This is a genomic window from Cohnella sp. (assembly GCF_041641335.1).
Taxonomy (GTDB): Bacteria; Bacillota; Bacilli; order Paenibacillales; family Paenibacillaceae; genus Cohnella.
In genome coordinates, this window is sequence record NZ_JBEPYQ010000014.1 from 1 (window position 1) to 91,578 (window position 91,578).

The 91,578-nt window shown below is 57.7% G+C and carries 82 protein-coding genes, 3 tRNA genes and 1 other annotated feature; of the genes, 73 read left to right on the forward strand and 12 right to left on the reverse strand.

Features of this window, described 5'->3' with window-relative positions:
- Positions 1 to 227: 227 nt before the first annotated feature.
- Positions 228 to 2,120, reverse strand: a complete 1,893-nt coding sequence (locus ACESLM_RS06320) for a S8 family peptidase (RefSeq protein WP_372630731.1) — start codon at positions 2,118 to 2,120, stop codon at positions 228 to 230.
- A gap of 225 nt (positions 2,121 to 2,345) precedes the next feature.
- On the opposite strand from ACESLM_RS06320, the gene ACESLM_RS06325 reads away from it, so the two are divergent.
- The 5 genes from ACESLM_RS06325 to thiI all read left to right on the forward strand — a co-directional run bounded on the left by ACESLM_RS06325 (position 2,346) and on the right by thiI (position 6,454).
- Positions 2,346 to 2,846, forward strand: coding sequence for a YpuI family protein (locus tag ACESLM_RS06325; RefSeq protein ID WP_372630732.1), 501 nt, complete (start codon positions 2,346 to 2,348; stop codon positions 2,844 to 2,846).
- 82 nt (positions 2,847 to 2,928) lie between these two features.
- Positions 2,929 to 3,135 (forward strand): DUF1540 domain-containing protein, encoded by a 207-nt coding sequence (locus tag ACESLM_RS06330; RefSeq protein WP_094041645.1) that lies wholly within the window; start codon positions 2,929 to 2,931, stop codon positions 3,133 to 3,135.
- Between the two features lie 112 nt (positions 3,136 to 3,247).
- Positions 3,248 to 3,934, forward strand: coding sequence for a lytic transglycosylase domain-containing protein (locus tag ACESLM_RS06335; protein WP_372630733.1), 687 nt, complete (start codon positions 3,248 to 3,250; stop codon positions 3,932 to 3,934).
- 118 nt (positions 3,935 to 4,052) lie between these two features.
- Positions 4,053 to 5,228, forward strand: coding sequence for a cysteine desulfurase family protein (locus ACESLM_RS06340; RefSeq protein WP_372630734.1), 1,176 nt, complete (start codon positions 4,053 to 4,055; stop codon positions 5,226 to 5,228).
- Positions 5,225 to 6,454, forward strand: a complete 1,230-nt coding sequence (thiI, locus tag ACESLM_RS06345; RefSeq protein ID WP_372630735.1) for a tRNA uracil 4-sulfurtransferase ThiI — start codon at positions 5,225 to 5,227, stop codon at positions 6,452 to 6,454. Before ACESLM_RS06340 ends, thiI begins: the two co-directional genes overlap by 4 nt.
- A gap of 22 nt (positions 6,455 to 6,476) precedes the next feature.
- Here the strand turns inward: thiI and ACESLM_RS06350 are convergent, their stop codons facing one another.
- On the reverse strand, positions 6,477 to 7,226 hold the full coding sequence (locus ACESLM_RS06350; RefSeq protein ID WP_372630736.1) for a TerC family protein: 750 nt from the start codon (positions 7,224 to 7,226) through the stop codon (positions 6,477 to 6,479).
- A 121-nt stretch (positions 7,227 to 7,347) separates the two neighbouring features.
- Between ACESLM_RS06350 and ACESLM_RS06355 the strand changes: the two genes are divergently transcribed.
- The 6 genes from ACESLM_RS06355 (at position 7,348) to ACESLM_RS06380 (ending at position 12,801) form a co-directional block, all read left to right on the forward strand.
- The gene (locus ACESLM_RS06355; RefSeq protein WP_372630737.1) at positions 7,348 to 8,022 is read left to right on the forward strand and encodes a TerC family protein; all 675 of its coding nucleotides are present in this window, start codon (positions 7,348 to 7,350) and stop codon (positions 8,020 to 8,022) included.
- A 370-nt stretch (positions 8,023 to 8,392) separates the two neighbouring features.
- Positions 8,393 to 8,875 (forward strand): hypothetical protein, encoded by a 483-nt coding sequence (locus tag ACESLM_RS06360; protein WP_094041642.1) that lies wholly within the window; start codon positions 8,393 to 8,395, stop codon positions 8,873 to 8,875.
- Between the two features lie 227 nt (positions 8,876 to 9,102).
- Positions 9,103 to 10,944, forward strand: coding sequence for a translational GTPase TypA (gene typA, locus ACESLM_RS06365; protein ID WP_372630738.1), 1,842 nt, complete (start codon positions 9,103 to 9,105; stop codon positions 10,942 to 10,944).
- Positions 10,945 to 10,975: 31 nt separating this feature from the next.
- Positions 10,976 to 11,278 (forward strand): YlaH-like family protein, encoded by a 303-nt coding sequence (locus tag ACESLM_RS06370; protein ID WP_094041640.1) that lies wholly within the window; start codon positions 10,976 to 10,978, stop codon positions 11,276 to 11,278.
- Between the two features lie 66 nt (positions 11,279 to 11,344).
- Positions 11,345 to 11,662: a hypothetical protein gene (locus ACESLM_RS06375; protein ID WP_372630739.1), complete on the forward strand. Its 318-nt coding sequence runs from the start codon at positions 11,345 to 11,347 to the stop codon at positions 11,660 to 11,662.
- Positions 11,659 to 12,801, forward strand: a complete 1,143-nt coding sequence (locus ACESLM_RS06380; protein WP_372630740.1) for an LCP family protein — start codon at positions 11,659 to 11,661, stop codon at positions 12,799 to 12,801. The genes ACESLM_RS06375 and ACESLM_RS06380 overlap by 4 nt, the downstream gene beginning before the upstream one ends.
- 14 nt (positions 12,802 to 12,815) lie before the next feature.
- On the opposite strand, the gene ACESLM_RS06385 is transcribed toward ACESLM_RS06380, so the two are convergent.
- Together ACESLM_RS06385 and ACESLM_RS06390 are read right to left on the reverse strand one after the other, a co-directional pair.
- Positions 12,816 to 13,853: an anthranilate phosphoribosyltransferase gene (locus tag ACESLM_RS06385; protein WP_372630741.1), complete on the reverse strand. Its 1,038-nt coding sequence runs from the start codon at positions 13,851 to 13,853 to the stop codon at positions 12,816 to 12,818.
- The gene (locus ACESLM_RS06390) at positions 13,850 to 14,476 is read right to left on the reverse strand and encodes an ANTAR domain-containing response regulator (protein WP_372630742.1); all 627 of its coding nucleotides are present in this window, start codon (positions 14,474 to 14,476) and stop codon (positions 13,850 to 13,852) included. The genes ACESLM_RS06385 and ACESLM_RS06390 overlap by 4 nt, the downstream gene beginning before the upstream one ends.
- A 318-nt stretch (positions 14,477 to 14,794) precedes the next feature.
- On the opposite strand from ACESLM_RS06390, the gene nirB reads away from it, so the two are divergent.
- The 3 genes from nirB to ACESLM_RS06405 are packed head-to-tail and all read left to right on the forward strand — an operon-like array spanning position 14,795 to position 17,766.
- On the forward strand, positions 14,795 to 17,224 hold the full coding sequence (nirB, locus tag ACESLM_RS06395; protein ID WP_372630743.1) for a nitrite reductase large subunit NirB: 2,430 nt from the start codon (positions 14,795 to 14,797) through the stop codon (positions 17,222 to 17,224).
- Positions 17,225 to 17,257: 33 nt separating this feature from the next.
- Complete coding sequence (gene nirD / locus ACESLM_RS06400; RefSeq protein WP_372630744.1) at positions 17,258 to 17,569, forward strand: nitrite reductase small subunit NirD; 312 nt, start codon at positions 17,258 to 17,260, stop codon at positions 17,567 to 17,569.
- 59 nt (positions 17,570 to 17,628) lie between these two features.
- Positions 17,629 to 17,766, forward strand: a complete 138-nt coding sequence (locus ACESLM_RS06405; protein WP_372630745.1) for a hypothetical protein — start codon at positions 17,629 to 17,631, stop codon at positions 17,764 to 17,766.
- Between the two features lie 19 nt (positions 17,767 to 17,785).
- Here ACESLM_RS06405 and ACESLM_RS06410 read toward each other — a convergent pair whose 3' ends face one another.
- Complete coding sequence (locus tag ACESLM_RS06410) at positions 17,786 to 18,337, reverse strand: YhcN/YlaJ family sporulation lipoprotein (protein ID WP_372630746.1); 552 nt, start codon at positions 18,335 to 18,337, stop codon at positions 17,786 to 17,788.
- A gap of 178 nt (positions 18,338 to 18,515) precedes the next feature.
- Here ACESLM_RS06410 and ACESLM_RS06415 point away from each other — a divergent pair, with 178 nt between their 5' ends.
- The gene (locus ACESLM_RS06415) at positions 18,516 to 19,847 is read left to right on the forward strand and encodes a PhoH family protein (RefSeq protein WP_372630747.1); all 1,332 of its coding nucleotides are present in this window, start codon (positions 18,516 to 18,518) and stop codon (positions 19,845 to 19,847) included.
- Positions 19,848 to 20,098: 251 nt separating this feature from the next.
- Positions 20,099 to 21,391, forward strand: a complete 1,293-nt coding sequence (locus tag ACESLM_RS06420; protein ID WP_372630748.1) for an extracellular solute-binding protein — start codon at positions 20,099 to 20,101, stop codon at positions 21,389 to 21,391.
- Between the two features lie 6 nt (positions 21,392 to 21,397).
- Here the strand turns inward: ACESLM_RS06420 and ACESLM_RS06425 are convergent, their stop codons facing one another.
- A complete protein-coding gene (locus ACESLM_RS06425) occupies positions 21,398 to 22,483 on the reverse strand; it encodes a coiled-coil domain-containing protein (protein ID WP_372630749.1) in 1,086 nt (361 codons plus the stop codon).
- A 78-nt stretch (positions 22,484 to 22,561) separates the two neighbouring features.
- Between ACESLM_RS06425 and ACESLM_RS06430 the strand changes: the two genes are divergently transcribed.
- A complete protein-coding gene (locus ACESLM_RS06430; protein WP_372630750.1) occupies positions 22,562 to 23,752 on the forward strand; it encodes a class I SAM-dependent methyltransferase in 1,191 nt (396 codons plus the stop codon).
- 372 nt (positions 23,753 to 24,124) lie between these two features.
- Here the strand turns inward: ACESLM_RS06430 and ACESLM_RS06435 are convergent, their stop codons facing one another.
- Complete coding sequence (locus ACESLM_RS06435; RefSeq protein WP_094041629.1) at positions 24,125 to 24,361, reverse strand: DUF2626 family protein; 237 nt, start codon at positions 24,359 to 24,361, stop codon at positions 24,125 to 24,127.
- Between the two features lie 308 nt (positions 24,362 to 24,669).
- Between ACESLM_RS06435 and ACESLM_RS06440 the strand changes: the two genes are divergently transcribed.
- From ACESLM_RS06440 to sigG, 25 genes are all read left to right on the forward strand, one after another.
- Positions 24,670 to 25,311 (forward strand): RsfA family transcriptional regulator, encoded by a 642-nt coding sequence (locus ACESLM_RS06440; RefSeq protein ID WP_094041628.1) that lies wholly within the window; start codon positions 24,670 to 24,672, stop codon positions 25,309 to 25,311.
- A gap of 98 nt (positions 25,312 to 25,409) precedes the next feature.
- The gene (locus ACESLM_RS06445) at positions 25,410 to 26,327 is read left to right on the forward strand and encodes a ketopantoate reductase family protein (RefSeq protein WP_372630751.1); all 918 of its coding nucleotides are present in this window, start codon (positions 25,410 to 25,412) and stop codon (positions 26,325 to 26,327) included.
- A 20-nt stretch (positions 26,328 to 26,347) separates the two neighbouring features.
- Positions 26,348 to 26,743 (forward strand): DUF3397 domain-containing protein, encoded by a 396-nt coding sequence (locus ACESLM_RS06450; protein WP_372630752.1) that lies wholly within the window; start codon positions 26,348 to 26,350, stop codon positions 26,741 to 26,743.
- A gap of 170 nt (positions 26,744 to 26,913) precedes the next feature.
- Positions 26,914 to 28,560, forward strand: a complete 1,647-nt coding sequence (gene bshC, locus ACESLM_RS06455; protein WP_372630753.1) for a bacillithiol biosynthesis cysteine-adding enzyme BshC — start codon at positions 26,914 to 26,916, stop codon at positions 28,558 to 28,560.
- Positions 28,561 to 28,584: 24 nt separating this feature from the next.
- Positions 28,585 to 29,847, forward strand: coding sequence for an adenosylhomocysteinase (locus ACESLM_RS06460; RefSeq protein ID WP_372630754.1), 1,263 nt, complete (start codon positions 28,585 to 28,587; stop codon positions 29,845 to 29,847).
- 179 nt (positions 29,848 to 30,026) lie between these two features.
- The gene (locus ACESLM_RS06465; protein WP_372630755.1) at positions 30,027 to 31,202 is read left to right on the forward strand and encodes a DUF4349 domain-containing protein; all 1,176 of its coding nucleotides are present in this window, start codon (positions 30,027 to 30,029) and stop codon (positions 31,200 to 31,202) included.
- Positions 31,203 to 31,331: 129 nt separating this feature from the next.
- Positions 31,332 to 31,769 carry a division/cell wall cluster transcriptional repressor MraZ gene (gene mraZ / locus ACESLM_RS06470; RefSeq protein ID WP_094041622.1) on the forward strand — a complete coding sequence of 146 codons (438 nt, stop codon included), beginning with the start codon at positions 31,332 to 31,334 and terminating at the stop codon, positions 31,767 to 31,769.
- Positions 31,770 to 31,867: 98 nt separating this feature from the next.
- Positions 31,868 to 32,824, forward strand: a complete 957-nt coding sequence (rsmH, locus tag ACESLM_RS06475) for a 16S rRNA (cytosine(1402)-N(4))-methyltransferase RsmH (protein WP_372630756.1) — start codon at positions 31,868 to 31,870, stop codon at positions 32,822 to 32,824.
- 53 nt (positions 32,825 to 32,877) lie between these two features.
- Complete coding sequence (gene ftsL2, locus ACESLM_RS06480) at positions 32,878 to 33,291, forward strand: cell division protein FtsL (protein ID WP_372630757.1); 414 nt, start codon at positions 32,878 to 32,880, stop codon at positions 33,289 to 33,291.
- Between the two features lie 22 nt (positions 33,292 to 33,313).
- A complete protein-coding gene (locus tag ACESLM_RS06485; RefSeq protein ID WP_372630758.1) occupies positions 33,314 to 35,623 on the forward strand; it encodes a penicillin-binding transpeptidase domain-containing protein in 2,310 nt (769 codons plus the stop codon).
- Between the two features lie 87 nt (positions 35,624 to 35,710).
- A complete protein-coding gene (locus tag ACESLM_RS06490; RefSeq protein ID WP_372630759.1) occupies positions 35,711 to 37,636 on the forward strand; it encodes a stage V sporulation protein D in 1,926 nt (641 codons plus the stop codon).
- Positions 37,637 to 37,742: 106 nt separating this feature from the next.
- Positions 37,743 to 39,230 (forward strand): UDP-N-acetylmuramoyl-L-alanyl-D-glutamate--2,6-diaminopimelate ligase, encoded by a 1,488-nt coding sequence (locus tag ACESLM_RS06495; RefSeq protein ID WP_372630760.1) that lies wholly within the window; start codon positions 37,743 to 37,745, stop codon positions 39,228 to 39,230.
- Positions 39,230 to 40,639, forward strand: coding sequence for a UDP-N-acetylmuramoyl-tripeptide--D-alanyl-D-alanine ligase (locus ACESLM_RS06500; protein ID WP_372630795.1), 1,410 nt, complete (start codon positions 39,230 to 39,232; stop codon positions 40,637 to 40,639). The genes ACESLM_RS06495 and ACESLM_RS06500 overlap by 1 nt, the downstream gene beginning before the upstream one ends.
- 4 nt (positions 40,640 to 40,643) lie before the next feature.
- The gene (mraY, locus tag ACESLM_RS06505; RefSeq protein WP_094041616.1) at positions 40,644 to 41,606 is read left to right on the forward strand and encodes a phospho-N-acetylmuramoyl-pentapeptide-transferase; all 963 of its coding nucleotides are present in this window, start codon (positions 40,644 to 40,646) and stop codon (positions 41,604 to 41,606) included.
- 16 nt (positions 41,607 to 41,622) lie between these two features.
- Positions 41,623 to 43,071, forward strand: coding sequence for a UDP-N-acetylmuramoyl-L-alanine--D-glutamate ligase (murD, locus tag ACESLM_RS06510; protein ID WP_372630761.1), 1,449 nt, complete (start codon positions 41,623 to 41,625; stop codon positions 43,069 to 43,071).
- 45 nt (positions 43,072 to 43,116) lie between these two features.
- Positions 43,117 to 44,214 carry a stage V sporulation protein E gene (gene spoVE / locus ACESLM_RS06515; RefSeq protein WP_372630762.1) on the forward strand — a complete coding sequence of 366 codons (1,098 nt, stop codon included), beginning with the start codon at positions 43,117 to 43,119 and terminating at the stop codon, positions 44,212 to 44,214.
- Between the two features lie 5 nt (positions 44,215 to 44,219).
- The gene (murG, locus tag ACESLM_RS06520) at positions 44,220 to 45,329 is read left to right on the forward strand and encodes an undecaprenyldiphospho-muramoylpentapeptide beta-N-acetylglucosaminyltransferase (RefSeq protein WP_372630763.1); all 1,110 of its coding nucleotides are present in this window, start codon (positions 44,220 to 44,222) and stop codon (positions 45,327 to 45,329) included.
- 151 nt (positions 45,330 to 45,480) lie between these two features.
- Positions 45,481 to 46,386: a UDP-N-acetylmuramate dehydrogenase gene (gene murB, locus ACESLM_RS06525; protein ID WP_372630764.1), complete on the forward strand. Its 906-nt coding sequence runs from the start codon at positions 45,481 to 45,483 to the stop codon at positions 46,384 to 46,386.
- A gap of 16 nt (positions 46,387 to 46,402) precedes the next feature.
- The gene (gene murA / locus ACESLM_RS06530; RefSeq protein WP_372630765.1) at positions 46,403 to 47,677 is read left to right on the forward strand and encodes a UDP-N-acetylglucosamine 1-carboxyvinyltransferase; all 1,275 of its coding nucleotides are present in this window, start codon (positions 46,403 to 46,405) and stop codon (positions 47,675 to 47,677) included.
- 98 nt (positions 47,678 to 47,775) lie between these two features.
- The gene (locus ACESLM_RS06535) at positions 47,776 to 48,516 is read left to right on the forward strand and encodes a cell division protein FtsQ/DivIB (RefSeq protein ID WP_372630766.1); all 741 of its coding nucleotides are present in this window, start codon (positions 47,776 to 47,778) and stop codon (positions 48,514 to 48,516) included.
- Between the two features lie 234 nt (positions 48,517 to 48,750).
- On the forward strand, positions 48,751 to 50,001 hold the full coding sequence (gene ftsA / locus ACESLM_RS06540; RefSeq protein WP_372630767.1) for a cell division protein FtsA: 1,251 nt from the start codon (positions 48,751 to 48,753) through the stop codon (positions 49,999 to 50,001).
- Between the two features lie 50 nt (positions 50,002 to 50,051).
- Complete coding sequence (ftsZ, locus tag ACESLM_RS06545; RefSeq protein ID WP_372630768.1) at positions 50,052 to 51,194, forward strand: cell division protein FtsZ; 1,143 nt, start codon at positions 50,052 to 50,054, stop codon at positions 51,192 to 51,194.
- A gap of 248 nt (positions 51,195 to 51,442) precedes the next feature.
- Positions 51,443 to 52,405 carry a sigma-E processing peptidase SpoIIGA gene (gene spoIIGA / locus ACESLM_RS06550; RefSeq protein ID WP_372630769.1) on the forward strand — a complete coding sequence of 321 codons (963 nt, stop codon included), beginning with the start codon at positions 51,443 to 51,445 and terminating at the stop codon, positions 52,403 to 52,405.
- A gap of 15 nt (positions 52,406 to 52,420) precedes the next feature.
- Positions 52,421 to 53,143: an RNA polymerase sporulation sigma factor SigE gene (gene sigE / locus ACESLM_RS06555; RefSeq protein WP_198960567.1), complete on the forward strand. Its 723-nt coding sequence runs from the start codon at positions 52,421 to 52,423 to the stop codon at positions 53,141 to 53,143.
- A gap of 96 nt (positions 53,144 to 53,239) precedes the next feature.
- Positions 53,240 to 54,022, forward strand: a complete 783-nt coding sequence (sigG, locus tag ACESLM_RS06560; RefSeq protein ID WP_198960566.1) for an RNA polymerase sporulation sigma factor SigG — start codon at positions 53,240 to 53,242, stop codon at positions 54,020 to 54,022.
- 671 nt (positions 54,023 to 54,693) lie between these two features.
- Here the strand turns inward: sigG and ACESLM_RS06565 are convergent.
- A complete protein-coding gene (locus tag ACESLM_RS06565) occupies positions 54,694 to 55,617 on the reverse strand; it encodes a transposase (protein ID WP_372630770.1) in 924 nt (307 codons plus the stop codon).
- Positions 55,618 to 56,259: 642 nt separating this feature from the next.
- On the opposite strand from ACESLM_RS06565, the gene ACESLM_RS06570 reads away from it, so the two are divergent.
- The 9 genes from ACESLM_RS06570 (at position 56,260) to ACESLM_RS06610 (ending at position 64,331) form a co-directional block, all read left to right on the forward strand.
- On the forward strand, positions 56,260 to 56,538 hold the full coding sequence (locus ACESLM_RS06570) for a YlmC/YmxH family sporulation protein (RefSeq protein WP_094041605.1): 279 nt from the start codon (positions 56,260 to 56,262) through the stop codon (positions 56,536 to 56,538).
- An 87-nt stretch (positions 56,539 to 56,625) separates the two neighbouring features.
- Entirely contained in the window at positions 56,626 to 57,423 is a 798-nt protein-coding gene (gene pgeF, locus ACESLM_RS06575) for a peptidoglycan editing factor PgeF (protein WP_372630771.1), read from the forward strand.
- A gap of 7 nt (positions 57,424 to 57,430) precedes the next feature.
- Positions 57,431 to 58,129 carry a YggS family pyridoxal phosphate-dependent enzyme gene (locus ACESLM_RS06580; RefSeq protein WP_372630772.1) on the forward strand — a complete coding sequence of 233 codons (699 nt, stop codon included), beginning with the start codon at positions 57,431 to 57,433 and terminating at the stop codon, positions 58,127 to 58,129.
- Between the two features lie 2 nt (positions 58,130 to 58,131).
- A complete protein-coding gene (locus ACESLM_RS06585) occupies positions 58,132 to 58,593 on the forward strand; it encodes a cell division protein SepF (protein ID WP_372630773.1) in 462 nt (153 codons plus the stop codon).
- A 7-nt stretch (positions 58,594 to 58,600) separates the two neighbouring features.
- Entirely contained in the window at positions 58,601 to 58,870 is a 270-nt protein-coding gene (locus ACESLM_RS06590; protein ID WP_094041601.1) for a YggT family protein, read from the forward strand.
- 6 nt (positions 58,871 to 58,876) lie between these two features.
- Positions 58,877 to 59,662 carry a YlmH family RNA-binding protein gene (locus ACESLM_RS06595; protein ID WP_372630774.1) on the forward strand — a complete coding sequence of 262 codons (786 nt, stop codon included), beginning with the start codon at positions 58,877 to 58,879 and terminating at the stop codon, positions 59,660 to 59,662.
- Positions 59,663 to 59,746: 84 nt separating this feature from the next.
- Entirely contained in the window at positions 59,747 to 60,232 is a 486-nt protein-coding gene (locus ACESLM_RS06600; protein ID WP_094041599.1) for a DivIVA domain-containing protein, read from the forward strand.
- Between the two features lie 52 nt (positions 60,233 to 60,284).
- Positions 60,285 to 60,536, forward strand: a binding site (T-box leader).
- 62 nt (positions 60,537 to 60,598) lie between these two features.
- Complete coding sequence (ileS, locus tag ACESLM_RS06605; protein WP_372630775.1) at positions 60,599 to 63,691, forward strand: isoleucine--tRNA ligase; 3,093 nt, start codon at positions 60,599 to 60,601, stop codon at positions 63,689 to 63,691.
- A 376-nt stretch (positions 63,692 to 64,067) separates the two neighbouring features.
- A complete protein-coding gene (locus ACESLM_RS06610; RefSeq protein WP_369826999.1) occupies positions 64,068 to 64,331 on the forward strand; it encodes a DUF5665 domain-containing protein in 264 nt (87 codons plus the stop codon).
- 42 nt (positions 64,332 to 64,373) lie between these two features.
- Here the strand turns inward: ACESLM_RS06610 and ACESLM_RS06615 are convergent, their stop codons facing one another.
- Positions 64,374 to 65,114: a TraR/DksA C4-type zinc finger protein gene (locus tag ACESLM_RS06615; protein WP_372630776.1), complete on the reverse strand. Its 741-nt coding sequence runs from the start codon at positions 65,112 to 65,114 to the stop codon at positions 64,374 to 64,376.
- 196 nt (positions 65,115 to 65,310) lie between these two features.
- Here ACESLM_RS06615 and lspA point away from each other — a divergent pair, with 196 nt between their 5' ends.
- The 11 genes from lspA (at position 65,311) to ACESLM_RS06670 (ending at position 78,395) form a co-directional block, all read left to right on the forward strand.
- On the forward strand, positions 65,311 to 65,853 hold the full coding sequence (lspA, locus tag ACESLM_RS06620) for a signal peptidase II (RefSeq protein ID WP_372630777.1): 543 nt from the start codon (positions 65,311 to 65,313) through the stop codon (positions 65,851 to 65,853).
- A complete protein-coding gene (locus tag ACESLM_RS06625; RefSeq protein ID WP_233162292.1) occupies positions 65,807 to 66,781 on the forward strand; it encodes an RluA family pseudouridine synthase in 975 nt (324 codons plus the stop codon). The genes lspA and ACESLM_RS06625 overlap by 47 nt, the downstream gene beginning before the upstream one ends.
- A gap of 142 nt (positions 66,782 to 66,923) precedes the next feature.
- On the forward strand, positions 66,924 to 68,177 hold the full coding sequence (locus ACESLM_RS06630; RefSeq protein ID WP_094041594.1) for an LL-diaminopimelate aminotransferase: 1,254 nt from the start codon (positions 66,924 to 66,926) through the stop codon (positions 68,175 to 68,177).
- Between the two features lie 296 nt (positions 68,178 to 68,473).
- Positions 68,474 to 69,013, forward strand: a complete 540-nt coding sequence (gene pyrR / locus ACESLM_RS06635) for a bifunctional pyr operon transcriptional regulator/uracil phosphoribosyltransferase PyrR (RefSeq protein WP_094041981.1) — start codon at positions 68,474 to 68,476, stop codon at positions 69,011 to 69,013.
- Positions 69,014 to 69,111: 98 nt separating this feature from the next.
- Positions 69,112 to 70,416 (forward strand): dihydroorotase, encoded by a 1,305-nt coding sequence (locus tag ACESLM_RS06640; protein ID WP_372630778.1) that lies wholly within the window; start codon positions 69,112 to 69,114, stop codon positions 70,414 to 70,416.
- Positions 70,417 to 70,428: 12 nt separating this feature from the next.
- Positions 70,429 to 71,574, forward strand: a complete 1,146-nt coding sequence (locus tag ACESLM_RS06645; RefSeq protein ID WP_372630779.1) for a carbamoyl phosphate synthase small subunit — start codon at positions 70,429 to 70,431, stop codon at positions 71,572 to 71,574.
- Positions 71,561 to 74,779 carry a carbamoyl-phosphate synthase large subunit gene (gene carB / locus ACESLM_RS06650; RefSeq protein ID WP_372630780.1) on the forward strand — a complete coding sequence of 1,073 codons (3,219 nt, stop codon included), beginning with the start codon at positions 71,561 to 71,563 and terminating at the stop codon, positions 74,777 to 74,779. The genes ACESLM_RS06645 and carB overlap by 14 nt, the downstream gene beginning before the upstream one ends.
- Positions 74,780 to 74,797: 18 nt before the next feature.
- On the forward strand, positions 74,798 to 75,532 hold the full coding sequence (pyrF, locus tag ACESLM_RS06655; protein ID WP_372630796.1) for an orotidine-5'-phosphate decarboxylase: 735 nt from the start codon (positions 74,798 to 74,800) through the stop codon (positions 75,530 to 75,532).
- Entirely contained in the window at positions 75,529 to 76,176 is a 648-nt protein-coding gene (gene pyrE, locus ACESLM_RS06660) for an orotate phosphoribosyltransferase (RefSeq protein WP_372630781.1), read from the forward strand. The genes pyrF and pyrE overlap by 4 nt, the downstream gene beginning before the upstream one ends.
- A gap of 172 nt (positions 76,177 to 76,348) precedes the next feature.
- A complete protein-coding gene (locus ACESLM_RS06665) occupies positions 76,349 to 77,278 on the forward strand; it encodes an ABC transporter ATP-binding protein (protein WP_372630782.1) in 930 nt (309 codons plus the stop codon).
- Between the two features lies 1 nt (position 77,279).
- Entirely contained in the window at positions 77,280 to 78,395 is a 1,116-nt protein-coding gene (locus ACESLM_RS06670; RefSeq protein ID WP_372630783.1) for an ABC transporter permease, read from the forward strand.
- 886 nt (positions 78,396 to 79,281) lie between these two features.
- Here the strand turns inward: ACESLM_RS06670 and nagZ are convergent.
- Together nagZ and ACESLM_RS06680 are read right to left on the reverse strand one after the other, a co-directional pair.
- A complete protein-coding gene (nagZ, locus tag ACESLM_RS06675) occupies positions 79,282 to 80,595 on the reverse strand; it encodes a beta-N-acetylhexosaminidase (RefSeq protein ID WP_372630784.1) in 1,314 nt (437 codons plus the stop codon).
- Between the two features lie 69 nt (positions 80,596 to 80,664).
- A complete protein-coding gene (locus ACESLM_RS06680) occupies positions 80,665 to 82,317 on the reverse strand; it encodes a glutamine--tRNA ligase/YqeY domain fusion protein (RefSeq protein WP_372630785.1) in 1,653 nt (550 codons plus the stop codon).
- 234 nt (positions 82,318 to 82,551) lie between these two features.
- Here ACESLM_RS06680 and ACESLM_RS06685 point away from each other — a divergent pair, with 234 nt between their 5' ends.
- The 10 genes from ACESLM_RS06685 (at position 82,552) to ACESLM_RS06730 (ending at position 90,728) form a co-directional block, all read left to right on the forward strand.
- Positions 82,552 to 83,370, forward strand: coding sequence for an ABC transporter ATP-binding protein (locus tag ACESLM_RS06685; RefSeq protein ID WP_372630786.1), 819 nt, complete (start codon positions 82,552 to 82,554; stop codon positions 83,368 to 83,370).
- Positions 83,330 to 84,427 (forward strand): efflux RND transporter periplasmic adaptor subunit, encoded by a 1,098-nt coding sequence (locus ACESLM_RS06690; RefSeq protein WP_372630787.1) that lies wholly within the window; start codon positions 83,330 to 83,332, stop codon positions 84,425 to 84,427. The genes ACESLM_RS06685 and ACESLM_RS06690 overlap by 41 nt, the downstream gene beginning before the upstream one ends.
- Before the next feature lie 3 nt (positions 84,428 to 84,430).
- Positions 84,431 to 87,274, forward strand: coding sequence for an ABC transporter permease (locus ACESLM_RS06695; protein WP_372630788.1), 2,844 nt, complete (start codon positions 84,431 to 84,433; stop codon positions 87,272 to 87,274).
- Positions 87,275 to 87,280: 6 nt separating this feature from the next.
- Positions 87,281 to 88,171: an ABC transporter ATP-binding protein gene (locus ACESLM_RS06700; protein ID WP_372630789.1), complete on the forward strand. Its 891-nt coding sequence runs from the start codon at positions 87,281 to 87,283 to the stop codon at positions 88,169 to 88,171.
- Positions 88,168 to 89,751 carry an ABC transporter substrate-binding protein gene (locus tag ACESLM_RS06705; RefSeq protein ID WP_372630790.1) on the forward strand — a complete coding sequence of 528 codons (1,584 nt, stop codon included), beginning with the start codon at positions 88,168 to 88,170 and terminating at the stop codon, positions 89,749 to 89,751. Before ACESLM_RS06700 ends, ACESLM_RS06705 begins: the two co-directional genes overlap by 4 nt.
- Positions 89,752 to 89,884: 133 nt before the next feature.
- The gene (locus ACESLM_RS06710) at positions 89,885 to 90,049 is read left to right on the forward strand and encodes a hypothetical protein (RefSeq protein WP_372630791.1); all 165 of its coding nucleotides are present in this window, start codon (positions 89,885 to 89,887) and stop codon (positions 90,047 to 90,049) included.
- A 98-nt stretch (positions 90,050 to 90,147) separates the two neighbouring features.
- Entirely contained in the window at positions 90,148 to 90,330 is a 183-nt protein-coding gene (locus tag ACESLM_RS06715; protein ID WP_372630792.1) for a YycC family protein, read from the forward strand.
- A 73-nt stretch (positions 90,331 to 90,403) separates the two neighbouring features.
- A tRNA-Met gene (locus tag ACESLM_RS06720) sits at positions 90,404 to 90,480 on the forward strand.
- A gap of 24 nt (positions 90,481 to 90,504) precedes the next feature.
- Positions 90,505 to 90,581: transfer RNA gene (locus tag ACESLM_RS06725), tRNA-Ile, on the forward strand.
- A gap of 58 nt (positions 90,582 to 90,639) precedes the next feature.
- Positions 90,640 to 90,728: transfer RNA gene (locus ACESLM_RS06730), tRNA-Leu, on the forward strand.
- A 172-nt stretch (positions 90,729 to 90,900) separates the two neighbouring features.
- On the opposite strand, the gene ACESLM_RS06735 is transcribed toward ACESLM_RS06730, so the two are convergent.
- Positions 90,901 to 91,110 (reverse strand): DUF6199 family natural product biosynthesis protein, encoded by a 210-nt coding sequence (locus tag ACESLM_RS06735; RefSeq protein WP_372630793.1) that lies wholly within the window; start codon positions 91,108 to 91,110, stop codon positions 90,901 to 90,903.
- A gap of 192 nt (positions 91,111 to 91,302) precedes the next feature.
- Here ACESLM_RS06735 and ACESLM_RS06740 point away from each other — a divergent pair.
- Positions 91,303 to 91,578, forward strand: a 276-nt coding sequence (locus ACESLM_RS06740; RefSeq protein WP_372630794.1) for an NUDIX domain-containing protein, incomplete at its 3' end; no start/stop codon positions are given.

Here is a 91,578-nt window from a genome sequence, read left to right on the forward strand (position 1 = left end):
TAGAAGCTTCCAGGCCAACAAGAACTGCGGGAACCGCAGGGATCGCTTGCTCAACTTCACTTCGGATGAGGTGATTACGCAAGAATCTCCCACTTCAACGCAAATGCGTAAGTGGGGGAGTGTTCAAGGACACCGCCAAACCCTGAATCCAGTGGATAGTGCCGCTGCACGCGCTTAAGGTCCGCTTATTTACGGAGGTTCAGCGGATAACGCTCACGCAGGTATACTTACTTCAACCCACTCATGCGCTCCAGCTTGTCGCGCGTTCGCGATGGGAACAGCTGCAGCGACGATTCGGAGCCTTGCGCGGATTGAAGGGCGGCCATGACGTCGATCTGGCCGAAGCCGAATTCGGCGTCCCTGCCCGTTACACCCAAATCTTTGGCCGTATTGCGGATTAAATCCATCACGTGTTCGTTGTCCAGTCCGGGGTTGGCCGCGCGGACGAGCGAGACGAGCGCGGCGACGTGCGGGCAAGCCATCGACGTGCCCGACAGAGCGGCGTAGCGGCTTCCGGGGTACGTGCTCGGAATGGAGGTGCCAGGGGCCGCGACGTCGATGTAACCGCCGTAGTTGGAATATTCGGCCCGGCTCTCGTCGGGATCGGTTGCCGCTACGGCGAGCACTTCGGGATAAGCCGCCGGAAAGCCCGGACGTTCCGTATTGTCGTTGCCGCTGGCGGCAACGAGCACGACGCCGTTGTCGTGGGCGTACTTGATCGCATCGTGCAGAAACTCTGCCTGCGCATAGTTGCCCAGGCTCATGTTGATGACGTGCGCGCCGTTGTCCGTCGCCCATATGATCCCTTCGGCGACGGAATAGGTGGAGCCCGCGCCCGTATCGTCCAACACTTTAACCGGCATGATCTTCGTATACCAGGTCATGCCGGCGACGCCTTCGTTGTTGTTGACCTCTGCCGCGATAATACCGGCTACGTGCGTGCCGTGTCCGACATCGTCTTCGGGATCGGCGGACGGATCGACGATGTTGACGCCTTTAACGAGACGGCCCTTCAAGTCGGGATGATCGGACTGGACGCCAGTGTCCAGCACTGCGACGACGATGTCCGGACTTCCTTTAGTGACCTTCCAGCCGGTCTCCGTCATGATCTCGGGCAGGTTCCATTGGTATTCCGAATACAGCGTATCGTTGGGAACCAGCGTTTCTTCTCTGTCATCAGCCGCCGCGTTCAAATCCGTTCTCCGGAATTTGGCTCCGTTGGTCAAATACAAATAATGCGGCTCGACGAATACGGGATTCCATTCGCGCTTGAAGTAAGCTTTTAATTCGCCGGTGTTATGCTTCTTGGAGCGGAATACATAGATGCTTCTCGTCTGCTTGACGACGGTCAGGTTGAGCTCCTTGCGCAGTTGCAGCAGCTGCTTCTCCGTCAGCGGCTTGCGGAACTTAACGACGACCTCGTCCACGGAGTAGTGACTGGCGTTGCCGTTGTCTTCTCCGCTGCGCACCGTCGTCTCCGCGTTCGTGCCGGGAACGACCGATTCGATTCGGTAGCGGCCTTCCTGAGGGTACGGGATAAGGCGAAGATTGCGACGCTGGTGCCGCTCGACCGCTTGGATGACTTCCGCGGAGACGAGCGCAACGACGCTGCGTCCGTCGGCATTGCCGATGCGCTCGGCCGTCGCGAAATAGCTTTTGCCGCCTGCGGAGAAGACCGGAGTGGAGAAGCTGGCATTGTTGCGGGCGGCCGATCGCGCGCGGGCCAAATAAGGCAAAGCCCGGGTCAGCGTGTCCGGCGTCAGCGTGCCTGCGCTCTTCTTGTTCCCTTGATCGGCCCATTCGGCATATACGACCTCGGGATGGGCGTGGAGAAGAGCACGCAGAGCGTCGCCCGACGGCGAGCTTTGGCGACGTTTCTCCAGAAACGCGCGGATATCCCGTGCCACCTGGGCTCGCGACAGCCGTTCGGTCGCTTCCATGTCGTTTTTCACCGTTTGCAGTTTATAGGAAGCTTCGGCCTTGGCGCGCGAGGGCGTTTGCGTCCCCGGAAGCGGCGCGGATTCACGATTTTCACGATGTGTGGAGGACGGCATCAGCGGGATGGCGAGCAGAACGACGGCGATTCCCAGCGCGATGCCGGCCCAGGCGTAACGGCGCATGGCGCACCTCTCCTTCAAGCTCCTGGAGCGGAGCCGATTATCTTGTTAGGATGAAGGGACACAGACAAAAATATACGGCACTTTTTGTCCTTGCCAGTACCGTTCGCTAACGATTTATGGTACGATAATGAAAGTTTCGCAACTGACAAGCGGGACTATTTAGCTTGATACCCAACTGCTCCCATAACGATATGCTTTTCGCACAAATGGAAAGGGGATCTATCCATGCCATCCACCAATCTTAAGGCGCTTGCCGAATCCAGCCGGGAGAAACTAAAGGCGGCCATCGATCCGATCGAGCACTTTTTGAACCATCACGCGCTTGAACAGCTCGTCCAGAACGACGATCCGGACAGCGTCGCTTTCTACTCCGGCCTGCTGTCGGATTTGCGCCACTTGCTCGTCTTCTCCGAAGTGGCCTACGAGAAGCTCGGAGCCGTGCTGAGAAGACCTAATCTGGACAACGACTTGGCCGAACGCGCATTGTACGAGGTATACCATAACGGCGTCAATTCGTTCTTCTATCCGAAAAACGAATGCTACTCCGAGGACGGACGTTACGCCTACACGGGACAAGACGCCATCCGCTTCCGGATGAAACCGGTTCGCGCCGCGCGCGACGTCATTCTGTCGATCTCCCGGGTTTACGAGGAGCTTCGCGACGATCTGTCCTATTACGAAAGCGATTATTTGACGCATCGCCGGATGCAAGGACAATCCAAATAACAAATTTGCCTGCAACCTCCGCCCTCCTGACCGGTATACCCCGCTTTAGCGGGAGAAAACTAAGTCAGGGGGGTGATCATTTATGCCGAAAGGCGTAGCTTGCAGCGTAAGCAACTGTTCGTTCTGGAAGGAAGGCAACGCCTGCGGAGCCAGCGAAATCAAGATCGAGGTGGACGCGCACTCCGACCTGCGTTGGAACGAAGAGTTCGCCGAGGAATTCGAGGATCATCGCGACAAAGCGGCGGACTCGTCCGTCACCTGCTGCCTGACGTTTAAGCCGAAGTCGTAAAATAGGTCTTGAGTAGCGCTTGCGATCCTCGGTCGGGACTGGTCGTGCTTCCGGGATTGTTGTACAATGAAATCATCCGATTACAAAAACTGACGACCGGGAGCCAATCGACTTGAACATAACGACGGATCCTCGCCTGCTCAAGCAAATGCTGCTTACCCAATGGATAACGGAATCGAATCCGCTCGGCGGCGGCAAGACCGCTCAAGGGGCATCGGAGCAAAGCGCCGGTGTATTCGATATGCTGCTCAACCAATATACGGCGGATTCGCTCGGTTCCAACTCATCGCAGGCGCTGTCGCTGCAACGGCTGGATGCGTCCGGAAGCTTGTCCGCCTATCCGGCCTACTTGGGAGGAGCGCTGGCCGGCATCGGCGGCTCGTCCTCGGCGTTCGACGATCTGATCGTCGCCGCGGGGCAGAAATACGGCGTAAGCCCCGCACTGATCAAAGGCGTCATTCAATCCGAATCTTCTTTTAATCCGAATGCGGTATCCTCGGCCGGAGCCAAAGGACTTATGCAATTGATGGACGATACGGCGAGAGGGCTCGGAGTGGCCGATTCCTTCAACCCGGCGCAAAATATCGACGGAGGAACGCGATTCCTGTCTTACCTGCTGCGCAAATACGACGGCAACGTCGCGACGGCGCTGGCCGCTTATAACGCGGGCCCGGGACGCGTAGACCGGTTGGGTCTGGAGAATGACCGGGACGTCGAGGCGAATCTGCATTTGCTGCCGGAGGAAACCCAGGGCTACATCCGCAAAGTGCTGAACGCGACCGTCCAGTGGAGCGTCTAACCTACCCTAACTTGGCCGGACCGGGCACAATCCGGAATGGCAACGTCGGCTTTACGGATTAAGACGGGACGGCTGCGGCCGCTGCCCGTCTTTTTAACTTTTCGAATGGAGAACGCCAATGAACACTTATTATTACGACCACTGCGCGTCTTCCCCGATGCCGCAGACGGTTATCGATACGATGAGCGAGCTGATGAAGCTGCATTACGCCAATCCGTCCTCGCTTCATAAATCGGGCGTGGACGCGATGAGGCTGGTCGATCGGGCCCGGGCCAGCGTCGCCGAAAGAATGGGAGCCAAGCCTCAGGAAGTGCTGTTTACGTCCGGAGGAACGGAAAGCAACAACTTGGCGATCAAAGGGCTGCTCGGCAAAACGACCAGATCGGCTAAGCACGCAATCGTATCCTCGGTCGAGCACGCTTCCGTATACGAATGCGCGAAGCAGTTGGAAGCCGAAGGCGCGATCGAATTGACGGTGCTTCCGGTCGATTCCGCCGGCAAGGTCGATCCTAAGGACGTCGCCGCAGCGATCCGGAAGGAGACGGCGATCGTCAGCGTCATGCACGTGAACAACGAGACGGGCGCGATCCAGCCTATCGAAGAAATCGCCCGCATCGTCCGCAAGCATCCGCATGTCCGGTTCCACGTAGACGGGGTGCAGGCGATCGGCAAGGTGCCGCTCAACTGGAGCGGTTCGGGAGTCGACTTGTATACGGGATCGGCTCACAAGTTCGGCGGCCCCAAGGGGATCGGCTTCCTGCTCGCCAAGGAAGGCATCGAGCTCGCGCCTTTGCTGAGCGGAGGCAATCAGGAGAACGGCATGCGCTCGGGCACGCTTAACGTTCCGGCCATCGTCGCGATGTCCCAGGCACTAAGGCTCTCGATGGAAAAAATGGACGCAAGGCGAGAGACGATGTACGCGCTGAGAAGAAGACTGCTGGAACTCGTCGCGGACATTCCCGAGCTACTCGTGAACGGGGTATCCGCCGTCGACGCGGCCATGGAGACCGCTCCGCATGTCGTAAACTTGTCTTATCCCGGAATGCGCCCAGAAGTGATCATCCATATGCTTGAAAGAGAAGGGATCTACGTCTCTACCCAGTCGGCTTGCTCCTCTAAGAGCTTAAAGCCGAGCCGCGTGCTGATGGCGATGGGACATAACGCGGACCGATCTTCGGGAAGCATAAGGATCAGCTTCGGAGACGAACACGGGATGCGGGATATCGAAGTACTTGGCGCCAAGCTGCGATCGGTCGCGGCCGGGTTGAAGCCGCTGGAGAGGACGGGAAAATGAACTACGAACTGGTGCTGGTCCGATTTGGGGAGATCGTCATTAAAGGGCGCAACCGCAATCGCTTCGAGACGATGCTGCTGACGCAGATCCGAATGGCGTTAAAGCCGTTCGAGAAGCTCGAATTCGTCAGAAGCTACGCGAGAGTCTATATTCGCTTAAACGGAGAGAGCTACGATCGGGTCGCGGAGCGGCTGAAGGATATTTTCGGCATTATGAGCTTTAGCCCGGTCATCGGGTCGGAGCTGGAGTTGGAGAAGATTCGGGAAAATTCGCTGCAATTGATCCGCAACTTGAGCGTCCCTCCGAAGACGTTCAAAGTGTCGGTCAACCGCGGCTGGAAGCAGTACCCCCACAATTCCATCGAAATGAATCACTTGGTCGGGTCTCATATTCTGCGCAACACGCCGGACTTGAAAGTCGACGTCCGTCGTCCCGACGTCGAGTTGAAGGTCGATATCCAGAAGGACTCGGCTTACATCTACTGCGAGGTCGTCAAGGGAGCGGGCGGTTTCCCGCTAGGCATGAACGGAAAGGCGATGCTGCTGCTGTCCGGAGGCATTGACAGCCCGGTGGCCGGATGGATGGCGATGCGCAAAGGACTCAGGATAGAGGCAGTTCATTTCCACAGCTATCCGTTCACGAGCGAGCAGGCGAAGGACAAGGTCGTGGCGCTGGCGAGAAGATTGGCGTATTACGGCGGGAAAATCAAGCTGCATCTCGTGCCGTTCACCGAAGTGCAGACGAAGCTGGCGCAGTCCGGCCACGACAGTCTGATCATTACGCTCATGCGAAGAAGCATGCTGCGGATTGCCGAGCGGCTGGCGGGGCAGAACGACGCTCTGGCCGTCGTGACCGGAGACAGTCTCGGACAGGTGGCGAGCCAGACGCTCGGCAGCATGAACGTGATCGGCCGGGCCGGTTCGCTGCCGCTGCTTAGGCCGCTCGTCATGATGGACAAGCAGGATATTATCGACTGCTCGGAGCGGATCGGCACGTACGATACGTCGATTCTGCCTTACGAAGACTGCTGCACGCTGTTCGTGCCGAAATCCCCGGCGATCAATCCGAATCTGAACATCGTCGAGAGAGCCGAGGCGATAATGGGCGCCGAGCTTGAGCGGCTGATCGACGAAGCCGTCCAGGGTACGGAAGTCGTCGTGTTGAAGGACGGCGGGGCGGATGTCGAAGCTTCCGACCGCGAACGGCAAGAGGACGCCTGGTTCTGACAGAAACAAGCCGAGAATCGCGCTAATGCGATTCCCGGCTTTTTTTGGCTGCGAACACGGGGCCGCCCCTGTTCTCGCTCCGAGCGGACTTGCGGGCTTTGACGGAGTTCGTCCACAGGCCGGCGAGCAGGATCGCCACGACGAGCGCGACGACGAATACCCAGTACAAGGCGGGATTGCGGTCGAAGAAAGTGGCGAACTCGCCTTCGTGCGTAATCATTTTGGCGGCCGTGTAAGCAAGGATGCCGGAACCCAGATAGATAATCCAAGGAAATCTGCCGATCAGCCTAATAAACAAAGTGCTTCCCCATACGACGATCGGAATGCTGATCAACAGCCCGAGCACGACGAGGAAATAATCCCCGTGAGCCGCCCCGGCGACGGCGATGACGTTGTCAAGTCCCATCGCCGCGTCCGCGATGACGATCGTGCGCACGGCCGCCCACAGCGTCGCTCCGGCTTTGACGTCTTCGTGCGAGTTTTCCTGAACGAGCAGCTTGTAAGCGATCCACAGCAGCAGTACGCCGCCTACGGCGAGAAGATAAGGAATTTTGAGCAAGCTTACGACGAGCAAGGTGGCTATGATGCGAATCAACACGGCTCCGAACGTTCCCCAGATGACGGCCATCTTCTGCTTATCCTTCGGCAGGCTTCTGGCGGCCAGCCCGATGACGATGGCGTTGTCCCCCGCAAGCAGCAGATCGATGAAGACGATCGTCAGCAGGAGAGACCAGAACTCCAGGCTCAGCACATCCCATCCAAATATGTCCATGATGGATTCCTCCCTTGCGTTTCAAGCAGTTATACGGCGCACCGGCGGCATCGATTCAAAAAAATTACAATTCATATCCCCCTCGGCTTGTACATAAATCTGGTACGAGGGGGTGTGCCGGATGGGTATGATGGAATCCGTGCTCGTATTTCTGGAAATCGTGATGATCAACTTGCTGCTGAGCGGCGATAACGCGATCGTCATCGCCATGGCCGGACGCAGGCTGCCGCCCGAGCAGAGAAGGCGGGCCGTCTGGTGGGGAGCCGCGGCGGCGATCTTCCTTCGGTGCGTGCTGACGCTCGGCGCGATCGCGCTGCTCAACGTTCCGTTTCTGCGGACGGTCGGCGCGGTGCTGCTGATCGCGATCGCTTATCAGCTGCTGATGGACAATAAAGACAAATCGTCGGATACGCAGGCGGCAAGCACGCTCGCCGGCGCGGTGTGGACGATCGTCGTGGCCGATTTCGTCATGAGTCTGGACAACGTGCTGGCCGTCGCTGCCGTCGCGGACGGAGATACCGCGCTGCTGATCATCGGCATCGTGATGAGTATCCCGATTATTATTTGGGGGAGCTCGTTTATTATGCGCATGCTGGACAAACTGCCGGGCTTGGTTTATTTGGGAGGCGGACTGCTCGGCTATACCGCTGCGGAGATGGCGATGGGAGATCCGGGATGGAAGCCGTACCTCCATCTGCTTCCCGCCGATTCGGATAAGCTGATTCCGCTCATAGCCGTCGCCGCGCTGCTCGTCGTCGCTCTGTTCATGCGGAAGAGAGCCCAGCATGCGGGTTAGCGGATGAAGCTTCCCCCAGGAAGCGGAACCGACGACGAATCATGATTTTTTTTGAACGAGCGCTTAAGGGAAAATTTTGCTTTCATGAGCTAGTTTTTTCCCTCGACTTCCATTAAACTAATAGTACGTGTTCAAAAAGTCCGGTTTTCAGCACCGAGAAGGTTGAAAGAAGCTAGGAGATGAGGAGCGGAGCGTAGTGGAAGCTACGTGAGCACCGGAAGAACCGGCTGAATTCAAGATTCGATGTCGAGTCTGCTTCCCGAGAGGTTTCGTGATCAAAAGCGGACTTTTTGAACAACCGCTAATAGAAAAAGCCGTCACCTTTCGTTACCGGAATGTGAGCTGCAGAGAATGAAGTGGGGGAGCCATCGTGAACAGACAGTCCGCAGCAGTCGGAATCGGAGTCGTGGCTGTTGGATTAATCATCTTGCTAGGTAAATTGGGTGTATTCGCGTTTATCGGCGCCGTATTCTGGCCGTTGTTCGTGCTCATTCCGGGCGTGCTGCTGCATGTTCTCTATTTCGGCCGGATCGTTCCGTCGATCGCTTTGATCCCGGCGGGCATTCTCACCGTCGTCTCGATCGTGTTAATGATCGGCAACTGGTTCGGATGGGGGCTGCTGAAGTATCTTTGGCCGCTGTTTCCGTTCGCGATCGCCGTAGGGCTGTACGAATACTATATTTTCGGATACGACCGTTCCAAGCAGCTGTGGATGGCTTCCATCGGACTGGCGGGTTTGTCGCTGCTGTTTTTCGTCATGACGCTGCTGTGGACCTGGGGAATTTACTTGATCGCGATCGCCTTGATCGGCGTGGGCGCGTGGCTTGTCGTTCGCCGTCCCAAAATGTGGTGATAAAAATCACAAGTCATTGCAAGAAATCGATTGGCTTTTCCGCGAACGTAGCGTATAATATAAGGGATGAGGACCAGCGAGCATCTGCGTCGCTGTGTCGATCGTACCGGTAAAGGTTATCAACGTCGGCCTCGTGTCGACGTTTTGTTTTTGGGAACAGGGAGAGCCTGGCGATACGCCGTCGGGTTATCGGAGAGCAAACAGAGACAACAACAAGGAGTGGAATTATGCATTCAAGAGACAAAATTCGCAACATCGCCATTATCGCCCACGTCGATCATGGCAAGACGACGCTGGTAGACCAACTGCTGCGTCAATCCGGAACTTTCCGCGATAACGAACAGCTGCAGGAACGCGCCATGGACTCCAACGATCTGGAGCGCGAACGCGGCATTACGATCCTTGCCAAGAACACGGCCGTCAACTATAAGGATACGTTGATCAATATCGTCGATACGCCGGGACACGCCGACTTCGGAGGCGAGGTCGAACGGATCATGAAGATGGTCGACGGCGTGCTGCTTGTCGTCGACGCTTTCGAAGGCTGCATGCCGCAGACGAAGTTCGTACTGCGCAAAGCGCTTCAGCAAGGACTGACCCCCGTCGTCGTCCTGAACAAGATCGACCGTCCGGCCGCGCGTCCCGCGGAAGTCGTCGACGAAGTGCTCGAGCTGTTCATCGAGCTGGAAGCTTCCGACGAGCAGCTGGACTTCCCGGTCGTGTATGCGTCGGGCCTTAACGGCATCGCCGGCAACACGCCGGACGATCTGCAAGAGACGATGGAGCCGCTCTACGAAATGATTCTGGAACACATTCCGTCGCCGAAAGAAAACCCGGACGAACCTTTGCAGTTTCTCGTCACGCTGCTGGATTACAACGAATATTTGGGGCGCATCGCCATCGGCCGCGTCAACCGCGGTCAAATTCGCCAAGGCCAAGTCGTGGCGGTCATCGATCGCGAGGGAACGGTTAAGCAGTCCCGCATCGAGAAGCTGTTCGGCTTCCAGGGTCTGAAGCGGATCGAAGTGGAAGAGGCGGCCGCAGGCGACATCGTGGCCATCGCCGGACTGAAGGAGATCAACATCGGCGAGACGATCGCCGATCCGGGCAATCCGGAAGCTCTGCCCGTGCTTGCTATCGACGAGCCTACGCTGCAGATGACTTTCCTTGTCAACAACAGCCCGTTCGTCGGACGCGAAGGCAAATGGGTCACTTCCCGCAAGCTGCGCGAACGTCTGTTCAAGGAGATCGAGACGGACGTCAGCTTGAGGGTCGAAGAGACGGACAGCCCCGACGCGTTCATCGTCAGCGGACGCGGCGAGCTGCATCTCGGCATTCTGATCGAGAACATGCGCCGCGAAGGATTCGAGCTGCAAGTGTCCAAGCCGGAAGTTATTCTGAAGGTGATCGACGGCGTGAAGAGCGAGCCGATCGAGCGTCTGCTGATCGACGTGCCGGAAGAGAGCATGGGCGCGGTCATGGAGAGCCTCGGAACGCGCAAGGCGGAAATGGTCAACATGATCAACAACGGCACAGGCCAAGTGCGCCTGGAGTTCCTCATTCCCGCGCGCGGGCTGATCGGCTACCGGACGAACTTCCTGACGCTTACCCGCGGATACGGCGTCATGAACCATGCGTTCGACAGCTACGGACCGATGGTCGGCGGCCAAGTCGGCGGCAGACACCAAGGCGTGCTGATCGCGAGCGAGACGGGCAAGTCGACGATGTACGGCATGCTGTCCGTCGAAGATCGCGGCATTCTGTTCCTGGAACCGGGCCAAGACGTATACGAAGGCATGATCGTCGGCGAGCATACCCGCGATAACGATATTATCGTCAACATCTGCAAAGAGAAGGCGCTCAACAACATTCGTACGGCCAACAAGGAAGAGACGGTCAAGCTGAAGTCGCCTCGTCTTATGTCTCTCGAAGAAGCGCTGGAATATTTGAACGACGACGAGCTGTGCGAGATTACGCCGAAGAGCATTCGTCTACGCAAGAAGCTGCTAAACAAGAGCGAGCGGGACAGAGCCGAGAAGCATCGCCGCATGGCAGAGGCGGGCGTATAAGCGTCGTTAGCGAACGAAAGGGGGATTTTCCATGCAGCAATGGTTTCACGATCACCCGATCATTTCTTACCTTCTCATCGTCGCCTGTACGATCTATATTTTCAATACTGTCTTCAGAGTCGGGAAGCTCCCGATTCTGAAGGAAATTGCCGTCCACGTCGTGCTGGCGATCGGCTGCTTGGTGCTGCTGCTCCTGCAGCTGGACAAGCTGCCGATCATCCAGTGCATGGGAGTTGCGGTCGCCATGATGCTGCTGCTGCGTCTGCGCCAAATGTACGACAAACGCAAAAATTACCGGAAGAATAAGAACGGCGAGGCCCCGCGGGCAGGTTAACTGTCCGCGGTTGCCGGTTATCCGAAAGCGCTGGGAAATGCTGCATAGGGGAGAGGGGAAACCGCCGTGTCTCTGATGGATGCCTTATTTTACTGGCTGCAAATGAAATGGATCGTCTCCGAACGGCCCGACGACGAAGCGGCCAAGGATACGCTTGCCTTTTTCGCGCAAATTTTGTCGGAAGACCATCGGCTGACGTCGTTCGATGTCAGTTCGACGGACGAAGGCAAAGTATACATAACTTATGTCGGAGCCGATGACGGCGCCTCCCGCACGGTCTGGTTCGACCGCGAAGCCGTAGAGCAATTGAATCGGGACATGTTCGGCGAGTCTTCGGGCTGCGGTTCGGATTTCAACACAGAGGACGAGGAGGACCAGGCTTGAGCCAGAACACAACTTTGCCGTCGCGTTCGAGCAGGCGCGCCTCCGTTCCCAAAGCACCGAAGAAGAAACCCGGCGGCGGATTTCGTTGGGGAAGGTTTATTTTCATTATTTTGAGCCTCGCGATCGTGCTGCTTGCAGGGTACGTGGTGTACTTGTATTACGGCTCGTATAAGCCGAATTTGGCCAAAATCGCCAAGCAGGACGACGGTACCGGCGTCCCTATATCGGTTCCGAAGGAGGAGCGCGCGCAGGTCAAGCCGATTTCGCTCGTTCTGCTCGGGCTCGATACGCGAAGCGAGACCGGCAGCATGAATACGGACGTCATGATGGTGGCGGCGTTTAATCCGAAGACGAAAACTGCGACGGTCGTCTCCATTCCGCGGGACAGCACGCTGAACGTGGACGGCTACAAGAAGCATAAGGCGAACGGGTATTACGCCGCTTTCTACATGTACGGCAAAAACAATGAGAAGCTGGAGAAAGAAAGGCTTCCGGGGTACGCGCGGGACGAGACGAAATTGCTGCTGTCGAGGTTCTTCGATATTCCGATCGATTATACGGCGGTCATCGACTTCCAAGGGTTCGTCGACGTGGTCGACGCGCTCGGAGGCGTCACGATCGATGTCGATCAAAATATGCGTTACGTCGATAACGCGGACGGAACGGATATCGACTTGACGAAGGGCGTGCATGAGCTTAACGGGGAGCAGACGCTCGGCTTCGTCCGTTACCGGAAGTCGAACACGAATAAAAATTTCAAACCGACGGCCGAGTCCAGCGATTTCGCCCGCAACGAGCGGCAAAACCAGGTGCTGGGCGCGATCGCCGATCGGATGAAATCGCTCGGCAGCGTGACCAAAGTCGGCGGATTGCTGGACGCGGTCGGCAATAACTTGCGCACCGACATTCCGGCGGTCCAGATCGAGAACATCATCGCTACTTATTTCGGCATCAACCGTTCCGATATCCGGTTTATTCCGTTGACCGGCACGTGGAGAAGTCCGTACGTCTATTTGGACGAGGACAAGTTTGTTGAAGCGAAGCGCGCGCTGAACGAGGAGCTGAATCAGGACGGACGAGGAGGTTCGGCAGAGGTCTCCGGAACTTCTGAGACCTCTGCGTCCGATTCGAAGAATTAATAGCTTTGTTCCGATCAGCGATGGACGTAAGATTGCGCGAGCAGGTCGCGCCACTCGACGTACACGCTCCAGGCTTGACGGTTTTCCAGCAACGCTTTGCCCGTGTACAGCCCTTCTTCGACCGATCCGACCCTGCCGGCGAGATGCAGCCGATATGCCGCGTTCAACAACACTTGGTTGATGAACGCCATATCGGCATCGCCGCGCAGGACGGCTTCGGTCGTTTCTATTTGCAAGGCGGCCGTCCATTCGACTTCCGGCACGGGCGTGTCGAGCCCCCAGGCTTCCGGGCTGACGACCTGGAGGCTGGCGTTGCCTTGCTCGACCAAGTAAGTGCGGGTAGGGCGGTCGACGAACAGATCTTCGGAGCCTTCCGCACCTTGCACGATGAGAGCTTTGCGGTAGTTCAGCTTCGTCATCAGGCGGGCCAGGCGATCGAATACGGTGTTGTGGTATACGCCGAATACGAGATACGGAGAATGGCCGTAGTCGATCAATTTCTCCGCCGTGTTCAGCACCGTTCTCATGCCGAGCTGTTCCCGGATCGGACGAAGCTGCTTAAGCGGCGGGCACCATTGCTCCGCGGGCACGTACAGCAGTCCGGTCCGCTTCGCCGCGGCGGCGAGCGTCTCGCGCGGAAGCTCTTCGGGACGAATGCCGACGAGCTTCAGCATATCGTGCAGGGTGACGCCCCACTTGGGAGGGAGCGAATCCGTTCCGTGCAGTGTGACCGGCAACCCGGCGGCGGCTAGCACGAAGGAGCACGCGAACGAGGCGAAGAACGTCTTTTTGCGCCCGTCGTACGGCCCCGCGCAATCGAGACCGTCCGGACGCAGAGCTTCCCGATGGGCCGTCTTCCGGCAGGCTTCGACGAACGCTTCGAGCTCTTCGACGCTCTCCATCTTGATCCGCTCGGCGATGAAGAACGCGCCGATCTGGGCGGGAGTCGCCCGCAGGCTCATAATTTCTTCCGCGGCCTGCAAGCATTCCTCGTAAGTCAAGTCCCTGGCGCCGCGCTTGCCTCTTCCTACTTCTTTTAACCACGCGATCATCGGCGTTTCGCCCCTCTCTCTTTGTTTTCCTGCAGAAGCTGATACACCTTCACGATCGAGGTGGCTACGTCGACCATTCGCTTGCGTTCGTTCATCGCCTGTTTCCGCAAAATATCGTAGGCTTCGGATTCCGTAACATTTTTGAGCTCGCATAGAATGCTCTTCGCCATATCGATCCACTTTCTCTCTTCTATTCGCCCGAGCAGCTGCTCCCGTTCGCTCTGCCACTGCCTCCGCTCCACGAATTGCTTGGACCCGATGTGAAGCGCCCAATGAATCTCGGGGCCGGACATCGAGGGCGTCAACAGCCCGTCGATGGCGATATCGTCTTCGCAGGCTTCCAGCGACTCGGCCGCAGCGTCTTCGTCGCACCACCAGAGGAGCGGCAAGGGCTTTGCTTGCAGCAGGCGCGCGCTCCATTCTTTAATGGAGGCGATCGGGAGCTGCAGCACCGCGGCATCCGCATTCGCGATCATCTGAGACGCCTGGTCTTGCGACAGCGTAGCGGAGACGGAATAACCGTGCGTGCGCAGGGCGAATTCGGGCGAGCGCGCCTTGGACGAGGGCGATAAACTTCTCTCGGAAGCTGGCGTGCGGTTGTGAATAACCAACAAGGTACGCATGATCGACCACCCCATTTCTGTGAATCTGACCCAACATTATCTTATGTCATATAATCTCACGTAAATTTATATCACATGACCATGCTTATTGTCTATGATTCAAACACAAATTATTTTATGTCATGTATGTTGACATATCCTGAAAATATATAGTATAGTTAGGCCATCGATAATTTCATCTCGAGGGGTACAATGGGGTACTCTCTCAAGCGGCAATGAAGCCTGCTATCAGATTCGCGGAACGCGTAACGTTCTCTGCGAATACGAAGCGGGCTTTTGCGCATTTACGGGGTTTGGCAGAGAGAGGAGAGAGATCGGATGGACAAAACGAAGAAAAAGCTGGTGCTCGTCGGCAACGGGATGGCCGGCGTGAGAACGATCGAACATGTGTTGAAGCTGGCTCCCCACCTTTACGAGGTGACCATCGTCGGAGCCGAGCCGCATCCCAACTACAACCGGATCATGCTGTCGTCCGTTCTCGCCGGCGGAGCAAGCCTGAGCGAGATCGTCATCAACGACTGGGATTGGTACAAGGAAAACGGGATTCGCTTGCTTACGGGCCACCGTGTAACGAATGTTGACGCGAAAGCGAAGAAGATCGTTACGGATAAAGACGTGACGCTGCATTACGATTCGCTCATTCTGGCGACCGGTTCCAATCCGTTTATGCTGCCTTTGCCGGGCGCGGATAAACAAGGGGTCATCGCCTTCCGGGACATTAAAGACTGCGAAATCATGATGGAAACGTCGGAAAAATACAAAAAAGCAGTCGTCATCGGCGGAGGGCTGCTTGGTCTGGAGGCGGCGCGAGGGCTGCTTCATCTCGGGATGGACGTCTCGGTCGTTCATATTAACAGCTTTCTGATGGAGAGACAATTGGACCAGACGGCTGCGCTCATGCTGCAGAACGAGCTCGAACAACAAGGGATGAAGTTCCTGCTGCGCAAAAACTCCAGCGCCATTCTGGGCAAGAAAAGAGTCACCGGCCTGGCGTTCACGGACGGCACCGAGGTGGAAGCAGATCTCATCGTCATGGCGGTCGGGATCAGACCGAACGTCGAATTGGCGAGATCCGCCGGAATCGAAGTCAATCGCGGCATCGTCGTGAACGACTGGATGGAGACGAGCGAGGCGGATATTTATTCGGTAGGCGAGTGCGCCGAGCATCGGGGAATCGCCTACGGTCTGGTGGCGCCGCTGTACGAGCAGGGAGCGGTGCTCGCCAAGAGGCTTGCCGGAGTCGAGACGGCCGGTTATACCGGGTCTGTCACCTCTACGAAGCTGAAGGTGTCCGGCGTGGACGTCTTCTCGGCGGGGCAGTACGACGAGCCTCCGGGATCGCGGGCGCTTCGCTACCAGGACGAGATCGACGGCGTATACAAGAAAATCGTGCTGCGGGACGATAAGCTGGTCGGAGCGGTGCTGTTCGGGGATACCGGCGACGGGGCAAAGCTGTTCTCCGTCATGAAGAGCGGCGAATCGATCAAAGGCCGTGAGAAGGAACTGCTGCTCGGCATCGCGCCGGGGCAGAAAGGCGCCGATCCGGCCGAGCGGCTGAAGCAGCTGCCGGACGACGAAATCATTTGCGGATGCAACGGCGTATCCAAGAGCGCGATCGCGGATGCGATTATGAACAAGGGCTGCGCGAGTCTGGGAGACATCAAAGCCTGCACGAAGGCTTCGGCTTCCTGCGGCGGCTGCAAGCCGCTCGTCGAAGGTCTGCTCTCCATCTATGCCGGAGATAACGTCGTCAAAGCCAAGGAAGGCATCTGCGGCTGCACGACGCTCGATCGGGACGAGATCGTCGCGGAGATCAAGCGGATGAAGCTGATGAACGTCAAGGAAGTCATGAACGTGCTGGAATGGAGCAATCCCGAAGGCTGTTCGAAATGCCGTCCTTCGCTCAACTACTATTTGGGCATGCTGTGGCCGGAGGAGTACAAGGACGAGAAAGAGTCGAGAATCACGAACGAAAGATACCACGCCAACATTCAGAAGGACGGGACGTTCTCGGTCGTTCCGAGAATTTACGGCGGGGTGACTTCTCCGACGGAGCTGAAGAAAATCGCGGAAGTCGCGGAAAGGTTCGACGTGCCGATGGTGAAGTTCACCGGCGGCCAGCGGCTTGACCTGCTCGGGGTCAAGAAAGAGGATTTGCCGAAGATGTGGGAAGAGCTCGGCATGCCGTCCGGCCACGCGTACGGGAAGACGCTGCGCACGGTCAAGACTTGCGTAGGCTCGACGTTCTGCCGCTTCGGCACGCAGGATTCCATCTCGATGGGCATTCGGCTGGAGAAGGAGTTCGAGCGGCTGAATACGCCTGCCAAAGTCAAGCTGGCGGTGTCGGGCTGTCCGAGAAATTGCGCGGAAGCGACGATCAAAGATTTCGGCGTGGTGGCGATAGACGGCGGGTGGGAGCTTCACGTCGGCGGCAACGGCGGCGTTCACGTCCGCGCGACGGATCTGCTGTGCGTCGTCAAGACGGAAGACGAAGTCGTCGAATGGGCGGGAGCGTTTCTGCAATATTACAGGGAGAACGCGCAGTGGAACGAAAGGACGTCGAACTGGGTCGAGCGCGTAGGCCTGGAAGCGGTGAAGAACGCCCTCGCCGAGCCGGAAGAGCGCGCGGAACTGTACGCCCGAATTCGCAAAACCCTCGATCTGACGACGGACCCGTGGAAGCAGATCGTCGAGGACGGTTCTCTGCGCAAAAACTTCGAACCGCTGGCGGAAACGCAAACGGTATAATCCTCTCATTAATAAAAGGCAGGTGAATGGGACATGACCAAGCTTCTCGTAGGCAGCATCGACGACATTGACGTCAAAGGGTCGCGTACCCTGCGGATTCAGGATAAATACATCGCGCTGTTTCGTCTGTCGGACGGAGAGGTGCTCGCGGTGGAGAATAGATGCCCGCATAAAGGAGGGACGCTGTCCGAAGGCATGGTGTGCGGCAAAGTCGTCCACTGTCCGCTTCACGATTGGAAAGTCGATCTGCGAAGCGGGAAAGTGCAGGAGCCCGACGAAGGCTGCGTCGATACGTACGAAGTGGAAGTGGACCGGTCAAGCGGAGCCGTCTATGTCAAGCTCTAGCTCGGCGGCAGGCGCGTCTCGACGAAAGTCCGTTGGAAACCGGCCGAGGATATGATATAATGAGATCAGCACAACCGTTAGGGGGGCTGCGGGTGATCTACGCGAGACCTACTTCCTTAACCGATCGGATCGTTCAACAAGGCGTTTGCGAGCGCACGGTCATCCGTGCGTCTGCAGCCATGACGAAAGCCCAGTGAATTTTCACTGGGCTTTTTGTCATTTCTGAGGCCGTTCGGCCGGGTGAGTCCCGAGATTTTCCGGCTCTCTCGGAGGAATGATGTTGCGCGGAATTTGCGGGATGAGCCGTCCGACGATATCGGCAAGCTCGTCCGTGAATCCGGAGATCGGCCGGCCGTTGCGGATGTCCGCGCGGATTTCCCTTATCCGCTGTCCCATGTCGATGTCCGCCGTCACGAGTGCGTCGATGCCGTAAGGATCTTTGCGGAACGCTTCGGCCACCGCGTATTTGATCGTCCCGACCTGCGAACGCTCCATCTTCTCGTCTACGTCGATTCCGACGATCGCGTATTGGCCGAAGACGACGCAGTTGGCATCCTGTACGCCTTCGACGCCGCGGGCGAGCGTCTCGAGATGGGCGGACACCTCTCTCGGATTGCGCTGTATTTCGTTCGCCGTTTCGTTCAAAGCTTGAGCGCGGGGCGTTCCTTCCGGATTCTCCTGCCTGTTCCCGCAGCCTGCGGAGCCGAGGACGAGCAAAACCGCAAGCAGCGCCGCAGCCGTCCAAGCGACCTTTTTGTCCGTTTTCATCGTTGTACACCACCCTGGTTGGAGGGATGCCCGGATCGGCCGCGAAGCCGATCGCAGGAAAAGCTTGCTCGTCGTATTGTTCCCTGTCGTTCGATGGCTATGTAAAGAAGCTGTGGAGAAATAAACGGTATCTATTGGATAGGAAACCCCAATATGCTCGAATCGGGAGGGAACGCCCATGAGAAAAATTTATGTGCTGGATACGAACGTGCTGCTGCATGACCCGCTCTCGCTGTACGCTTTCGATGACAACGAAGTCATTATTCCCTCCGTCGTCCTGGAAGAAATCGACTCCAAGAAAAGGCTCGCCGACGAGATCGGGCGCAACGCCCGGAACATCTCACGGGAGCTCGACGCCATGAGGACGGAAGGACCGTTGCACGCCGGCGTGCCGCTGCCGAGCGGAGGTTTGCTTAAAGTGGAAATGAATCATCGCCGTTTCGTGAAGGTCCAGGAATTGTTCGGGGAGATGACGAACGATAACCGGATTCTCGCGGTGGCGTTGAATTATCATATGGAGGAGCAGGAGACGGACGATCCGCGCCCCGTCGTTCTCGTCAGCAAGGACGTGCTCGTGCGAGTGAAGGCGGACGTGCTCGGAATCGTGGCGCAGGACTACTTGTCCGACCGGATCGCCATGGACACGGACCAGTACACGGGGCATCTTACGATCCAGGTGCATCCGTCGGTCATCGACGAATTTTATTCGACGCGGTCTCTAAGCATCAAGCCGTTGGGACTTAAGACGACGCTGCATCCGAACGAATTCGTCATTTTGCGGGATGAGCTTGGAACGTCCAAGTCAGCGCTGCTTAAAGTGACTTCGGACGGCTTGCGGCTGGAGCCGCTCCACATGAGCAACGAACCGGTATGGGGAATTACGGCGCGCAACGCCCAGCAGCGAATGGCGCTGGAACTGCTGCTTAGCGACGACATTCCGCTCGTTACGCTGACGGGCCGGGCGGGTACGGGCAAGACGCTGCTCACTCTCGCGGCCGGACTGATGAAGGTCGAAGACGAACATCGGTTCAAGAAGCTGCTGATCGCTCGCCCGGTCGTGCCGATGGGCAAGGACATCGGATACCTGCCGGGGGAGAAGGAGGAGAAGCTGCGCCCTTGGATGCAGCCGATCTACGACAACCTGGAGTATTTGTTCGACACGAAGAAGGCCGGAGATCTCGATAAAATTTTGATGGGCATGGGAAGCATCCAGGTCGAAGCGCTCACGTACATCCGCGGGCGGTCGATACCCGGGCAGTTCATCATCATAGACGAGGCGCAAAACCTGAGCAAGCACGAAGTGAAAACGATCGTATCCCGCGTCGGCGAGAACAGCAAAATCGTGCTGCTCGGCGACCCGGAGCAGATCGACCATCCTTATCTGGATTCGCAGAGCAATGGCCTGACGTATCTCGTGGAACGGTTCAAGGAGGAAGGAATCAGCGGCCACGTCACGTTGGAGAAAGGAGAGCGCTCCCGTCTCGCCCAACTGGCTACCGAGAAGCTGTGAGTTTGAAGCAGGCCGCTCCCGGCGCGGGGCGGCCTTTTCGGCTGAATTCAAGATTCGACGCCGAATCCGCATCCCGGAATGCTTCGTGATCAAAATCGGACTTTTTGAACTACCGGTTCAAGGCTTCGTGATCAAAATCGGACTTTTTGAACTACCTCTTAAAGCGCTTTCGGAAAAGGGGAGACAGGTTGGAGTAGTCCTGTTATCATAAAAGTAGCGTGTTTAACGATACGACGAAATAAGGTGAGGTTGTGGCTCGTCGGAAGCTTGCGCTCGTATTCCTGCTGCTGTGCATCATGGCTTTGTTGTTGTCGCCGTGGGCGGACGCACCGTCCCCTTCCTCGGTTCCCGTCTCCGTTCCGGCGAGCGGAGTGCAGGTCGTCCAGGAACCCGAAGAAGCGGAGGAAATCTCGCGGCTTACGATAGAGGTCGCTCTCGAGGAACAAGAGTTTCGCGCTCTGTCCAACTTGAACGACGATTTTACGTTCAGGCATCCCGAGATCGAGGTCGAATTGCGGAGAATTGCCCCTGAGCAGGCTTACGAGACTTACCGGAGGGCTTCGGAATTGCAGGAGGCCGCCGACATTATGCTGCTTCGCAACGAGTGGGTCGCCGAATTCGCTTCGTCCGGCTATCTGCTACCGGCGGATGCCGCGTTCGTGGGCAAGGCGTTGGGAGAGCAGTTCGAAGCGCTGTCCGGTCCGCTGAAGTGGAACGCTTATTTGTGGGGCGTTCCGCGCGATATGGATCCGTACGTGCTCGTCTGGAACTTGGATCTGCTGCAAGTCTGGCTTGGAGGCGAAACGGACCTCCCTCTGACGGAGGAGCAATGGCTGGCGGCGGCGGAAGCGAGCTCGGGTGCGGAGCAGGGAAGCGAAGCGTATTGGCTGGCGATCGACGGAGAGGACCCGCTGGCGCTTCTGGCGTGGCTGGAAAGCTATTCGCAGGAGCGAAGTGACGAGCTGTGGGAGCAAGGGGGCCAAGCGTGGACGGGAACCGCGCGAGGACAAGCGCTGGCGCTGCTTGAAGAAAGAAGAGCGAACGTCCGCTTCGGGCGCGATACGGGGGAGACGATACGGGCGCTCGGCGAAGGGAACGCGCTGGCGGCCGTCATGCCGTACTCGAAGGCGAAGGAATTCGTCGCGGAGAAGGGGGAATTCCGCACGGAGATCGACCTTCGTTCCTGGAGGCTGCCTTACATATGGCCGCGCGGAAGCAGCTTCGTTATCTCGGCGCGGACGGAGGCCGAAGAAGCGGCAAACGTCTGGATCGCGGACATGACGGGAGAGCAGGCGCAGTTGCTGCACATGGAAGAGCAGGACAAGCTTCCGGTATTCCGGTCGCTCTACGATGCCGACAGAAGATTGTCCGATCTGCTTCCGGGACGGGCGGGGCAATCGTTTCCGAATCAGGCTCCGCTTCTGTACGGTCCGGAGACAGCGACAATTCTGGTCGAGTTCGGCGAAATGTGGAGCCGGTTCACCGGCGGCGCATTAAATTTGGAAGGCTGGATGGAGGAATGGGAGAGGGAGGCGGAAGGCTGAGCGAAGTCAGCCTCCGATTCCGAGCTCTACCGTTAACAGGCCGTCTTCCATTTCTATGCTGCGAGCTTTGACGTATTTAATGAGTTTCTGAGGGTAGAAGCCGAGGTCGAATTCCCTCTCCAGCTCGTTCCTCGTCGTGTCGGGGAGCGCAAGCCCGTTGAAAATAAGCCTGTCGACGTGAAAACGGATGGCGTTCTCCGGTTCTTCTTCGATCGTGTACCGGCCCTGAATGGTCACTTGCAGGCGGCCGTTGTCGCCTTCCATCGTAAGCAGACCGTCGTCGAAGCGAAACGCGAAGTCGTCGAAGCGGCTGTCCTGCGACCGTAGAAATTCGTTCAGCTGCTGATCGGACAAAGTAAGCTTCGTCTTCAGGCCGCTCGTCTGGACGATGCCGGGTGTATCCTTGACATAATCGGGAAGATGAGTCATGGCGTCGGCAAGCGCCTTGAAATGCTGCTTAACCTCGTACAGGCCGACGTTCCTCCAATAAGCTTGCAGCTCCTCCATCAGGCGGCGAAGCATTTGCTCGTCCCCGCTGGAAGCGAGCTCGCGGTCCAGATCGCCGCGAAGCGCCTGGATGCGATCCCGCTGCGCGATCAGTTCCGATTCGACGGAGACCAGATCGTCCTTGTCCTGCTTCAGCTTGGCGTACCCGGCTTTGAGCTGGCGATATTCTTCCGCGTAGGCGTTCATCGTCCGATGATCAGACTGGATGATGATATCCATCGTGTCCCAGACGCGGATGAGCTTGGGCAAGGAGTTCGCGTTCAGCAGCGCCGACAGCCAGAAATCCTTGTAGCCCATATAGTAGGAGCGAAGCACCCGGCCGGCCTTCTCGCGCTGGACGGCGATGGCGATCTCCCGTTCGGCGAGCCGCCGTTCGTTCTGTTCGATGTCGGTCTGCGCCTGGCTCTTCAGACCGGAGATTCTGTCGATCTCCCGGTTCAGTTCGACGACCGACAAGCTTTTTTCCAGCAGTTTTCTCGTTTCCTCGGGATAAGGCTCGGCGTAGACGGGAAGCAAGGCCCCGCCTCTGGAGACGCCCAGTAGAAACATAGAAACCGCGAGCGCTAACGTCAACATCCGACGCATCGGGTCACTCCTTTCCTGCGGCGTCCGATCCTATGCTATTATAAACTTTCGACAACTCTTGGAAAAGGTGCGGATAGAATGGATATCGCCCAAAGTCGGCATCCTTCCCTGCATGCTGCGATCGTCGGCGGCATCGAAGCGGGAGGACTGCGGGGAATCGCGGCGGACGGCGCTGAGTTGTCCGCCATCCCCTTTCACCATTATATGTCGCTTTGCCTCTATCATCCCGATTTTGGCTATTATCGTTCCGGCGCTCCCAAAGTCGGAAGGGAGGGCGATTTCTATACGAGCGCCTATGTCGGGGACGCGATGGGCGAAAGCCTGGCGCGCTGGCTGCGCAACGCCGCGCTCGCCGGTTTCGGCGGCGGGGAGGTCGAGGTGCTCGACTGGGGAGGCGGCACGGGGCGGCTGAGCCGGCAAATGCTTGATGCATGGACGTCTTCGGAGGAAGGCGGTTCGGGAGAAGCGGGAATGCTCTCGTTCTCCGTCACTGTAGTCGAAGGGAATCCGTCGCACCGGCACGAGGCGGAGCGGGAGTTGGAGGCTTATATTCGTGCGGGGCGAGCCAGGGTGACGGACGAACGAGGGTGGGAGGAGCTCGTTCCGTCCGGCAGACCGGTCATCGTCGTGGCGAACGAGCTGCTCGACGCCTTCCCCGTCCATCGGCTCGTCAAGAAGGACGGCGCGCTGCGCGAATGGGGAGTCGCTTGCGCGGCGGGCGGGAGGTTCGTTCCTTGTTTGATGGAACCGACCGACCCGCGGCTGACGGAATGGCTGCGCGAGGAAGGCATCCGGCTGCGCGAAGGGCAGACCGTCGAGGCGAATCTCGACGGAGCCGATTGGGCCGCGACCGTGGCGACCCGGTTCGAGCGAGCTCTGCTCGTCTTCGTCGATTACGGCGACGAAACCGCGGAGCTGACCGGACCGCACCGAATGGACGGGACGCTGCTCTGCTACAAGGAACATAGGGCGCATAACGACCCGTACACCTGGCCCGGACAGCAGGATATGACCGCGCACGTGAACTTCAGCCACATCCGGCGCAGCGTCGAGCGGCTAGGAGCCGAAGAAATTTGGTACGGCTCGCAGAAGCGGTTTCTGATAGAGGCGGGCATAATGGAGCGATTGACGGCGCACGGCCATTCCGATCCGTTCCACCCCGTCGCGCGACGCAACCGGGCGATCCGTCAGCTGCTGCTGTCGGACGGCATGAGCGAGCTGTTCAAGGTGCAGGTATTCGCGATCCAAGCAAAAGGGGCTGTCCCATAAGTCACTAGAGGGCAACAACATAGAATGATCGATTTATGAACATGGGGAATATATCTCCTTCCGCTACAATGCACCCCAGAAAGTGACGAGAAGCTTCGCAGCTTATTCCGATTACTTTCCGGGGACCCCGAAGCACGGTCATGAAATTTGATGGATTAACCCGTTATTCGGTAATTTCATGACCGTATGAGGCAGGCGCTTCGCTCTACAGGAGATATATTCCCCAACTTGTTATCGATCATTTTTGTTGCCTTGACTTATGGCCAGCCCCTTTGTCGGAGACGAATCGGACAAGTAAAAAAATGGCGATGCAGGGGGGGATCCCCTCGCATCGCCATTTCTTCATGTTTCGTATGTATCCGGTTCCGCGGGTTACACGGGAATTCCCATCTCGAAGATGGACCAGTACGTAAACCCGAGAAAGGCCAAAACCATATAGCCCCAGAATACAAGAAGGTACGTCCGCTCGGTAAAGTTCAAGTAACCGACCAAAAAGAAGACGGCCGTTTGGATGAAGAACAGCAAGGCGAACTCGTACATGTCTCCCGCAAACGCCATCAGGGCAATTGCCAGCGTCCAGAAACCAAGGACCCTAAACATTCGTGCCATCGTGTCAATACCCCTCTCATACGCGCAAAGACGATTTCTAAAGCATATTATAACGGCTCCGCATAGGCGTGTAAACCCAACAAGTCGTGACGAATCGGCAAACTTTTTCAACGTTCCCTTAACGTTCCCCCGTTCCGCCCGGGTTATGCGCGGCTTCGAAATCGGACCGTTTTGCTTTTTCGAAAGGTATAGTGACAGGAAAAGTGGACATAAATAGGAGTATCCGATAGATTCTATGAATTCTACTACGGGCATAGAAATGAAGAAAGCAGCAAAATATATGCGAAGTTTAAGGAGGGAAGGGCAACATGACGGCTGCAAGACAAGACGCATGGAGTCCGGATGACGACCTGATCCTGGCGGAGGTTACGCTGCGCCATATTCGCGAGGGCAGCACGCAGCTATCCGCTTTCGAAGAAGTGGGGCAGCGAATCGCCCGGACTTCCGCGGCGTGCGGGTTCCGTTGGAATAGCTGCGTGCGCAAAAGATACAGCGAAGCGATCGGACTAGCCAAGCAACAGCGCCAGAAACGGAATTATCTCAAAAAGCAGGGAATTTCTATTTCGGGAACTGAGCGGCTGGTCGTAGAAGAAGGTGAAAGCGGTAAGCAAGAGCTGCTGTCGGCAGAATCGTTATCGCTTGAATCGATCATTCGCTATTTGCGCCAATGGAAGAATACCGTTCAAGAGATGAGCAAGCAGATTCGCCAGCTGGAGAAGGAACTCAAGGATAAGGAAGAAAGAATCTCCGAGCTGAGCGAGACGAACGAACGGCTGTCCAAGGAAGTCAACGAAGTGCAGACGGACTATCAGGTCGTCAACGACGATTACAAGGCGCTGATCCGCATTATGGACCGGGCGCGCAAGCTGGCATTCCTGACGGAAGAAGCCGAAGAGGAACGGGCGAAGTTCAAGATGGACGCCAACGGCAATCTGGAACGAATCGAATAGGCAACGAGCGATCGAACCCGCGGGGCTATCCCTGCGGGTTTTGCTTTGGTATCTTTAAGAGAACGGGAAGCGCGGGACGAATGGGGATGAAGAGAGCGATGGACGAAAAAACGGTCGTGCTGGGCGGCGGTTCGCTGGGGCTGCTGCTGGCGGGAAAGCTGTGCGCGGCGGGGCTGAAGTGCGTCGTGTGGACGAGAACGCGGGAGCAGGCGGCGAGGCTGAACGAAGACGGTCTGATTGTGGAAGAGAGGGGCGGCGAATCCGCCGTGCGCCTGCCTGCTGTCGCTTGCGCATGGGAGGACGCCGCGCCTGCCGCCGGAATCGTCCTGCTGGCTGTCAAACAGCCGGCGCTGACGGAGCGGCTGCTGAAGCGCCTCGCCGAGCTCGTGCCTCCCGGCGGAACGGTCGTTCCGTTCCAGAACGGCGTCGGACATATCGAAGCGTTGCGGGAAGCGCTGCCCGGCAGGGAGATCGTTGTCGCGGTGACGACCGAAGGCGCGCTGAGGACTGAAGCGAACCGCGTGAGGCATACGGGAGCCGGCGACATCCGGCTGGGAGACGACGGGCTAAGCCGGCCCGAACGGCTGATTGCTGTCGAACGAATGTTGACGCAGGCAGGATTTTCCGTATTTCTGTCGAAACAGTTGGATAAAGAAACGATGCGCAAGCTTCTGATCAACGCGGTCATCAATCCGATTACGGCGATCTTGCGCATCCCGAACGGCGGGATTGCGGAATCTCCCGAAAGGCTGGCGCTGGCCAAGGCTTTGTTCCGGGAAACGTTCGAAGTGCTCGGTCCGCACGGACTCGATGGAGAATCCGATTTGTGGCAAGCGGTTTTGCGAGTTTGCGAGGCGACGGCCGGCAATCGGTCTTCCATGCTTCAGGACGTCGAAGCGGGCAGGGCGACCGAGATCGATTCGATCAACGGAGCGATCGCGCGCATGGCGGCGAAGCAAGGGCTGGACGCGCCGTGGAATCGCGCGGTGACCGCTCTCGTAAAAGCGATACATTAACAACGGATAAGAGGTGACGCATGAGCTCGATCTGGAACGCACTCGTTCAAGCATACGCCTTTTTAGCTACGGTGCCCGTTATTCCTTTTATTCTCGTTTACGTCATCATGACGGTCAGAGGCAACGACAAGAAAAACGCGATCCAGCTGTCGATGGACATTACGACCGTTTTTTTGTTCGGGGTCGTGGCCCACTTGCTCAACGAACGGTTGGGCACGAGCTTCGGACCGTTCTTCCTTCTTCTCGTCATGCTGATCGGCGGCGGCCTGATCGGCAACGCGCAAAACCGGGTCAGAGGCAAGGTCGATCCGAAGAAGCTGGTGCGCGCCATCTGGAGGCTGAGCTTTTTCGGCCTTTCCGTCCTGTATATCTTTCTGATGTTTCTTGCGATCATCATTCCGGTTAAACCGGACTAGGCCAATGAAGACGGGGCGCTGGAGCCCGAACGCGAAAGGCGCCGAAGGTGTATACATAGTCTGTGCAGCGCGAATTCCGCCTCCGGCGTTGCAAATCTTTTTGACGATCCGACTGCGGTTGTGTACAATCGATTTTGACAGCACAACGACAGATCGGGGGACATTTCCCGTTGAATATTACACCTTATACTGATTCCAATCGTTCTTCATTGGCGGAGCGTTATAGATTAGAAGATTCGCAAGTTCGGGAGTTGTTCGGAAGTCATCCGGCGGAAGGGCGCGCTTGGGAAAACAGGGCGGCCTATCTGGACGAAACGGCGGGCGGAAGAGCCGATCTTCGCCGCGTGGCCGAAGCGGTCAGAGCGTATCACCGGAAGCTTCCGTCCAGCGCAGAGACGGAAATATCGCTGGAGAAGCTGGAGCGCGAAGGCGCTCTTGTCGTCGTCGGCGGGCAGCAAGCCGGCCTGTTCGGGGGAGCGCTCCTCATTTATTACAAGGCGCTGTCCGTCATTCAGGCGGCGCGGGAAGCGGAGCGCAGACTGTCCAGGCCGGTCGTGCCCGTCTTCTGGATCGCCGGCGAGGATCACGATTTCGAAGAGGCGAACCATGTGAACGTACAGTCGCCCGGAGGCGAAGTGCGGCGCGTGCGAATCGAACGTCCGGACGGACCTCGGCTGGCGGTCAGCAGGACGCCCTTGTCGGCGGAGCAGTGGTCCTCCGCGCTTCAGGAGCTTGCCGCCCAATTGCCGGATACGGAGTTCAAGCCCCAGGTGCTGGACCGGCTGCAAAGCCACGTTGCGGACGCGCCGTCGCTCAGTCTGGCGTTCGCGCGGCTGCTGGCGGACTGGTTCGGGAAGCAGGGGCTGCTGCTGCTGGATGCCGACGATCCGAATCTCCGGGCTCTGGAAGGGCCGATGTTCCGCGAGCTGATCTTGCGCAGCGACGAGCTCGAGGCGTCGCTGAAGGACGGCGAAGCGCGGGTGCTCTCGCAGGGCTTCCGGCTGCAGGCGGAGACCGCCCCGGGCAGCGCGAACTTATTTCTTCATCATGAACAGGGAAGGCTGCTGCTTCACAAAGACGACGGACGGTTCGTCGACCGGAGGGGAGTCGTCTCTCACTCCCGCGTGGAGATGCTGGATCTGACGACCCATCGTCCCGATCTGCTGAGCACGAACGCGCTTACCCGTCCGCTTATGCAGGACTATTTGCTGCCCGTGCTGGCGACCGTGCTGGGCCCGGCGGAGATCGCATATTGGGCCATTCTCGGCCCGGCTTTCCGGGAGTTCGGCATGGAGATACCGATCGTGCTGCCTCGCCAATCGTATACGTATATCGAACCGGCGGTGGCGAGCTTGCTGGACAAATATTCGCTTACCGTCCGGCAGGCGATCGAAGATTGGGAGACGCTGCGGGGCGAATGGCTCGGCAAGCAGGACGAGTGGAACCTGGAAGAGCAGTTCCGCCAAGTCAAGGAGCAGTTTCAAGCGTTATACGAGCCGGTCATGAAGACGGTATCCGGGCTGCAGCCGGGCTTGGCCCAGCTCGCGTCCGGCAATCGGGACCGCATCCTGGAGCAGATTGCCTATCTGGAATCGCGCTCCGCCGACGCCATCGCCAAGCGGCACGAATCGTCGCTCAGGCAGTGGGACAGGATCAGGCAGTCGCTCTCTCCTCTCGCCAAGCCGCAGGAGAGGGTATACGGGACGGTTCATTTCTGGAACCGTTACGGTCCGGGCTGGCTTACCTTATGGCACGACGTTCCGTTCGAAGCGGTCGGAGGCCATCGGCTCGTGGGCGGTTGGCAGAAGTTTAACTAATAGAACGATGGAGGAATTTGGCAGATGAAAACCGCCTTGAAAAGCATCGTACGCGATCCTTCGCTCGCGCCGGAAGGCAAGCTTAAGATTGACTGGGTGCAGGCCCACATGCCGGTATTGAACCGGATTCGCGAGGAGTTCGAACGCGATCAGCCGTTCAAAGGACTGCGCGTCGCGATTTCCCTTCACCTCGAAGCGAAGACGGCCTATCTCGCCAAAGTCGTGCAAGCCGGAGGCGCGGAAGTCGTCATCACCGGCAGCAACCCGCTGTCGACGCAGGACGACGTGTGCGCGGCGCTCGTCGAGGACGGCATCGCGGTATACGCGAAATACAATCCCGATCCTCAGGAATATAAGGATCTGATGGTCAAGACGCTGGAGACGAAGCCGGATCTCATTATCGACGACGGCGGCGATCTCGTGTCGATTCTTCACTCGGAGCGCCAGGACCTGCTTGCGCAGGTGCGCGGCGGAGCGGAGGAGACGACGACCGGCATCCTGCGCCTGAAGGCGATGGATAAGGAAGGCTCGCTCAAGTTCCCGATGGTCGCGGTCAACGACGCTTACTGCAAATATTTGTTCGATAACCGTTACGGAACGGGACAATCGGTCTGGGACGGCATCAACCGGACGACCAATCTGGTCGTCGCCGGCAAGACGGTCGTCGTCAACGGGTACGGCTGGTGCGGCAAAGGCGTGGCCATGCGGGCCAAAGGGCTCGGCGCGAACGTCGTCGTCACCGAAGTGGACGCGATTCGCGCGGTCGAAGCCTATATGGACGGCTTTGCGGTTCTGTCGATGGCGGACGCGGCCAAGGTCGGCGATTTCTTCGTCACCGTGACCGGCAACAAGGACGTCATTCGCGGCGAGCATATCGCGAACATGAAGGACGGCGCGATCTTGTCCAACGCGGGCCACTTCGACGTGGAGGTCAACTTGGTGGAACTCGCCGAGCTGTCGGCGTCCAAGCGTGTCGTGCGCCGCAACATCGAAGAATACGAGTTGAAGGACGGACGCAGGATCTACGTGCTGGCCGAAGGCCGTCTGGTCAATCTGGCCGCGGGCGACGGACATCCGGCCGAGATCATGGATATGACGTTCGCGCTGCAAGCGATGGCGCTGCGTTACGTGAACGAGAACTACGAGAAAATCGGCAGCCAGGTGATCAACGTACCGTACGAACTGGACGAACGGGTCGCCCGCACGAAGCTCGAGTCGCTCGGCATCGGCATCGATACGCTGTCTGAGGAGCAGAAAGCTTACCTGGACAGCTGGACCGCCCACTGATAGAGGTAGTGCAAAAAGTGCCGTAAACCGGACTTTTGAACGCGCATAATACAGGCTTTCGGGGCCGTTCCGCAGCAGTTGCGGGGCGGTCCTGTTTCTTTTTTATTGCTCGGCAACATTTTCCTTTTCGCTCACGTCTATCCATCTAGATCATCCACATACGAAAAGGGGAGATTTCGATGAAGGGCAAACGAATCGGGGCATGGGGCAGAAGCCTGCTGCCGGCGATGGCCGCGTTGCTGCTGGCGGCGGGACTGGCGGGGTGCAGCGGCTCGTCGAGCGACGAATCTTCGGCGAACAAGTCGGCGATGTCCATGGCGGATCAAGCTGCGGCGCCGGCCGAGATGGAAGCGTTGCAGATGTCCGAAGCAGCCGCGCCCGCGGCTTCCGCGTCCCTACAGACGACGTCGGCTTCGCAGGCCGGGGGGACGACGTCTTCCGCGGTCGGCGGCATCGGGCCGATCGCCGACGCGAACGCGGGTTACGGGCGCAAAGTCATCTATCGCGCGGATCTGGTCATGAAGGTAGAGAAGTTCCAAATCGCGCAGGAGCAGCTGTTCGATCAGATTCATCTCAGCGGAGCTTACGTGCTGCAATTTTCCGACAGCCGCAACGCGAACGAGGTCGGGGCGACCTACGTGATCAAGGTTCCTTCCGACGGTTTCTCTTCGTTTCTGGAGAAGCTGCAGAAGATCGAGAACCTGAAGTTCGAACGCGAGGTGCAGGGCAGCGACGTCACCGAGGAATTCGTCGATCTCGAAGCCCGGCTGAAGACGCAGACGACGCTCGAAGCCCGGTATCTCGACTTCATGAACAAGGCGACGAAGACCGACGAGCTGGTTCGGTTCGCGAACGAGCTGGCGCAGGTGCAGGGGACGATAGAGCAGATCAAGGGGCGCATGCGCTATCTCGATCAGAACGTTGCCTTCTCGACGGTGAATCTGAGGTTGTACCAGGCGTCCGGGATCGAGGAGCCCAAGAAGGAAGAAGAGAAGGAAGGGAAGAGCTTCGGCGATCGCATCTCTGACGCGCTGCTCGGCAGCGCGAACGTGCTTCGGCAGTTCGGCGAAGGGCTGCTCGTCGTGCTGGCGGCCATGCTTCCGGTGCTGATCGTCCTCGGGGCGCTCGGGATTCCAACCTATTACATCGTCCGCAAAAGAGGCGCGGCAAGACGCCAAGCTTCCGAGGAGAAGCGCAAGCAATGGAACCGCGAACGACTGGAGCGCGGGGAGTCGGGCGAGCCGGACGGAGAGAAAGGGAATTCGAGAGAATACTCCGAAGAAGTCTCGGAGGACGTCCCGGAAGGGGCGCCGGAGGAAAAGAAAGATTCGAACTCGCCGGACGAGAGTCGTTAATCCCGTAAAATAATTTTTATTAAAATCCTGCCTTCGGGGCAGGATTTTTATTTTACGCCGCGAATAATTCATCATAAGTGGTTCAAAGTGGTGAAAAGTGGTGGAGAATGGGGGAGGTGTGGAGAGCTTATGTTTTTAGGGGAATTTCAGCATACGATCGACGACAAGGGAAGAATCATCATCCCGGCGAAATTCCGCGAAGCTCTCGGCACCGACTTCATCATTACCCGCGGACTGGACAACTGTCTGTTCGTCTATCCCCGCGAAGAATGGGCCCAGCTTGAGCAGAAGATCAAGACCCTGCCGTCCATGGCGGCGAACGCCAGGGCGTTCTCCCGTCTGCTGTTCTCCGGCGCGTCGGAATGCGAATGGGACAAACAGGGCAGGGTAAACGTACCGAACCACCTGCGCGAATACGCCAAGCTGGACAAGGAATGCACCGTGATCGGCGTCTCCAGCCGCGTCGAGATTTGGGACAAGGCGACGTGGGAAGAATACTCGCGTCAATCCGCCGAATCGTTCAACGAGATCGCCGAGAAGCTGGTCGATTTTGACTTTAATTTTTGATCCGTGTAGAACACCTGTAGCTCCGTTGACAACACCCTTAAACATACATAAACAAACAGAAAGACGGTTCCCTTGCAGGGCGCCGGGAGGCAGCGACTATGTTTCACCATGTTACCGTATTGAAAGAAGAATCCGTGAAGGCCTTAAACGTGCGGCAGGACGGCATTTACGTCGACTGCACGCTCGGCGGCGCCGGGCATAGCGCGCTGATCGCGTCGCAGCTTGGCCCGCAGGGCCGGCTGATCGCGTTCGATCAGGACGAAGCCGCGCTCGCGAACGCGCGGGACAAGCTGGCCCCTTACGGCGATATCGTAACGTTGGTGAAGAGCAACTTCCGGCGCCTGAAGACGGAGCTGGGGCGCGTCGGAGTTCCCGAACGGGACGGCGTGCCGCAGGTCGACGGCATTTTATTCGACCTCGGCGTCTCCAGTCCGCAGCTCGACGAAGCCGACCGCGGCTTCAGCTACAACCACGACGCGGAGCTGGACATGCGGATGGACCGGGAGCAGCCGCTCACGGCCAGGGAGATCGTGAACGAGTGGAGCGAACGCGAGATCGCCGACATCCTCCGGGATTATGGCGAAGAGAAGTTCGCCCGCAAGATCGCGGCCAACATCGCGAAGATCCGGGAGAAGACGCCGATCGAGACGACGGGGCAGCTGGCGGAAATCGTCAAGAACTCGATTCCGGCGGCGACCCGACGAACGGGGCCGCACCCGGCGAAGCGCTCCTTCCAGGCGCTGCGCATCGCGGTCAACGACGAACTGGGCGCCTTCGAAGAGGCGCTTGCGCAATCGATCGATTGCCTGGCCCCCGGAGGCCGGATCGCGGTCATCACCTTCCATTCCTTGGAGGACCGCATCTGCAAGACGTCGTTCGCGAAGGAAGTCGCCAGCTGCAGCTGTCCGCCGGATTTTCCGGTGTGCGTCTGCGGAGGCGGCGACGGGCGGCTCAGACTGACGCCGCGCAAGCCGATCCTGCCGTCGGAGGAAGAGCTCGAAGCCAATCCGAGAGCCCGTTCCTCCAAGCTGAGAATAGCCGAAAAGCTCGGATAACCGGGCTGTGTATATGCAAGTTTATTTTATTCTGAGAGGGGCACCAACACTGCATGGCATACTACGGTAACTTGGCGCTTCGTCCGGAGCGCGTAGAAGAACAGAAGGTTAAGCCAAGTCAAAGTCCGCGTCACCAGACTCCTCCGTCAAGGTCTCCCCGGCGCCGGCATCTGCCGATCGGGGAGAAGCTGATCTACCTGTTCACCGTAGCGGCGGTCGCCTTCGTAGCGGGATTGATTATTTTCCGCTACGCGCAAATCTATCAGATCAACGGCGAGCTGCAAACGACGAATAAAGCGTACAACCTGACGGCGGAACAGACGAAGGAGCTTCAGAGAGAAATAGAGCGATTGAGCGATCCGGGAGCGATCCGGAAGAAGGCTGTGGAGCTGGGCTACGTTCCCGTGACGGGAGAGAGCATAGAAGCTTCCAAGAACGATCGGAGCGGGGGTGCGATAAAGCCTTAAGCGGTTTGCGGAGGACAAGAGCATGGCAATGACGAAAAGAATCAAATTGAGAACGCTGCTGGCGGGAGGGATCTTCACCCTCCTTTTTGTCGGTTTGGTCTTCCGGGTCTATTGGGTCCAGGTGGTCAAAGCCGATTACTGGATGGAAGAGGCGCTGAAGGTATGGAACGCGAGCGAGACGATCCGGCAGGAGCGCGGCATGATTCTGGACCGCGACGGCAAGGTGCTGGCCGCCGACGCCGCCGCGTACACGATCGCGGTCAATCCGAAGCTGATCGCCAAGTTCGAGCAGGAGCATCCCGAATGGAAGATGGCGGACCGCATCGTGTCCAAGCTGCACAACGTGCTAGGCACGTCCGAGGAAGATCTGCGCAAGATGATCGCATCCAAGAAGGACAACGGGGATTACCGCGATCAGCGCGAGATTCGGCCGGACGGATGGAAGGTCGACAAGAAGGTCAAGGACAGGCTGGAAGCGTTCCGCGAAGAGTTGCGCAAAATAACCGGCATCAAGACGGACGTCGGCCTTTATTTTCTAGAAGAAAAGAAGCGCTACTATCCGAAGGACTCGCTGGCATCGCATATTCTGGGTTACGAAGACAAGGAAGGCGTGGCCATCCTCGGGCTGGAGAAGCAGCTCAACGAAGAGCTGAGAGGTTCGGAAGGCTATATCAAGTACCAGAAAGACGGCGCGAGAATGCAGCTGCCGAACGGGAAAGTGGAGTACAAGCAGGCGCTTGACGGCAAGAATGTAACGCTGACGATCGACGAGGACATCCAGTTCTATATCGAGGAAGCGCTGCGGGCCGGTTACGAGAGGTACAAACCGATCAGCATTACGGCCATCGCCGCCGATCCGAGCACGATGGAAATTCTCGGCATGGCAAGCTTGCCCGATTTCAATCCGAACACGTATTGGGAGAAGGCTCAGGATCTGTCCGCTTTCCGCAACAATGCGATCCAGTCGCTGTACGAGCCCGGCTCGACGTTCAAGATCGTAACGCTGGCGGGAGCGGTGGAGGAAGGTCTGTTCGATCCGAACGCCTACTACAAGTCCGGTTCGATCAAGTACAGCGAGAAGGACAAGCCGATCAAAGACCACAACAACGGGATCGGCTGGGGCGAGAACGGAATGATCACGTACTTGGAAGGGCTGAAGCACTCCAGTAACGTAGCGTTTGTCAAGCTGGGCTATCAGATGCTGGGTAAGGAAAGGTTAGTTCAGTATATTAACAACTTCGGCTTCGGACAGAAGACGGGCATCGAGCTGCCGAACGAAGTCTCGAAGTCGTTTAGTCTCGACTGGCCTTCCGAGGTCGCAACGGCAACCTTCGGCCAAGGCAAAGTATTGGTCACGCCGATTCAGCAGGTGGCCGCGGTCGCGGCGGTCGCCAACGGCGGCAAATTGCTGCAGCCGCGTCTGGTGAAGTCGATCAGCGATCCGAACACGGGCGAGAAAGTCGTCACGGAACCCAAGCTCGTGCGTCAAGTTATCTCTCCGGAGACGTCGCGCCAAGTCGGGGAGTACCTGGAGACGGTTGTCAGCGACTTGAAGGACGGGACGGGGCGGATCGTCTATACGCCGGGCTACCGGATCGCCGGCAAGACGGGTACGGCGCAGAAAGTATCGAGAGGTCAAGCCGGCGGCTACGCCAAAAATAAATACGTCGTATCGTTTATCGGTTATGCGCCGGTCGAGAATCCGAAGGTCGTACTGTACGTCGTCGTCGACGAGCCGCAGATCGACAACGCCGGCGGCGGCGCGGTCGCGGGTCCGATTTTCAAAGAGATCATGATCAAGTCGCTGCACAAGCTCGGGATCGAGCCCAAGCTGGACGAGCAGGAGCGGGAGACCGCCGACGTCTCCGCGTTGGAAGCCGGAGGCAAGCAAGCGGTGCTGACGGCGACCGTGCCGGACGTGGCGGGAATGACGGTCGCCCAGGCGCGCGATCGGCTGGGACAGAGCAAGTTCCCGTACGGCGTGCTCGGCAAGGGGAGCAAGGTGCTGCAGCAGCTGCCGAAGGGCGGCAGCGTGATGCCGGCGTCCCAGCGCATTTACTTGCTGACCGATACGAAGCCCGGCAACGTTCCGGACTTGGCCGGCCTGTCGCTGCGCGATGCGCTGGAAATGTGTTCGCTGCTTCAGGTGACCGCCAAGGTCGAAGGAGAGGGCTACGTCGTCTCGCAGAAGGCGGTCAAGGAGGGCGACCGTTGGACGCTCAGCCTGACGCTCGCCCCGCAAGGACAAGCCGCTCCGCCGGATGCGGACGACGATGCGGAAGTGGGCGAGGAGACGGACGACGGATCTTCGCAGGATGCCGGCATCGACTGACGGGGCTTGTTCTAACCCTCTTGTCCGCGGAATAGTCTGGAACAAGGCGAAAGCCTTGCAGACGTTCCCGGGTAAGGGGGTTTTCTCATGAAAAAAATATCGCAGGTGACGGTTCGCAAACGGCTGTATATCGCGCTTGTGTTCGCCGTGTTCGCCTTTGGAGCGCTCGTGATCAGGCTCGGTTACGTGCAATTGTGGGCCGGAGACGACATTACGAAAAGGGCCGAGGATTCCTGGAGGCGGAACATCCCGTTCGAGGCGAAGCGCGGCGAGATCGTGGACCGCAACGGCATTCGCCTTGCCTATAACGTCAGCTCCCCGACGATCTATGCCGTACCGGTGCAGATCAAGGACAAGCGGGGAACCGCCAAGCAATTGGCCGGGCATCTGGGCATGTCCGAGGATCAGCTGTTCAAGAAGTTGTCCACACGGGCCTCGAGCGTCGAGTTGAAGCCGGGAGGGCGGAAAATCACGACGGAGAAGGCGCAGGAAATACGCAATCTCGGTCTGCCCGGCATCATGGTGACGGAAGACAACAAGCGTTATTACCCTTATGGCAATATGGCTTCGCACGTGCTCGGGTTTACGGGCAGCTACAACCAAGGGCTGACGGGGCTGGAGTTGAGATACGACCAGCGGCTGACCGGGCTGAGAGGCAGCGTCTCCTACTTGTCGGACGCCGCGGGCCGGAAGATGCCGCAGTCTTCCGACCAGTACGTGCCGCCGCAGGACGGGCTGACGCTGCAGCTGACGATCGATCAGACGATCCAGTCGGTCGTCGAGCGCGAGCTGGACCAGGCGGTGCTGCAGTATCAGCCGGACGGCGTCATCGCCATCGCGATGAACCCGAATACGGGGGAGATCTACGCGATGGGCAGCCGTCCGACGTTCGAACCGGACAAATACCAGGAAGTGTCCTCCGAGGTGTATAATCGCAATTTGCCGATCTGGATGACTTATGAGCCCGGCTCCACCTTCAAGATCATTACGCTCGCCGCCGCCCTCGAGGAGAAGAAGGTCGACCTGGAGCACGAGCGCTTCTACGATCCCGGCTATATCGAAGTGGCCGGCGCAAAGCTGAGGTGCTGGAAGCCCGGCGGCCACGGCAGCCAGACGTTCCTCGAAGTCGTCGAGAACTCCTGCAACCCCGGCTTCGTGACGCTGGGCAACCGTCTCGGCAAAGATATGCTGTTCTCGTACATTCACAATTTCGGCTTCGGCAAAAAGACGGGAATCGACTTGCAGGGGGAAGAAAACGGGATTCTGTTCAAGCCGAAGCAGGTCGGCCCGGTCGAGCTGGCGACGACTTCGTTCGGCCAAGGCGTATCGGTGACGCCGATCCAGCAGATTACGGCGGTGTCGGCTGCGATCAACGGCGGCAAGCTGTTCAAGCCGTTCGTCTCCAAGTCGTGGATTCAGCCGGAGACCGGCATTCTGCTCGAGGAGACCGAGCCGCAGCTCGTCCGGCAGGTGATCTCGGAGGAGACGTCGAAGAAGGTGCGGGACGCGCTGGAGAAAGTCGTCGCGCAAGGGACGGGAGCGAAAGCGTTCCTGAACGGCTACCGCGTCGGCGGCAAGACGGGAACGGCGCAGAAGGTCGTGAACGGGCGCTATTCGAAGAACGAGCACATCGTCTCGTTCATCGGCTTCGCTCCCGCCGACGATCCGCAGCTCATCGTCTACGTCGCCGTCGACAACCCGCAGGGCATTCAGTTCGGCGGCGTCGTCGCCGCGCCGATCGTCCGCAACATTATGGCCGACGCGCTCCCGTATCTCGGCGTACAGCCGCGCAGCACCCAAGTGGAGAAAGAATACAAGTACGGCGAGCCGCGCACCGTCACCGTGCCGAATCTCGTCGGCAAGACGGTGTCCGACATCTATGAAGATATGAATTCGAACTTCCAGCTGTCGGCTTCGGGCAGCGGATCGACGGTCGTGCGCCAAGCTCCGGCAGCCGGAGCGAGGGTCGAGCAGGGCTCGGTCATCCGCATCTATCTCGGCGCTGCGGATTAAACTTTGCTCATCCTCTTGAATGAAGGCCGTACGTTGGACCATAATGATTGTACGTTGTTTCTGAAAACAGATGCGCCATATCAGGTCGTCAGGAGGCCTTTATACGATGAAACTTCTCGAACTCTCTCAACAATTGCTGCTAGCCCGGGTCGTCGGAGACGCTGCCGTCGACGTTCGGAGCCTGGAGGCCGATTCCCGCAAAGCCCGGCAGGGCTGCCTGTTCTTCTGTCTGCCCGGCCATACGGTGGACGGACACGATTACGCGGAGCAGGCGCTGGCCCAGGGAGCGGCGGCGCTCGTCGTATCGCGCGAGCTTCCGGTCTCCGCTCCGCAGCTCGTCGTGCCGGACACGCGGCAAGCGCTGGCGCTGATCGCCGATTATTTCTACGGCAGGCCTTCGCATAAGCTGAAGCCGATCGGCGTGACGGGCACGAACGGCAAGACGACGACGACCTACCTGATCGAACGCATCTGGGCGGACGCGGGCGTCTCCGCCGGCGTTATCGGCACGATCGAAACCCGCTATGCCGGGCAAAGCTTCCCGATGTCGGGGACGACGCCGGACGTGCTGGAGCTGCAGACGATTTTGCACGGCATGGCCGGAGCGGGCACGCAGCGCTGCGTCATGGAAGTGTCCTCGCACGCGCTGCATCAGGGCCGCGTGAAGGGCTGTGATTTCCGGACGGCGATCTTCACGAACCTAACGCAGGACCATCTCGATTACCACGGTACGATGGAAGCTTACGAAGCGGCCAAGGGCTTGTTTTTCTCGCGGCTCGGCAACTCGTATTCGGACGATCCGCGGGAGCGCAAGTACGCGGTGCTGAACGTCGACGACGAGGCTTCGGCCCGGTTCGCCAAGCTGACCTCCGCCGAGGTGCTGACGTACGGCATCGCGAACGAAGCCGTCTTGCGCGCTTCCGATGTCGCGATTACGGCATCGGGCACGTCTTTCCGGCTCGAATCGCCCTTCGGCGACCGGCAGGTGAACCTGAAGCTCGTCGGCAAGTTTAACGTATACAACGCGCTGGCCGCGCTGGGAGCGGTGCTGTGCGAGGGCATAGGTCTTGACGAGGCCGTTCGCAGCCTCGAGCAGATCCCCGGCGTTCCCGGACGGGTGGAGCCGGTCGACGCCGGGCAGGCGTACGCCGTCATCGTCGATTACGCGCATACGCCGGACGGGCTGGAGAACGTGCTGAACACGGTGAAGGAGCTGGCCTCCGGCAAAGTCATCTGCGTGTTCGGCTGCGGCGGCGATCGCGACGCGAAGAAGCGTCCGATCATGGGGCGGATCGCGGCGGAGCTGGCCGACGACATCATCGTGACGAGCGACAATCCGCGCACGGAAGACCCGGAGCGCATTCTGAAAGACATCGAAGCGGGGCTGACGGAGGCCGGCGTATCGGCCGATCGTTACGAGTTGGAGCCCAATCGGCGCGCGGCAATCGAAAAAGCGGTTGATCGGGCAAGCCCCGGCGATGTAGTATTGATTGCGGGGAAAGGCCATGAGACCTATCAGATCATCGGACGGGAAACGCACGATTTCGACGATCGCCTTGTGGCGAAAGAAGCGATAAGGAGTCGAATGCGGTGATGCAGGCAACGGTTCGGGAAACGGCCGATTGGATCGGCGCGCAAGTCGGCGGCGGGGAGGCCGCGGGCGGAGAGCTGCGCCTGTCCGGCGTATCGACCGACACGCGCCATATTCGTCCGGGGCAGCTGTTCGTTCCGCTAAGGGGAGAACGGTTCGACGGACACGAATATATCCGGGCGGCGAAGGACGCGGGCGCGGCGGCAGCGTTGTGGGACGCTTCGGTTCCGCGGCCGGAAGGCTTGGACCTTCCGCTTATTCTCGTGGCGGACACGCTGGAGGGGCTGCAGCGTCTGGCCGCGGCTTACCTGAGCGAGCGATTGACCGCCGCCAAGGTGGTGGGGATCACCGGCAGCAACGGCAAGACGACGACCAAGGATCTGATTTCGTCCGTGCTGGAGACATCGTTTCTTGTACATAAAACCGAGGGCAATTACAATAATCATATCGGTTTGCCGCTGACGATCCTGAGCGCGCCGGAGGAGACAGAGGCGCTCGTGCTGGAGATGGGGATGAGCGGCTTCGGGGAAATCTCCCTGCTGTCCCGGCTGGCCCGCCCGGATATCGCGGTCATTACGAACATCGGCGAGTCCCATCTGCTGCAGCTAGGCTCGCGGCGCAACATCGCCAAGGCGAAGCTGGAAATCGCCGAAGGGCTGAAGCCGGGCGGCACGCTTGTCTATTGCGGCGACGAGCCGCTGATCGCCGAAGCGTTGGGCGAGAACCCGCTTGCGGCGGGGACGAAGCTGGTTACGTTCGGCGAGAACGCGGGCAACGATTGGGTCGCGCGCTACGTACGCGTCACCGCCGAAGGCACGCGGTTCACGGCAGCGGGCGACGCGGAGGCAGCGTTCGAGCTGCCGGTGCCGGGGCGCCACAACGCCGTGAACGCGCTGGCGGCCGTCGCGGTGGGCAGGGCGCTCGGCCTGTCGCCGGACGTCATCGGCGCCGGCCTGAAGCAGGCGAAGCTGACCGGCATGCGGATCGAGCGGAGCGTGGCCTGGAATGGGGCGGCGATTCTGAACGACGCCTACAACGCCAGCCCGACGTCGGTCCGGGCGGCCATTGATCTGGTGGCGGAGCTGACCGGCTACCGCCGCAAATGGGTCGTGCTCGGCGACATGCTGGAGCTGGGCGACGGCGAGCTGGAGCTGCACGGAGGCATCGGGCGGTATGTGGACCGCTCGAAGGCCGATCGCGTGCTGCTGTACGGGCCGCTGTCCGAGGCGGCTTATGAAGAAGCGAGAAAGACATACGGAGAAGATGACGTACGCCATTTCGACGACAAGAAGGCATTGGCCGAGCTTCTGCTGGCCGAGCTTGCGCCGGACGATCTGGTGCTCGTCAAAGCATCGAGGGGCATGAAGATGGAGCAAATCGTAACGACTCTGCAGAGGGGGGGCGCGGAGTGACGGAATGGACTACACATCGGTATTGTGGACGTTAGGCGTATCCTTCGTTTTGGCGGTGTTGATCGGTCCCCTGTTCATCCCGCTTCTGCGCAGATTGAAATTCGGACAGCAGGTCCGCACCGACGGACCCGAGTCCCACCTGAAGAAATCAGGAACGCCGACGATGGGCGGCATCATCATTCTCGTCGCGCTTACGATCGCGTTCCTCCGGTTCGCCGACCGCGGACCGCAATATTGGGCGCTGATCGTCGGATGTCTGGGTTTCGGCCTGATCGGCTTTCTGGACGATTATATCAAAATCGCGTTTAAGCGTTCGCTCGGCTTGACCGCCAAGCAGAAGCTGTTCGGCCAGCTCGTGTTTTCCGCCATTTTCTGTTGGATTTTGATCGATATGGGTCACAGCACCGTCGTCGGCGTTCCCGGGACGGATTGGTCGCTGGATCTTGGTTGGGTATACTATTTATTGGTAGTCGTCATGTTCCTCGGGGCGACCAACGCCGTCAATTTCACCGACGGGCTCGACGGCCTGCTGGCCGGGACAAGCGCCCTGGCATTCGGCGCGTTCGCCGTCGTCGCCGTGGAGGCGACCCAGCCTCATTCGGCGGTGTTCAGCGCGGCCGTCGTCGGCGCGGTGCTCGGCTTCCTCGTCTATAACGCGCATCCCGCCAAAATTTTCATGGGAGACACGGGATCGCTCGGCTTGGGCGGAGGCATCGCCGCGGTCGCGATATTGACGAAAACCGAGCTGCTGCTCGTCGTCATCGGAGGCGTGTTCGTGCTCGAGATGCTATCCGTCATCATCCAGGTCGCCTCGTTCAAGACGCGCGGCAAACGGGTGTTCAAAATGAGCCCGATCCATCACCATTTCGAGCTGTCGGGTTGGTCCGAATGGCGCGTCGTGACGACCTTCTGGTTCGTCGGGCTGCTGCTGGCCGGCGCCGGACTGCTGTTGTTCAAAGCGACCTAAAGGAGTTTTAACGCGAATGATGCAGCTGACTAATTACCGCGGACGGCACGTCGTCGTCCTCGGTCTGGCAAGAAGCGGCGTGGCCGCCGCCAAACTGTTCCACGACGCCGGCGCGGACGTCGTCGTCAACGACAAGAAGGAGCGGGACCAATGCCCCGAAGCCGACGAACTGGCGGCTTTGGGCATTTCTGTTGTGTGCGGGCATCATCCGGACGGGCTGGTGACCGAGAAAACGGCGCTGCTTGTCAAAAATCCGGGAATCCCGTACTCCGCGCCTCCGATCGTCGAAGCGCTCAGGCTCGGAGTCGAGGTGGTGAGCGAGGTAGAGGTGGCGGGGCAGCTTTCCCCGGCGCCGATCGTCGGCATTACCGGATCCAACGGCAAGACGACGACAACGACGCTGACCGGCGTGCTGCTCGAAGAGGCGGGCCTAAAGCCTCTCGTCGCCGGCAATATCGGGCGGCCGCTCAGCGAAGCGGCGTTGGAGGTGGAGCCGGACGGTTGGCTCGTGGCCGAGCTGAGCAGCTTCCAGCTGAAAGGAACGGCGGATTTCCGTCCGCGCATCGCCTGCCTGCTGAACGTGGCCGAGACGCATCTCGATTATCACGGCTCTATGGAGGATTATGTCGGCTCGAAGGCGAAACTGTTCGAGAACCAGACCGCGGAAGACGTCGCCGTCTACAACGAGGATGACGAAACTTGCCGTCGGCTCTCGGCATCGTTCAAGGGCCGCGCCTTCCCGTTCTCGGTCACGAGAACGTTGGAGGCCGGCGTCATGATCGATCCGCCGTACTCGGCCGTTCGTCCGTCGGATGACGATTCCGACGCCGCCGACGATGAAGCCGAGCGCTGGATCGTCAGCCGGGACGGCGGCGGCACGGAGCGGCGCATTCTGCGGGTCGACGAGCTCGGCATTCCGGGCCGCCACAACGCGGCGAACGCGCTGGCGGCGATCGCCATCGCGCTGGCGGCCGGGGCCGACCCGGAGCGGCTCGCGGAGCCTCTGCGCGCGTTCCGAGGCGTCGAGCACCGGCTCGAGTACGTCGGCTCGTTCGGCGGCGTGAAGTTCTATAACGATTCGAAGGCGACGAACCCGATGGCGACGACGATGTCGATTCTGTCGCTGCCGTCGCCGCTCATTCTGATCGCCGGAGGGCTGGACCGCGGCTCCGACTATATGGAGCTGCTGCCGATTTTCCGCGACCGGGTGAAAGGATTGGCGGCTCTTGGCGAGACGAGGGAGAAGCTTGCGCGCGTCGCGGGTCTGGCCGGTTTAACGGACGTGAAAATCGTCGAACCTGTAGAGGACGCCGAGCTGACGCTCCGAAGAGCCGTACAGGAAGCCGCCGCCATGGCCGGGCCGGGAGACATCGTGCTCCTGTCACCGGCATGCGCGAGCTGGGACATGTTCCCGTCCTATGAGGTTCGAGGCCGCATTTTTAAGCAATCGGCGCATACGTTGTAAGAGGGGGCTTGTCTCCACTCTTGCTTTACGTGAGGTGTCCGATTCATGGCCAAATCCCGCTCCGTTCCAGATGTATGGATGATCGCCGCAACGCTAGGCATACTGGCCATCGGCGTCGTCATGGTGTACAGCGCCAGCGCCGTAGCGGCTTTTCATGACTATGGGGATTCGTATTATTACGTAAAAAGGCAGTTGCTCTTCGCTGTGCTGGGAATCGCCTCCATGTTCGTAACGATGAACGTGGAGTATACGTTCTGGCGCAAGTGGGCGGTGCCCGCGCTGCTGATCTGCTTCGGGCTGCTCGTCATCGTGCTCGTGCCGGGAGTCGGCGTCGTGCGCGGGGGCGCGCGAAGCTGGCTGGGCATCGGCTCGTTCGGCATCCAGCCGTCCGAGTTCATGAAGCTGGCGATGATTCTGTTTATCGCCAAGCTGCTGTCCGAGCGGCAAAATCAGATTACCGATTTCACCAAAGGGCTGCTGCCGCCCCTCGGCATTCTGGGGGCGGCGTTCGCGCTCATTATGCTTCAGCCCGATCTCGGAACGGGCACCGTCATGATCGGCGCCGCGCTGCTGGCGATCTACGTCGCCGGAGCGAGATTGTCCCATCTGGCGGGGCTCGCCATGATCGGCGTGGCCGGCCTGGTGGGGCTGATCCTGGCGGCTCCTTACCGGCTGCAGCGAATTACCGCTTTCCTCGATCCGTGGCAGGATCCGCAAGGCGCCGGCTACCAGTCGATCCAGTCGCTGTACGCGATCGGACCGGGTGGCCTGGTCGGACTCGGGCTCGGAATGAGCCGCCAGAAATACAACTATTTGCCCGAGCCGCAGACGGACTTTATTTTTTCCATTTTGGCCGAGGAGCTCGGCTTCATCGGCGGCTCCCTGCTTATTTTATTGTTCCTGCTGCTCATCTGGCGGGGCATGAGAACGGCCATCACGCTGACCGATCCGTTCGGCAGCCTGCTGGCGACGGGCATCGTCGGCATTTTCGCCGTGCAGGTGCTCATCAACATCGGCGTCGTCATCGGCCTGCTCCCGATTACCGGGGTCACGCTGCCGCTCGTCAGCTACGGAGGCTCTTCGCTGACGCTGCTGTTGACGGCGCTCGGAATTTTGCTTAATTTATCCCGTTATTCGAGGTGAATACAATGCGTGTCGTGTTGACCGGAGGAGGTACCGGGGGGCATATCTACCCCGCGCTGGCCATCGGCCGCGAAATATCGGAGAGACATCCGGGCACGTCGCTGCTGTACATCGGCACGAGCCGCGGATTGGAAGGCCGAATCGTGCCGGAGCAGGGCATCGCGTTCGAAAATATAACGATCACCGGATTTCGGCGCTCGCTGTCGCTGGAGAACGTAAAAACCGTTATGCGGTTTCTGAAAGGCGTAACCCGCTCGAAGGAGCTGCTGAGGAAGTTCAAACCGGACGTCGTTATCGGCACGGGCGGCTACGTCTGCGGCCCGGTCGTCTACGCCGCGTCCAGGCTCGGCATCCCGACGCTTATCCACGAGCAGAACGTGCTGCCGGGGCTGACGAACAAATTTCTGAGCCGCTACGTCGACGGCGTCGCGGTCAGCTTTAAGGAATCGGAGAAGCAATTCGCCAAGTGCCCGGACGTCGTCTACGCGGGCAACCCGTGCGCGACGCGCGTGCTGAAGGCGGACGGCCGCGCCGGCTTCGCTTCGCTGGGCTTAGCCCCGGGCACGCCGTTCGCGCTTATCGTCGGCGGCAGCGGCGGGGCGCGGGCGCTGAACGAAGCGTTCGTCCGCATGCTTCCGCTCATCGGGAAGCTGCCGGACGTGCGCTTCGTGTTCGTGACCGGCGAGAGGTTTTACAAGGAGACGGAGAGTGCCGTAGCCGGCAGTTCGCATGCGGCCGCGGGCCGCGTCAAAGTGCTGCCGTACATCGCGAACATGCCCGAAGTGTTGGCCGCGGCGTCGCTTTACGTTGGCCGCGCCGGAGCTTCCTTCCTTGCGGAGGTTACTTCGCTCGGGCTGCCTTCGCTGCTCGTTCCGTCGCCCAACGTGACGAACAATCACCAGGAAGCGAACGCCCGAAGCTTGATGAACGCCGGAGCGGCGGACATGATTCTGGAGAGTGAGCTGAGCGGGGAGACGCTGATCGCGGGCATCTCCGGCATTCTGGGCGACCAGGCGCGCCGACAGGCGATGGCTTCGGCGTCCCGGAGTCTCGGCATGCCGGAATCGGCGTCTATCATTTACGAACAAATCGCGAGATTGCAGCGCAAAAGATAAAAGAAACGTCCTTCGGCGGGCAGGCAATTGGGCGTTTGTCACCACCCCCGCCCAGCCGTCATAAGATACAGCGTGATCGTGAATGTCTGATCGGCAGGCGAGGGCCGCGGCGGCGACGCGAGCCCCGAAGGACTTGGAAGGAGGATTGACCATGCAGCAATTGGTTGCCGAGCTGGAGCGGGCGGGAATCGGCCAGCTTCGGATGAATGAGCCGTTATCCTCGCATACGACCTGGAAAATCGGCGGTCCCGCGGACGTGTTGATCGTTCCCGCGAGCGACGAAGAGCTCGAAGCAGCCCTGCGTCTGTGCGCGGCCCGCGAAGTTCCGTGGACCGTGCTGGGACGCGGGTCCAATACGCTGGTATCCGACAAGGGAGTCCGAGGGGCGGTCATCAAGCTGGGAGACGGCTTCGACGAGGTGCGATTCGATGGCGAGACGGTTACCGCGGGCGCATCGTATTCGTTCATCAAGCTGTCGGTCATGGCCGGCAAAGAAGGGCTTACCGGACTGGAATACGCGGGAGGCATTCCAGGGTCGGTAGGCGGCGCCGTCTATATGAACGCCGGAGCCCACGGGTCGGACATTTCACGCATCTTACAGTCGGCCAGCATCGTGTGGGAAGACGGAAGCAGGGAAGTACTCGGGAACGCGGAGATGAAGTTCTCCTACCGCCATTCCGTTCTGCAGGAACGCCGGGGCGTTATCACCCGGGCGGAGTTCCGTTTGGCGAGCGGAGACCGCAAGGAGATCGCGGCGGCCATGGCGACGTACAAGGATCGCCGGCGCCGCACCCAGCCGCTGCAGATGGCAAGCGCGGGCAGCGTTTTTCGCAATCCGCCGAACGATCACGCCGCAAGGCTAATCGAGGCGGCCGGGCTGAAGGGGCTTCGTCAAGGAGCCGCGGAAGTGTCCCAAGTGCACGCCAACTTTATCGTTAACCACGGAGGCGCTAAGGCCGAGGACGTCCTCACCCTCATCGGAAAAGTGCAGCAGATCGTCGAACAAACCTACGGAATAACGCTCGTGACAGAGGTTCGCATGATGGGTGAGCGGTAACCCGGAGGTGAATCCCTTGGACAATTTGGTGATTGAAGGCGGGAACCCGCTTTCGGGCACCATCCGTATCCATGGAGCCAAAAATGCCGCTTTGCCGATTTTGGCCGCCAGCTTGCTCGCGGAAGGAGAAGTGACGATCCGCAACGTTCCCCGGCTGCTCGATATCGAGGTCATGCTGGACATTTTGCGGGATCTCGGGTGTAAAGCCCGGCATCAGGATACGGTGGTGACGGTCGAAACGGCAGTCGCGACATCCTCGCACATTCCGGAGACGCTGATGCGCAAAATGCGTTCCTCGGTGTTTTTGATGGGGCCGCTTCTTGCGAGATTCGGAGAAGCCCAGCTCTATCAGCCAGGGGGATGCGCGATCGGCGAGAGAAAGATCGATTTGCATTTGCGCGGCTTGGCCGCGCTGGGAGCGAGAATCGAAGAAAAAGGCAGCAGAATCGTATGCTCGGCCCGCAGGCTGCAGGGCGCGGAGATCAGTCTGGATTTTCCCAGCGTCGGAGCGACGGAAAACATTATGATGGCGGCCGTTCTGGCCCGCGGCCGGACGACGATAATCGGCGCCGCCAGAGAGCCGGAAATCCAGGATTTGCAGCAGTTTCTTAACCGAATGGGCGCGCAAGTGAGCGGAGCCGGAACGGATACGATCGCGATCGACGGGGTCGAGAGCCTGCACGGCTGCGACTTCGAGGTCATTCCCGACCGGATCGTCACCGGAACCGTCATGGTCGCTACTGCGGCTACCCGGGGCGAAGTCACGCTTGAAAACACGAACCCGGGCCATCTGACCTCTCTTATTCACGTTCTCCGCCGCGCCGGTGTTCAAATCGAGGTAGGCAATGATATAATGAGAGTCGGCGCCTTCAAACGGCCTACGGCCGTTGACCGGATCGTCACCTCTCCATATCCGGCGTTCCCGACCGACATGCAAGCCCAGGTCATGACGCTGCTGGCGCTCGCCGACGGGGTGAGCGTGCTGAAGGAGACGGTGTTCGAGGGCCGCTTTAAGCACGTGGACGAATTGTGTCGCATGGGAGCCGATATCCGAGTGGATCTGAATAACGCCTTCATCCGAGGAGTGCCGCAGCTATACGGCACGACGGTCGAAGCGACCGATCTTCGCGCGGGAGCCGCTCTCGTCGTCGCCGGACTGGTGGCGCAGGGCACCACGGTCGTCGAGCAGGTTCATCATATCGACCGGGGCTACGATCGGATCGAGGAGATGTTCCGGCGAATCGGCGGCAATATCAAGCGCGAAGTTCACAGGAGCAAAGTGTACAGCTAATCGGCTAACAGTGACGGGGCCCCGCTGCAGAAGCTCACTTCCGCTGCGGGGTTTCTTGCTAGATGACATAGGACATGTTGGGCGAAGGGGGGACAATGGTGAGCGAAAGAATTCCCGCGCTGAAGAAAGAGACGGCGCCGCCGCGCTCCAAGCGCGGCAAAATGCTGATTCGGCTGTTGATCGCACTGGCGGCCATCCTGCTCGTCGTGCTCTTCTTCCGTTCCCCTTTGTCGAAAATAGACGAAATCCAAGTGACGGGCAACGAGTTCGTCGGCCGCGAGGAGATCGAAGCGGCGCTGGGCGTTGTGCCCGGAGACTCGTTCTTCTTCCCCGGCATCGGCAAGCTGAAGCAGCGCGCGGAAGAGTTGGAACCGATAGAAAGCGTACTGATCATCAAGAACTTCCCCGGAGTTTTGCGCGTCGAAGTGAAGGAGTATCCGCAAGTGGCCGTTCGGCTTTCTTCGGATGGAGGCATGTCGGCGATTCTATCGAACGGGCTGGTGCTGCCCATGCCCGAAGGGAAGCTGCCGGACAAGCCGATCCTGTCGGGATGGAGCGCCGACGACGCGAATTTGGCGGAGCTGTGCAGGGCGCTCAGCGATTTGCCCGGCTATCTGCTGTCGGACTTGTCCGAGATTCAACCGGATCCGTCCGTCTCTTATCCGAAAAGGATCAAGCTGTTCACGCGTTCGCGGTTCGAAGTGACGACATCGATCGACCTATTAAAAGATAAAATCGCTTATTTGAGCGATATCGTGCAAAACCGCGAGCCGGGAAAGATAACGATGTTGGATGTGGACTATTATTCTCCGTATTCGACGGAAATTGTTACAGAATAGACGGCTGAGGCCGATAAACTTAAGGAAAAGGACTCTACTCAATCCTCGAAAAGAATGCTAGAATTTCATTTATGGGCAAAAGCGGGAGCCGTCTGGATAGTCGGTTTTCTGCCTTGCCGGATTATCTAAAAAAATTGTTGAAAAAAGAGGGAAAACCTCGCGGATGTGGAATAAGTATGAGGAAGCATCCCTTGTTCGCAGCCATTTTCATCGATCTACGGGAGGTGCCACCGGTTGAGCAACAATGACCTCATCGTCAGCCTGGATATCGGAACTTCGAAAATCCGGGTGATTATCGGGGAGATCAGCAACGGGGCCATTAACATCATTGGCGTCGGTTCCGCCGATTCGGACGGAATCCGTAAAGGCGCCATTGTCGATATTGACCAAACCGTTCAATCCATCCGCAACGCTGTCGATCATGCCGAGCGCATGGTCGGAATAGGAATCAGCGAGGTTTACGTCGGGATTACCGGCAATCATATCGCATTGCAGAGCAATCACGGAGTCGTAGCCGTCTCCAACGAAGACAGGGAAATCGGCGAGGAAGATATCGAGCGTGTGCTGCAAGCGGCTAAAGTGGTTGCCCTGCCGCCCGAACGGGAAATTATCGGACTCGTTCCGAAGCAGTTTCTAGTCGACGGACTTTCGGGCATTCAAGATCCGAGAGGCATGATCGGCGTCCGGCTCGAAGTCGAATGCACGATTATTACGGGAACGAAAGCGGCCGTACATAACCTGATGAGATGCGTCGAGAAGGCGGGTCTGAAAATATCCGGTTTAATCTTGATGTCGCTGGCTTCGGGTATGATGGCTTTAACGAAGGACGAGAAGCAGATGGGCACCGTTCTCGCGGATATCGGCGCGGGTTCGACGACGCTGGCGATTTTCGAAGGCGGGAGCCTTGCGGCCGTGTCTACCCTGCCGATCGGCGGAGACTACGTGACAAGCGATATCTGCTACGGACTCAAGACCCAGACGGAACATGCGGAGAAAATCAAGCTGAAATACGGGTGCGCCCGTATCGACGATGCCGCCGAGGATCAGAAGTTCAAAGTCATGAGAGTCGGAAGCAACATGGAGAAGGAATTTTCCCAGTTCGACCTCGCGAACATTATCGAACCTCGGATGCAGGAGATTTTCCAGATGATCCGGCAGGAAGTAAAGCGTCTCGGGTATCACGACAAAATCAATGGTTATGTTCTAACGGGCGGTTCGGTTTCTTTGCCGAGCGTTCTTCCGTTGGCCCAGTTCGAACTGGAATCCAACGTCAGAATTGCGGTGCCTGATTACATCGGCGTGCGGGATCCTTCCTTCAGCAGCGGTGTCGGGATGATTCAGTACGTGACCAAATACGTTCGGACGCGCGGCGCAACCGGACCGAAGCGCGCTCCGAAAGCCAAAGTGGCGGCAGGCAGCACGGGACCGGCGCCGAAACCCGGCATTGTTGAATGGTTCAAAAACATGTTCAAGGAATTTATTTAAGCCGCCGCTTATGAGGAACCATTCATGCGAGCAAGGAGGAGTTAACTAATATGTTGGAGTTTGATTTTGAGATGGAACCACTTGCAAAGATTAAGGTCATTGGGGTCGGCGGCGGCGGCAGCAACGCTGTAAACCGAATGATCGAGACCGGCGTAAAAGGTGTCGAGTTCGTAACGGTGAATACGGACGCTCAAGCGCTGCACCTGACGAAGTCCGAGCAGAAGCTTCAGATTGGGGACAAGCTGACTCGCGGACTCGGCGCGGGCGCGAACCCTGAGGTTGGCAAGAAGGCGGCCGAGGAATCCCGCGAATTCATTACCAATTCGCTGCGTTCGGCGGATATGGTATTCGTAACGGCAGGAATGGGCGGCGGCACCGGTACCGGCGCGGCTCCCGTCATTGCTGAACTGGCAAAGGAAAGCGGAGCGTTAACGGTAGGGGTCGTAACTCGGCCGTTCACGTTCGAAGGCCCCAAGCGTTCGAGGCAAGCCGAGGCTGGCATCGAAGCCTTGAAAGACAAAGTCGACACGCTGATCGTGATTCCTAACGACCGGCTGCTCGAAATCGTGGACAAGAAAACGCCGATGGTGGAAGCTTTCCGCGAAGCGGATAACGTCCTTCGTCAAGCGGTTCAGGGCATTTCCGATTTGATCGCCGTTCCCGGCCTGATCAACTTGGACTTTGCCGACGTGAAGACGATCATGTCCGAGCGCGGCTCCGCGCTGATGGGCATCGGACAAGCGTCCGGAGAGAACCGCGCGATGGAGGCTGCCCGTAAGGCGATTATGAGTCCGCTGCTGGAGACGTCGATCGAAGGCGCGCGCGGCGTGATCATGAACATTACAGGCGGTTCCAACCTGAGCTTGTACGAAGTCAACGAAGCTGCTGAAATTGTCATGGCCGCCTCCGATCCGGAAGTCAATATGATTTTCGGCGCGAGTATCGACGACAGCTTGAAGGAAGAAATCAAAGTTACCGTCATCGCGACGGGATTCGAGCACAAAAGTCCAACACAGCGTCCGTCGTTCACCTCTTCGGCAATGTCTCAAGCGCAGCCGGATCCGGTCAGCCACGGCCACGGCAACGAAACTCGCCAGACGAACAGTTTGCGTCCTTTCGGTAATCAAACTTTGTCGAACGACCAGTTGGACATTCCGGCGTTTCTGCGGAACCGTCCTCGCGGAGACCGTTAACCGGCTCAACGCAATCGCAACAATCAAGCTGTCATTCTACGGCAAACCAAACTCCCATTCTACGTTATGTAGAATGGGAGTTTTTTTATCGATCTACGACTTGACTATACCTCCGTTCTCGACAAAAAAAGGTAAGCGGGGCTGGCAAGATTAGACAGACACCGGATTTGAAAGCGATTATACTGGGTTCATCCATCCCGGCCTGCTTGCTGGCGACTTTACCGGGCGATGAAGGATGGGGGCTCAGTATGACCGTCTATGTAGATCTTGTGTTTTTGACCAACTTGGCCGTTGACGGCGCGGTGCTGATGGCGACCGCCAAAGCGCGCCGCATTAAGCCGTCCCGTCCTCGTCTGTTCGCGGCCGCATGCCTTGGAGCTTTGTACGCGGCGCTGATGTTCTTGGCTCATATTCCTTACATGTATTCCTTCGGAGCCAAAGTATTCGTCTCTGTCGTGATGGTGCTGCTCTCGTTCGGCTATGGCGGTCCGCTGCGTTTCCTTCGCAACTTCGCCGCTTTCTACGTCGTCAATTTCGCTACTTTGGGCGGAGTGATCGGGCTGTCTTTTTTGCTGCGGAGCGCGGATTCTCCCTGGGGCGGAATGGAGTTTACGGCAGACGGCGGGTTGATTCTGGAATGGCAAATGCAGCTCGGACTGTTCGCCGTCACGTTTTTATTGTCCGTCTGGATGTTCCGCAGCGCCTCCGAGACGAGCCGCAAACGACAGGAGCTGGATCAACTCGTATGGGACACGGAAATCCGAATTGACGACGAGAGCTGGATGCTCAAAGCGCTGCTTGACACAGGCAATCGGCTGTACGATCCGCTTACGCGTATTCCCGTCATGATCATGGACGCCGACGTGTGGAAAGAACGGCTGCCGGCAGGCTGGAGCGAGCGGCTAAAACAGGAATCTCCGGATCGGCTCATATCCGAGCTGGACGCGCAAGTTTCGGAGAACTACGCATGGGGGAGCAGGCTCCGTCTGGTCCCGTACCGTGCCGTGAACGGATCCAGCCGGCTTATGCTGGCCGTCAAGCCGGATCACGTCATGCTGCATCGGGACGGTCAGCCCCCTCTTCAAGTGAACCGGGTGCTCATTGGTTTAGATGGAGGCACTTTGTCATCCGAAGGAACTTATCGCGCCATCGTCCATCCGGACATGGTTCAAGCCGACCCCGTATCGTCGGCTCCATCTCAACCTGCGTGACAGGAGGTAGCAGAAATGTTCGTGAACTTGAAGTTGAGGACGCAATTGTCGATTTATCGCCTGTTGTTCCGGTTCGGTTGGAAGAGCGAGGAAGTGTACTACATCGGCGGAAGCGAAGCGTTGCCGCCGCCGCTCAGCCGCGAGGAAGAAGAGTATTTGCTGGAGCGGCTTTCTACGGGAGACGCCGCCATTCGCGCCATGCTGATCGAGCGGAACTTGCGCTTGGTCGTCTACATCGCCCGCAAATTCGAGAACACCGGCATCCATATCGAGGATCTGGTATCGATCGGCGCGATCGGGCTTATTAAAGCAGTCAACACATTCGATCCGGACAAAAAAATCAAGCTGGCCACCTACGCCTCGAGATGCATCGAAAACGAAATTTTGATGTACTTGAGGAGAAACAGCAAGACGAGAACCGAAGTTTCCTTCGACGAGCCGCTGAACATCGACTGGGACGGCAACGAACTTCTGCTATCCGACGTGCTCGGTACGGAGAACGATACGATCTACCGCAACATCGAAGAGCAGGTAGACCGAAAGCTGCTGCACAAAGCGCTCGATAAGCTGAGCGAAAGAGAGCGGACGATTATGGAGCTCCGCTTCGGTCTGGCCGACGGCGAAGAGAAGACGCAGAAGGACGTAGCAGACTTGCTCGGCATTTCGCAATCGTACATTTCCCGTCTGGAGAAGCGCATCATCAAGCGTCTTCGCAAGGAGTTCAACAAGATGGTTTAGAAATTGTAAGAAAATTCGGGGTTCTTGTCCATGGGAATAAAAACCCCCTTCCCGGAGATACTTTACATTAATGCTGCTCCCCGGGAGGAATTGCCTTTGACCCGTAACAAAGTGGAGATTTGTGGAGTGGACACCTCAAAGCTGCCTGTCCTCACCAATGCCGAAATGAGGGAGTTGTTTCTCGCTCTGCAAACCCGTGGAGAGATTTCCGCCAGGGAAAAATTAGTGAATGGCAACTTGCGGCTCGTACTCAGCGTAATTCAGCGATTTAACAATCGCGGAGAATTCGTGGACGACCTTTTCCAGGTCGGATGCATCGGACTGATGAAGGCGATCGACAATTTCGATCTGAGCCAGAATGTCCGGTTCTCCACTTACGCCGTCCCGATGATCATCGGAGAGATCCGCCGCTATCTCAGGGATAACAACCCCATCCGCGTATCCCGAAGCCTCAGAGATATTGCCTACAAAGCGCTGCAGGTCCGGGATCAACTGACGAATCAGCACTCCAGGGAACCGACCATCCTGGAAATATCGGAAGTGCTGAACGTACCGAAGGAAGACATCGTGTTCGCTTTGGACGCCATCCAAGATCCCGTGTCTTTGTTCGAGCCGATCTATCACGACGGAGGAGACCCGATCTTCGTGATGGATCAGATCAGCGACGAACGCAACAAGGACATTCAGTGGATCGAGGAGATCGCTCTGCGCGAAGCGATGAGAAAGCTTAACGACCGCGAAAAAATGATCTTGTCCATGAGGTTCTTCGAAGGCAAAACCCAGATGGAAGTCGCCGACGAGATCGGCATCTCGCAAGCCCAGGTTTCCCGCCTCGAGAAGTCGGCCATACAACAAATGCAAAAACACGTCAAAACCTGATTACCAAGAGCAGACACATCAATATCTAACCTAGCAGCACACGAAGAAGAGGATGAGCTCCTGATGGCGCCATCTTCTTTTTTCTCTCTTATAGCCACTATCCCGTCGACTCAGAACTAAACGCCAGAGACCGCTACTCGGCATTCTCCTCCTTCATTCATCCTGTCTGCCTCTATACACTATGCGTCTACTCTGCAGCGACTCTACAGTCACTATGCATCAACTCTGTACATTTTCTGTGCCCCTCGACATCGGCAGAATCCCCTCAGCTCTCCAGCTCTTCCAGTCCGCCAACCTTCCAACCCGCCAACCTTCCAACCCATCTAGCCTGCCGCCCAGCTAATCGTTAAGCTCTCTTCGAGTCCCCAAGGCACTCAAGCCCTCAAGCCAGCCCACAAGCCCACAAGCCCACAAGCCCACAAGCCCACAAGCCCACAAGCCCGCAAGCCCGCAAGCCCGCAAGCCCGCAAGTCCACAGGCTATCCAGCCGCTTCAGGCCCATCTTGCTCATCTCGGTCCTTATACCCATTATCCCCTTGGCTCAGGAGCTCAGCATTTTCTTCAAAAGGGTTGGGGAGTAGAAAGGTAACCCATACCTATAAATGCAGGAAATAAACTCAGTCGCCCTCGGAAACAAGTGATGGCTGGAATTCGAAGAGAGAAAGGAAGGGTTAAACGGCTTCTTTAAGCAACTTGTTGTAGATGAGTTTAAGTTTGTCGGAGTGGTCGATACGGCTGGTCAATTGAGGGTAGGTCACGGCGGTTGATGAGACGGCGCATTGGAGCAGATGGAGGAACAGACTGGAGGGCCTGTCGAGATTGTTCACGCCGAAACAGAACTGGTCAAGATAGGATTGCAGGTGCTTGGGTCCGATTCCGCTAAACGTATAATTGATCCAGTTGCTTGCGCGCTTGCACAGCTCAATTAGCGGCCAGTAACGATCGCCGCTGAATCTCAAAATAACGGCGCGAACGTCTTTCGCATCGGGGGAGACATGGCGGTCCACAAAATGGTGCTTGCCCCCGTTCGTAATCCGGTCGTGAATCAAATAGTTGTCGGGGACCTGCTTGATTTTCACGTAAGAAAATTGCCCGTTGTCGTCTAGTGTTGCCGCTGCAAGCAAAGGCTGCTCCTGCGGATGGCGAAATACGGTTGGATTGTAAGGGCGGCCGTAAACGCCGCAATTGATTCGCACGAATCCGCCTAGAAGCTCCTTGGAATCGGTCGTAGACATGGCTTGGCGTATTTTTTGGCAGATCAGCCAGGCTGTTTTATAAGTTGTCCCGATGATTTCGGCGAGTCTTAACGCGCTGATGCCGCGCGGGCGGGCATGAAGGAAGATAGCCTGGAACCATAAGCGGAGAGGTGTGCGGCTGCCTTCCATGATTGTGCCGGCACTTAAGGAGGTTTGCACTCGACAGGAACGGCACTCGTATAAGGGCAGGCGTCGTGTCCGAATCTCATAAAAATGCGGGTGAGAGCATTGCGGACAACGGAATCCATGCTGCCAACGCGCAGCGAACAAGGCTTGGATGCAAGACTGTTCATCCTTAAATTTGTCGCAAAATTGCTCGAAAGTTACGCCGTTTTCCATTCCCTAACCCCCCTCTTGCGAACGTTTGTTCTTATTTTATAATATACTATTTTTTCTAGTTTTTCAAGTACGTTTTAACTTTTATTTGAGATTTATACGGATTCTGAGCGGATGGGATAGTGGACATCTAGCGGAGCTTAGTTGAAGTTGTGAATCTGGTGAATCTGGTGAATCTGGTGAATCTGGTGAATCTGGTGAATCTGGTGAATCTGGTGAATCTGGTGAATCTGGTGAATCTGGTGAATCTGGTGAATTTGGTGAATCTGGTAAATCAATTGAATTAGCTGAATGTAGTTGTATCTGGACTTCTCTAACTGTGGTTAATTGCTTGCAGCTTTGTCTGGTATGGAAGCGAGCGTTTGGACGTGCTTTGAATCTATCCAGGCTTGCCTGAATCTGTCTGGACTTGTCTGAAAAGGTCTTAAGAAGCTCTCTCACTGAGTCAAGGGGATAATGGCTATAGGGAGAAAAAAGCGCTCATGAGTTGCGCTGCGGTGTGGTGTGGTGTCCTGAGGGAACGGGATAATGGCTGTAAGGCAAGAAAATGCGAGAGAATGAAGGGGCATCGTACATTTTTCCCAGGAGGATCATATATTTAATAGCAGGGTACGAGTGCCCGGGGCGGACTGGGGGCGTGAGCGGATGAAAATATCGGATTTTCAGACGAAGGACGTAATCAACATCGTCGACGGGAAGAAGCTCGGGCAGGTGAGCGATTTGGAGCTCGATTTGCGGCAGGGGCGCATCGATTCGATCGTGGTGCCGACTTCGACGAGGCTGTTCGGGATGTTTGGCGGGGGCAATGACGTCGTTATTCCATGGCGGAACATCGTCAAGATCGGAACAGACGTCGTGCTGGTCCGGCTGGACGATGCGAAGGTGTACCGGCTGGAGGACGGGGATGCGCACTCGGGGAGATAGCGTGCCAGCGGGCGCGCTTTTCTTCCGCTTGCGCCGCGGCTATGGTACACTTGGGGTCGGAGGTGCGATAGGTTGGAGCCTTTTGTATTGCGTGAAGAGAAGGGACAGCCTTCATCTTTGTTTATGCTGCAGATTTGGTGCGGGACGGACGACGGGCTGACCGCGGGTTTTACGACGAGACGCGCCGGGAACGTGGCCCTACACGTCGGGGACGACCCGCTAGCGGTCGTCTCGAACAGGGAGACGATGGCCGAGTCGCTAGGCTGGGATTTTGCGGCCTTTACTTGCGCGGAGCAGGTGCACGGAAACGACGTTTACGTGGTTAAGACAGAGGATATCGGACGGGGACGAACGACCCGGGAGACGGCTATTGCCGACACAGACGCGATGATCACGAACGAGCCGGACGTACTGCTTGCGATGTTTTATGCCGATTGCGTTCCGCTTTATTTTCACGATTCCGTGACGGGAGCGATGGGCCTGGCCCATGCCGGCTGGAAAGGAACCGTGTCCGAAATCGCGGTCAAGACGGTCGAGAAGATGCGCGAGGTATACGGAGTCAGGCCGGAAAACATGAGAGCGGCCATCGGACCGTCGATCGGCGATTGCTGCTACGAAGTGGATGAATCGGTATTGAAACACGTGCGGCCTTTATTGGATACTTCGACGGAAGAAATCGTCAGACCGAACGAAATTGGCGGTCGGGCTCAGCTTAACTTGAAACATTTGAACCGACAACTTATGATAAAAGCAGGAATATTGCCGAGCCGCATCGAAATATCTTCATGGTGTACGAGCTGTCGCACGGACCTGTTGTTTTCCCATCGGAAAGAAAAGGGAGCGACGGGGCGGATGATGAGCTGGTTGGGCAGAAAATCGAGGTGATCGTTTCGTGGCATTGGAAGGCCGTCTGCGAGACGTGGAAAACCGGCTGGAGCAGGCATGTTCGAGGAGTGGCAGGCGACGCGAGGATGTGCGCATTATCGCGGTCACCAAGTACGTATCGACCGCCACGGCGGAAGCCGTCGTGCGGGAAGGCGTGACTCATATCGGAGAGAACCGCTGGCCCGACGCGAAGGCGAAATGGGAAGCGCTAAAGGGACAAGCCGTTTTCCACTACATAGGTTCCTTGCAGACGAATAAAGTCAAAGACGTTATCGGCAAATTCGACTACGTCCATTCGTTGGATCGCGCTTCGCTGGCCGAAGCGATCCATAAGCGGGCGCAAACGCTCGGCGTGTCGGTCCCCTGCCTCTTGCAGGTGAACGTATCGGGTGAGCAGTCCAAGCACGGGCTGGAGCCTGGAGCGGTCAAATCTTTTCTGGAGGAGCTGCGAAGGTTCGATCGCATCAATCCGATCGGCCTGATGACGATGGCGCCGTACGAAAGCGAACCCGAGGAGACCAGGCCGGTTTTCCGGGCGTTAAGACAGCTAAAGGATGAATTGAACGCATCTTCCGCTCTAGACGAGCCGTTGACGGAGCTGTCGATGGGAATGTCCAACGATTTCGAGGTGGCCGTGGAAGAAGGCGCGACTTGGGTGCGTTTGGGAACGGTGCTCGTAGGGAAAGAAGAAATAGAGGAGGGATAGGCATGGGTGTCATGAATCGGTTTCTTAATTACTTGGGGTTGCAGGAAGAACAGGAACAGCAGGAGGCGGAGCGCGAACGTTTCGCCGCCGAGAACGAGGAGCAGGAAATTGAAACCCCAGCGTTCGAAGCGCGTAGACATTCGAGTAAGAACAACGTCGTGAGCATTCATTCCCAGAAGGCCGCCCGCGTCGTTCTCACGGAACCCCGTTCTTACGACGAAGCGCAGGAAATCGCGGATCACTTGAAGTCGCGACGCTCGGTCGTCGTTAATCTGCAGCGCGTCAGAAGAGATCAGGCGATTCGGATCGTCGATTTTCTGAGCGGCACCGTGTACGCCCTCGGCGGCCATATCTCCAAGCTGGGATCGGACATTTTCCTCTGTACGCCGGATTCGGTGGAAGTGTCGGGAACGATCACGGAAATGTTGTCCGAGGAATCCGTCGACTATCCCAAAATGAGGTGACACCAGGTTGGAGCAATTAGAAACTTATATTGGCATTGTGTACCGCATCTACTCATACATGATCATCATTTACGTGCTCATGTCTTGGCTGCCTGCCGTGAAGGAGAGCTTCGTCGGCGAGCTGCTCGGCAAATTGGTGGAACCGTATTTGAGACCTTTCCGCAAGCTGATTCCTCCGATCGGCGGAATGCTGGACATCTCCCCGATCATCGCCTACTTCGCGCTCGGATTCGTCGCGCAAGGGTTGATCGCCGTGCTGAGATTCCTGTTCGGGTAAGCGCCTATGTCGCGAACAAGTCTTTACGAGCATTTTCATCCCGATGAAAAAGCATTCGTGGATCGCGCCTTGGAGTGGGTCGAGAGAGCCGCCGAACGTCACGAGACGAAGCGGACGGATTTTCTCGATCCGCGCCAGGCGCATATTTTGTTTACGCTGGCGAACCGGGAGCCGGACGCCCAGGTGCGCCTGGACGGCGGAAGCCCGCACTCCGAGAGGAAGCGGGCGATGGTCGCTCCCGACTACCGTGTGCTGGACGACGAGGATATGGGAATCGTCGTCCTCGACATCGCTTCGGACGATCGGAAAATTGCCGATCTGGATCATGGAGATTACTTGGGCGCTTTGCTCGGTCTCGGCATCAAGCGGGACAAAATCGGCGATCTCCACGTCAGCGAGGCGGGCTGCCATGCGCTGATTGCGGAGGAAATCGGCGATTTCCTCATCGGGCATATGAAGCAGGCGCACCGCGTAGACGTCAGCGTCTCCGTAAGGCCGCTCTCCGAGCTGCGCGAAGCCAAAGTCGAGCTGCAGGAGCAGGTGCTGTCCGTCGCTTCGATGCGGCTTGACGGGATTGCGAGCGACGTTTTCCGGCTCAGCCGGGCGAAGATCGTCGATCCGATCAAAGCGGGCAGATGCCGCGTGAGCTGGAAGCCGGTGGAGGATCCGTCGCATCCGCTCAGAGTCGGCGACGTCGTGTCGATGAAAGGCTTCGGCCGATTTAAGATCATCGACGTGGAAGGCGTGTCGAAAAGCGGCAGAACCCGGGTGCGCATCGGGAAATTTGTGTAGAATCGCAGAAGGAATTTTTCAGCTTTCGTCGAATTGATGTTGTGAATAGGCTACTTGGAAATCAGGAACCGAGGAGGTGCACCGATGCCACTGACACCACTAGACATCCATAACAAAGAATTCGCCCGCCGCCTTCGCGGTTACGACGAAGATCAAGTCAACGAGTTTCTCGATCAGATCATCAAGGACTATGAAGCGATGATCCGCGAGAACAAGGAATTGCAAAATATGGTCGCCGCTTCCCAGGATAAGCTGGGCCATTTCTCCAACATCGAAGAGACGCTGAGCAAAACGATCATCGTTGCGCAAGAAGCGGCGGACGAGCTGCGGAACAACGCGAAGAAGGAAGCGCATCTGATCGTGAAGGAAGCGGAGAAGAACGCCGACCGCATCATCAACGACGCGTTGGCGAAATCCCGCAAGATCGCGCTGGAGGTCGAAGAGCTGAAGAAGCAAGCGACGATCTACCGCGCGCGTTTCCGCGCGTTGATCGAATCCCAGATGGAGCTGCTGTCGCAGGACGGATGGGAATCGCTAGAAGGGCGCGAGCCGCGGGGGATTGAAGCCTGAGCGGTTGCGGGGAACGAAACGGGGAAGTATAATAGGGTATTATGAATGAACTGCAACGTCGAAGACGGGAACGAGTAAGCGCGATACCCGAGCTCAGAGAGTTGGCGGAAGGTGCGAGCCAATGCGAAGGATGCGCCGAATATCCTCCCCGAGACGCCTGCCGAACGACGCTTTGTGTTATGCAGCCGCGTTCAGTAAGCGAGGTCGGAAGTCCGCCGTTACCGGATGCTGAGTTGCCGTCTCTTCGCTACTTTTGCGAGCGGGCGGAACAAGGGTGGTACCGCGAGTTCGACTCGTCCCTTTATTGGGGCGGGTCTTTTTGTTTTTGCCGCAGCAGCCATGAAGCAATCGAAAGGATGAACCCCCATGCAAAGAGTCGACGTCAAGGAGAAAGCGCGAGCCCGCGAGCAGCGCGTTCTGGAACAGTGGAGGAAGGAGGATACGTTCCGCCGCTCGATCGCCAATCGGGAGGGCAAGCCGAACTTCGTCTTTTACGAAGGGCCGCCTACGGCGAACGGAAAGCCGCACATCGGCCACGTGCTCGGACGCGTCATCAAGGATTTCGTCAGCCGCTACAAGACGATGGCCGGCTACCGCGTCATCCGCAAAGCCGGCTGGGATACGCACGGCCTCCCGGTCGAGCTGGGCGTAGAGAAGCAGCTCGGCATCTCGGGCAAGCAGGAGATCGAGAAGTACGGCGTAGAGCCGTTTATCATCAAGTGCAAGGAGAGCGTGTTCGAGTACGAGCGCCAGTGGCGCGAGCTGACCGAAGCGATCGCGTATTGGACCGATCTGGACGATCCGTACATCACGCTCGACAACAATTATATCCAAAGCGTATGGCACATTCTGGCCACGATCCACGAGAAAGGACTGCTGTACCGCGGCCATCGCGTCAGCCCTTACTGTCCATGCTGCCAGACGACGCTCAGCTCGCACGAGGTCGCCCAAGGCTACGAGGACGTCAAGGATTTGACGGCGACAGCCAAGTTCAAGCTGAAGGAGAACGGCGACTATGTGCTCGCCTGGACGACGACGCCTTGGACGCTGCCGGCGAACGTGGCGTTGGCCGTTCATCCGGAGCTCGACTACGTGCGCGCGAAGCAAAACGGCGAAGTGTACGTCGTGGCGGCGGCGCTCGCCGACAAGGTGCTGAAAGGCGAGTACGAGACGCTTGGCACGGTAAAAGGACGCGAGCTGGTCGGATTGACGTACGAGCCGCTGTTCCCTTACGTGACGGTGGACAACGCTTATCGCGTCATCGACGCGGAGTACGTTACCGATGCAAGCGGCACGGGGATCGTTCATATTTCTCCGGCTCACGGCGAAGACGATTACCGGGTTGCCCGCCAGCACGGGATTCCGATGCTGATGGTCGTCAACAACGAAGGCAAGTATATCGCGGAAGTGACGGATATGGCCGGACGTTTCGTCAAAGATTGCGACGTCGACATCGTCAAGATGCTGTCGGAGCGCGGCCTGCTGTTCCACAAGGAAAGGATGGAGCACAGCTATCCGTTCTGCTGGCGCTGCAAAACGCCGCTGCTCTATTACGCGACGGAAAGCTGGTTCATCAAGACGACCGCGGTCAAGGACCAACTGATCGAGAACAACAGGCAGATCCAATGGTATCCGGAGCATCTGAGAGACGGCCGTTTCGGCAAGTTCCTCGAAGATCTGGTCGACTGGAACATCAGCCGGAATCGCTATTGGGGGACGCCGCTTAACGTGTGGACGTGCGAAAGCTGCGGCAAGGAGAAAGCGCCGCACAGCATTGCCGAGCTGCGGTCGCTGGCGATCGAAGACGTGCCGGAGACGATCGAGCTGCATAAGCCTTATGTGGACGACATCCATCTGCGCTGCGAATGCGGCGGCAGGATGAACCGGGCGTCCGAAGTAATCGACGTCTGGTTCGACAGCGGCTCGATGCCGTTCGCGCAATATTTCCACCCTTACGGGGACGAGGAGAAGTTCCAGGAGCAGTATCCGGCGGATTTCATCTGCGAGGGGATCGACCAGACGCGCGGCTGGTTTTTCAGCTTGCTGGCGGTATCGACGCTGTACAACGGACAGGTGCCGTACAAGTCGGTCATCTCGACCGGGCACGTGCTCGACGAGAACGGCCAGAAGATGAGCAAATCGAAGGGCAACGTCATCGATCCTTGGGAAATCATCGACGAGTTCGGTACGGATGCGTTCCGTTGGTCTCTGCTGGCGGATAGCGCGCCTTGGAACAGCAAGAGATTTTCCAGGGGCATCGTCGGAGAAGCGAAGTCCAAAGTGGTGGATACGCTCGTTAACACGCACGCCTTCTACGCGCTGTATGCCTCCATCGACGGATACGTTCCGTCGGAACATGCGCGGGTCCAATCGGACAACAAGCTGGACCGCTGGATTGTGTCCCGGCTGAATACGCTGATCCAGGAAGTCGTGAAAGGGCTGGACGCCAACGACTTTCTCAATCCGGCGAAGGCGATCGAGACGTTCGTCGACGAGCTGTCGAACTGGTACGTGCGTCGTTCGCGCGATCGGTTCTGGGGCAGCGGCTTGACGGAGACGAAGGTAGCGGCATATCAGACGCTGGGCGAAGTGCTGCTGACGCTGTCCAAGCTGATCGCGCCGTATACGCCGTTCGTCGCCGAGGATATTTACGGCAACTTGGGCGGAGAAGGCAGCGTGCACCTAGCCGACTATCCGCAGGCGGACCCGACGGCGATCGACGCCGAGCTGGAGCGCGAGATGGCCGCGGTGCGCGGCATCGTCGAGCTGGCGCGGAACATCCGCAACGAGACCGGCTTGAAGACGCGCCAGCCGCTGTCCGAGCTGCTCGTGTCGTTGAGCGAAAGCTTCGATCTGTCTGGCTACGAGGAGATCGTGCAGGACGAGATCAACGTCAAGCGGATCACGATCGTCAGCGACGACGGCGGGTTCGTCAACTTTAATCTGAAGCTGAACCTGAAAGTCGCGGGCAAGAAATACGGTAAAAACGTCGGACCGATCCAGGCGGCGTTCAAGGCGATGTCGAGCGACGAGACGCGCGGCATCGTCCTAGCGGGCAAGTTCGAGTTCGTATCGCCGGACGGCGAAGCGATGACCGTCGAGCTCGAGGAAATTCTCGTCGAGAAGGAAGCGAAGACGGGCTTCGCTTCCGCGTCCGGCGGAGGGTTGACCGTAGCGCTCAACACGGAGATCACGTCGGAGCTGGAGCAGGAGGGCTGGGTGCGCGAAGTGATTCGCGCAGTCCAAGATACGCGCAAGAAGCTCGACCTGCCGATCGAGCGGCGGATCGATCTCGTGCTCGACGTCGACGCCGAGCTGGAAGCGGCGCTGCGCGCGTTCGACCATGTTCTGAGAGAGAACGTGCTCGTGAACGAAGTTTCGTTCGGCAAGACGGACGCGACCGAAGCGGTGCAGGCCGGCGAGAAAACGATCGGCGTAGCCATCGTTTCGGGAGCATAATTACTCCGACTGTAAGCTAAACATAATAAAGGAATCGTTAAGACGAGCTCCAGAGTTCCGAGGCGGATGGCATCCGCCTTGGGCCGGGCTCGTTTTGCGTTCGGCAGCCAAGGGTAATGATCGGTTAAAGGATGTCCGAAAGGGGAGTGCGGCCATGGCCGGCAATTCGAAAAACAAAGGAAAGCCGAATTCGATCCAGGTCAAGCTGGCTTCCAGGCACCAGAGAGAGCCGAATGAACGGAATGAGCTGACAGAGCCAAATGAGCTGGATAAGCCGACAGGCTCTAATGAACCGATAGAGCCGGATGAATCAGCGGAGAGATTGGCCGAGGAGACGAAGGATTTGAAGGGGACGCTGCTCTTCCTGTCCGACAAGCTGGAGAGGCTGTCCATTGACATGGAGAAGGCGCAGCTCAAGGAATACGTCAACCTGATGCATCGTCCGTGGCAGCTGATCTTCAAAAATTTTATCGCGGGAACGGCGCGCGGGGTCGGCATCGCGCTCGGATTTACGTTTTTCGCCGCGACGATCGTTTATCTGCTGCAGCTTCTCGGGGCGCTGAATTTGCCGATCGTGGGGGATTACATCGCGGACATCGTAAGAATCGTTCAGCGGCAGCTGGAGATCAACCCGTATTGAGCATACGGGTCGCTGCCGCCGCGGAACGGGGTTGGAACGCGTTTAATAAGAATCGGAAAGCTCGCTTGGCTCGAGCAGATGATCGCCTTCGTTATCGTCCATGTAACGGTGGTAAGCGTGGTTGCGGACGATGGAGACGTGAGTACCGGTAATATCGGTGGCGACGAAGCTTTCGTAAGACTCGACGAATCCGTCGTTCTCGTCGGCTTCGATCTCCATATGGTTGTAGTTGTCGATGTTGTTGTCCTCGGCCATCGCCGGCGTGTTGGAGGTGCCCCAGGACTCGACGATCTGCCAGGCGTCCTCTCCGTCGAAGCCGTTTTGGTCGTCTCTGTCGTCCAAGCTGGTCCGGCCGAACGGAGGAGCAAGGAACAACTCCTCGACCGGACGGTCGTTGGAAGGCTCCTGACGGGGTTCATGATCGATGCAATAGATGGCCGTCGGCAGCGCTTCGAGCCTGTCGACCGGAATAAACTTCCCGCACGCGGCACAATGTCCGTATTCTCCCGTATCCATCCGTTCCAGGGCGGCGTCCACCCGCTCGAGCCGGAACGCTTCCTTTTCCAGCAGGGCCAAATCCTTGCTTCGTTCGAACATCTCCGTACCCGCATCGGCCGGGTGATTGTCGATGCCGGTAAGCTCGCCGGTCGAATCTCGGTACGAGGCGGCGAGACCGAAATGCCCGTTATCGTTCACGCGCCGCTCGAGCTCGCATCTTTCCTGTACCAGCCTGCGCTTTAACGATTGGAATGTTTCCTGATCCAGATGCTTCGGCAACGTCATCCACTCCCTTTAACGAGGTGCATTCGAATGGTTCGGTCGATTGTAGTTTTCACGGATGCGCCCAGTTTTACGTGCGGACGGCCGCCGGACTTGTCTGGGGGAATTGTCGATTTTTACTTGCGCTTCGTGGACGCTCCCTGTCGCGGTATGATAAAATCAACAGGCAGGAGAATGAGACGAAGGGCGGAAAAAGGCAATGCAACGTCGGATTTGGCCGATATGGGTTTATTACGGAATTGCGGTTATCGCTTTTCTGATCGATTACGCGAGCAAGAAGATCATCAGCCGCACGGTCGAGCTGGATACGGAGAGAATTCCCGTGATCGGGGATTTCTTCATGATTACCCATATCCGCAATAGAGGCGCGGCTTTCGGGATGCTGCAGGAGCAGCGGTTGTTTTTTATCGTGATTACGACGATCGTCGTGATCGGCATACTCTGGTATTTGCACCGTTCCTACCGCACGGGCACCGTACTGCTTCTTTCCGCGTTGGCTACGATATTGGGAGGCGCCGTCGGCAACTTCCTCGATCGCGCGCTGTACGGAGAAGTCGTCGATTTCTTGCAGTTTAACTTCGGATCGTATACGTTCCCGATCTTCAATTTCGCGGATACCGCAATATGCGTAGGCGTCGGAATGGTTATTTTGGACGCGCTGCTGACTATGAAACAGGAGAATAAATCGAATGGCAATGGAGAGCAATCCCAAGATCAGTCCCCTGAACAACCCTCCGTCTGAAGACGATTTCGAATGGACGATCGAGGAAGGCCAGGCCGGTGAGCGGGCGGACAAGCATATCGCTCAAGCGCTGGCGGAGCAAGGGGAATCCTTCTCCCGATCGCAGATTCAGGAGTGGATACGCACGGGCGCGGTAACCGTTAACGGCGCGGAGATTAAAGCGAACGCCAAGCTGGCGGTCGGAGACGTCATCCGCATCGTGCTTCCCGAACCGGAGCCGGTCGAGGCGTACCCGGAAAATATTCCGCTCGAAGTCGCGTACGAGGATTCCGACGTTATCGTCATCAACAAACCGCGGGGCATGGTCGTTCATCCTGCGGCCGGTCATCCGAACGGTACGGTAGTGAACGCGCTGCTGTACCATTGCAAGGACTTGTCCGGCATTAACGGCGTCATGAGACCGGGCATCGTGCACCGGATCGACAAGGATACGTCCGGGCTGCTGATGGTCGCCAAGAACGACTTGGCGCACGCGTCGCTCGCGGAGCAGCTGAAGGAGCACAGCGTGACGCGCAAATATCGCGCGCTCGTCCACGGCGTCATGCAGCATGACAAAGGGACGGTGGACGCGCCGATCGGCCGTGCCAATCACGACCGCAAGCTGTACGTCGTCACGGACAAGAACAGCAAGCATGCGGTGACCCATTTTTCCGTAAACGAACGTTTCGACGAGTATACGCTGCTCGATCTGAAGCTGGAGACGGGGCGGACGCACCAGATTCGGGTGCACATGAAGTATATCGGCTATCCGCTCGTCGGCGATCCGGTATACGGCGGCAAGAGCGGCCGGACGCTCGGTATGACGGGCCAGGCGCTGCACGCGGAAACGCTCGGCTTTAAGCATCCGAGAACGGGTGAGTATATGGAGTTTTCCGCGCCTCTTCCGGAGGATATGGAGCATTCGCTCGGCATTTTAAGGACGAGGTAAAAGGCACGAAATGGGCTGTTCGGGACAGGCGCTGCGATAACTGCAAATGATCGGCGCAATAATCCATGGCGGACTTTCCGCGTATCGTTCATAGTTTGAATGTGAAGCATGTTAACATGTAACGATACAAGGAGTGTCTCGAATGAGCGTGGAACAATACCAGTCGACTTACATTCAGGAGCAGTTCGCGAATCGCATCGGCGGTTCCAATTACGGCAAAGATACGAACATTTATAAATTCGAGAAAATCAAGCGGGCGAAAGCCGCGGCGCGGCAAGCCCACCCAGACGTCGAGTTGATCGACATGGGCGTCGGCGAGCCGGACGAGATGGCGGACGCGGGCATCGTCGCCAAGCTGGCGGAAGAAGCGGCCAAGTCGGAAAACCGCGGGTACGCGGACAACGGCATCGCCGAATTTAAGGAAGCCGCCGCGAAGTACTTGAAGGAAGTGTTCTCCGTGGACGGCATCGATCCGGAGACGGAAGTGCTGCACACGATCGGAGCCAAGCCGGCTCTGGCCATGCTGCCTACGGTGTTCATCAACCCGGGCGACGTGACGATCATGACCGTTCCGGGATACCCGGTTATGGGCACGCATACGAAATATCTCGGCGGCGAAGTGTACAACGTCCAGCTGACGAAGGAAAACAACTTCCTGCCGGATCTGGACGCGATCCCGGAAGAAATCGCAAGCCGCGCCAAGCTGCTGTACTTGAACTATCCGAACAATCCGACGGGCGCCGCGGCGACGGTGGCGTTTTTCGAGAAGGTCGTCGCTTGGGCGAAGAAATTCAACGTGGTCGTCGTTCACGACGCTCCGTACGCGGCTCTGACCTATGACGGAGTCAAGCCGTTCAGCTTCCTGTCCGTTCCCGGCGCGAAAGACGTCGGCGTGGAGCTTCATTCCTTGTCCAAGTCGTATAACATGACCGGCTGGCGGATCGGCTTCATCGCGGGCAACCCGCTTATCGTGAAAGCTTTCGGCGACGTGAAGGACAACAACGATTCCGGACAATTCATCGCGATCCAGAAGGCGGCCGCTTACGGTCTGGCCAATCCGCAAATTACCGAGGCGATCTCGGCGAAATATTCCCGCCGACACAACATGCTCGTCGCGGCGCTGAACGAAATCGGCTTCCGCGCGGAGAAACCGAAAGGCTCCTTCTTCTTGTATGTCGAAGCGCCTAAGGGCATCGTCGGCGGACAGCGTTTCGAATCCGCGGAAGACTTCTCGCAGTTCCTGATTCGCGAGAAGCTGATCTCGACCGTGCCGTGGGACGACGCCGGCAAGTTCGTCCGTTTCTCCGTCACTTTCATCGCCCAGGGCGAAGCGGAAGAAGCGCGCGTCATCGACGAGATCAAGCGTCGTCTGACCGACGTCCAGTTCGAATTTTAAGCTTCGGAATTCCTTGACACTTCATGTCGAACATGGGATAATCATTGTTAATGAAACGGGTACCTTTAATTCAGTCCAGAGAGACTGGCAAGGTGGCGCAGAATTGACACATATCCCGGGACATGCGACCGTACATGCTCGTCTTCGGCTCAGGCTGAAGTGTGAACAGGTGCTGGTGTTGTGTGCCTGCCGATATTTTGTTCTGGCTGAATCCTCCTTGCGAACTCGCAAGGAGGTTTTTTAATGTGCAAATCTCGGGTGAAGGAGGGATCGGTTTGTCGGACTCGCGCGTCATTATGGACGAATCCGCCATTCGGCGGGCGCTTACCCGAATCGCTCACGAAATGGTCGAGAAGAACAAAGGCATTCAAGATTGCGTGCTGATCGGAATACGAACCCGGGGCGTGCATCTGGCCTACCGCGTCGCCGATAAAATTCTGGACATCGAAGGCCAGCCGATTCCGGTCGGGGAACTGGACATCACCCGCTACCGCGACGACCGACCTTCGGCGGCCAGAGCGAGCGCCGCGGGGCCGGGCGAAGAGCTGAAGAGGCTCGTCACCGACAAGCGGATCATCCTGGTCGACGACGTGCTCTACACCGGCCGCACGATACGCGCGGCGCTGGACGCGCTGATGGATTGCGGGAGGCCGCAATCGATTCAGCTGGCGGTTCTCGTCGACAGAGGTCATCGCGAGCTTCCGATCCGCCCCGATTACGTCGGCAAGAACGTGCCGACGTCGAGGCACGAGAAGATCGACGTCTCGCTCAGCGAGATCGACGAGACGGACTGCGTCACGATCCTGCATCCGCGCGAGGCGGAAGTCGGACGGTAATCGATAATCGGACGGTAAACGGACGCCAATGGACAGTACCCACTATCTACTAAAACGCAACGGCAGTTAATCACAGCAGAGGAGGCGCCAGGGAACAGATGACGACATGGATCATTAACGCTAGCAGATGGAGCGCGGAAACCGGAGGTCTCGAAGTCGCGCATGTGCGCATCGAAGAAGGGATTATCGCGGAATGGCGCGCCGGAGAAGCGGCTCCCGATACATCGGGAGCGGAAGTGATCGACGCTCGGGGCAAGCTAATCTCGCCGGGGTTGATCGATATGCACGTTCACTTGCGCGAACCGGGCTTCGAATATAAGGAGACGATCGCCAGCGGAACGGAGTCGGCGGCGAAGGGCGGCTTTACGGTCATCGCGCCGATGCCGAATACGCGACCGGTCATGGACACGCCGGAGACGATCTCGCTCGTGCTCGACAAGGCGAAGACCGAAGGCGTCGTGCGCGTGCTGCCTTATGCCGCGATCACGAAGAACGAGCTGGGCCGCGAGCTGACGGACTTCCCGGCGCTGAAGGAAGCCGGAGCGATCGGCTTCACGGACGACGGCGTCGGCGTGCAGAACGCGCAGATGATGAAAAACGCGATGGCTCTCGCTAAGTCGCTCGATATGCCGATTATCGCCCACTGCGAGGACGACTCGCTGGTAGAGGGCGCGGCGGTCACGGACGGGGCGTTCGCCCGCAAGCACGGGCTTAAGGGCATTCCGAACGAGTCGGAAGCGATCCATGTCGGCCGGGACATTCTGCTGTCCGAGGCGACGGGCGTGCACTACCACGTCTGCCACGTCAGCACGGAGCAGTCGGTTCGCTTGATCCGGCTCGGCAAGTCGGTCGGCGTGAACGTCACCGCAGAAGTATGTCCGCACCATCTGCTGCTCTCGGACGAAGATATTCCGGACAACATGGACGCGAACTGGAAAATGAACCCGCCGCTCAGAACGCCGCGCGACGTCGAGGCGTGCATCCAGGCGCTGGAGGACGGGACGATCGACATTATCGTGACCGACCACGCTCCACACAGCGAGGAAGAGAAGGCGCGGGGCATGGAACGGGCTCCGTTCGGAATCGTCGGATTCGAGACGGCGTTCCCGCTGCTGTACACGAAATTCGTCCGCACCGGGCGATGGAGTCTCGACTTCCTGCTGAGCAGGATGACGAGCGATCCGGCGAAGGTGTTTCGCCTGCCTTACGGCACGATGGACGCCGGAGCGCCCGCGGATCTGATCCTGATCGATCTGGAGAACGAGCGGGAAGTCGATCCCGCGAAGTTCCTGACGAAAGGCCGCAATACCCCGTTTACGGGTTGGAAACTATACGGCTGGCCGACGATGACGATGGTCGGCGGCAAAGTGGTCTGGACCGAAGAGAACGGCATTAACCGCTAAGGAGTGATTGGAATGCAAGCTAGATTGTTGTTGGAAGACGGTACGCTGTTTACGGGACAGAGCTTCGGAGCCGAAGCCGGATCCGTCGGCGAAGTGGTGTTTAATACGGGGATTACGGGCTATCAGGAAGTGCTGTCCGACCCTTCTTACTGCGGACAAATCGTAACGATGACTTATCCGCTCATCGGCAACTACGGCATTAACCGCGACGATTTCGAAAGCATCCGCCCCTACGTTCACGGCTTCGTCGTTCGTCGCCACGAGGACGTGCCGAGCAACTGGAGGGCGCAATATACGGTTGATCAATTGCTCAAGGAGTACGGCATTCCGGGTATCAGCGACATCGACACTCGTATGTTGACGAGAATCCTTCGCGTGCACGGCACGATGAAGGGCATCATTACGACGGGCAACGAGCGCGTCGAAGAGCTGATGGAGCGCTTGGGCGCTACGCCTCTGATGCGAGATCAAGTCGCCCGCACGTCGACCAAGAACGTGTTCTCCAGCCCGGGCGAGAAGGAGCGCATCGTGCTGATCGACTACGGTGCGAAGAGCGGCATTCTGCGCGATCTGACGAAACGCGGCTGCGACGTTATCGTCGTGCCTCAGGACACGACCGCGGACGAGATTCGCCGCCTTCACCCCGACGGCATTCAGCTGTCCAACGGCCCTGGGGATCCGAAGGACGTGCCTCATGCGGTCGAGACGATTCGCCAGCTTCTCGGCGAATACCCGATTTTCGGTATCTGCCTCGGACACCAGCTGTTCGCGCTCGCTTGCGGAGCGGATACGGGCAAGCTGAAGTTCGGCCACCGCGGCGGCAACCATCCGGTCAAGGAGCTCGAATCCGGCCGCTGCTTTATCACTTCCCAGAACCACGGCTACACGGTCGTCGAAGAATCGATCGCCGGCACCGAATTGGAAGTGACGCACATCAACAACAACGACAAAACGATCGAAGGCTTGAAGCATAAGCGCTACCCTGCCTTTACGGTTCAATACCATCCGGAAGCGGCTCCGGGCCCGTACGACAACAGCTACTTGTTCGACCGTTTCCTGCAAATGATCCGCGACAACAAGCAAGCCAACCCGGAACGCCCGCGCCAAGCGCAATTGTCGGAGACGCTGAGAGGAGAACTGCTGTATGCCCAAAAATAATGACCTCAAAAAAATTCTCGTAATCGGCTCCGGCCCAATCGTCATCGGACAAGCAGCGGAATTCGACTACGCCGGCACGCAGGCGTGTCAAGCGCTGAAAGAAGAAGGCATCGAAGTCGTCCTGATCAACAGCAACCCGGCGACGATCATGACCGATACGAACATCGCCGACAAAGTTTATATCGAACCGATCAACCTGGAGTTCGTCTCGCAAATTATCCGCCAGGAGCGTCCGGATGGCTTGCTGCCGACGCTCGGCGGACAGACCGGCCTCAACATGGCGGTCGAGCTGGCTCGCGCCGGCGTGTTGCAGCAGGAGAACGTCAAGCTGCTCGGCACGCAGCTTGACGCGATCGAGCGAGCCGAAGACCGCGACCTGTTCCGCGAGCTGATGCGCGAGCTGGAGCAGCCGGTTCCGGAAAGCTCGATCGTCACGACGGTCGAGGACGCGGTGGAATTCGCGAACGGCCTCGGCTACCCGGTTATCGTTCGTCCGGCTTACACGCTCGGCGGCACGGGCGGCGGGATCGCGTCTAACGAAGAAGAGCTGCGCGAGATCGTAGCCAACGGCATTCGCTACAGCCCGATCAGCCAGTGCTTGATCGAGAAATCCATCGCCGGCATGAAGGAAGTCGAGTACGAAGTTATGCGCGACGCCAACGACAACTGCATCGTCGTCTGCAACATGGAAAACTTCGACCCTGTCGGCGTTCATACCGGAGACAGCATCGTTGTCGCGCCGAGCCAGACGTTGTCCGACCGCGAATACCAAATGCTTCGCTCGGCGTCGCTCAAAATCATTCGCGCGCTGAACATCGAAGGCGGATGTAACGTACAGTTCGCGCTCGATCCGCAAAGCTACCAATACTACGTCATCGAGGTTAACCCTCGCGTCAGCCGTTCCTCGGCGCTCGCGTCCAAAGCGACCGGTTACCCGATCGCGAAGATGGCGGCCAAGATCGCTATCGGCTACACGCTCGACGAGATCGTCAACCCGGTTACGGGGCAGACGTACGCTTGCTTCGAGCCGACTCTGGACTACATCGTATCGAAAATTCCGCGCTGGCCGTTCGATAAGTTTACTTCCGCTAACCGCAAGCTGGGTACGCAGATGAAGGCGACCGGCGAGGTTATGGCGATCGGCCGCACGTTCGAGGAATCGATCCATAAAGCGGTCCGCTCGCTCGAGATCGGCGTGCACCGCATTTACTTGAAGGGCGCTAACGAGCTGTCCGACGAAGTGTTGACGAATCGGCTGATCAAAGCGGACGACGAGCGGCTGTTCCTCGTCGCGGAAGCGTTCCGCCGCGGTTGGGCGCTGCAGCACATCCAGGATCTGTCGAACATCGATTGGTGGTTCCTCGACAAAATCGAGCGAATCGTCCAACTCGAAGACGAGATCCGCAGAGCGCCTGCGCTTACGCCGGAGCTGCTGTACAAGGCGAAGAGAAACGGCTTGACCGACCGCGCGATCGCGGAGCTGAGAAGCGAAGGTCATCCGTCCGGCGCTTACACGAAAGAAGCGGACGTCCGCACTTACCGTCTTGAGCAAGGCCTCGCGCCGGTATACAAGATGGTCGATACGTGCGCCGCGGAGTTCGAAGCGACGACGCCTTATTACTACTCGACCTACGAGACGGAGAACGAAGTTCTTCCGAGCGACAAAGAAAAGATCATCGTGCTCGGCTCCGGTCCGATCCGGATCGGGCAAGGCATCGAGTTCGACTATTCGACCGTGCACGCCGTATGGGCGATCCGCGACGCGGGTTACGAAGCGGTCATCATCAACAACAACCCGGAGACGGTATCCACCGACTTCAGCACGTCGGACCGACTCTACTTCGAGCCGCTCTTCTTTGAAGACGTCATGAACGTCATCGAACAGGAGAAGCCGGTCGGCGTCATCGTGCAATTCGGCGGGCAGACGGCGATCAACCTGGCTGCGCCGCTAGCCAAAGCCGGCGTCCGCATTCTCGGCACGTCGTTGGACAGCATCGACGAAGCGGAGGACCGCAAGCGGTTCGAGGCGCTGCTGAGCAGACTGAACGTTCCGCAGCCGAAAGGCAAGACGGTCACTTCCGTGGAAGAAGCGGTAGGCGCCGCGCAAGAGCTCGGTTATCCTGTGCTTGTACGCCCGTCTTATGTTCTCGGCGGCCGCGCGATGGAAATCGTATACTCCGACGATGAACTGTTATCCTATATGGAAGTCGCGGTGAAAATCAATCCGGAGCATCCGGTTCTGATTGACCGCTACATGCTGGGCAAAGAAATCGAGATCGACGCGATCTGCGACGGCGAGACGGTGCTCATCCCGGGCATCATGGAGCATGTCGAGCGCGCGGGCGTTCACTCCGGCGACTCCATCGCGGTATATCCGCCGCAGTCGCTGTCCGAAGATATTAAGCAGCAAGCGATAGACATCACGATCAAGATCTCCAAGGAATTGAAGACGGTCGGTCTCGTCAACATCCAGTTCGTCGTCTGGCAGGACAAAGTGTACGTCATCGAGGTTAACCCTCGTTCGTCCCGTACTGTGCCGTTCCTGAGCAAAGTGACGAAAATACCGATGGCCAATCTGGCCACGCAGGCGATTCTCGGCAAAAAGCTCACCGAGCTCGGTTACCAGGAAGGACTGTGGCCGGAAGACGAGTTCGTCTCGGTCAAAGTACCGGTATTCAGCTTCGCCAAGCTTCGCCGCGTCGACCCGACGCTGACTCCTGAGATGAAGTCGACCGGCGAAGTCATGGGCCGCGATCGCTTCTATGCGAAAGCGTTGTTCAAAGGCTTGGTCGGATCGGGCATGAAAATTCCGAACTCCGGCGCGATTATCGCGACGGTCGCCGACAAGGATAAGGAAGAAGCGATCCAGATTTTGAAAGGCTTCTACAACCTCGGCTACAAGCTGCTGGCCACGGGAGGAACCGCCGACGCTTTGGAAGCCGCGGGGCTTAAAGTCCGCCGCGTCAACAAGCTGTCCGACGGATCGCCGAACATTCTGGATCTGATCCGCACGGGCGAAGCGCAATTCGTCGTCAACACGCTGACGAAGGGGAAGACGCCTGAGCGCGACGGCTTCCGCATCCGCCGCGAGGCGGTCGAGAACGGCGTCGTCTGCTTGACGTCGCTGGACACGGTCCGCGCGCTGCTGAACATGCTGCAGGCGCTCCGCTTCTCCAGCGAGCCGATGCCGGCGTTCCAAGCCTAGGGAGGAATAACAGTGACACTGCTATCCCGCAATGAGGCGGCAGGAAAAATCATGGTCGCGCTCGACAAGCCCGAGGCGAAAGCCGCCGTGGAGCTGGCCGATCGACTGCAAGGCTCCGGCTGTTGGATGAAGGTGGGCATGGAGCTGTTCTACGCGGCAGGACCGGAGATCGTCCGGGAACTGAAGAGCAGAGGCTTCCGCATCTTCCTCGATCTGAAAATGCACGACATCCCGAACACCGTTCGCGGTGGAGCGAGAAGCATCGCCAGACTTGGCGTGGACTTGTTTAACGTCCATGGAGCCGGAGGGTTGGCGATGATGAGCGCCGCTGCCGAAGGCGTGCGGGATGCGCTGGAGGCGGGCGACGCCGAGCGCGCTCCGCTCGTCATCGCGGTGACGCAGCTCACGAGCACGAGCCAGCGCGTGTTAAACGACGAGATCGGCATCCCCGGCGAGCTGGAGAACGCCGTCGTCCATTATGCCAAGCTGGCGCAAGCAGCAGGCCTGCAGGGCGTCGTCGCCTCCCCGCTGGAAGTTCGCGCGATCAAGCAAGCTTGCGGAGACGGCTTTATTACCGTGACGCCGGGAATTCGTCCGCGCGGAGCGGATGCAGGCGACCAGTCGCGCATTACGACGCCTCGCGACGCGGTGGCAGGCGGCACCGATTACCTCGTCATCGGACGGCCGATTACGGCCGCCCTCTCGCCGTCTGAAGCGCTGGATAACATTTTGAAGGAGATGACCGAATCATGAGCCAATATTCAGTAGAGCAACTGCCGGCCGTTATCGCGGGCAATCTGCTGAACATCGGGGCGGTCGCCCTGCGTCCGAACGACCCGTTCACTTGGACTTCCGGGATCATATCCCCGATCTATTGCGACAATCGGCTCACGATGAGCTATCCGGACATCCGCGACGCGATCGCCGAAGGCTTCGCGACGCTCATTCGCACGCATTACCCGGATACGGAAGTGATCGCCGGCACGGCGACCGCGGGCATTCCGCATGCCGCGTGGGTCGCGCAGAAGCTGAATCTTCCGATGGCCTACATCCGCGACAAGGCGAAGGGCCACGGCAAGCAAAATCAGATCGAAGGCTTGATCAAAGACGGACAGAAGGTCGTCGTCATCGAGGACTTGATCTCCACCGGTGGCAGCTCGCTCAAAGCGGCGCTGGCCGTCATGGAAGCAGGTGGAGACGTGCAGGGAGTGCTGGCGATTTTCACTTACCAGTTCGCTCTGGCCGAGCAAGCTTTCAGCGAAGAAGGCGTCGAGCTGAAGACGTTGTCGAATTATTCGGCGCTCGTCGACGAAGCTCTCAGACGCGGTACTGTTAGCGAATCCGACGTCAGCCTGCTGAAATCTTGGCGCGAAAACCCTCAAGCGTTCGGCAAATAAGCGATATAACGATCGGCGACTGGCGGTTCTCCCATGGGAGGGTCGCCTTTTTGTCGATTACTCGGTCTCGAGACCGAGGTCAAAAGCGTGCCCGGGACCGTCGAACGGCTCCTTCTCTTCGGTTACAATGGGATTATCTTAAGAGGTTTGGAAAAAAAAGGAGAGTGCAATTGTGGCCATTCTGGAAGTGAAGGGCTTGCGCAAAGCTTTCGGATCCGTGCAAGCCGTTGAGGAAATCAGCTTCTCCGTCGAGAACGGGGAAGTGTTCACGATCATCGGTCCGAACGGAGCGGGCAAGACGACGACCCTGGAGATGATCGAAGGCATGCAGGCGCCCGACAGAGGAACGATCTCGATCAGCGGGATGAAGTGGGATAAGGATGCCGACCGCATCAAAACGATCATCGGCGTTCAGCCGCAATCGAGCGCCCTGTTCGATCTGCTCACCGTGGAAGAGAACCTGGATCTGTTCGGCTCGTTCTATCCGCACTCAAAGCAGTCGTCCGAGGTGCTGGAGATGATCAATCTAACCGATCACCGTCGCAAAAACGTCAAGTCGCTCTCCGGCGGACAACGTCAACGTCTGGCGATCGGACTGGCGATGATCAGCGATCCGCAAATCATTTTCCTCGACGAACCGACGACCGGTCTGGACCCGCAGGCCCGCCGCAACATATGGGACATCGTTCTGAAGCTGAAGGAGCTGGGCAAGACGACGATTTTGACGACCCACTACATGGAAGAAGCGGAGAAGCTGAGCGACCGCGTCTGCATCGTCGATCAAGGCAGAGTCGTCACCCTCGACACGCCCGCCAATCTGATCGACAGTCTGACGAAGGAACGGGAGGTCCGACTGTACTTCCAAGACGGAGAAGCGGCGGCTGCCGAGACGGAACAAGTCGCCAAGGGCGATTCGACGGTCGTTCGCACGGAGCTGGACGGCTCTTCGCTGAAGCTTTGGTCGGTGAGGCCGGAGGAAACGCTGTACGGAGTGTTCGGTTTCACGAAGGAAAAAGGGTATCGGGTCGAGCAAGTCTCCATTCGCGAGATGAGTCTCGAGGACGTATTCATCGCCTTTACGGGCAAAGAGTGGAGGGACTAAGGTGAGCAACGGCAAACAGCTCGGCAAATTGTTCGGAGCGCAGCTTAAAATGATGTTTCGGGAAAAGCAGGTCTGGTTTTGGAATCTCTTCTTCCCGATTATTTTGATGGTCATTTTTATGGTTATTTTCGGCGGGGGCGGCGGCAGCGACTTCAAAGCGAAAATCGCAGTCGTAAAGCCGAGCGCGACCGAAGCATCGGATATGCTGGAAGGTTACTTGCGCCAGGTGCCGGTTCTCGAATGGAAGTCGGAGCAGCCGATTTCAGCGGAAGAAGCGGACGAATGGGTTAAGGACAAAGACGTCGACGCCGTCATCGTTTTGCCTGGAGAGAACGAGACTACGCTCGGGATCATCGTCAACAAGGAGAATGAGAGAAGCGCTACGACTCAAGCCATTGCGGGCATTCTGGACAAGTTCGTGCAGCAGACGAACTACCAGGTGGCCGGCGTGACGCCGACGTTCTCGGTGGAAACGACCGCCGTATCGAGCGGCAGCGAGGATCTAAGCTACGTCGACTTCCTGCTGACGGGGATGATCGCGCTTGCGGTGGCGCAGGGCGGACTGTTCGGCATGGTGGATATGGTGGAAATGAGAAGGAAAGGTTTGCTGAAAAGGCTGAGACTCACTCCGGTGAAAATGGGGCTGTTCGGAGTTGGCGGCATGATGGTGCGTTTCATACTCGGCATCGTGCAGATCGTCATTCTGTCCCTGATCGGCGTATTCGGGTTCGGGGCCAAGCTTCACCTGGACTTCCCGACGCTCATCGTAGGCTTCCTCGTCGGAGCTCTTGCCTTTAACGCGCTCGGTTATCTGTTCTCTTCCTTCAGCAAGTCGATCGAAGCATACATGGGGATGGCCAACATCGCCAGCTTCCTGATGATGTTCCTGAGCGGTATTTTCTTCCCGACGAGCGGGTTCCCGGAATGGCTCATTCCCGTATCGCAGGTGCTTCCGCTGACTTACTTCGTCAACGGCATTCGCGACGGCATGGTGTACGGCAGCGGCATCGCTTCCGCCGACTTCTGGGCAGGCATCGGCATTCTCGGCGCATGGGGCATCGTCGCCTTCGCCCTCGGCGTACTGATCTACCGCAAAACCAAAATAGAGGTTCGCTAGTCTTACAGGCATTCACCGGGGCTTGCGGGACCCGATCGCGGCGCATCTTAAGCGCTTATCGATCTGGCCCTCGCAGGCCTTTCTCCTTGTTCTGTCCCTATTTCCCCACCTATGGCCACTATCCCCACGTCTCAGGACTCTCGCCCCCGTTGCAGGTTGTTCGGCACTGCTATGGCCACTATCCCCACGTCGCAGGACTCTCGCACCCGTTGCAGGTTGTTCGGCACTGCTATGGCCACTATCCCCACGTCTCAGGATTCTCGCCCCCGTTGCAGGTTGTTCGGCACTACTATGGCCATTATCCCCACGTCTCAGGACTCTCGCCCCCGTTGCAGGTTGTTCGGCACTGCTATGGCCACTATCCCCACGTCTCAGGACTCTCGCACCCGTTGCAGGTTGTTCGGCACTGCTATGGCCACTATCCCCACGTCTCAGGATTCTCGCCCCCGGTTCAGGCTGTTCGGCATTTTTTAATTTATGTTACCTTCTGAAGAAAAATGGAAATCAGCATTAAGCAGAAACGCCTATGGAATTAGAAAGAGAAACAAGGAGTTGCGGATAGCGATTACTTCGGACAATACCATTCTGAGCGAACGGGATAATGGCCATAAGACACAGAGGAAGGAAGTTATCTGCCTCCTGTTTCTGAGAGAAAGGGATAGTGGTTATATTAACTTGCCTGTTCTGAATCAAGGGGATAATGGTCATAAGACGAGGAGAGGGAAGTTACTAATTTGGCTGTCTGTGGCTGTTCTGAGCGAGGGGGATAATGGCCACAAGTACGAAAAAAGGAGGTCTGCCGACCGGAGCGGGAAAATACCGTCCGGATGCGGCAGACCGTCTGCGGCAAAGCTGCAAAGAGTCAGACTATACACGAGTATGCGTGCTACTGCAACCGTTTGAGCCACTGGCTGATTTCGTCGTTGGGGAGATCGTTAGCGGACGGGATCGGGATTGATTCGTCGGATAGCTTGTATTTCAGTTTTAAGGCGATGATTCGACGCAAGCTTTCATCGAGGCGCGATTCGGGAATTTCTCCGGATTTGGCCGCGGAGAGCAGCTTGTCGTATACTTTCCGGGCCGTGTCGTAGCCGTGGGCGACGAGGATGAGATCGCTGCCGGCCAGGAACGATTGGAGCGAGGCATCCTCGATGCCGTAGTTGCGGGCGATGGCACCCATCGTCATGTCGTCTGTAATGACGACGCCGTTGTAGCCGAGCCGGTCGCGCAGCAGGTCGGTGATGACGGTTTTGGACAGCGATGACGGAGAGTCGGGATCGATCGAAGGAAACAGGATGTGCGCGATCATGACCGCGTCCGCTCCCTCCTGGATGGCCGCTTGGAACGGAATCCATTCAAGCTTTTCCAGGTCCGCGGTCGTTTTGTGCACGGAAGGCAGCTCCAGGTGAGAGTCGACGGACGTATCCCCATGGCCGGGAAAATGCTTGACGACGGCAACCGTTCCGCCTTGCTGAAGCCCTTGCATGACGGCTACGCCCATGCTCACGACAAGATCGGCGTCACTGCCGAACGCCCGACTGCCGATGACCGGGTTGGCAGGGTTGCTGTTGACGTCGAGAACGGGTGCAAAGTTCATATTGAAGCCCATTAATCGCAGTTCGTCGGACAGCAAGGCGCCCATCTCCCGAGCCAGTTCAGGCTTTCCAGTGCGTCCGACTTTGACCGCGTCCGGCATAGCCGTGAAATCTTTGGGCAACCGGCTGACTTTCCCGCCTTCCTGATCGACGCTCATGAAGAGGGGGAGCGGATTGCCCGAGTTCGCCTGCTTAAGAGCGTTGACGAGCTGGATCGAGCCGCTCAAGTCGGAGAAGTTGTCCTTGTACCAAATCAAGCCGCCGACATGTTGGTCGACAATGAGCTTCTTCATCTTCTCATCGATCTTGGTGCCGTCGATGCCGGCAACGATCACCTGGCCGATTTTCTCCTCTAATGTCATTTGCTCCAACCGCAGTTCGACCGGATCTTCTTCCGCCGGCGGCGTTGTTTCCGGGGAGGCGCTGTCGGACGGGGATGCGCTGCCGGAAGGCGACGACGCTGCAGGCGGTTGCTGTTCCGTCGGAGCAGAGGGAGCAGGTGAAGCGTTAGGGCCGTCCGAGCCGCGCGAACATCCGACGACCAGGATCGCAAGCAGACAACAAATTCCCAGCAACACCCCGCGTTTGGAGATGGCGTTTTTCATCGATACGAATCCTCCTTAACAAAAGACTCCCGGGGTTCCTGAACAAGGAAGCCGGGAGTTCTGCTATTTTTACACTTCGAACGAGCTTTTCAAAGACACGATGCGGTTAAAGACGGGCTGACCCGGGGTGGAATCCTTAGGGTCTACGTTAAAGTACCCGTGACGGAAAAATTGGAATTTGTCCCCTCCGGAAGCTTCCTTCATATCCGGCTCCACGAAGCCCTTCAGCACTTGAAGGGAATTCGGGTTTAGATGATCGAGGAACGATTGCCCCTCTTCCTCGGACTCGTCGGAGATGAGCGGCTCGTACAGACGGAACTCGGCAGGCACCGCATGCGAAGCGTCCACCCAATGGAGCGTTCCTTTTACTTTGCGTCCGGTAAAGCCGGAGCCGCTCTTCGTCTCGGGATCGTACGTGCAGCGCAGCTCGACGACGGTGCCTTCCGAATCATGGATGACTTCCTCGCATTTGATGAAATACGCGTGCTTGAGGCGTACTTCGTTGCCCGGGAACAGCCGGAAATATTTCGGAGGCGGGTTGTCCATGTAATCGTCCCGTTCGATGTAGATCTCTCTGGAGAACGGAATTTTGCGGTGACCCATTTCCGGGTTTTCCGGGTTATTTTCGGCGTCCAACCATTCCGTCTCGCCTTCGGGATAGTTCGTGATGACGACTTTCAACGGGGCCAGAACGGCCATCGTCCGCAGCGCCTTGAGCTTCAAATCCTCGCGGATAAAATGCTCCAGCATCCGCTCGTCCACGACGCCATAGCTCTTCGCTACGCCGATCTCGCGGCAGAAGGCGCGGATCGCTTCCGGCGTATAGCCTTTGCGGCGCAAGCCGGAAATCGTCGGCATGCGGGGATCGTCCCAGCCGTCCACTTTCTTCTCGTCCACGAGCAGCTTAAGCTTTCTTTTGCTCATGACGGTATTGGTAAGGTTCAGACGAGCGAATTCGTACTGATGCGGTACCCAAGGCATTTCGCATTCGCGGACGACCCAATCGTAGAACGGGCGCTGATCCTCGAACTCGAGCGTGCAGATCGAGTGCGTCACGCCTTCGATGGCGTCTTCAAGCGGGTGAGCGAAAGCGTACATCGGATAGATGCACCATGCGTCGCCGGTATTGTGATGATGAGCGTGCACGACCCGGTACAGCACGGGATCGCGCAGGTTGACGTTCGGGGAGGCCATATCGATCTTGGCGCGCAGCACCTTTTCCCCGTCGGCGAACTCGCCTTCCTTCATGCGGCGGAACAAGTCGAGGTTCTCCTCGACGGAACGGTTCCGATAAGGACTCTCGGTTCCGGGAGAAGTGAGCGTTCCCCGAGCTTCGCGGATTTGATCCGCGGACTGGTCGTCGACGTAGGCCAAGCCTTTGCGGATAAGAAGAGCGGCGCGCTCGTACATTTCTCCGAAATAGTCCGACGCGAAGAACAACCCGTCCCACTTAAAGCCGAGCCACTCGACGTCCTTTTTGATCGACTCTACGTATTCCACGTCTTCCTTGACGGGATTCGTGTCGTCGAACCGCAGATTCGTTCTTCCTTTGAACTCGTCGGCGAGCTCGAAGTTCAGGCAGATTGATTTGGCGTGACCGATGTGCAAATAGCCGTTCGGCTCGGGAGGGAACCGGGTGACGATCTCTTTCACTTTTCCCGAAGCGATATCTTCGGATACGATGTTCCGAATAAAGTTCGATGACGACGTCTTAGTTTCCAAGGTGACCAACCTTCCTCGCAATAAATCGTTATATCCTCTAATAATACACAAAAATGCGGCTTCTTATAAAGGGCTAAGCGAAAAAACGGAAAAATGTCGGGTCTCGTCGATTGGGCGGACGCACGATCGGGTATATTTCTCCTAAAAAAATGATAAAGATTTAATTTTTTCAGTAACTTTTCAGATAGACGCCTCGTTATAATCATTGAAGAGATTGGCAAGGGAGGAAGATGAATGCTGTCATGGCTAAGCCGAGGGTCCACGGCTGAGAAGTCAGGCGAACAGAGAGAAGATTTGACGAAACCGTCCGAGAAGGCGCAGGCCAAGAATACGGAGGCTGCAGCGGAAGCGTCCAAAAGTGAACGCCCGGTGACGAACGAACCGATCTTGTCCGTGCGCAACGTGGAACGATCCTTCGACGTCGGAAGCCAGAAAATCAAGGTGCTCAAAGGAATCAATCTCAGTCTCTATCCGTCCCAGCTCGTCATGTTGAGAGGTCGCTCGGGCTCGGGTAAGACGACGCTGATGAATCTGATGGGCGGATTGGATACGCCGACGAAGGGAGAAATATTTTTCAAGGACCGTCCGTTTCACAAGTGGGATGACGACAAGCGCACCGTCGTGCGCCGCAAAGATATCGGCTTTATTTTCCAGGCGTTCGCCTTGATGCCCTTATTGTCCGCTTACGAGAACGTCGAATTGTCTCTTCGCATGGCGAACATCCCGCGCTCGGAATGGAAGGAGAGAATTATAGCCTGTCTGGATCTGGTCGGTCTCACCAAGAGAATGCATCACCGTCCGTTCGAGCTTTCCGGGGGAGAACAGCAGCGGGTGGCCATCGCCAAGGCGATCGCCCACAAGCCAAGCCTCATTCTGGCGGACGAACCGACGGCGGAACTGGACAGCCAGATGACCGCGCAAATTATGCAGGTGTTCAAAGAAGTCGTCGCAGCCGAGAATATCTCGCTCTGCATGACGACGCACGATCCTACGATTATGGAGGTAGCAGACCATGTCTATGAAATGGTGGACGGCGTATTCGTCGCCAATTGACCGTCAGGCGCACGGACGCCGCAGCCGCAAGAGGGCCGGAGCGATCGCCGCGCTGGCATTGTCTTTGGCGCTCTCGGGGTGCAGCTTGCTGCCCGACGAACCGGAGGAGGAGGATCTGTCCGCGATCCAACTTCCGAAAATTTCCGAAAAACCGCATTACGACGTAGTGACGAAAACGCTGGAAACGAAAGTGTCGGGTTCCGGCAAAATACTGTCTTCCCAGGAGAAGCAGGTCTATTTTACGTTGGACGGGAAACGTCTTAAGAAGCTTTACATAGAATCCGGCCGCAGCGTCAAAGAAGGAGAGACGCTGGCCGAGCTGGACGTCGACGAATTAAAGAAGAACCTTCGCTCGCAGGAGCTTTCCTTCAAGCAGCGCGAGCTCGAGATGAAGGAAACGCTGCGCAAGAAAGACGAGATGGATCCGATCGAATTCGAGATGAAATCCCTGCAATTCGAGGAAGCGCGTCAGCAACTCGCCGATATGCGCGAGGATATCGGCAAAGCGGTGTTGACCTCTCCGTTCTCCGGAACGGTCGTGTCGGTGCCGGTGCAGGAAGGCAACATGGTCAAAGCGTACGACACGGTCGCGGTCATCGCCAATCCGAGCAGTCTTGTCGTCGCCGCGGAGTTGTCCAAGGACGATCTGGAGAAGGTCGCCGTCGGCATGGAAGTTCGGGTCGAAATTAACAATGTCGGACAGCTTCCGGGCAAGATCAAGCAGATGCCGATCCCTTCGACGGACAATCAGAACGGCGGCAACAACGGAGGCAAAACGGACAGCATCAACAAATATTTGCTGGTCGACGTCGGTAAGCTGCCTGAGGAGGTCACTCGCGGAACTCCGCTGTCCATCTCCGTCATTATCAACCGCAAGGAGAACGCGGTCGTCATTCCTCTGGCTGCCCTGCGGACGATCGGAGCGCGCTCTTACGTTCAAGTGGCGGAAGCGGACGGAAGCAAGCGCGAGGTCGACGTAGAAGTCGGGCAACAAACTTCGACCGATGCGGAAATCTTGAACGGCTTGACGCCGGGACAGAAAGTCGTAGGTCGGTAATCGATGAACGCGCTGATTCGGTTTCTCTTCCGCAAAATGTGGAACACGCGCTGGATGACGCTCAGCACGCTTGCCGGATTGTTCGTCGCGGTCGCTTTCACGACGAGTATTCCGATGTACGCGGACGGCGCGCTCAAGCGGGTCGTCTCGCAATCTCTGCAGGACAACAGCGAAGGGTTGCCCGCGGGTTCGATGTTGATTCGTTACCAGTCGACGGACGGCAAGACGGATTTGGAAAGCTTCCATAACGTCGATCAGTATATTCGCGAGGACGTCAGGTCCGACATCGGTTTTCCGGTGGAGGTCTCCCAGCGGAGCTTGACGATCCGCAGCTCGGAAGTGTCTCCCGAAGATCCGACGAAGGTGGATGCGAGCCGCACGAGGAAGCTGTCGATCGCGTCCTTCGAAGGATTGAAGGAACAAGTCGAGATGGCGGGGGGCAAGTGGTTCGCGGACAGTTCCGAAGCGGACGGCACGATCCAGGCCGTTATGATGGAGGAAGCGCTGTTCCGCAACGACCTGCACGTCGGCGACGTCCTGCTGTACTCGGCTGCAGGGGAGACGCTGCGGGTTCAGATCGTCGGAGCGTTCAAGCCTGTCGACGACACGAGCGCTTATTGGTATCAAGGCTTGGAAGGACTCATGAATTATTTGTACGTGGCCGATCCGGTCTTTCTGGACGATCTATCGGCCAAGCGCGGCATTCCGATTCAGATCGCAAGCTGGTATTCGGCGTACGATCTGAGAGAGATTCAAACGAGCCAGCTCTCTCCGCTGTCGAGCAAGCTGAACCGCATCGACATCGAAGTCTATAAGAAGCTGAAGGACACGCGCCTGGAGCTCAGCTTCGCCGAGATGCTGAGCGATTTTCGCCGGGACAGCATTCAATTGCAGACGATGCTCTTCACGCTCGCGGCTCCGATGATCGCCATGGTGTTCTACTTTATTACGATGAACACGCAGCAGGCGCTTGAGAAGCAGCGCTCCGACATCGCGGTACTGCGAAGCCGGGGGGCGAGTACGAGACAGATCTTCATGCTGTTCCTTCTGGAAGGGACCCTGCTGGGCATCGTTGCGCTTGTGATAGGTCCGATATTTGGCTGGTTCATGGCCAAGAGCATCGGATCGGCCAGCGGGTTTCTTCATTTCGTAGACCGCAAGGCGATACCGGTCGGATTCTCGATAGACGGCGTGCTGGCCGGCGTTGCGGCCGTCATTGTGGCGATCGCGGCGACCGTTATCCCGGCTCTCGTCTTCACGAGAACGTCCATCGTCGATTACAAGAGGCAGATGGCGAGGGGGGACAGCAAGCCGTTCTGGCAGAAATGGTTTATCGACGTGCTGCTGCTTGGCGTTGCCGGTTACGGCTGGTATTTATTCAACGAGCGGCAGATGGTCACTTTCAAGACGGGAATGACGACGGACCAGCTCAACGTACAGCCGTTTCTGTTCTTCGTTCCGGCGCTTAGCATTTTTGCCGCGGGGCTTGTGTTTCTCAGATTGTTCCCGCTTCTGCTCAAGTTGTTTAATCTGATGTGGAAAAAGATTTTGCCGGTGCCGTTCTATCTGACGCTCACGCAGTTGTCGCGGTCGTCCAAATCGTATTATCCGCTCATGATTTTGCTCATCTTGACGCTGGGCCTCGGGGTGTACAATTCCTCCGCAGCGCGGACGATTGGGCTGAACTCGGAAGAGAGGATCATGTACAAATACGGAACGGACGTCGTCGTCAAGACCGTATGGGATGGCACGCCTGAATTCAAGCCTCCGACTAAGCAAGGCAGCGGTAGCGGCGGAGGCGGCGGCGGAGGTGGCGGAGGTCAGGGAGATCGCCCTACGCCGACGAAGTTTAACTACAACGAGCCTCCGTTCGAGATTTTCCGCACGCTGCCGGGCGTCGAGCACGCGGCGCGCGTGCTGCAGACGAAGAGCAGCTTGACGATCTCCGGCAAGACGGCAGGGCAAGCGACCATCATGGGCATCGACAACGTCGATTTCGCCCGCGTCGGTTGGCTTCGCAAAAATATGTACCAGATCAATCCGTACAAATATCTCGAATGGATGGGGCAAGTGCCGGAGGGAGCTTTCATCTCCTCCAATGTAGCCAAGAAGTTCGACTTGAAGCGGGGAGATACGATCCAGACGGTCATTCAGGAGCAGGCGATCGAGTTTATCATTTTGGATGTTTTGCCTTATTGGCCTAGCCTGTACCCGGACCAAACGCCGTTCCTGATCGCGAATCTAGGCTATATCTACGATCAAGCGCCGCTGATTCCTTATGACGTGTGGCTCAAGATGGATCCGGACGCTAAAGTGCCGGAGATTATCCCGGTGCTTCAGGAGAAAGGAGTCGAGCTCGCGGCGATCAACAGCATGAGATCCGAATTGACGACGCAGAGCAAGCACCCGGCCAGGGGCGGCGTATTCGGAATTCTCAGCCTGGGCTTCCTGGTGACGATTATCGTTTCGTTGTCGGGCTACATTCTGTTCTGGTTCTTTAACTTGTCGCGCAGGGTCGTGCAGATCGGTATTTTGCGCGCCATGGGGCTTTCTCGCAAGCAACTGACGGGCATGCTGCTGCTCGAGCAAATCTTTACCGCCGGCTTGTCGATCGGTCTCGGCATAGGCATCGGTAAGCTTGCGAGCTTGCTGTTCCTGCCTTTCCTGCAGACGACGGACAATTCGACGAATCAGGTTCCTCCGTTCCGCGTCATTTTCGAAGCGACCGACACGAACAGACTGTATATCGTCGTCGGCGTCATGATGACGATCGGCGTGGCGCTTCTCATCACGCACATTAGACGCTTGAAGGTTCATCAGGCCGTCAAGCTGGGAGAGGAGCGGTAAGCAAGCATGATTACATGCGAAGGTCTCGTGAAAATTTACAAGGCCGACGATCTGGAGGTCGTCGCGCTTCAAGGCTTGAACTTATCCGTCAAAGCCGGAGAAATGATGGCGATTATCGGGAACAGCGGAAGCGGGAAGTCGACTTTGCTGAACATTCTCGGCGGGCTTGACCGCCCTTCCGCCGGCCAGGTGCAAGTAGGGCCGTGGAATCTGCTGAAGGTCAACGACGACGATCTCGTCAAGTACAAGCGAGATACGGTCGGCTTCATCTGGCAGAACAACGCCCGCAACCTGCTGCCGTTCCTGAGCGCTCTTGAGAACGTAGAGATGCCGATGATGTTTTCCGGCAAGCTGGACCGAGCTTATGCCAAGCAACTGCTCGAATGGGTCGGCTTGAAGGAACGCATGCATAACAAGCTCCAGCAGCTGTCCGGGGGCGAGCAGCAGCGGGTGGCGATCGCCATCTCGCTGGCGAACCGTCCGCAGCTGTTGCTGGCCGACGAACCGACGGGTTCGGTAGATTCGCGAACGTCCGATATTATCATGGATATTTTCCGCAAGTTTAATCGGGAGCTTGGCTTAACGATCGTAATCGTTACTCACGATTTGTCGCTGGCAAGTAAAGTGGACCGGGTCGTGGCGATCCGCGACGGGCTGACGAGCACCGAGTTCATCAAGAGGAACCCCAACCTGGATCATTCCTTGCCTCTCTCGGGCGGGCGGACGCCGGAAGAAGCGCACGAAGCTTTCGTCGTCGTCGACCGGGTAGGCCGCTTGCAAATTCCGAAAGAATACTTGTCCGCTCTTGCGATCGGCGACAAAGCAACGATGGAGTTCGACGGAGACAAGATTGTCATTACAAAACCCAAATCCTTGGAGGAGGACGAAACCGCATGAACAAACAAGCAGGAAAAACCCGAAAATGGGTGCTCACCGGAATGAGCTTATCTTTACTAGTCCCGATGCTCGCGGCGTGTAATTCGGGGGACAGCGCGAACGATCCGGATAATCGCCGCACGCTGCGCGTCGGCACGATGTACGGCAGCAAATCCGATGAGAGCTGGTTCCGTCAGCAATTCACGGACATGTTCGAGTTCACCCATTCGAACATCGATATCGAAGTCGTGCCCGCGATCGATTATTCGGAAATGCAGTTCGAGGACTATTCGAAGCAACAGGAACCGGTCGACCAAATGGCGAAGCTCAAGGAAATCATGACCGGAAGCGATCCGGTAGACGTCATGATCATCAACGACATGAACATGCTTGGACAGCTCGTGAACGACAATCTTCTGAAGCAGCTCGATCCGATGATCAACGAAGACAAAATCGACGTCAGCGAGTTCGTGCCGACGGTCATCGACGGGATCAAGGAGCAGGGAGACGGTTTTCTGTACGCGCTCGCGCCGACTTTCCAATCCTCCGCTCTCTACTATAATAAGAAGCTGTTTACGAAGCAGGGAGTCGAGTTCCCTCAAGACGGCATGAGCTGGGACGACGTATTCAACCTGGCGAAAAGGATGAAATCGGGAAGCGGCAAGGATGCTATTTTCGGATTCACCTTTAATCAGTGGGGGGCAGGAGACAACTTCTGGGACTTCCAATCGTTCGCCGCGCCTCTTCAGCTCAGGATGTTCGATGAGAAGGGCGAGACGATGACGGTCAACACGCCGCAATGGCAAAACCTCTGGGAGACGATAGCTCAGATGAAGAAGGACCGCGTAACCCCAAGCCAGGAGGATATGAACTACGAGCAGCCTCAGGGAGAGAATTACCGCTATAATCCGTTCCAAGGCCAATTGTTCCTCAACGGTAAAGTGGCCATGACGATCGGGGACTACGGCATGATCAACCAGATCCAGCAAATGAACGACAACAGCGATAAGCTGAAGATGGAGAAGCTGGAGTGGGACGTCGTTACGGTGCCGTACCATGTCGGCAAGGAAGGGTTCGGGGGCAACATCTATTTGAACCAACTGGCCGGTATTAACGCCAACGCGAGGAATTCGGACGACGCTTGGGAATTCGTCAAGTTCATGAACGGCAAAGATTGGGCGAAGCTGAAGTCCCGCAGCACTTACGAGCTGTCCGCGCGCAAAGAATTCGTCAAAGTGCGCGACGGCATGAGCTACAACATCGAGGCGTTCACGAAGATGAAGCCGGCTCCGCTGCAAGGCTCTTCGATCAAGGAACAGGAGCTGTACCGCGAAAAGCCAAATCTGAACTTGATCAACGAGATGGGCTCGATGCTCTTCTCCCAAGTGATGCAGGGAAGCAAGTCCGCCAAGGACGCTCTGGCATTGTGGCAGGAGAAGGGGAACGATCTGCTTCAGAAGATCAAGAACAACCCGAAAGGCAACATCGAAAATCCGTTTGACGGAATCAACACGGACAACGGCGGTGGCGGCGGGGGAGGTATTTCTCTCGAGAAGAGGGCGATTATGGAAGCGGCTGGCGAAGCGGTCACCATCGATTAAGCGAGGAAGTTTGCAGGCGCCTCATCCGTGCGGATGGGGCGTTTGCTTTAAATTTCCCGGGCGACAGATTCAAATCCGCCAAAGCCGAGCATGCTAGGAGCATCCACATCTCTACAAAAGCGGGGGAAGACGCATGAAATGGGTATATTGGTCGAGATTGTACGACAGCAAATTTCAAGCGGGATGTCTCGTTCAACGCATGGAGCACGACAGTTGGGTATTCGGCCTTGAGGCGCCGCAGGAGATCGAAGTATTCCGTTCGAAAAAAGGGAAGTACGGCATTCGGTACATGCCCTAAGCGGCTTGTCGGGCAGATTGCGTTGCTGCATATTGGCAAAGGGACGGTTTTTGTGCTAAGCTGGTGTCCGGAAGGATCGGGCGAAGGAGGAAGCAGCGATGCGAAGAATGCCGTTATCCGCGGAAACAGCCGTTAAACTGGCCGAATACATGAAGGTGCCGTTGGAGCATTTGATGCACATGCCTCAGCATATTTTACTGCAGAAGCTGGGGGAGATGGCGAAGGCGCAAACGGCCGAGGACAAGCAGCATCTGGAAACGGAAGAAAAGAAAAGTGAATAAAAGTATTGACTCTGGGCTATTTTCTATAGTATATTATTACTTGTCGCCAATAAATTCTATAATGCTTTAACGACGCGGGGTGGAGCAGCCCGGTAGCTCGTCGGGCTCATAACCCGAAGGCCGCAGGTTCAAATCCTGCCCCCGCAACCAACACCTTTCTCTGGACCTTTACGGGGGCCTTTAGCTCAGTTGGTTAGAGCGGTCGGCTCATAACCGATTGGTCGGGGGTTCGAGTCCCTCAAGGCCCACCACGGAGTTCGTGGGGCAGCGCTCGTTGACCGATCGTTCTCGGTCGCCAGAGACTCGCATGCCGGGATGGCGGAATTGGCAGACGCACAGGACTTAAAATCCTGCGGTAGGTGACTACCGTACCGGTTCGACCCCGGTTCTCGGCACCATATAGTGAAGATCGAATCCCTTGGTAGGTAAGGGATTTTTTTATTTTAAAATTAATTCTCGGACAGATAAAATCTTAAGGATTGAGCGTCGTTTTCCTGTTGGGGACGGATTGGGGACGAGACTTCGAATCCAAGGAATTGGCAGTGAGTCCACCAGTCTTATCGAGTCATTTTAATATGTGAAAGCGCCTGAAAATAAAACAAAAATTAAAAGTACAAGTGCGACAATTCCACCGACTCTGCTCATAATCAGGTAAGCCTCGCTTGGCTCGGACTCGCCTTTCACCATCCAACCATATCGGAGATACCACCCGAAGGAAGGATAGACGATGTTCAATATCGCCAGTATGATGAAAAGAATAATGAAGACGGCCATATTCATCAGCTCCTTAATATGTAATACGCTAGTGAGATCGTTGATGTTTCGAAGAGAGAGCGATTATTTGCTTAGCGGAATTGACAGACGCACAGGACTTAAAATCCTGCGATAGGTGGCTACTGTTCAGGAGGTGAGATGTAGAAATAAACATTCTTGTCCGAAAAAAAGAAATCTAGACGTAAGGGGGATTGCAACTTGCAACGGCTAAAGACTATAACGGACAGCGATTTTGTGGGTAGCGAACCTGAGTTCATGGAAGTTGTGTCTCGGTACGCTTCGAGAGGTGTTCTGATCAATGACGAACTGAAGGTCGCGATGATGGAGATGTCGAGCGCAAGCCTTTACAAGCTGCCTGGAGGCGGTGTAGAGGAGGGTGAAGAGAGGGAAGCGGCGTTCGTGCGCGAGATAAAGGAAGAAACGGGTTATGATGCTGTTATCATTGAAGCAATTGGATATATCGACGAACACAAA

What these genes read in the sequence shown, in the direction of transcription:
- ACESLM_RS06495 (WP_372630760.1), top strand. Translation starts at nt 37,743, where the DNA reads ATGAAACTTCTCGAACTCTCTCAACAATTGCTGCTAGCCCGGGTCGTC.
- ACESLM_RS06500 (WP_372630795.1), top strand. Translation starts at nt 39,230, where the DNA reads ATGCAGGCAACGGTTCGGGAAACGGCCGATTGGATCGGCGCGCAAGTC.
- ACESLM_RS06325 (WP_372630732.1), top strand. Translation starts at nt 2,346, where the DNA reads ATGCCATCCACCAATCTTAAGGCGCTTGCCGAATCCAGCCGGGAGAAA.
- ACESLM_RS06450 (WP_372630752.1), top strand. Translation starts at nt 26,348, where the DNA reads ATGAGCTCGATCTGGAACGCACTCGTTCAAGCATACGCCTTTTTAGCT.
- ACESLM_RS06625 (WP_233162292.1), top strand. Translation starts at nt 65,807, where the DNA reads ATGGAGAGCAATCCCAAGATCAGTCCCCTGAACAACCCTCCGTCTGAA.
- nirB (WP_372630743.1), top strand. Translation starts at nt 14,795, where the DNA reads ATGGACAAAACGAAGAAAAAGCTGGTGCTCGTCGGCAACGGGATGGCC.
- ACESLM_RS06485 (WP_372630758.1), top strand. Translation starts at nt 33,314, where the DNA reads ATGGCAATGACGAAAAGAATCAAATTGAGAACGCTGCTGGCGGGAGGG.
- nirD (WP_372630744.1), top strand. Translation starts at nt 17,258, where the DNA reads ATGACCAAGCTTCTCGTAGGCAGCATCGACGACATTGACGTCAAAGGG.
- ACESLM_RS06705 (WP_372630790.1), top strand. Translation starts at nt 88,168, where the DNA reads ATGAACAAACAAGCAGGAAAAACCCGAAAATGGGTGCTCACCGGAATG.
- ACESLM_RS06440 (WP_094041628.1), top strand. Translation starts at nt 24,670, where the DNA reads ATGACGGCTGCAAGACAAGACGCATGGAGTCCGGATGACGACCTGATC.
- ACESLM_RS06595 (WP_372630774.1), top strand. Translation starts at nt 58,877, where the DNA reads ATGTCGCGAACAAGTCTTTACGAGCATTTTCATCCCGATGAAAAAGCA.
- ACESLM_RS06385 (WP_372630741.1), bottom strand. Translation starts at nt 13,853, where the DNA reads ATGATCGCGTGGTTAAAAGAAGTAGGAAGAGGCAAGCGCGGCGCCAGG.
- ACESLM_RS06445 (WP_372630751.1), top strand. Translation starts at nt 25,410, where the DNA reads ATGGACGAAAAAACGGTCGTGCTGGGCGGCGGTTCGCTGGGGCTGCTG.
- ACESLM_RS06415 (WP_372630747.1), top strand. Translation starts at nt 18,516, where the DNA reads ATGAGAAAAATTTATGTGCTGGATACGAACGTGCTGCTGCATGACCCG.
- ACESLM_RS06585 (WP_372630773.1), top strand. Translation starts at nt 58,132, where the DNA reads ATGGGTGTCATGAATCGGTTTCTTAATTACTTGGGGTTGCAGGAAGAA.
- ACESLM_RS06340 (WP_372630734.1), top strand. Translation starts at nt 4,053, where the DNA reads ATGAACACTTATTATTACGACCACTGCGCGTCTTCCCCGATGCCGCAG.
- ileS (WP_372630775.1), top strand. Translation starts at nt 60,599, where the DNA reads ATGCAAAGAGTCGACGTCAAGGAGAAAGCGCGAGCCCGCGAGCAGCGC.
- murG (WP_372630763.1), top strand. Translation starts at nt 44,220, where the DNA reads ATGCGTGTCGTGTTGACCGGAGGAGGTACCGGGGGGCATATCTACCCC.
- sigE (WP_198960567.1), top strand. Translation starts at nt 52,421, where the DNA reads ATGTTCGTGAACTTGAAGTTGAGGACGCAATTGTCGATTTATCGCCTG.
- carB (WP_372630780.1), top strand. Translation starts at nt 71,561, where the DNA reads ATGCCCAAAAATAATGACCTCAAAAAAATTCTCGTAATCGGCTCCGGC.
- pyrE (WP_372630781.1), top strand. Translation starts at nt 75,529, where the DNA reads ATGAGCCAATATTCAGTAGAGCAACTGCCGGCCGTTATCGCGGGCAAT.
- ACESLM_RS06425 (WP_372630749.1), bottom strand. Translation starts at nt 22,483, where the DNA reads ATGCGTCGGATGTTGACGTTAGCGCTCGCGGTTTCTATGTTTCTACTG.
- ACESLM_RS06390 (WP_372630742.1), bottom strand. Translation starts at nt 14,476, where the DNA reads ATGCGTACCTTGTTGGTTATTCACAACCGCACGCCAGCTTCCGAGAGA.
- ftsZ (WP_372630768.1), top strand. Translation starts at nt 50,052, where the DNA reads ATGTTGGAGTTTGATTTTGAGATGGAACCACTTGCAAAGATTAAGGTC.
- ACESLM_RS06355 (WP_372630737.1), top strand. Translation starts at nt 7,348, where the DNA reads ATGGGTATGATGGAATCCGTGCTCGTATTTCTGGAAATCGTGATGATC.
- ACESLM_RS06645 (WP_372630779.1), top strand. Translation starts at nt 70,429, where the DNA reads ATGCAAGCTAGATTGTTGTTGGAAGACGGTACGCTGTTTACGGGACAG.
- ACESLM_RS06715 (WP_372630792.1), top strand. Translation starts at nt 90,148, where the DNA reads ATGCGAAGAATGCCGTTATCCGCGGAAACAGCCGTTAAACTGGCCGAA.
- ACESLM_RS06460 (WP_372630754.1), top strand. Translation starts at nt 28,585, where the DNA reads ATGAAAACCGCCTTGAAAAGCATCGTACGCGATCCTTCGCTCGCGCCG.
- ACESLM_RS06685 (WP_372630786.1), top strand. Translation starts at nt 82,552, where the DNA reads ATGCTGTCATGGCTAAGCCGAGGGTCCACGGCTGAGAAGTCAGGCGAA.
- ACESLM_RS06640 (WP_372630778.1), top strand. Translation starts at nt 69,112, where the DNA reads ATGACGACATGGATCATTAACGCTAGCAGATGGAGCGCGGAAACCGGA.
- ACESLM_RS06700 (WP_372630789.1), top strand. Translation starts at nt 87,281, where the DNA reads ATGATTACATGCGAAGGTCTCGTGAAAATTTACAAGGCCGACGATCTG.
- spoVE (WP_372630762.1), top strand. Translation starts at nt 43,117, where the DNA reads ATGGCCAAATCCCGCTCCGTTCCAGATGTATGGATGATCGCCGCAACG.
- murD (WP_372630761.1), top strand. Translation starts at nt 41,623, where the DNA reads ATGATGCAGCTGACTAATTACCGCGGACGGCACGTCGTCGTCCTCGGT.
- ACESLM_RS06710 (WP_372630791.1), top strand. Translation starts at nt 89,885, where the DNA reads ATGAAATGGGTATATTGGTCGAGATTGTACGACAGCAAATTTCAAGCG.
- pyrR (WP_094041981.1), top strand. Translation starts at nt 68,474, where the DNA reads ATGGACGAATCCGCCATTCGGCGGGCGCTTACCCGAATCGCTCACGAA.
- ACESLM_RS06405 (WP_372630745.1), top strand. Translation starts at nt 17,629, where the DNA reads ATGAGATCAGCACAACCGTTAGGGGGGCTGCGGGTGATCTACGCGAGA.
- ACESLM_RS06615 (WP_372630776.1), bottom strand. Translation starts at nt 65,114, where the DNA reads ATGACGTTGCCGAAGCATCTGGATCAGGAAACATTCCAATCGTTAAAG.
- rsmH (WP_372630756.1), top strand. Translation starts at nt 31,868, where the DNA reads ATGTTTCACCATGTTACCGTATTGAAAGAAGAATCCGTGAAGGCCTTA.
- ACESLM_RS06735 (WP_372630793.1), bottom strand. Translation starts at nt 91,110, where the DNA reads ATGAATATGGCCGTCTTCATTATTCTTTTCATCATACTGGCGATATTG.
- ACESLM_RS06570 (WP_094041605.1), top strand. Translation starts at nt 56,260, where the DNA reads ATGAAAATATCGGATTTTCAGACGAAGGACGTAATCAACATCGTCGAC.
- ACESLM_RS06695 (WP_372630788.1), top strand. Translation starts at nt 84,431, where the DNA reads ATGAACGCGCTGATTCGGTTTCTCTTCCGCAAAATGTGGAACACGCGC.
- ACESLM_RS06565 (WP_372630770.1), bottom strand. Translation starts at nt 55,617, where the DNA reads ATGGAAAACGGCGTAACTTTCGAGCAATTTTGCGACAAATTTAAGGAT.
- ACESLM_RS06330 (WP_094041645.1), top strand. Translation starts at nt 2,929, where the DNA reads ATGCCGAAAGGCGTAGCTTGCAGCGTAAGCAACTGTTCGTTCTGGAAG.
- ACESLM_RS06320 (WP_372630731.1), bottom strand. Translation starts at nt 2,120, where the DNA reads ATGCGCCGTTACGCCTGGGCCGGCATCGCGCTGGGAATCGCCGTCGTT.
- ACESLM_RS06350 (WP_372630736.1), bottom strand. Translation starts at nt 7,226, where the DNA reads ATGGACATATTTGGATGGGATGTGCTGAGCCTGGAGTTCTGGTCTCTC.
- murB (WP_372630764.1), top strand. Translation starts at nt 45,481, where the DNA reads ATGCAGCAATTGGTTGCCGAGCTGGAGCGGGCGGGAATCGGCCAGCTT.
- ACESLM_RS06630 (WP_094041594.1), top strand. Translation starts at nt 66,924, where the DNA reads ATGAGCGTGGAACAATACCAGTCGACTTACATTCAGGAGCAGTTCGCG.
- ACESLM_RS06600 (WP_094041599.1), top strand. Translation starts at nt 59,747, where the DNA reads ATGCCACTGACACCACTAGACATCCATAACAAAGAATTCGCCCGCCGC.
- spoIIGA (WP_372630769.1), top strand. Translation starts at nt 51,443, where the DNA reads ATGACCGTCTATGTAGATCTTGTGTTTTTGACCAACTTGGCCGTTGAC.
- ACESLM_RS06435 (WP_094041629.1), bottom strand. Translation starts at nt 24,361, where the DNA reads ATGGCACGAATGTTTAGGGTCCTTGGTTTCTGGACGCTGGCAATTGCC.
- ACESLM_RS06465 (WP_372630755.1), top strand. Translation starts at nt 30,027, where the DNA reads ATGAAGGGCAAACGAATCGGGGCATGGGGCAGAAGCCTGCTGCCGGCG.
- ACESLM_RS06430 (WP_372630750.1), top strand. Translation starts at nt 22,562, where the DNA reads ATGGATATCGCCCAAAGTCGGCATCCTTCCCTGCATGCTGCGATCGTC.
- ACESLM_RS06690 (WP_372630787.1), top strand. Translation starts at nt 83,330, where the DNA reads ATGTCTATGAAATGGTGGACGGCGTATTCGTCGCCAATTGACCGTCAG.
- lspA (WP_372630777.1), top strand. Translation starts at nt 65,311, where the DNA reads ATGCAACGTCGGATTTGGCCGATATGGGTTTATTACGGAATTGCGGTT.
- typA (WP_372630738.1), top strand. Translation starts at nt 9,103, where the DNA reads ATGCATTCAAGAGACAAAATTCGCAACATCGCCATTATCGCCCACGTC.
- ACESLM_RS06410 (WP_372630746.1), bottom strand. Translation starts at nt 18,337, where the DNA reads ATGAAAACGGACAAAAAGGTCGCTTGGACGGCTGCGGCGCTGCTTGCG.
- ftsL2 (WP_372630757.1), top strand. Translation starts at nt 32,878, where the DNA reads ATGGCATACTACGGTAACTTGGCGCTTCGTCCGGAGCGCGTAGAAGAA.
- mraZ (WP_094041622.1), top strand. Translation starts at nt 31,332, where the DNA reads ATGTTTTTAGGGGAATTTCAGCATACGATCGACGACAAGGGAAGAATC.
- ACESLM_RS06370 (WP_094041640.1), top strand. Translation starts at nt 10,976, where the DNA reads ATGCAGCAATGGTTTCACGATCACCCGATCATTTCTTACCTTCTCATC.
- mraY (WP_094041616.1), top strand. Translation starts at nt 40,644, where the DNA reads ATGGACTACACATCGGTATTGTGGACGTTAGGCGTATCCTTCGTTTTG.
- ACESLM_RS06490 (WP_372630759.1), top strand. Translation starts at nt 35,711, where the DNA reads ATGAAAAAAATATCGCAGGTGACGGTTCGCAAACGGCTGTATATCGCG.
- thiI (WP_372630735.1), top strand. Translation starts at nt 5,225, where the DNA reads ATGAACTACGAACTGGTGCTGGTCCGATTTGGGGAGATCGTCATTAAA.
- nagZ (WP_372630784.1), bottom strand. Translation starts at nt 80,595, where the DNA reads ATGAAAAACGCCATCTCCAAACGCGGGGTGTTGCTGGGAATTTGTTGT.